Genomic DNA, 108,238 nt, shown 5'->3' on the forward strand with positions numbered 1-108,238 from the left:
TGAGGTGGCTGACATCGAGCGTCCGAGGGTCCACGTCCTCACCCGCCCAGACGATGCGCATGCGCTCGTGAGGGTGGAACCTGGCGCCGGACTTGGGCGCCGCCGTCACGATGATCTTGTCAATGGTGAGGCGGAGGAGCGCCCGTGCCTCCAGCACCGGCGCGGCCATGATGGCGGGTAGCGATATCTCCGGGTCCAGGAGTGCGCCGAGGTTGGCCGTCGTCTCTGGCAGCTTGGCCAGCTCGGCGCGGACGCGGGCGGCCTGGTTGCCCAGCTCGGCGACGATGCGCGCGTGGCGCTCCTCTGTCAGCGTGCCGCGCACGAAGAGGGCATCGTCGGCGGCGGCGACCCTGGCCTCCAGCGTGCTGAGACGGTCGGCCAGCTCGGCGCGCTCGCGCATGGTCCCGGGGTCGTTGCGGGCGAGCCAGCGCTCGGCGACAACCGCGAGCTGCTCGTCATCCGGTTCCAGCCGCGCCAGGTGGAAGGCCCACTCCCGTTTGACGGCGCGCTCCAGCGTCTCGATGCTGACGTTCAGCGGATGCTTGCACTCCTCGCCGACAGAGTCCAGCTTGCGGCAGCGGTAGGCGTTGCCGAAGGAGTTGCAGGTCCGGCGACACTCGGCGCACAGCACGAGGCCGCCGCCGAGGAGCGTCTCGGGCTGCTTCTGGGCGCGCATGCCGCGCCCGTACTGGCGGAGGCGTGAGTCGAGTTCCTGGAGGAGCGCCATCCGCTCGCCCTCGCTGACGATGGGGGCGACGCCCTCGGCCATGAGCGAGACGATATCGCCGGTGTCGGGGTCGCGCCAGGGGTGGATATCGCCGCCCTCGTAGCCTGCCTCGCGCTGCTCGCGGCGGTCCGGCGTCAGACCGGCGAGCGTTGGCGAGCGGAAGGCCACAGACATCGCCGAAGGTCGCCAGTGTGTCCCGCCCCGGCGCGTCGGGATGGCGCGCGCGTTCCAGTCCCGGCAGATGGCGAGCATCGTCTCGCCGCCCATGAGACGTTCGAACGCCTCTCGCACGAGCGGGGCCTCGGTCGGGTGAGGGCGGAGCTTGCGGTCGTCGCCGACGATGTAGCCGAAGGGCCGTTGACCGCCGAGGTAGAGGCCCGCCTTGCGCTGCGCAATCTTCTTGGCGCGGACACGAAGCTTGGTGTTCGCGCTCTCGGCGCGGGCCTGCTCGGAGACCATGACGATGACCATGCGGTGTCCGGGGACTGTCGAGTCCAGGGAGTCGCGGAGGAAGTACAGGCGGCCCCCGACTGCATCCACGTCGTCCAGGAGGGTGCCGACCTGGCCCGCGCCGCGGCGGCTGAGGCGGTCCAGCTTCCAGACGGCGAGGTGTCTCACTTCACCGGACGTGACGGCCTTCACCGCGGCGTCGAAGCTGGGACGCTTGACGTTGCTCTTGTAGCCGGACTTGCCGCGGTCGCGCCAGACCTCGCGAACGGTGCGGCCCTCGCGGGCGGCCCACTCGCGGAGGTCGGCCTCCTGGCGCTCCATGGAGTCCTTGCCCTCGGCATCGACGCTTAGGCGGATGTAGAGGTCAACCAGGTTGGCGGGGTCGAGTGCGACGGCGGTCATGCCGTCGCCTCCTCGGCGAGGAGCGCGCGGGCTGCGGTCAGCTCGGCGAGGGCGGCGTCAATGGCGCGGATGGCCTCGGCGGGGTCGTAGCCGATGCCCTCGGCGACGCCATGGAAGCGGGCGAGGCCCACGGCGTCCTCGGTGTCGGTCAGGTGTCGGGAGGTGGTGCCCGCGTAGGGGTCTGCGGGGGTGGAGGAGATGGCGGACATGGCGGCCCCTTTCGATGTTGTCGGGGAGGAGTGCGCCTGGCGGCGATCCCCTGCCCGGTGCATCGACGGGGTATCCGAGGAGCTGTGGATCAACTCCCCGGACCGGATCTACATCGCCCGCGAGGGCGTCTCCCAGCGTGTGCCGCTGGCCCTCACCGACAGCGCCGTGCGCGACCTCGTCGAGCGCATGCTGCAGGCGACGGGGCGGCGCGTCGACCTGAGCCAGCCGTTCGTCGACGCATCCCTCCCTGACGGATCCCGCCTGCACGTCGTGATCCCCGATATCACCCGCCGGCACTGGTCCGTGAACATCCGCAAGTTCCTGCCGGCGTACCGCGACCTCGACCGGCTCGTCCAGGGCGGATCCCTCGCGCCGGAGGGCGCGCGACTGCTGCGTGAGGCGATGACGCAGGGCCGCAGCATCCTGGTGAGCGGAGCGACGCACGCGGGAAAGACGACGCTGCTCGCGGCCCTCGTGGCGGCCGGCGCCCACGGGAACCGCATCGTCACGGTGGAGGAGACCTTCGAGCTCGCAGTGGACGCGCCCGACATCGTGGCGCTGCAGGGGCGGCAGCCGAGCCTCGAGGGCACCGGGGAGGTCACGCTTCGGCGCCTCGTGAAGGAGGCGCTGCGGATGCGCCCCGACCGCCTCGTGGTGGGGGAGGTGCGCGATGCGGAGGCGCTCGACCTCGTGCTCGCCCTGAACACCGGCGTGCCGGGCGCGGCGACGATCCACGCGAACTCGGCCCGCGAGGCTCTCGTCAAGCTCGCTTCCCTTCCGCTGCTCGCGGGACGGAACATCGACGGCGGGTTCATCCTGCCGGCGATCGCGTCGTCGGTGGACCTCGTCGCGCACTGCGTCCGGGGAGCGGACGGGCGTCGCCGTGTCTCCGAGATCGTCGCACCCACGGGGCGCATCGTCGACGGCGTCATCGAGACCCGCACGGTGTACGAATCGGCAGCCGATGGGCCGCGCCGGAGCCGCGCATGACCATCGTGTGGGGAGCGGTGCTCGCCGCCGGAATCCTGCTGACCCTGTCGCCGTGGCTCTGGCCGAAGGGCGCACCTCGCACCGCCCGGGAGGCGGGTGCACTCGACCGGCTGATGGACGCGGCGGGGTACGCGCACGTTCCGCTCAAGGTGCCCATCGCGATCGCGATGCTCCTGGGGCTCTTCGCCGGCGCCGTCGCATGGCTCGTCATCCCCGTGCCGGTCATCGCCGTCCTCGCCCTCGTGGCGGGTGCGGCCGTGCCCTTCTTCTGGCTGCGCGGACGGCGTCTGCGTCTGCTGCGCCTGCGCCGGGGTCTGTGGCCCGACGTGTGCGATCTGCTCATCGCCTCGGTGCGGGCGGGGATGTCGCTGCCCGACGCGGTGGCGTCGCTGCAGTCCTCCGCGCCCCCGGCGCTGCGGTCCGCCTTCGCGGCCTTCGCGCACGACGTCGCCGCGTCCGGCCATTTCGACTCGAGCGCCGCGCGGCTCAAGGTCGCGCTGTCCGACCCCATCGCCGACCGGATCGTCGAGACACTGCGCATGGCGCGCCAGGTGGGAGGCACCGAGCTCGTTCCGGTGCTGCGCGCGCTTGCCGCCTCGGTGCGGGCCGACGCGGCGCTGCGGGCGGAGGTCGAAGCCCGGCAGTCCTGGATCCGCGGCGCCGCGGTGCTCGGGGTGATCGCGCCGTGGGTGATCCTCGCGCTCCTCGCGATGCGGCCGGAGGGCGCGGCGGCGTACAGCAGCCCGGAGGGCATCGCCCTCATCCTCGTCGGAGCGGCGGTCTCCTTCGTTGCGTACCGCGTCATGATCCGCATCGGCCGGCTGCCGGAGCCGCGGCGGTGGTTCGGATGACCGGCGTCACCGACATCGCCCTCGCGATCGTGCTGGGCGGCGCGTTCGGCGCGGGGATGTGCCTGCTGCTCGTACTGCTGCCGCGCTGGGGAGCACCCAGCCTCGAGCGCCGCATCGCGCCGTACATCAGGGACGTGGCAGATCCGCAGGGACTCACGCCCATCGTCCCGCTGGCCACGCCCGCGGCGCTCTGGGCGGCACTCCAGGAGCGGCTCGGCCGCTTCGTCGGCGGATCGGAGAGCGTGGCGCGACGCCTCCGGCAGGCCGGGCGCCGTTCCGACCGCACGGGCGTCGCCGCGTTCCGCGCACAGCAGCTCGTGGGCGTCCTGGTGGGACTCGCGGCCGGCGGTCTGCTCGTCGTGGCGCTCGTGCTCACAGGACGGTTCACCGCCGTGGCGGCGATCGTGCCGCTCCTCGCCGCAGCGGCGGGTGGGGCGCTGTGCGATCTGCTGCTGAGCCGCGCGGCACGGGCACGAGCGGCGCGGGTGCAGGAGGAGCTGCCGACCGTCCTGGAGTTCCTCGCGCTGTGCCTGTCGGCGGGAGAGGGAATCCTCGACGCCCTGCGCCGCGTCGGGCAGGTGGGTGCGGGCGAGCTCACGGCGGAGTTGCGCGCGCTGGTGCTCGCGGTGGGGACGGGATCGACCCTGGCCGAGTCGCTCACCGCGCTCGGGCGGGGACTGCAGATCCCGGCGCTGACGCGAGCGCTCGACCACATCGTGGCGGCGCTCGATCGAGGGGCCCCGCTCGCGCAGGTGCTGCAGGCGCAGGCAGGCGACGCGCGGGAGGACGCGAAGCGCGCGCTGATCGAGCGGGCGGGACGGAAGGAGATCCTGATGCTCCTGCCGCTCGTGTTCCTGATCCTCCCGCTCTCGGTCCTGTTTGCGGTCTTTCCCGGCGTCTTCATGCTGCGCCTGGGCATCGGATGAGACGGAAGAGAAGTGAAGGAGAACATCATGCATGAACTTGCACACAGGGCAGCGCCGCTGCTGCGCTCGGCGTGGGGACGCCTGCAGCGCGCGTGGTCGCACGAGGTCGCCGACGACCGCGGCGACGTTCCCGGCTGGGTCCTGATCACACTCATGACTGCGGGGCTGGTGGTCATGATCTGGGCGCTCGCCGGGCCTGCGCTCGCCGACCTGTTCCAGCAGGCGATCGCGAAGGTGTCCGGGCTGTAGATGCGTCTGCTGCGGAGGGTGCCGGCGACCGATGATCACGGCTCGAGTCCGGTCGAGTTCGTGCTCGTCGGCGCTCTGCTGACCCTCCTCACTCTCGGAGTGCTGCAGTTCGGCCTCGTCGTGTACGTCCGCAACGTCGTGCACGACGCCGCGGTGGAGGGCGCCTACCGTGCGGCGCTCGCCGACGAGACCCTCGCCGACGGAGCCTCCCGCACCCGCACGATCATCACGCGTGCCGTGGGCGACGCGTACGCCTCGGAGGTGTCGGCGGCCGATGTCACGATCGGCGGCGCGCCCGCCGTGCGCGTCACCGTCCGGGTGCCGCTGCCGTTGGTCGGACTGCTGGGCGCGCCGCGGGGGATGGAGGTGACCGCCGATGCCCCGGCGGAGAGCCTCGAGTGACCGCTCGAGCCGAAGCCCCGATGACGCCGGTTCGGCGGCGCTGGAGTTCATCCTCGTCGGCCTCCTGCTGCTCGTGCCGATCGTGTACCTCATCGTGGCGCTCGGGCTCATCCAGGGGCAGAGCCTCGGCGCCGAGTCGGGAGCACGACACATCGCCCGGGCGGTGGCCACCGCATCCGACGAGGCGACAGCCCGCACCCGCGCCGACGCCGTACTCCGCTCGATCATCGCCGAGTACGGCATGAGCGCCGACCGGGTGCACCTGTCGATCACCTGCCGACCGGCCGACGGCGAGTGCCCGAGAGCGGGGACGACGCTCGTGGTGACGGTGACCACCAGCGTCACGCTGCCTCTCGTCCCGCCGATCCTCGACCTCGACCGGCTCGCGGTGATCCCGCTCGAGGCATCCGCCGCGCAGCGGGTGTCGAAGATGTGGGGGACCCCGTGACGCGCGGGCAGCTCCGCCGGTCGAGCACGGGGGAGAACGACGACGGCAGCATCCTCCTGCTGACGATCGGCTACGCGATGCTGGCACTCGTCGCCGTGCTCATCTGCACCGATGCGACGTCGCTGTATCTCGCGCAGAAGAAGCTCGACGCCCTGGCGGATGCGGCGGCCCTCGCCGGCGCCGACGGCTGGTCGCTCACTGTGGACGGGGACGACGCCACTGCGAGGCTGACCGCCGACGGGGTCCGTGCGCAGGCGGAGTCGTTCGTCGCCGATGTGGGGGCGGGCGCCCGCGTCGTGTCCGCCGACACCCCCGATGGCGCGTCGGCCCGAGTGCGTGTTGCCGCCGAATGGCACCCGCCGGTCGTGACGCTGTTCGTCCCCGACGGCTTCACGCTGGCCTCGACCGCAACGAGCCGCACGGCACTGAACTGACGGGCGTCGTCACGCCGGCGCGGCGAGGAACTCCTCGATCGCCGCGATCGTCACCGCGTTGTCCCGGTGCAGGATGCTGCGGATGCCGAGCGTCCGCGCGCCCTCGAGCGCGACCTCGTGGTCGTCGATGAACAGCACGTCGGACGCACTCGCGGTCATCCGTTCCAGAGCGGCCTCGTAGGCGGCGGGCTCCGGCTTCGCGGCGCCGAGCTCATGGGTGTAGCAGATCGGGTCGAACACCGACGCGAAGCCGTAGCGGCGTTCCTCCTCCTCGCGCGCGCCGTCCACGGAATTCGACAGGATGGCGACGCCGGCCCGGGACGACACGGTGCGCGCAAACTCCATGAGCTCGACGTTGAGCTCTCCGCAGTAGGCGTCCCACATCTCGGCCCTCATCCGGGCGGCGTCGGCGTCGTTCAGGCCGACGGCACGACCGACTCTGCGCCAGTACTCGGTCTCCGTGCCGGCCTCTCGGTCGATGGCCGGGAGCTCGGCGGCGTCGAGCCGTGCGACCCACTCCGCGGGAGTGAGGCCGGCGTGCGCCTGCCAGCGGGCGATGAAGCGGCCCTGCCAGGCGCCGTCGTCGACGATCTCCAGCACTCCGCCGATGTCGAACAGGATCCACTTCTTCGTCGGCATCCGCTCAGCCTATGGGCCTCACCGCCGCGGCACGAACCGCGGGATCCAGCGTAGGAACCCGATGGCGCCGATCAGCCCGATCCCGCCGACCACTCCGGTCGCCAGGCTCAGCGACCAGGCCGCCGTGAGCGCGGAGACGAGGAGCGGCGCCGCCGCACCGCCGGCATCCGTCAGCGTGCGCCAGGAGCCGAGGAACGCCGCCGGGTCGCTCTGCGGCGCGAGATCCGCGCCGAGGGTCATCAGGATCCCGCTCGACATGCCGTTGCCGACGCCCAGCACCGCGGCGAACAGGGCGAACCACATCGCCGCCTGCCGCAGGTCGTGCGTGAAGGCGAGTGCGAGGAACCCCGTGCCCATGAGGATCATCGCCGGCAGGGCGGCCCACAGCCTCCCGAAGCGGTCCATCACCTGCCCGGATGCGTAGAAGAGCGCGAAGTCCAAGGCGCCGGAGATCCCGACGACGATCGCGATCGTCTGCGCGTCGAGCCCGATCGACACGCCCCACAGGGGCAGCACCACCTGCCGGGCCGACCGGATCGACGACAGCAGCGCCGCAGCCACTCCCAGCCGCGCCAGTACCTGCCGGTGTCGCCACATCGTCCGGAAGACCCCGGTCGGCGGGTCGGAGGTGCGCACGGGTCCGGTGATGACCTCTCCGGTGTCCTCGTCCAGGGCCGTGTCCGCACGCGGATGCGTCCGCGCGAGGGCGGCCGCGGCATCCCGCTCGGGATCGGGCCCGAGCAGCACGAGCAGCACCACGCCGACCAGGCACACGAGCGCGAACCAGATCGCCGAGTGCTCATCGCCGAACACGGCGAGCAGCGCCGCCGCGACGAACGGCCCGACGAACACGCCGAGCCGGAAGGAGCCGCCCAGCAGCGACAGCGCCCGTGCACGGAAGGCGATCGGAATGCGGGTCGTCATGAACGAGTGCCGGGCGAGGCCGAACACCGCCGCGCAGAACCCCAGCACGAACACTGCGATCGTGAGCGTCGCGAGGTTCGGCGCGGCGAGCAGGCCGATGCTGGCGGCGACCGCGGCCGTCCCGCCGATGACCATCGTCATCCGCTCGCCGATGCGGGCGACCGCCCACCCGGCCGGCAGATTGCCGCAGAGCTGACCGACCACGAGCGCCGACGAGACGAGCGCCGCCAGAGCGACGCCGGCGCCCAGCTGTGAGGCGATCACGGGGATCAGCGGGATGACGGCACCCTCGCCGAGCGAGAACAGCAGCGTCGGCCCGTAGATCATCGGGCCGAACCGCCACAGCACCGTGCCGACGCGCAGGGGAGGGGAATCGGCGGTCACTGCATCCACGTTAGTCTGGAGTGTCATGCTTGAACTCGATCTGTCCGCCGACATCCAGGCCCTGCGCACCACCTTCGCCGACATCCAGGCGGTGGTCGACGTCCCGAAGCTCAAGGACGACATCGCGCGCCTGAGCGCCGAGGCCGGCGCTCCCGACCTGTGGGACGACGTCGAGAAGGCCCAGAAGGTGACCAGCGCGCTCAGCCATCGCCAGGCCGAGCTGAAGCGCGTCACCGAGATCGAGCAGCGGCTCGACGACCTCGAGGTGCTCGTCGAACTCGCGAACGAGATGGACGACCAGGATTCCGCCGACGAGGCCCGCCGTGAGCTTTCCGACCTCGGCGAAGTGATCAGCCAGCTCGAGGTGCAGACACTCCTCGACGGGGAGTACGACGACCGCTCGGCCGTCGTGACGATCCGCTCCGGCGCGGGCGGCGACGATGCGACCGACTTCGCCGAGATGCTCATGCGCATGTACCTGCGCTGGGCCGAGCGCCACAAGTACCCCGCGAAGGTCATGGACACCTCGTACGCCGAGGGTGCCGGCATCAAGTCGGCGACGTTCGAGATCGACGCGCCGTACGCCTACGGCACCCTGTCGGTCGAGGCGGGGACGCACCGTCTGGCACGCATCAGCCCGTTCGGCGCCGCCGACAAGCGCCAGACGAGCTTCGCGGCCGTCGAGGTCATCCCCGTCATGGAGGAGGCCGTCGAGGTCGACGTGCCCGAAGCCGACATCCGCGTGGACGTCTTCCGGTCCTCAGGCCCAGGTGGGCAGTCCGTCAACACGACCGACTCGGCCGTGCGCATCACGCACATCCCGACCGGCATCGTCGTGTCGATGCAGAACGAGAAATCGCAGATCCAGAACCGCGCCGCTGCCATGCGGGTGCTGCAGACGCGCCTTCTGCTCCTCAAGCGCGAGGAGGAGGCGGCGAAGAAGAAGGAGCTCGCCGGCACGATCACCGCGAGCTGGGGCGACCAGATGCGCTCCTACTTCCTCTACGGCCAGCAGCTCGTGAAGGACCTCCGCACCGGCTACGAGGTGGGAAACCCGGCGCCGGTGTTCGACGGCGACATCGATGGATTCATCGCCGCCGGAATCCGCTGGCGCAAGCGCAAGGACGACGAGGACTGATCCGTCGCGGCGCGGTGTCGCTGCGAGGATCCGAGAACCGCGCGTTTAGGCTCGTTGAGCCATGATCCGGTTCGAGAACGTCACCAAGCGGTATCGCGGCACCTCAAAACCCGCGCTGCTGAACGTGGACTTCGAGGTGCAACGCGGAGACTTCGTCTTCCTCGTCGGCCCCTCGGGGTCCGGCAAATCCACCTGCCTGCGGATGATCCTCCGCGAGGAGAGCCCCAGCGAAGGGCGGGTCGTCGTCCTCGGGCGTGACCTGCGTGCGCTGTCGAGCCGCAAGGTGCCGTACTTCCGCCGGCACATCGGCGCGGTGTTCCAGGACTTCCGCCTGCTCCCCACGAAGACGGTCTCGCAGAACGTCGCCTTCGCACTGCAGGTCATCGGATCGTCGCGTGCGTTCATCCGTCAGGCCGTCCCCGAAGCCCTCGCCCTCGTCGGACTCGACGGCAAGGGAAAGCGCCTGCCGCACGAGCTGTCGGGCGGTGAGCAGCAGCGCGTCGCGATCGCCCGCGCGATCGTCAACCGCCCGCAGGTCCTGCTCGCCGATGAGCCCACGGGAAACCTCGACCCCGCGACATCCGTCGACATCATGCGCCTTCTCGCGCGCATCAACGCGACCGGCACGACCGTCGTCATGGCGACCCACGAGGCCGGCTTCGTCGACGAGATGCAGCGTCGCGTGATCGAGCTGCACGAGGGTGAGATGGTGCGCGACGACCGCCGCGGCGGCTACGGCGACACGTCGGCTCTGCCGAGCCTCGCCCCCGGTCCGGAGCGCGGCGCCGCCTCGGTCGCGGCCCTCACCGCCGTGCTCGAGGTGCACCGCGAGACCGTCGAGTCCGACGCCGCTGCGCCGGCGGAACACGATGCCGCGCCTGCGGCGCCGCAGCGGGATCTCGCGACGGCGACGCCCGGCGCCACACACCCGCCGCGGCCCGCCGCCCGCCCGGCCGCGCCCCCTGCTCGCGAGCCGGAACCCGACACCCCCGCTCGCCAAGCGGAACCCGACGCCGCCGATCGCGAGCCTGCTCCCATACCTCCCGCGCTCGATGTCCCCGAGGCACACCCGGCCGACGACCCCGCCGACGTGCAACTCGACGCACTCGGACTCGCCGACAAGCTCGGACTCGACGAGCGCGACGACGAGGTGGGGCCCACGCGATGAGGGCAGGACTGATCTTCGGCGAGGCGCTCTCCGGCCTTCGCCGCAACGCCTCCATGGTCATCTCGATCGTGCTCGTCACGTTCGTGTCTCTCACATTCGTCGGCTCTGCGATCCTGATGCAGGCGCAGATCGGCAAGATGCGCGACTTCTGGACCGGGCGTGCCCAGGTGCAGGTGTCGATGTGCGTCGACGGCGCCCGTGAAGCCAACTGCGACAAGGGCGCCGCGACCGAGAAGCAGATCGACGCGGTGCGCGACCGTCTCGACGGCGCCGGCCTCAAACCCCTCATCAGCAAGGTGCGCTTCGAGACGCCCGAGCAGGCGTACAAGAACGCCCTCGAACTGCTCGGCGACGACTACAAGGACATCCTCTCGCCCGGCCAGTTCGGCGCGAGCTTCTACGTGAACCTCGTCAATCCGGAGAACTCGGCGGTGATCACCGAGGCGTTCGCCGGCACGAAAGGCGTGCAGACGGTGCAGGACCAGATGGAGCTGCTGCAGCCGCTGTTCTCGGCCCTCACGGTCGCCACGTACATCGCCGTGGGCATCGCCGGCCTCATGCTCGTCGCCGCCGTGCTCCTGATATCAACGACCATCCGATTGTCGGCCTACGCGAGACGCAAGGAGCTGCGCATCATGCGGCTCGTGGGGGCATCGAACAGGTTCATCCAGACGCCGTTCATCCTCGAGGGGGTGTTCGCCGCCCTCATCGGGTCGATCCTCGCCGGTGTCGCCGTCTGGGCGGGCGTGCAGTTCGGGGTGCGCGACTACATCCGCCCGCGCGTGGACTTCATCACGACCTGGGTGGGCGCATCCGATGTCGCCTACGTCATCCCGATCCTCATCGGCATCGGCGTCGTGCTCTCCGCCGTCTCGGCAGGCTTCGCCATCCGCCGCTGGCTGCGGGCGTAGGCGGGACCTCCGGCTGCGCTAGACTGATGGGCTGCCATCCGCCGAGCACCGTGTGCCCACGGCCGGATGCGGCATCCGTCATCGACTTCAGGAGTACGCCATGCCCAGGGAACGCGGGGAGAAGGTCATCGCGACCAATCGTCGCGCGCGCCACGAGTACACGATCGAGAAGACCTATGAGGCCGGGCTCGTCCTGACCGGCACCGAGGTCAAGTCTCTGCGTGAGGGCCGTGCTACCCTGACCGACGGCTACGCCTACATCGACGGGGGAGAGGCCTTCCTCGACGCCGTGAACATCCCGCAGTACCTGCAGGGCAACTGGACGAACCACGCTGCCAAGCGCACCCGCAAGCTGCTGCTGCACAAGGAGGAGATCGTCCGCCTGTCGCACGCTGTGGCCGCCGGCGGATACACCCTCGTGCCGCTCAAGCTGTACTTCTCCGACGGCCGCGCGAAGGTCGAGATCGCGGTCGCGAAGGGCAAGCGCGAGTTCGACAAGCGCCAGACGCTGCGCGAGCGGCAGGACCGGCGGGAGGCCGAGCGCGCGATGCGCACCCGCAACCGCCTCGGCGAGTAGTCAGCCGATCGGCTCCGCGACGGGCGTCTCGACGGAAGCGTCGTCGCTGAACGCCGTCTTCGGCACGACGAGCAGCAGCGCCGCCGCGGCGAAGGCCGTGAGGCCGCACACGATCCACACCGTCAGGTAGCCGCTGAACGAGCCGGCGGTGCCCTCCGGCGTGGCCGCGGTTCCGACCGCGCCGTGCAGCAGCGCGATGCCGAAGACGCAGGAGGCGATGGCCCCGCCGACGGTCTTCACCGAGTTCGTGAGCCCTGTCGCGACCCCGGTCTGGCTGTGCGAGGCAGCGGATGCGGCGGCCGCCGGAAGTGCCGCGACGAGCGCGCCCGACCCGACACCGACGATCACCATGTTGACGATCACCTGACCGTACGTGGCGTGGAGCGGCAGGAACAGCAGGAAGCCGACGCCCACGAGGGACGCGGCCACGATGAGCGCGATCCGCGGGGACGCACGACGGGCGGCGAGCGGGTAGGCGAGCGCTCCGAGGATCATCGCGACGAGGTACACCCCGATGATGAGGGATGTCGCGAACCCGCTGGTGCCCAGGCCATAGCCGTACACCGCGGGGTCGGTGCGCGCGAAAGTCGACAGGGGCGCCTGCGCCCCGAGCACGCTGACGCCGAACAGTCCCGCGGTGAGGAACACCGGGCCGAGCGCGGGGGAGCGGAACATCCGCACATCGATGAGGGGGTCGTCCTGCCGCAGCTCCCACAGCACGAAGGGCACGACCAGCAGCACTCCGAGCGCCGTGACGACCCACGACAGCAGATCGGCGGGCCCGTTGAGACGGAGCAGGCTGAGTCCGCCGGTGAACGCGATCAACGCGATCGAAACGAGCACGACGCCCACCGTGTCGAAGAGGCCACCGGCAGGCTCGGGAGACTCCTGCACGCCGAAGAGCACGACGACGAAGCAGATCACGATCATCGCCGCCGGGACGAGCAGAACGATCCACAGCGGCAGCGCGTCGACGAGCGCGCCGCCGACCAGCGCCCCGATGATCGCGCCCGATTCGAGAGCCGCGACGAGCAGGCCCGCCGCCCGCGCCGTGATGGTGGACCGCCCCGGCATCCGTCGTGCCCGCGACCAGATCAGCGCGATCTCGAGGGGAAGCCACACGACGTAGAACCCCATGAGCGCCCAGGCCGCGAGGAACACGCCGAACGAGTCGGTGAACGGCAGCACGAGCGCCGCCGCTGCCGTGAGAGCGGTCGAGATCAGCAGCATCCGCTTGTGCCCGATCATGTCGCCGAGCTTGGCGAACGCCGGCACGACGAGTGCCGAGAGCATGAGCTGAGTGCCCTCGAGCCAGTTCACATCGGCGTCGTGGATCCCCAGGTGCCGAGCGATGTTCGTCAGCATGGGCGTGTAGTAGCCCTGCAGGACGCCGCTCGTGAACTCGACGAAGGCGAGGAATCCGACGACCCCGGCGAGGGCGCCGAGGGTGACGCGCGTGGGCGCGACGCTGCGCGTCATGCGTGCTCCTTTGCAGGCAGGATCTCGGGTGCGATCACTCTAGCCGCTGGATGAGGGCGCGGTGGAATCGCTCCCCCCGCAGGAGGGAGTCGACCTCGACGCGCTCGTCGACGCCGTGGATGCCCGCGCGCTGCGCCGCCGACATGCGCAGCGGAGCGAAGCGGTACACGGCGGGGGAGAAACGGTGGAAATGGCGCGAGTCGCTCGCCTGCATCATGATGTACGGCACCGCGTCGGCGGTCGGGAACGACTCGCGCAGCGCGGCGGCGACGGCGGCGAACTGCGCGTTGTCGGTCGCCGACTCGGGCGACGGGTCGTCGCCCTCGACGACCTCGACCTGCACCCTGGCGTCGGCGATGCGTCGGCGCACGCGCTGTGCGGTGCCGTCGACGGTCTCGCCGATCGCGATGCGCAGGTTGACCATCGCCGACGCCTGCGACGGGAGCACGTTCGCGGCCGTCCCTCCGCTGGCCATGGTCGCGGCGACGGTCGTCCGCACGAACGCCGCCGTCTCACCGCCGAGGCGCGCGAACACCCGGGCAGCGAGCCACGGCACGGCTGCGAGCAGTCGGTAGAGCAGCTTCGCCGGGCCTGTCGCGCGGGCGGCGAAGGCGGCGAGCATGCGGGCGACGGCTGCCGGCGCATGCGGCCGGAACGTACCGGCGTCGAGGCGGTCGAGCGCCCGTGCGATGCGTCGCACCGCTGTCATCGCCGGGGGAGCGGAGGCATGTCCGCCCTCGCCGCGTGCGGAGAGACGGAGCGTGAGCACGCCCTTCTCGGCCACGCCGATCATCGCGGCGTCGCCGGTGACGAACGGCAGCGGCGCGTCGACCACGGCGCCGCCCTCGTCGAGCACCAGCCAGGGGATCTCGCCGCGGTCGCGGAACGACGCCGCGATCTGACGGGCCGCGTCTCCGAACGTCTCCTCATTGCCTCCGAACGACAGGCAGACATCCCGCGCGGGCTGGAACCCTGAGGCCAGCAAGTTCTCGACCGCTTCGAGGATCACGATGAGCGGTCCCTTGTCGTCGAGGGTGCCACGACCGTAGACCCAGCCGTCCTCGACAATGCCGGCGAAGGGCGGATGCGTCCACGGGTCTGATTCGTCGACCGGCACGACATCGAAGTGCGCCATGAGCACGAGGGGTCCGTCGGGCGCCTGCCGCTTGCCCCTCCAGCGGAAGAGGAGGCCGAGCTCGGTGTGGCGGGTGAGCTCGAGATGCTCGTGCACCAGGGGGTACAGCTCCCGGATGAGGCCGACGAACTCGTCGAACGGCGCCATGCCGCGCTGATCGAGTTCGGCGGAGACGGTCGGGATGCGGATCATCTGCGCGAGGCGCTCGGCGATGCCCTCGCGGACGGGGATCTCGCTCATCGTGCCGTGAACCGTGCCTCGACGGCGGCCGCGACCACGATGTCCTCCGGACGGACGTCGAGCGCCGCGGCGCCGGCGGCATCCATCGACATCTTCGCCATCCGAGCCATCGGCGCGGGGGCGCCCTGGCTGAGGAGCCCGAGATCGGCGATCTCGAGCGGAACGACGTCGGTACGACCAAGCGCCTCGGCGTAGGCGGTGGCGCGCTCGACGGCCGCGCGAACCGCCTCGGCGGCGACCTCGCGTTCGAGTGCCGCACGGCTCTCCCGCGTCAGCCGCCACTCGACGCCGGTGACGGTGACCCCGTCGCGTTCGGCGACCTCGGTGATCCACCACGACAGGGCGGCGAAGTCGGTGAAGGTCGCCGAGAAGTCGACCGCCGCGTGGTGCACCGGCGCGAGCTGCCGCCCGTCGGCGTTCCACGGGCGCTCCGCCCACACCGCGACGCGCTGGCTCGACCACTCGACGAGGCCGCCGGCGTCCCGGCGTGCGGTGAGGTCGTCGCGGATCGGGGCACTGAGCGCGGCGATGCGCTCGACGACGGGACCGCGCTCCGGCCCCTCGGCGCGCACGGCGATGTGCGCGACGCCCTCTTCCGGGGCACGGGACGCCTCATGCTCGCCCCGCACGGTGATCACGATTTCGCTCATGAGCAGAGCCTACGGCGCGGGGTCTCCCGGCAGGAATTCCGGATGGGCGCGATCCGTTGTATCCTGTGATGCTCGGGTGCCCAGGCATCCGGATCTTGGAAACTCCACAGTGTGACAGCGGCCGCTCTCGACAGAGCATGCACGGGGATGATCGGTTTCGACATCGCCTGTCTATTCACGAGAAGCGGGCCGAGGATGCAGGGTTATCTCGTGAACGCTCCCTGCAAAACAATAAGTGCCAATGCAAAGCGCACTGACTTCGCCCTCGCTGCGTAAGCGAGCCCGATAGTCCGTCAGACCGTGTGTGATTCCGGCACGGATCCTGGCGTCATTGAGGGATCTTGCTGTGTGACGGCGTCTGGACGTCACGCGGGACTCTTCCCAGACTGGGCCTGTCGACTTAGGTGTCTGTGACAAAGGTCGGGGCCGAGCAGAGCGTCTGCACAGACTGCGCCCGGAGAAGGCGTGGAGATTCAGCGATGGACGGGGGTTCGATTCCCCCCATCTCCACCAGGCCGCTGTCACAGTGGAAGAGGGCTTCGGCAGCGCGGATCATGGCGCGGCCGGGGCCCTTTCCGCTAGGTTCGCAGAATGGCGGAGGAGCGCGAGCACGCCGATCTCGCCGCAGCGCTTCGGGAGCGGGCCGAGAACGCGGGGGCGGTTGACCCCGGGATGCGCCGGGAGCTGCTCTCCGGGCGCCCCGACGACATCGACCGACTTCCTGAGCCGTACCGCGCCCTCGCCCGGAACGTCGCCGACGCCTCCTATCGCGTGACCGATGAGCAGGTGGCAGCCGTTCGTGCCGCCACGGCGTCGGACAAGGCGGCCTTCGAGGTCGTCATGTCGGCGAGTGTCGGCGCCGGCCTGCGCCGGTGGGATGCCGCGGCCCGCGCGATCGAGGATGCGTCACGGTGAGGCTGCCCGAAATCGAGAGGGGCGACTCGTTGCGCAGCCGCCTCATGATCAGAGTGATCTCGCGCCTGGCCGGATACCGCCTCCCCGACGCCGCGCGTGTGGCGTTCTACGACAAGCGGTTCGTGGGCCCGGCGCTCGGGGAGTGGACGCAGCGCACGATGCGGGGCAGAAGTTCCTGGTCGGTGGCCGAGCGTGAGCTGATGGCTGCCCTCGTCGCCAAGTGGAACTCGTGCCCCTTCTGCGTCGGTGCGCACGGCGCGATCGCCGTGCGAGGAATCAGCCGCGCGACGGTCGACGCCGTGCTCGCCGACTACCGGACCGCACCGGTCTCGGACCGGCTTCGCGCCGCCTTCGCATTCCTCGACCGTGTTACGAACCGACCCGACGAGATCAGCCGGGACGACGTCGAGGCGGCACTCGCTTCCGGACTCACGCCGCGGGACCTGCGCGACGTCGCCGCCGTCGGCGCAGTGTTCGCGATCATCACGCGCAACGCCAACGCGCTCGACTACGAGATTCCGAGCGCCGAGGACTTCGACCGCGCGGCTGGAATGCTGCTGCGCCGCGGCTATTCCTGACTCCGGCCGCTCCTGAGCCGGTCGTTCCGGAGCGCTCGCTGTTCATCACCGGCCTCGTGGATTACGCTGAGCAGGCGCCGCCCGCGAGTGCGGCGCGTCCACGTCGCGCGCAGACCCGATGCGGCGACGAGATCTGGGGAGAACCATCACGAACGGCATGCGAGAACCCGGGCGCCCGAGCCCGCAGCAAGGGCGGCTGATCCGCGTCGCCGCGGCGGTCGTCGCGGTCGCGACAGCGACGGCCGGCTGGTATCACGCGGCGGTGCAGCCGGCGCCTCCGGTGGCGCAGGTCGCCGTCGGCGCGCCGCAGGCGGAAGCAGCCGCGGCCGCTGCCGATGCTGTCACGGAATGGCCGGTCGTCGCCATCCCGACGCCGGAGGCGCCCGACGCACACCTGCTGATCTTCGGCGAGCGCGAGAAGTCGCCCAAGCCGGTCGTGCTGTGGATCCACGGCGGCGGTTACGTCTCCGGGTCGGCGGCGAGACTGGCGCCGTTCACCCGGCGGCTCGCCGGCCAGGGCTTCATCGTCGCGAGCCTCGACTATTCGCTCGCGCCCGAGTCGCGGCATCCAGTTCCCGTCCGGCAGGCGAATGCCGCGCTCGGGTTCATCCGCGACCACATCGCCGACTACGGCGGCGACCCGCAGCGCGTCTTCGTCGGCGGCGACTCCGCCGGTGCACAGATCTCGAGCGAACTCGCCGTCGTCGTGACGAACCCCGCGTTCGCCGACGCCCTCGCTCTTCAGCCGTCGCTCGACAGCAAGAGCCTGCGGGGCGCCATCCTCTACTGCGGTCTCTTCGACATGAGCACCGTCGCGGCCACCCGCTTCCCGCATCTGCAGCGCTACATGTCCTCGTACACGGGGTACGACGACTGGGAGCGCGCGCCGTTCATCGCCCAGTTGTCGACGACGACGCAGGCGAGCGCGGCGTACCCGCCGACCTTCCTGACGGTCGGCGACGCCGACCCGTTCGAGTCCCAGTCGAGGGAACTCGCCCGTGCCCTGCGCTCCCGCGGCGTCGCGACCGACGCGTTGTTCTGGAAAGTCGGCGGGCTCAAGCACGAGTATCAGTTCTCGTCGAGCCTGCCGCAGGCGCGCACCGCCTTCGAGCGCACCGTCGCCTTCATCGAGGCGCACAGCGACTGACGCCGGAGCCTCCTCAGGCCTCGACGTCCGCAGGTCAGCCCATCGTCCCTTCGAACAGGCCGATGACGTTGCCGTCGGGATCCTCGAACACCGCCCACCAGCTCGTGTCGGTGATCGCGCTCTTCGGCGTGTGCACGCGCCCGCCCGATGCCTGCACCTTGGCCAGCACATCGTCGATCGAGTCGACCTCGACCGTGCTGCGAGGCTGCGTGAAGTCGTCGCTGCGCTTGACCAGTGCACCACCGCTTGCGCCGTTCGGTCCCTGCCACATCGGGTAGTCCTCGAAACCCGGAGCGTCGGCGATCTTCCAGCCGAGCACCGTGCCGTAGAAGTCCTTCGCCCGCTCGAAATCGGTGACCGGGATCTCCAGATGAGTCACGTCGCCGTTCGCCATGATTCCGGCTCCTCTGCTCAGATTGCTCAGGTGACGCGCTCAACCTACGCCGCCGCCATCGCGGGGACAAGAGCCGGTAGGTGCGTCCGCGCTCAGACCGGCATGTTCCAGCGGGCGATCACCGGGTCGGCGTGCTCGAAGCCGAGCTCGGAGACACCGCCGGGGCTGAGGGCGAGCCGCCGACCCTCGGCGGGCGGCAGATCGAGCCAGCGGGCAGCGAGGATGCGGAGGAAGTGGCCATGCGAGAAGATGAGGGCATCGGTGTCACCGGCCGTCGCCGCCCGCAGCCGGGCGATGACGGCATCCGCACGGCGACCAACGTCCTCCACCGACTCTGCGGGCACCGGGTCGGGTGCGGCAGCGGTCCAGATGCTCCACGGATGTCCCACCTCGGCCGAGATGTCGGCAGTCGTGCGCCCCTCCACGACGCCGTAGTCCCACTCGACGAGCTCGTCGACGACGGCGGGGCTGGGGAATCCGGCCGCACGGGCGGTCTCACGCGACCGGCGACGAGGGCTGGACAGCACCGTGCCGAATCGAAGCCCCGAGAGCAGCCGCCCCGCGCGCTGCGCCTCGCGCGCTCCCGCATCGGTCAGCCCCACGTCGGTGAACGACGTGTGCTTGCGTGCACGGCTCCACTCCGTCTCGCCGTGGCGGACGAGCACGACCGAGGGACCGTCGGAGGCGAGTTCGAGGGCCATCGGTCGAGCCTATGCCACACGAAACCCCGTGGCGAGGGAACCGCAGCGGTCGGCGCCGAGCCATCATGGAAGCCGGGCCGGAAGTCCGGGCCATGCACGAGGGCGCCGGGGGACCGATGAAGACAGCGATCGTGGGCGCGGTCCTCGCGGCGGCGGGACTGGCGGCGATCGCCACCGGGGTGCTGCCTGAGCGTGACGCGCTGGCCCTGGCGGAGCGTGTCTGGCCTGTGCTGGCGTTCGTCGTCGCCATCACGGTCGTGACCGAGCTCGCTGCCGCCGCGGGACTGTTCACCGCCATCGCGGAGCAGGCGACGCGGTGGGCTCGGGGAAGCGGGTGGCTGCTGTGGCTGATCGTCGTCGGCGGAGCCGCGGTCTGCACGGTGTTCCTGTCGCTCGACACGACCGCGGTGCTGCTGACCCCGATCGTCGTCGGCATGGCTCGGCACGCCCGGCTCGATCCGGCGCCGTTTGCACTCACGACGGTGTGGATGGCGAATGCCGGATCGCTCCTGCTGCCGGTCTCGAACCTCACGAACCTGCTGGCGCAGCGCGCGATGGGCGATCCGTCGCCCATCGCCTTCGCCGCGCTGCTCTGGACGCCGGCGCTCGTGGCGATGGCGGTGCCGATGGTGGTGATCGCGCTCATTATGCGCCGATCGCTCGGCGCGCGGTATGACGTCGAGACGGGGCGGCACCGCGGCGACCCCGTCCTGCTGAGGGCGAGCGCGTGCGTCGTCGTGGTCCTGCTGCCCCTGCTCGTCTCGGGGCTGCCCGTGTGGGTCCCCGCGGCCGGTGCGGCTCTCGTGCTGGGTGGGTTCTTCATCGCGCGGCAGCCCGGTGCCCTCGGGTTCGGGCTCGTCCCGTGGCGGCTCGTGCTGCTCGCATCCGGCCTCTTCCTGGTGGTCGAGGCGCTGCACGCGCTCGGCCTGGGCGTTCTCCTCGCCTCAGCATCCGGCACGGGGGAAGGCCCGCTCGACCTCCTGCGTCTCGCTGCGACCGGAGCTGTCGGCGCGAATGCGATCAACAACCTTCCCGCCTACCTGGCGCTCGAGCCCGTCGCGGGCTCCCCGCTGCGTCTGGCAGCGCTTCTGATCGGCGTGAACGCGGGGCCGCTGATCACGCCGTGGGCGTCGCTCGCGACGCTGCTGTGGCACGACCGGCTCACCGGCGCGGGGGTGCACCTGCCCTGGCGACGCGTGTGCCTGCTCGGCGCGATCGCCGCACCGCTCGCCGTCGTCGCCGCGACGGTGACGCTGGCCTTCGCCGGTTAGCGGCGCGGCCACTCCACGAGCAGCAGTCCCTGCTTCGTGTCGGCGAACGTGATCTGCCCCTTGCCGAAGCGATACGTCATGCCGTAGCCGTCGTCGTCGGGGTTCATGATCATGTCGTCCGTGGCGGTGATGTACTCGACGCCGTCCTCGGTGAACTTCTTCCAGCCGGAGTCGACGAGCTCCTTCTCGACCTCGCCGCGCTGGGCGTCGGTCATCGGCGCCCAGCCGAACACCTGCACCTGATCGCTCGCGACGCTGGCGTTCCCCCACGTGCATTGGATGCCGCCGGCGAGGTTGATGTTGCCGACGTAGAACGGGTCCTCGCGGAACGTCCAGTCCTCTTTGGTGAAGGCCTCGACGGTCGTGGAGGGGATGATGCCGTCACACGTCGGCTCGCCGGAGGGCGCGTCGGGTCCCGTCGGCGCCTCGGAGCCCGAGACGGTCTCGGTGGGTGCCGGCACTGTGACGGTCGCATCTGCGGTGGGTGCCGCCGATGGGGTCGCGCTGCTCGCACAGCCGGCCAGCGCGAGCGTGGCGGACAGCAGCAGAACGACACCGAGAGCCGGCGTGCGAGTGCGGGTCACCGGGGATCCGATCCGTCGAGAAGCGCCAGGAACGCGTCGTGCAGCACGCCGTTGGTTGCGAGCGCAGAACGGGTGTCGATCGCGTCGGCGCCGGCGATGTCGGTGAAGCGGCCGCCGGCCTCGCGGACGATCGGCACGTGCGCCGCAACGTCGTACTCCTTGACGTCGAACTCGGCGACGAGCTCGAGGCGTCCCTCAGCGAGGAGCATGTACGGCCAGGCGTCGCCGTAGCCGCGGTCGCGCCAGACCGCGCGCGAGAGTCGCACGAGGTCGTCGAGTCGGCCGGCGTCGTCCCACTGCCCGATGCTCTGGAAGCTCACGCTCGCGGCGGCGATGTCGTCGACGCCCGAGACGCTGATGCGGCGGGGGGCCCCATCGGTCGTGTTGGTCCACGCACCGAGGCCGGTGGCTCCCCACCAGCGGCGGCCGATCGCGGGCTGGCTGACGACGCCGACCTGCGGCACGCCGTCGACGACGAGGGCGATCAGGGTCGCCCACATCGGGATGCCCTTGAGATAGTTCGCCGTCCCGTCGATCGGGTCGATGATCCATTGCCGCGCCCCGGCGCCGGCCTGGCCGAACTCCTCACCGAACACGCCGTCGCCGGCGCGTTCGCTCGAGAGGACGTCGCGGATGGCGCGTTCGGTCGCGAGATCGGCCTCGGTGACAGGGCTGTGGTCGTCCTTCGTCCGGACGTCGAGGTCGGGCGCGTCGAAGCGCGCGAGGGATGCCTCGTCCGCCGCATCTGCGAGCCGCAGCGCGAGCGCCAGGTCGTCGGCGTAGGAGGGCGATCCGGGGGAGGGGGACGTCACCTGCCAAGGATACCGGGCACGTCTGCCCGATTTCGTTCTGCGCCGATCTGGATGCTAATGTTGTCTCTCGTTCGCCGGTTCGGCGAGCAGCGCGCCTCTAGCTCAACGGCAGAGCAATTGACTCTTAATCAATGGGTTCTGGGTTCGAATCCCAGGGGGCGCACCACCGGCCCTCGGATCGCTCCGAGGGCCTTTCTCATGCGCGGGCGGCGTTGACGGTGCCCGCGATCCCGTCCACCGCGACGAGATCGCCGTCGTGCAGCACGCGCGTCGCGTCGCCGGTGCCCATGACCGCCGCCAGACCGTACTCCCGGGCGACGATCGCGGCGTGCGATGCGGGTCCTCCGGAGTCGACGACCACGGCCGCCGCGCGCTGGAACAGCGGCGTCCACGACGGATTCGTGTAGGGACACACGAGCACATCGCCTGCGCGCAGCAGCCCGAACTCCTCGGCGCCGCGCACGATGCGCACCGGGCCCGTGACGCGCCCGCCGCCGCCCGCGATCCCCCTGACCAGCACGGCGCCGTCGTCCGCGACCTCGTCGCGCTCGATGTTCAGAAGCGGCAGCCCTTCGAGCGCCCGTCGGCGACGCCGGCGATCGATCATCACCCGTCGCAGTGCCTGCGCCTCGCCGCCGGCGCCATCTGGAAGGGCCTCGATCTCGTCGAGCCGCAGGTGGTACACGTCCTCGGGGGCATCGAGGACGCCGGAGGCGTGCAGCCGTCGCCCGATCTCGAGCAGCGCGCGCCGCAGAAGCGGCATCGGGCGCGTGAACAGCGCGTGGCTGTCCTCCCGGAATGCGACGCCGGACGCCGCGGCGCTGATGCGGGCGGCCATGCGCGCGCGGGCTCCCGGCGACCGGATCGACGCGAGCAGCGCCGGTGCCGCGTCGTCACCGTGCCGCTGCGGCGCATCCGCCATCAGCAGGCTCACGAGCGACAGCACGGTGCCGGGAGACTCGCCGACGGTCGGCGCCGTGATGACGATGGGGCTCGCCGTCTCCCGGAACCCATACGTGCGCACCCATTCGTCGAACGCGGCCGCGAACTCCGGATTCCGGCGCGCGCCGGCGAGATCGCCCTTCACCACCGCCCGCCCGGTGGCAGGATGGGCCGCCGCGACTCGGGCGAGCGCTGCCAGTGCGTCGTTTCCCCGAGTGGTCCAGGTCGGTACGCCGCGCAGCAGCTCGCCGGCCTTCACCCGCGCCCGCCGCGCCCGCAGCGACAGCGCGAGCCGCGCGAGGGCGAGTCCGGTCGCGGGCAGGTAGTCCTGGCGCAGTGTCGTGATGGGTTCGACGGCCTGCAGGACGCGGCGGGGGAGAGCGCGCAGCGTCGCCCAGTCGGCGGCGGCGGTGTCGACGGCGTCGAGGCGGGTGAGCGCGTTCTCGAACAGGTCGAGGCGAGCATCGGATCGCCAGGCGGCGAGCGGATGGCGGCGGGCACGGCGGACCAGGCGCCACGGTGCCGTGACGAGCCGCGGCCGCGGGTGCGGCATCGGGATCTGCGCCCCGTCGACGATGCCATCCGTCTCGTGGTACAGGCTGTCGAAGACGCCCCCGATCCCGACGTCGCGCACGATGCGCGCCATCATCCCCACCGGCCCGTACGGCACCCACGACGTCATGTCGATGGGGTACGGTCGCGCCTGCAGGTAGTCGCCGAGCACGGTGGACATCAATCGCTGCACACGGTTCAGGCGCTGCGGCGGCCAGGGGAGCGCCGTCATCGGCCGTGCCTGCACGATCCACGTCGCGCCGCCGGTCAGCGCCCACTCGATATCCATGGGCCGCCGGAAATGGTCGCGGATGCGTCGGCCGAGCCGCGTGAGAGCGGCGACCTCCGCCGTGGTGAGCACGGGCTGTCCCTGCGCCGGCGCGTCGTGCGTGGCGCCGGCCGCGCGGTGCACGACCTCGCGCCCGCTGGCGGTCCACGCGCGAATGTCGTCGTGGGGGCCGACGACGAAGTGGTCGGGGGTCGCCTCTCCCGAGACGACGGCCTCTCCCAGTCCGGGGCTCGCGTCGATCACGATCTCGTCGCGCCGTCCGCTCACCGGATTCGCGGTGAACATGACCCCGGCGACGTCGGAGGGGATGAGCTTCTGCACCACGACGGCGATGCGCACCTCGCCGGGTGCGATGCCCAGGCGCGCGCGGTAGGCGACGGCGCGGTCGGTCCACAGCGACGCCCAGCACCGTCGGACGGCGTCCACCACGTCCGTCGGCCCCTCGACGTCGAGGAACGTGTCCTGCTGCCCCGCGAACGTCGCGCCGGGCAGATCCTCCGCCGTCGCGCTCGAGCGCACCGCCACCGCACCGCCGCCGAGATCCGCGTACGCGTGCTCGATCGCGTGCTGCAGGTCGGCCGGCATCGTGAGGCTTCCGAACCGTCCACGGAGGGCCGACGCATCCGCCGCCCCTCCGGAGAGGCCGACGGTGAGGGATGCGGCGGCCCGGGCATAGGCGGATGTCGAGACGACGAAGCCGTCCGGCACGGGTACGCCCGCGGCGATGAGCTCGCCGAGGTTCGCCGCCTTGCCGCCCGCCGAGGAGACGTCCGCGGCGCGGAGCGCGGCGAGCGGGATGATGTCGGCGGCGGGCGATGTCATGGTGATCGCACGCTACCGCGTACGCGCACGCAGAGACAGACCGTCCCGGTGCGATCCGGTGCAGCGGATCGACCGGGACGGTCGGGGCAGGCGCTCGGGAGCTCGGTCAGGCCGCGTCGCCGAGAAGGACGGCTGCTCCCTCGTCCGCGGCATCGGCCTCCGCCTCGTCGATGCGGGCGAGCACCCGGCGGCCGAGGAAGATCGTGAGGGTGGCCACGAGCACCGACGCGGCGGCGAACCAGTACGGGACGCCGGCGCCGAAGGCGTGCCACAGGGCCGCGGCGATCGGCGGTGCGATCGCGCCGCCGATGAACCGCACGGCGGAGTAGGCGGCCGAGGCGACGGCGCGCGGGTGATCCGTCGCTTCCATGACCGCTTCGGTCAGCACGGTGTTCATCACGCCGAGCAGCAGTCCGCCGATCACGATGCAGACGACGAGCGCGACCGCCGATGCGACGAGGATGCCGCCCACGATGAGGTCGACCGCGAGCAGCGGCAGGATGATGAACATCACCGTCGTGCGGCTCATGTGCCGCAGCATGAGCGGCGCGACCCACACGCTCGTGATGGCGAGCGCGACGCCCCAGCCGAAGAACGTGAAGCCGATGCCCATCGCGCCGAAGCCGAGCGGGAATGGGGAGAACGCCAGCAGCACGAAGAACCCGATGTTGTAGAACAGAGCCGCCACCGCGAGGATTGCGAGAGCGGGGGTGCGCAGGGCGCGGAAGGGCGCCGACAGGGGCATGGGCTGGCGCTTCTCGCCGCGGCCGCTGCGCACGAGCGCCAGCACGCCGATGAATGCGATCGCCATGAGCACGACGACTCCGATGAACGGTCCGCGCCAACTGATCTCACCGAGGAACCCGCCGACGAGCGGGCCGATCGCGATGCCGACGCCGAGCGCTGCTTCGTAGAGCACGATCGCGGCTCCGCTGCCACCGGTGGCGGCGCCGACGATCGTGGCGAGCGCCGTCGAGATGAACAACGCGTTGCCAAGGCCCCAACCCGCCCGGAATCCGATGATCGAGTTCACGTCGCCGCTCAGCGCGCAGAAGAGCGAGAAGAGCACGATGAGTGCGAGACCCGACAGCAGAGTCGCCTTCGCGCCGATGCGGCTGGAGACCCAGCTCGTGATGAGCATTGCGGCGCCGGTCACCAGCAGGTAGCTCGTGAACAGCAGCTCGGTCTGCACGGCGTCGGCCTTCAGCGACTCGGCGATCGCCGGCAGGATCGGGTCGACCAGGCCGATGCCCATGAACGCGATGACACACGCGAAGGCGACGGCCCAGACCTGGGCCGGCTGGCGCCAGACCGATCCGGTTGATGGGGCAGAGGACATGCAGAGACCTTATGCGGTTATGGGGGCGGTGCGGGAAGAGAGGATGCGGGCGACGCGCGAGAGGGCCGCCCAGTCGTCGTCGTCGAGGTCGGCGAACAGCGGCTCGAGCGCATCGCGCAGCTCGATGCGCCAGGCGGCGAGCGCGTCGGCGCCGGCGGCGGTGATGCTGATCACCGTCGCTCGGGAGTCGGACGGATCGTTGTCGCGCGCGACGAGCCCGGTGTCGACGAGCTGGCCGACGAGGCGTGTCATACCGGGCTGGGTCGTGCGGCTCGCGGTGGCGAGCGCCCCGAGTCGCAGGGGCCCTTCGGACTGAAGGATGCTGAGCGCCCGCCACTGGGCGGCCGGAGCGTCGTTCTTCGTCTCGAGTGCGGCGAGTCGCGTCAGCGTGTGCGCGGCGGTCACGATCTCGGCGATGTCCTGGGGGCGCGGCATCCCTCAAGTATATACCAAAGATATATAACCTGTGAATGGACCGCGGCGCGCGGCGTCGATTGACAAGCCCGGCCGGCCTGCCTAGCATCGAACCCAGCACCTGAATCGGCTTTCATAAACCTTCCAACGGCGAAAGGCACTCCCATGCGGGTTTCCAAGAAGACGACGCTGCCCTGGGCGGTGAGCGCGATCGCGGCCGCCGCTGCGCTCGCTCTGACTGCGTGCGCACCCACGGCCTCGACCGGGGGCGACCCCTCGGGCGGCGGCGGCGACGTGAGTGTGGGCGTGATCACGAGCGAGACGGGCCCGCTTGCGGGTTACGGCAAGCAGTACCTCGATGCGTTCAAGGCGGGCCTCGACTACGCCACCGACGGCACCGGAAAGGTGGACGGGAAGACCCTCACGATCGACTACCGCGACGACGCCGGCGACCCCGATACCGCGGTCACCGCGGCGAAGGACCTCATCGGCAAGGGGACCGAGATCCTCCTCGGCAGCGCCTCCTCCGGCGTCGCCCTCGCCGTGGCCGAGCAGGCGGCGCAGAACAAGGTCCTGTTCATCTCCGGGCCCGCCGCCGTCGACGCGCTCACCGGCGTCAACGAGTACACGTTCCGGTCGGGACGCCAGAGCGCGCAGGACGTCGCGACCGCGGGGACGTTCCTCGACGACATCAAGGGGAAGAAGATCACGGTGTTCGCCCAGAACACCGCGTTCGGGCAGGGCAACGACGCGGCGGTGAAGGCGATCCTGGGCGCCAAGGGCGCGACCGTCTCGAGCGTGCTGGTGCCGGAGGACGCCACGGAGTTCACGCCGTTCGCGCAGCAGATCCTGCGGGCGAAGCCCGACCTCGTCTTCGTCGCCTGGGCGGGCGCGACGAGCGGCGCCATGTGGCAGGCGCTCTCGCAGCAGGGCGTGCTCGACGACATCCCGGTCGTGACCGGCCTCGGCGACTCCCCGACGTTCGGCGCATACGGCGAGGCCAGCGAGAAGATCAGCTTCCTGAGCCACTACTTCCCGGGCGCGAACGACGACGCCGTGAACACCAAGATGATCGAGCTCATCACGAAGGCCGGCGGCACTCCCGACCTGTTCAGCCCCGACGGCTTCAACGCGGCGATCATGCTCGTGCACGCGGTGAAGGACGGCAAGGGCGACGTGAACGGGATGGTGAAGGCGCTGGAGGGATTCAGCTTCGACGGCCCGAAGGGCAAGACCACCGTGCGCGCTTCCGACCACGCCCTCATCCAGGAGATGTACCAGGCGAAGCTCATCGCGAAGGACGGGTCGTTCGCACCCGAGCTCGTCGCGGCCGTTCCGGCTGACGAGGTCGCCCCGGCGGAGGCGGGCAAGTAGATGACGGCTCCTGTCCCGCCCGCGCTGCGCATCCGCGGACTCGGTCTGCAGATCGGCGGCGTCGGCATCCTGAAGGACGTCGAACTCGACGTCGAGCCGGGCGCGCTCGTCGGGGTCATCGGGCCCAACGGCGCCGGCAAGACGACGCTGTTCAACACGATCTCGGGTGTCGTGCGACCGACCGAGGGCACGATCGAGATGGACGGCGCAGACATCACGCGCGCGTCGATCGCGCGCCGTGCCCGGGCGGGACTGGGCCGCACCTTCCAGACGTCGAGCCTCTTTCCGGCGCTGTCGGTGCTGGAGAACGTCCGGCTCGCCGCACAGGCCGCCGACGGCGGCAGCTACTCGCTGCTCCGCTTCCCGTCCCGGCGCGATGAGGCGACCCGGACCGCCCGGGACACGCTCGAGGCGGTCGGCCTCGAGCATCACGCCGAGAGCCGCGCCGGCGACATCTCCCATGGCGACAAGCGCAAGCTCGAGATCGCGGTCCTGCTCGTGACCCGCGCCCGCCTCATCCTGCTCGACGAGCCGATGGCCGGAGTCGCCTCCGGGGATGTCGCCGGCCTCGTCGACAGCATCCGGCAACTGCACCGCGCCACCGGCTGCACCGTGCTCATGGTGGAACACCACATCGACGTGCTCATGGGCCTCGTCGAGAAGGTCGCCGTGATGTACTCCGGCTCGATCATCGCCTTCGACTCGCCACAGCGGGTCATGGCCGATCCGCTCGTGCAGAGCGCGTACCTCGGGAGGGCCGCATGAGCGTCGAGCCGGTCCTCAGCGTACGCGGGCTGTCGGCCGCCATCGCGGGGCAGCAGGTGGTGGAGGATGTCACGTTCGACGTCCCGGCGCAGGGCATCACCGCGGTGCTCGGGCGCAACGGCGTCGGCAAGACCTCGACGCTGCGCGCCATCATGGGCCTCATCCCGCGACGTGGCGAGGTGCGCCTGGCCGGCGAGCGGATCGACGGGATGCTCACGCACCGCATCGCACAGCGCGGTGTCGGCTACGTGCCCGAGGACCGCGAGGTGTTCGCGGGTCTCACCGTCGCCGAGAACCTCGCCCTGGCGGAACGCTCGCGCACTCCCCGGCGCGACCTCGTCGCCGCGCTCTTCCCCGACCTGGTCGCGCGCATGCAGCAGCGCGCCGGCACCCTCTCCGGCGGTCAGCAGCAGATGGTCTCGGTGGCCCGTGCGCTGCTCAACGACAACCGCGTGCTCCTCGTCGACGAGCCGACGAAGGGGCTCGCGCCGCGGGTCGTCGACGAGGTGGCCGACGCGCTCGCCGCCGCGGCCCAGACCGTGCCGATCGTGCTCGTCGAGCAGAACCTGCAGGTGGTCCGGCGTCTCGCCTCGACTGCCGTCGTGATCGCCGCGGGCCGGGTCGTCCACACCTCCGCCGCATCCGAGATCCTCGACGACGCCGATCTCACGCGCCGACTGCTCGGTGTGCACGCCGAGGCGCACGGACAGGGGGTGGATGCGTGAGCACGGTGATCCTCGCCCTCCTGACCGGCGTCGGCCTCGGCGCCCTGTACTTCCTCGTCTCGTCGGGCCTGAGCCTCATCTACGGGCTCATGCACGTGCTGAACTTCGCCCACGGCGCGTTCCTGTCGCTCAGCGCGTTCGTCGGGTGGGAGATCGCACGGCGGATGGATGCGTCGAACTGGGGCGGATTCGCCCTGTCGGTCGTGGCCGGCGCCCTCGTGGGCGCGGGGTTCGCGGCGCTCACCGAGTTCGCGCTCATCCGTCCGCTCTACGAGCGGCACATGGAGCAGGTGCTCGTCACCGTCGGGCTCTCGTTCGCCGCGATCGCACTGTTCGACGGGATCTGGGGCACCGACCCGGTGTACATCTCCGGTCCCGCCTGGCTCGGCCAGACCACGACGGTGCTCGGGGCGAAGGTGCCCAATGTGTACTGGCTGCTGATGGTCGTCGCGCTCGTGGTGCTCGCCCTCCTCGTGCTCTTCCTGCGCCGCACGCGCTACGGCGTGATCATCCGCGCCGGCGTGGAGAACCGCGCGATGGTCACGGCGCTCGGCATCGACGTGCGGCGCTCGTTCACGATCGTGTTCGCGATCGGGGGCGCCGCTGCCGGGATCGGGGGAGTGCTGGCCGCGCAGTGGGCCGGATACGTCTCCTCGGGCCTCGGTCAGACGCTGCTCATCTTCGCGTTCATCGTGACCATCATCGGCGGCCTCGGCTCCCTCCCCGGAGCGGCGATCGCCTCGGTGCTCGTGGCGGTGCTCCAGCAGTTCGCGAACTTCTTCCTCGCCGGCACGGGCGACTTCATCGTCGTGGCGCTGCTCGCCGTCGTGCTGCTGGTGCGCCCGTCGGGACTTCTGGGGAGGACGACATGACCGGCTCCGCGATCCGCAGCCCCTGGCAGGCGGCGGCCCCTGCGCTCGTCGGCGTCGTCGTGGTCGTGGTGCTCGCGCTGCTCCCGCTCCTGAACGTCTCGATCCCCGGCGTGCTGCCCGGCCCGACCTACACGCCGGGCACCCTGGCGCTGCTGTCGCTGTGCATGGTCTACGCCGCGCTCGCACTGTCGTACAACATGCTGCTGGGCACAGCGGGGCTGCTGTCCTTCGGCCACGCGCTGTCCTTCGGTGCGGGTGCGTACGGTCTCGGCATCGTGCTGCAGGCGCTGCAGGTGCCGCTGTTCCCCGGCATCCTCATCGCGGTGCTCGGCGGCCTCGTGATCGCGACGCTCACCGGAGCCGTGGCGCTGCGGGTGAACGGCATCCCGTTCGCGATGGTCACGCTCGCGTTCGCGCAGGCGGTCTCGGTCCTCGTGCGCCGCAACGCGCAGGTCACCGGCGGCGAAGAGGGTCTCAGCCTGCCCACCGCGCACGTCCCCGACTGGCTCGTGGGCGTCGTCAACACGCGCAACCTGTACTGGTTCGCCCTCGTCGTGGTCGTCATCGCGTACCTCATCGCGGTGTGGATCGACCGCTCGCGGCTCGGCCATGTCGCGCGGGCGGTCCGCGAGAACGAGCTGCGCGTGCGCGTGCTCGGCCTCAGCCCGTACCGCGCGAAGCTCATCGTGTTCGTCGCGGCGGCGGTCGCCGCATCCCTCGCCGGAATCGCCTACATGCTGCTGCAGAGCGGAACGCAGCCGCACGCGGTGTCGGCGGACCTGACGATCACGATCCTGGTGATGGTGGTCCTCGGCGGCGTCGGGTTCCGCTGGGGCGCGGTCGTCGGCGGTGTCGTCTACACGCTGCTCGATCAGCGGCTGACGGTGCTCGCGCGATCCGACGCGATCGCGGGGCTTCCCGATGTCCTGCGGATTCCGCTGTCGGAGCCGCTGTTCCTCCTGGGCGTACTGTTCATCATCGTGGTGATGTTCCTTCCGGGCGGGATCGCCGGCACCGTCGACGGGCTCGTGCGCCGTAGGCGCGGCCGCTCCGCCGTGCCCGCCGCCTTCGTCGACGCCGACCGGGCCGAGGAGGCGACGGCCGACGCCGGAGCGCCGGATGCTGAGGTGCGCGCATGATCGCCGAGGACGAGCGAGGAGCCCACACGATCGGGCGATGGCTCCGCGACCGGGCCGCGCTCTCACCTGAGAAGATCGCGATCGACGACCGTGGCGTCACGATCTCGTACGCCGATCTCGCCCGCCGGGCGGCCGGCCTCGCCGATCGGCTCCGGGCCGGGGGATACGGCCCCGGCGACCGCGTCGCGACCCTGTCGGGGAACAGCATCGACCACGTCGTCGCCTTCTTCGCGTGCGTGAGCGTCGGCATCGCATTCGTGCCGATGTCGTGGCGGCTGGCCGCGGGCGAGCTCGCGACGGTCGTCGCACGGGCGGATCCGCAGCTCCTCCTGGTGGAGGACGAGTACGCCGGTCTCGCCGCCGACGCCCTGCGCCGGATGCCGCTGCCGGCGCCGACCGCGGTGCTCGGCGTGACCGGCGTCGAAGCGCATGTGCCCGTCCGAGCCGAGCGCTTCGGCGCGCTGACGCCGCGTCCTGTGCGCGACGACGACATCGCGCTCGTGATCTTCACGTCGGGCAGCGAAGGGACGCCGAAGGGCGTGATGCTCACCCACGCCAATTGCTTCTGGAACAACCTCGCCCTGGCGGGTGTGATCCAGCTGACCGCCGACGACGTCGTGCTCTCGGTGCTGCCGCAGTTCCACGTCGCCGCGTGGAACGTCCAGCCGCTCCTGGCGTGGTGGACGGGCGCGACAGTGGTGCTCGAGCGCTCCTTCCAGCCCGACCGGGTGCTGCAGCTGATCGCCGAACGCGGCGTGACCGCCATGATGGGCGTTCCCACGCAGTACCGCCTGCTCGCGGACGACCCGCGATTCGCCGCCGCCGGCCCCGCCCGGCTGCGCATCGCGCAGGTGGGCGGCGCGGCCCTCGACGACGATCTGCGCGCGGTGTGGAGCGCTCACGGCGTCGAGCTGCTCGCCGGCTACGGGCTCACCGAGGCAGGACCCAACGTGCTGTCGGTCACGCCCGGCGACGCCACGGCGGCCGCCGGCACCGTCGGAGTGCCGTATCCGCACGTCGACGTGCGCGTCGTGGAGCCCGAGACGGGCCTTCCGGTCGGCGACGGGGCGACCGGCGAGCTGTGGGTGGGCGGGCCGAGCGTGTTCGCCGGGTATCTGGGCGACCGCGACGCGACGGCGCACGCTCTCGCCGGCGGATGGCTGCGCTCGGGCGACCTCGCGCGTCGCGACGAGACGGGCCGCTACCGCATCGTCGACCGGATCAAGGACATCTACATCTCCGGTGGCGAGAACATCGCGCCCGCCGAGGTCGAGCGCGCGCTGTGTGCGCATCCGCAGGTCGCGGCCGCTGTCGCGGTCGGGGTGCCCGATCGGGTGTGGGGCGAACGGGGCGTGGCGTTCGTCGAGCTGCGCCGTGGCGCCGTGTGCTCGGAGGACGAGCTGATCGCGCACGCCCGCGCGAACCTCGCGGCGTTCAAGGTGCCGGTGCGCATCGGCATCGTGGACGAGCTGCCGCGCTCGTCGATCGACAAGCTCGCGCGGTCGCGGCTGCGTGATCGTGCCCGGGCCATGGTGGGGGAGGGAATCGATGAGCCTGCAGGATGAGCGGACGCTCAACGTGTCGCCGGCGACCGGCCGGCCGCTGACCAAGCGGGGAGAGGCCACGCGCCGCCGGCTGCTGGAGGCGGCAGAGCACGTGTTCGCCGACCAGGGGTACCACGAGGCGTCGATCGTGAAGATCACCGAGCGTGCGGGTGTCGGCCTCGGCACGTTCTACCTGTACTTCGACAGCAAGCAGTCGATCTTCGAGTCGCTCGTCGTCGACCTGAACCAGCGCGTGCGGCACTCGATGGCCGACGCGATGGCCGGCGCCGCGACGCGGCTGGAAGCCGAGCGCGCGGGCTTCGAGGGCTTCTTCCGGTTCACGGCGGAGCACCCGGCGCTGTACCGCGTCGTCCGGGAGGCCGAGTTCGTCTCGCCCGAGATGCTGCGGCTGCACTACACCCGCATCGTCGAGGGGTACGAGGCAGGGCTGCGACGCGCCCAGCAGGACGACGAGATCGACCGTGCGCTGAACCCCGAGATCACGGCATGGGCGCTCATGGGGATCGGCGAGCTCATCGGCATGCGCTTCCTCCTGTGGGAGCGCGCCGCCGACGGCAGCGGCCCCGACCGGATCCCGGCCGGGGTGTTCGACGACATGATGCGATTCATCCACAACGCGCTCGCGCCCCGCACGGGCACCGGCGAGGCGACGACGGAAGGGGACAACCGATGACCGAACAGGACCTCGACGGCAAGCGCGCCGTCGTCACCGGGGGAGCCAGCGGGATCGGGCTCGCGTGCGCCCGCGAGCTCGCCGGGCGCGGCGCCCATGTCGTGCTCGCCGACCTCGACGGCGACGCGGCGAAGGCCGCGGCATCCGACATCGACGGCGAGGCGTGGCAGATCGACCTCGCCGACACGCGCGCTCTCGATGCGCTCAGCCTGCAGGCCGACATCCTCGTCAACAACGCCGGCATCCAGCGGGTCGCGCCGATCGTCGACTTCGACCCCGACGCGTTCCGGCTCATCCAGCGCCTCATGGTCGAGGCGCCGTTCCTCCTCATCCGCGCGGTGCTGCCCGGAATGTACGAACGCGGCTGGGGACGCATCGTCAACATCTCGAGCGTCCACGGGCTGCACGCGAGCCCGTTCAAGGTCGCGTACGTCACGGCGAAGCACGCGCTGGAAGGGCTCTCGAAGACGACCGCCCTCGAAGGAGCCGAGCACGGCGTGACGAGCAACTGCATCAACCCGGGCTACGTGCGCACGCCGCTGGTGGAGAAGCAGATCGCCGATCAGGCCGCGGTGCACGGGATCCCGGAGTCCGAGGTGGTGGAGAAGGTCATGCTCACCGAGATGGCCGTCAAGCGTCTCGTCGAGCCCGAGGAGGTCGCGTCCCTCGCGGGGTGGCTCGTCGGGCCGCGCTCCGGCATGACCACCGGCGCCTCGTACACGATCGACGGCGGATGGACCGCCCGGTGAGCCGTCCGCCGACGGCCGTCGACGTGCCGGTCGACGGCGGGATGCTGCGCGTCGGCGTGTGGGAGGCGGACCGGCCGGACGCGCCCACCGCGCTGCTCGTGCACGGCGTGACGTCGTCGCACCTCGCCTGGGCGCACGTCGCGGAACGGCTGCCGGGCGTGCGGCTCATCGCGCCGGACCTGCGCGGGCGCGGCCGCAGCAACACTGTCGCCGGTCCCGCCGGAATGGCCGCCCACGCCGCCGACCTGGCCGCGGTGCTCGACCACCTCGGCATCGAGCGCACCGCGGTCGTCGGGCACTCGATGGGTGGCTTCGTCTCGGTCGTCCTGGCCGATCTCCACCCCGAGCGCGTCTCGCAGCTCCTTCTCGTCGATGGCGGTCTTCCCCTCGATGTGCCCGACGGAATCGCACCCGACGCCCTCGTCGCGCTCATCCTCGGCCCGACGGCCGACCGGCTGCGGATGCGGTTCGCCTCGGCCGACGAGTATCTCGACTTCTGGCGGGGCCACCCGGCGTTCCGCGGTGCGTGGACGCCCGAGCTCGAGGAGTACCTGCGGTACGACCTCGATGCCGCAGACGACGGTGCCCTGCGACCGGCCACGGCGTACGAGACGGTCGTCGACGATACCGTCGACATGAACACGGGCACCGCGCTGCCCGCGGGGCTCGCGCGGCTCCGGCATCCCGCGCATCTGCTCACCGTGCCCCGGGGGCTGCAGGACGAGACGCCCGGCCTCTACAGCGAGGCCCACCTCGAGCGGCTGCTGCCCGCTCACCCCGCACTGCGCCACACCCGCGTCGAGGGTTTCAACCACTACACCATCGTGATGTCGCCGCAGGGTGCCGACGTGCTCGCGCCCGTGATCGCGGACGCGGTGGGCGTGTCAGCGGCGCGCTGAGGCGATGCGGGAGGTGAGCTGGTGGGCGTGCGCGAGGAGGGTGCGGCCGAGCTCGGGGAGGCGATCCGGTCCGAACCTGAATTCCACGCCGGTGAGGCTCAGCGCCCACTGCGGGTGTCCCTCGCGCGTGAAGACGGCGGCGCCGATGCCGTGGCTGCCCTCGACGATGAGCCCGGGATTCACGGCGTAGCCGCGCTCCTGCGTTTCGCGCAGGCGCCGCCGCAGCCGCTCCTCGCCGTGGGCCGCGCCCCAGCGCTCCTCGAGCTCGGGATGGCGCTCGAAATAGGCGTCCACATCGTGGGGCGGCAGGAACGACAGGATCGCCAGGCCCGCCGAAGCCACCCCGAGCGGGAAGCGCACCCCCTCGCGCAGCACGAAGGAGCGGATCGGGAAACTGCCCTCCTCGTTCACCAGGCACACGGTCTCGTCGCCCCGCCGCACCGACAGGAAGGCGCTCTCCTCCGTGCGCACCGCGAGCGAGCGCACGATGTCGCGGGCGATCTCCGTGATGTCGTAGCGCGCCGCGGCGACGCTGCCCATGAGGAACAGCTCGGGCCCGGGCATCCATGCTCCGGTGTGCTCGTCCTGATCGACCAGGCCCTCGCGGCGCAGCGCAGTGAGCAGGCGGTGCGTCGTGGGCCGGGTGAGATCGGCCCGGCGGGCGAGCTCGCTGACCGAGACACCGTCGGAGCCAGAGGCGGTCACCAGGCGCAGGAGCGACGCTGCGCGGGCGATGGCCTGCGCACCGGGAATCGACGTCCGCGTGTCCACGATGTGAACACTACGCGCCGGTTCATCCACATCGCAAACGTCGGCGTGCGCTCTGGCAGCCATCCGGCGCAGAGTGGAGAGGGCGGGGCGCCGACGACGGCGCCCCGAGGACGAAGGAGGTCCGAGTGATCGACAAACAGGTGGCCGATGCCGCACAGGCGGTGGCCGACATCCCCGACGGGGCGACGATCGCCGTGGGAGGCTTCGGTCTCAGCGGCAACCCGATGGCGCTGATCGAGGCGCTGCTGGCCCAGGGCACGACCGACCTGTCGATCATCTCCAACAACTGCGGCGTCGACGACTGGGGACTCGGACTCCTGCTCGCCGCCCGCCGCATCCGCAAGATGACGTCGTCGTACGTCGGCGAGAACAAGGAGTTCGAGCGCCAGTTCCTCGAGGGCGACCTCGAGCTCGAGCTCACGCCGCAGGGCACTCTCGCCGAGAAGCTGCGGGCCGGCGGCGCCGGCATCGCCGCGTTCTTCACCCCGACGGGCGTCGGCACGCAGGTCGCCGACGGCGGGCTGCCGCGCCGCTACGACGGCAGCGGCGGCGTCGCCGTCGCGTCGCCGGCCAAGGAAGTGCGCACGTTCACCGTCGCGGGCGACGAGCGCGAGTACGTGCTCGAAGAGGGTCTCGTCGCCGACTATGCGCTCGTGCACGCCCTCCGCGGCGACCGGCACGGGAACCTCGTCTTCAACAAGGCCGCCCGCAACTTCAATCCGCTCGCGGCGATGAGCGGTCGCGTGTGCATCGCGCAGGTCGAGGAGCTCGTCGAGCCCGGCGAGATCGACGCCGACGCCGTGCACCTGCCCGGCATCTACGTGCACCGCGTCGTCGAGGTCGGCACGGGCATCGAGAAGCGCATCGAACGCCGCACCGTCTCGGTCGCGCAGGCGCTGAGTCGCGACATCCCGGAAGGAGCCTGACATGGCACTCACCCGCAACGAGATGGCGGCCCGCGCCGCCCGCGAACTTCCCGACGGGGCGTATGTGAATCTCGGGATCGGGCTGCCGACTCTCGTGCCGAACTACGTGCCCGAGGGGGTGACGGTCGTACTGCAGTCGGAGAACGGCATCCTCGGCGTCGGCCCCTATCCGACCGAGGAGAACGTCGACCCCGACCTCATCAACGCGGGCAAGGAGACGGTGACCCTCCTGCCCGGTGCCGCGTTCTTCGACTCGGCGACGAGCTTCGGAATGATCCGGGGCGGAAAGATCGACGCGGCGATCCTCGGCGCCATGCAGGTGTCGCGGGACGGCGACCTGGCGAACTGGATGATCCCCGGCAAGATGGTCAAGGGCCCGGGCGGCGCGATGGACCTCGTGCACGGCGCCGGGAAGCTCATCGTCCTCATGGAGCACGTGGCGAAGGACGGATCGGCGAAGATCGTGAACGAGTGCTCGCTGCCGCTCACCGGCAAGCGGGTCGTCGACCGCATCATCACGGATCTCGCCGTCATCGACGTGACCGACGACGGGCTCGTGCTCGTCGAGACCGCGCCGGGCGTCTCCGTCGAAGACGTCGTTGCGGCGACCGAACCGGAGCTGCGTATCGCAGCGGACCTTAAGGTGGGGGCATGAACACGGACGACGTCGTCATCGTGGCCGCGGCGCGCACGCCGCAGGGAAGGCTCAAGGGGCAGCTCGCCCCGCTGAGCGCCGTGGAACTCGGCAGCGCCGCGATCGCCGGTGCGCTCCAGAAGGGCGGCATCCCCGCCGAGGCGGTGGACGCGGTGCTGGTCGGACAGGTGCTTCCCGCCGGAGCCGGGCAGAACCCCGCGCGTCAGGCGGCGATCGGCGCCGGCATCGGCTGGGACGTGCACGCCGGATCGGTCAACAAGGTCTGCCTGTCGGGGCTCACGGCCGTGATCGACGGGGCACGGATGCTGCGGCTCGGCGACGCGACGGTCGTCGTGGCAGCCGGCATGGAGTCGATGACGCGCTCCCCGCACCTGCTCCTGGGATCGCGCGACGGATGGTCGTACGGCACTGTCGAGGTGCTCGACCACATGGCGTACGACGGACTCACCGACGCGTATGACCGCGAGAGCATGGGCGCGTCGACGGAGCGTCTCAACGAGAAGTACGAGGTGACCCGGGAGCAGCAGGATGCCGTGGCCGCGCGTTCGCACCAGCGTGCGGCGGCAGCGTGGGACGCCGGTGTCTTCGAGGACGAGATCGTGCCCGTGCAGGTTCCGCAGCGGCGCGGTGAGCCGGTGACGGTGAACCGCGACGAGGGAATCCGCCCCGACACGACGACGGAGTCGCTCGCCGGACTCCGGGGAGCCTTCGCCGCCGGTGGGTCGATCACGGCGGGCAACTCCTCACAGATCTCCGACGGCGCCTCGGCCGTCGTCCTCACGACGCGGTCGCACGCCGACGAGAACGGCTGGGACGTGCTGGCCGTCGTCGGCGCGTCGGGTCAGGTGGCCGGGCCGGACAATTCGCTCCACGCCCAGCCCGCCCGGGCGATCGAGAAGGCGCTGGCCAAGCAGGGGATCTCGACCGACGATCTTGATCTCGTCGAGATCAACGAGGCGTTCGGCGCCGTCGTGGCACGCTCGCAGCGCGAGCTCGGGCTGTCGGACGACATCGTGAACATCCACGGCGGCGGCATCGCGATCGGCCACCCGATCGGCGCGAGCGGCAACCGCCTCGTCGTGCATGCGGTGCACGAGCTGGTCCGGCGGGGAAGCGGCACGGCGGCGGTCGCGCTGTGCGGCGGTGGCGGCCAGGGCGACGCGCTCATCCTCACCCGTTGACGAGGGGCGGACGCTGCTGCGTCAGCGCTCGACGCGCTTGCGCAGCAGCTTCTGCTCGCGACCCGAGACGGGGGAGTCGCCGGGGGCGAGGTGGCCGGTGCCGGCACGGCGGGTGTCGACGATGGCGCCGATCGCGAGCGCGAGGGTGATCGCCCAGCTCGCCCAGGCGAGCGCCGTGCGCCACGTGAACCGTTCGCCCTCGCGCATCGCCTTGAGCAACGTCATTCCACTGGTGAAGGCGCTGATGATGCCCGTTCCGAAGAGGTACTTGCGCATTCCTCCACGCTAGCGGTCGCCGCGCTGTGTCGCACTGCTGCGCCCGCGTCGCCGCCCGCCCGCTGTTAGCCTGAAGGGGCATTCGGAACACGGAAGCGGGCTGAATATGACGCAGGCAGAATTGGTCGTCGTCGCCAACCGACTCCCCGTCGATCGCGACGAGGACGGCGGCTGGCGGCCTTCCCCCGGAGGGCTGGTCGCGGCGCTCGAGCCCGTCATGCGGCGGGCGCACGGGGCGTGGGTGGGATGGGCCGGCCAGGCCGATCTGGAGCTCGACGAGTTCGATGCCGACGGCACGCACCTCGTGCCCGTCACCCTGAGCGCCGACGACGTCCAGCTGTACTACGAGGGCTTCTCGAACGACACCATCTGGCCGCTCTACCATGATGTGATCGCCGCGCCGCGCTACCGCCGTGAGTGGTGGAACGCCTACGTCTCGGTCAACGCCCGATTCGCCGACGCCGCAGCGGCGGCCGCTGCGCCCGACGCCACCGTGTGGGTGCAGGACTATCAGCTGCAGCTCGTGCCGAAGATGCTGCGCGAACGCCGCCCCGATCTGACGATCGGCTACTTCCACCACATTCCGTTCCCGGCATACGGACTCTTCTCGCAGCTGCCTTGGCGACGCCAGGTGATCGAGGGGCTGCTCGGCGCCGACGTGATCGGCTTCCAGCGGGTCGCCGACGCGAGCAACTTCGCCCGTGCCGTACGCCGGCAGTTCCGCTACGAGACGCGCGCCAGCGGCATCCGGGTCCCCACCGAAGACGGCTCCACCCGGATCGCCGTCGCCAAGGCGTTCCCCATCTCGATCGACGCGGCCACCTACATCGAGATGGCGCACCGCCCCGACATCCGGGAGCGTGCCCGGCAGATCCGCGAAGAGCTCGGCAACCCCGAGAAGGTGCTCCTCGGCGTCGACCGCCTCGACTACACGAAGGGCATCCGCCACCGGATGAAGGCCTTCGGCGAGCTGCTCGAGGACGACCGCCTCTCGGTCGAGCGCGCGACGCTCGTGCAGGTTGCGAGCCCGAGCCGCGAGCGGGTCGCCGCCTATGTGCAGCTGCGCGACGAGATCGAGCTCATGGTCGGGCGCGTGAACGGCACGTTCGACACGATGGGGCACACCGCGATCCGCTACCTGCACCAGGCGTTCCCGCGCGAGGAGATGGTCGCGCTGTACCTCGCCGCCGACGTGATGCTCGTCACGGCGCTGCGCGACGGCATGAACCTCGTCGCCAAGGAGTACGTCGCGACGCGCACCGACAACCGCGGCGTGCTCGTCCTCAGCGAGTTCACCGGAGCCGCCGATGAGCTCGGCAGCGCGATCCGCATCAACCCGCACGACATCGAGGGGCTGAAGGACGCCATCATGACGGCCGTCGACATGCCGCCCGCCGAACAGGGCCGGCGCATGCGCAAGCTGCGGCGCCGCGTGCAGGAGCACGACGTCGAGGCGTGGTCGCGCGAGTTCCTGGAGGCTCTCGCGCACGCGCGGGAGCAGAACGCGTCGTGATGGGGGAGGCTCAGAAGGATGCGGCGCAGGATGCCCTCGCGATCCTCGCCGACGCCCGGCGGCTGCTGATCGCGCTCGACTTCGACGGCACTCTCTCGCCGCTGGAGGACGAGCCGATGGACGCGCGGATGCTGCCCGCCGCCCGCACCGCCCTCGACGCCCTCACCGCGCTGCCCGACACCTGGGTCGCGCTCGTCTCGGGGCGCAGCCTCCGTGACCTGCGCGTGATCGCGGAGCACCGCGACGACGCGCGCATCCTGCTGGCGGGCTCCCACGGCGCGGAGTACTGGACGCCCGACGGCGGGCTCGCCGAGCCCGAGGAGGAGCCGGCCGACGTCGTGCTGCGCGACCGGCTGCGCGCCGCCGCCGAAGAGGCCACGCGCGGCCTTGCGGGCGTCTGGATCGAGCCGAAGACGTTCGGGTTCGGCGTGCACACGCGGACGGCGAGCGAGCACGATGCGCGGGTCGCGGACGACGCGGCGGACGCGATCGTGGCCGCCGGCGCCCCGCATTGGCGCCGGCGCACCGGCCACAACATCGTCGAGTACGCGTTCCGCGACGAGGGGAAGGACACCGCTGTCGCGCACCTGCGCGAGCTGACCGGGGCCGACGCCGTACTGTTCGCGGGTGACGACGTCACCGACGAGGACGCACTGCGCAGCCTCGGCCGCGGCGACGTCGGAGTCCACGTCGGGCTGGGCGCCGCGACCGCGGCATCCGTCGTGCTGCCCGACATCCCCGCGTTCGCCTCGTTCCTCGCCGAGCTCGCGGCGCTCCGCGGTGTGCGGGTCGCGGAATAGACTGCGGTCATGGCTGAGCCGGAGCGCACCATCGACATCAAGCCGCGCAGCCGCGTCGTCACCGACGGGATCGAGGCGACCACGTCGCGCGGCATGCTGCGCGGCGTCGGCATGGGCGACGACGACTGGGACAAACCGCAGATCGGCATCGCGTCGAGCTGGAACGAGATCACCCCCTGCAACCTGAGCCTCGACCGGCTCGCGCAGGGCGCGAAGGCGGGCGTCCACGCCGGCGGCGGGTATCCGCTGCAGTTCGGCACGATCTCGGTGTCCGACGGCATCTCGATGGGACATGAGGGGATGCACTTCTCGCTCGTCTCGCGCGAGGTCATCGCCGACTCGGTCGAGACCGTCGTGATGGCCGAGCGCCTCGACGGCACGGTGCTCCTGGCCGGCTGCGACAAGTCCATTCCCGGGATGCTGATGGCATCGGCCCGCCTCGACCTGTCGAGCGTCTTCCTGTACGCCGGGTCGATCGCGCCCGGCTGGGTGAAGCTCTCGGACGGGACCGAGAAGGAGATCACGATCATCGACTCCTTCGAGGGCGTCGGCGCGTGCATGGCGGGACGGATGAGCGAGGCCGATCTCAAGCGCATCGAATGCTCGTTCGCGCCGGGCGAAGGGGCCTGCGGAGGGATGTACACCGCGAACACCATGGCGTCGGTGGCCGAGGCGCTCGGCCTGAGCCTCCCCGGCTCGGCTGCCCCGCCGTCGGCCGACCGCCGGCGCGACCACTTCGCGCAGCGGTCAGGGGAGGCGGTGGTGAACCTGCTGCGGCAGGGCATCACGACCCGCGACATCCTCACCATCGAGGCGTTCGAGAACGCGATCGCGCTCGCAATGGCCCTCGGCGGATCGACGAACGTGGTGCTCCACCTGCTCGCGATCGCGCACGAGGCCGGGGTCGAGCTGACGCTCCACGACTTCAACCGCATCGGCGCGAAGGTGCCGCACATCGCCGACATGAAGCCGTACGGCCGCTTCGTGATGAACGACGTCGACAAGCACGGCGGCATCCCGGTCGTGATGAAGGCGATGCTCGATGCCGGACTGCTGCACGGCGACGCGCTGACCGTCACCGGCAAGACGCTCGCCGAGAACATCGCCGAGCTCGACCCCGACCCGGTCGACGGCACCGTCATCCACTCCCTGTCCGACCCGCTGCATGCGACCGGCGGCATCACGATCCTGCACGGGTCGCTCGCGCCGGACGGAGCGGTCGTGAAGACCGCCGGCTTCGACGCCGCGGTGTTCGAAGGTCCGGCTCGGGTGTTCGAGCGCGAGCGCGCCGCGATGGATGCGTTGGAGGCCGGCGAGATCGCGGCGGGAGACGTCGTCGTGATCCGCTACGAGGGGCCGAAGGGCGGCCCCGGGATGCGCGAGATGCTGGCTATCACCGCCGCCATCAAGGGCGCGGGGCTCGGAAAAGATGTATTACTCTTGACGGACGGTCGATTCTCCGGCGGCACAACCGGCCTGTGCATCGGCCACATAGCACCCGAGGCGGTGGACGAAGGTCCGATCGCCCTGGTGCGCGATGGTGATCTGATACGGGTCGATATCGCGGCTCGCACTCTCGACATACTCGTCGACGATGCCGAGCTGAGCTCCCGCAAAGAGGGATGGGAGCCTCTGCAACCGCGCTATACCCGAGGCGTCTTGGCCAAGTACTCCCGGCTCGTGCGCTCTGCCGCGCAGGGCGCCGTCACGGGGTAGGCCCACTCGATTCCCTGTCAGTCCGCTCATACGAGGAAGATCACCATGCCTGCAGACACCACTGCGGCCGTGCCACGGCCGCCCGCCCGCACCGCGCATGCGCCCGTGCTCACGGGCGCTCAGGCGGTCGTCCGCTCCCTTGAACTGCTCGGGATCACCGATGTGTTCGGTCTGCCGGGCGGCGCCATCCTCCCGGTGTACGACCCGCTCATGGACGCATCCGACATCCGCCACATCCTCGTGCGCCACGAGCAGGGCGCCGGTCACGCGGCCGAGGGGTACGCGTCGGCGTCGGGCAAGGTCGGCGTCGCGATCGCGACGTCGGGCCCGGGCGCGACCAACCTCGTGACCGCGATCGCCGACGCGTACATGGACTCGGTGCCGCTGCTGGCGATCACCGGACAGGTCTTCAGCACGCTCATGGGCACCGACGCGTTCCAGGAGGCCGACATCGTCGGCATCACGATGCCGATCACGAAGCACTCGTTCCTCGTGAAGGATGCCGCCGAGATCCCCGCGGCCATCGCCGCGGCGTACGAGATCGCCTCGACCGGCCGGCCCGGGCCGGTCCTCGTCGACATCACGAAGGACGCACAGCAGGCGGAGGTGCCGTTCGTGTGGCCGCCGAAGGTCGACCTGCCCGGCTACCGGCCGGTGACGAAGGCACACGGCAAGCAGATCCAGGCCGCCGCGCGGCTGCTCGCCCACGCCCACAAGCCGGTGCTCTACGTCGGCGGCGGCGTCATCCGCGCCGGTGCGGCCCCGGAGCTGCTGACCCTCGCCGAATCGACCGGGGCGCCGGTCGTGACGACGCTCATGGCGCGCGGTGCGTTCCCCGATTCGCACAAGCAGCACCTCGGCATGCCCGGCATGCACGGCACCGTTCCGGCGGTGCTCGCGCTGCAGGAGGCCGACCTCATCGTCGCCCTCGGCGCCCGGTTCGACGACCGCGTGACCGGCCGGGCCGCGCTGTTCGCGCCGCACGCCAAGGTGGTGCACGTCGACATCGACCCGGCTGAGATCTCCAAGATCCGCACCGCTGACGTGCCGATCGTGGGAGACCTGAAGGACGTGCTCGTCGACCTCGAGGTCGCGTTCCGCGGCGCGGTGGGCTCGGAGCGGCCCGACATCGAGGAGTGGTGGTCGTACCTCGACGGCCTGGTGCAGGAGTTCCCGCTCGGCTATGCGCCGACCAGCGACGGGCTGCTGTCGCCGCAGCACGTCATCCAGCGCGTCGGCGAGCTCACCGGCCCCGAGGCGGTGTACGCCGCCGGCGTCGGCCAGCACCAGATGTGGGCGGCGCAGTTCATCACCTACGAGCGGCCGAACTCCTGGCTGAACTCGGGCGGCGCGGGCACCATGGGGTACTCGGTGCCGGCGGCGATGGGGGCGAAGGTCGCCGAGCCCGACCGCGTCGTGTGGGCGATCGACGGTGACGGCTGCTTCCAGATGACGAACCAGGAGCTCGCGACCTGCGTCATCAACGACATCCCGATCAAGGTCGCGATCATCAACAACTCGTCGCTGGGCATGGTGCGGCAGTGGCAGACGCTGTTCTACGACGGCCGGCACTCCAACACCGACCTGAACACCGGCCACGGCACGATCCACGTGCCCGACTTCGTCAAGCTCGCCGAGGCGTACGGGTGCCTCGCACTGCGCGTGGAGAAGCCCGAGGACGTCGACGCCGCGATCAAGACCGCGCTCGAGACGAACGACCGCCCGGTCGTGATCGACTTCGTCGTGAGCGCCGACGCCATGGTGTGGCCGATGGTCCCGCAGGGCGTCAGCAACAGCTACATCCAGTACGCGCGCGACCACGCGCCGTCATTCGACCAGGAAGACTGAGGAGGGCGACATGACCCATCACGTGCTGAGCCTCCTCGTGGAGGACAAGCCCGGCCTGCTGACGCGCGTCGCGGGGCTGTTCGCGCGACGCGGCTTCAACATCTCGTCACTCGCCGTCGGCGTGACCGAGGTGCCCGGCCTGTCGCGCATCACCGTGGCCGTCGACGTCGAGGAGCAGCCGCTCGAACAGGTGACCAAGCAGCTGAACAAGCTCGTCAACGTCATCAAGATCGTCGAGCTCGAGCCGGCGGCGTCGGTGCAGCGGGAGCACATGCTCGTGAAGGTGCGCGCCGACAACGCGAACCGGTCGAACGTCCTCGAGGTCGTGAGCCTGTTCCGTGCCTCGGTCGTGGATTACGCGCCCGACGCGGTGGTCGTCGAGGTGACCGGCGACCAGGGCAAGGTCGACGCCTTCCTGCGTGCGCTCGAGCCCTTCGGCATCAAGGAGCTCGCGCAATCCGGCCTCGTCGCCATCGGCCGCGGTGGCAAGAGCATCACCGAACGCGTGCTGCGCGGCTGACAACCCATCGAACTGACAACCCAAGGAGAAACACCCATGCCCACTGAGATCTACCACGACGCCGACGCCGACCTCTCGATCATCCAGCGCAAGAAGGTCGCGATCGTCGGCTACGGCTCGCAGGGTCACGCGCACGCACTGAACCTGCGCGACTCGGGCGTCGAGGTCGCCATCGCGCTGAAGGAGGGCTCGCGCTCGATCCAGAAGGCGAGCGAGGCCGGCTTCGACGTGAAGACCGTCGCCGACGCGACCGACTGGGCCGACGTCATCGTCATCCTCGCCCCCGACCAGCACCAGCGCGGCATCTACGCCGACTCCATCAAGGAGCACCTCACCGAGGGCAAGACGCTCCTGTTCGCGCACGGCTTCAACATCCGGTTCGGATACATCCAGGCGCCCGAGGGCGTCGACGTCGTCATGGTCGCGCCGAAGGGGCCGGGCCACACCGTGCGCCGCGAGTACGAAGCCGGTCGCGGCGTTCCCGTGATCGTCGCGGTCGAGAAGGATGCGTCGGGCAGCGCCTGGGACACCGCGTGGTCGTACGCCAAGGCGATCGGGGGCCTCCGCGCCGGCGGCATCAAGACGACCTTCACCGAGGAGACCGAGACCGACCTGTTCGGCGAGCAGGCCGTGCTCTGCGGCGGCGTGTCGCAGCTCATCCAGTACGGATTCGAGACGCTGGTCGAGGCGGGCTATCAGCCCCAGATCGCGTACTTCGAGGTGCTGCACGAGATGAAGCTCATCGTCGACCTCATCTGGGAGGGCGGCATCGCCAAGCAGCGCTGGAGCGTCTCGGACACCGCGGAGTACGGCGACTACGTCTCGGGTCCGCGCGTGATCGACCCGCGCGTCAAGGAGAACATGCAGGCCGTGCTCGCCGACATCCAGTCGGGCGCCTTCGCCGAGCGCTTCATCGCCGACCAGGACGCCGGGGCGCCGGAGTTCCTCGAGCTGCGCAAGAAGGGCGAGTCGCACCCGATCGAGGCCACGGGTCGCGAACTGCGTGCCCTGTTCGCCTGGAAGCAGCAGGACGAGGACTACACCGACGGATCCGTCGCCCGCTGATCGTCACGCACGCGGGGCCGGGGGAGTGATCCTCCGGGCCCGTCGTCGTGTCAGCGCAGCGTCTCGAGGTAGCCGCTGAGCGCGACGCCGGCAGCTCCCTGTGCGATCCCGGATTCCGACCACGTCACGACGTCGATGACGGGCGCAACGCCGAGCGTCGGCGTACTTCGGACGATCGCGTCGGTCATCGACGCACCGAAGGCGTCCCAGTGCTGCGCGGTCCGCCCGCTGACCCGGATGTGATCGATGCCGAGAAGCGTGCTGATCGCCCCGACCCCACGTCCGAGGATCTGCGCACGTTCTTCGACGAGCCGAACCGTAGGCGTGCTCAGATTCAGCTCCGCCCACTCCGAGGAGCTCTGTCCGGACGCGGCTCGGAGCTCGGAGTACCCGAACACCGTCTGCATGCAGCCACGGTTTCCACACCGGCACAGCTCCCCGCCGGGATCGAGACTGATATGGCCGAATTCGATGCTTCCATGTCGAACGCCGCGCACGATACTCCGGCCCGTGACGATGGCCATGCCGACGCCGTCGCTGATGTGGAGCAGGAGGAAGCTGTCTGGTACCGACGGAGCGAACGCGAGTTCGCGCTGTGCCAGGGCGATGACGTCGTTCTCCACGAAGACCGGGAAAGGTAGGAGCTTTCGAAGCTCGCGCCCCAGGGGATATTCGTGCCAGTCGAGCACCGTCGAGATTGCGACCGTGCCATCCGACGTGTCGACGACACCGGAGACCGTGACGCCCACCGCCGCGACCGGTCGGGCGCCGAGCGCCTCCTGCAGTCGTCCGGTCGCCGTGACCGTGGACGCTATCGGATCGTCCATCTCGATCGGCACCGTGCAGGTGTGCAGCACGTCGCCGCTGGCGGACACGGCCGCCCCCACGACGCTGCCGCGCTCGATCGATACGCCGAGGAGAACACCGGCGTCCTGCCGCGCTCTGAGCGGGATGCTGGGCCGTCCGCCCGTCGCTGCGCGCGGCGCGTCCTCGCGGACGAAACCGTGTTTGACGAGTGTGCGCACATGGGTGCCGACGGTCGCCGGCACGAGCCCGAGCTGAGCGGCGACGCGCTGCCTGCTCGCACCGGGCGACCGGACGATCTCGCTGAAGACGAGGGCTCGGTTGGAGGCTACCGCCGCCGCGCCAGGCGAGCCTTCCGTCGTGCCCCTCGTCTCGTGCGGCATCTCAGCGGCCTCGTTTCAATCGTGGACAGACATCGGATGTTCGGCTTGCGCCTCAGTAAGTATGGGGCTAAATTTACGTCACCATCAACCATACCGCCAGGACGCCCCGGGCGTTGCTGAGCATCTGCAATGGAGGAGACTCGCGTGTCGAAGTACAAGAAGGGCGCGGCGGCGATCGTTGCCGTCGCCGGTCTGGTCACGGGCCTGACGGCGTGCTCGGGCGGCTCGAGCGGCGACGCCAGCTCGGGTTCGCTCACCTGGAGCTTCTGGGATCAGGGCTCGTCCAACAGTTCCTGGCAGGGTCTTGCCGCCGACGTCCACAAGCAGGACTCGAAGTTGACCGTGAAACTGACGCAGACCCCGTTCGCGGACTATTTCACGAAGCTGCAGTCGCAGCTTGCCGCCGGGACGACCGCCTGCATCGTCAGCATGCAGAGCCTGCGTCTGCCGGCCTTCAGGGACGCACTCGAACCGCTCGGTCCGCTGATGAAGAAGGTCGGCTTCGACGAGTCGGAGTGGAACCCGGGAGCGCTCAAGGCGCTCCAGGTGGACGGCCAGCAGTACGCGATTCCGTACGGCCTCTCCACAATGGTGCTGTATTACAACAAGGACGCCTTCAAGAAGGCGGGGCTCCCCGAGCCGACGAACACATGGACGACCTCCGACTTCGAGGATGCGGCGAAGAAGGTCACGGAGGCGACCGGGAAGCCGGCCTTCGGCGAGTCGTTCTCGGATCTTCACATGTTCTCCATGCTGTTCGCGGACAACGGCGCGCGGCCCGTCACCGATGACGCGAAGCTCGATCTGACGAACCCGGCGATGAAGCAGGCGTTCACCTGGTACACGGAGCTCGCGACCAAGGACAAGGTGTCCTCGATCCCGGCCAGCGCATCCGACGTACCGTGGGGTGAGCAGCAGTTCGTCGCAGGGAACGTCGCGATGGCCGTCGACGGAGACTGGAACATCTCCTCCAACGCCACGCAGGCGAACTTCCCGGTCGGGGTCGTCGCCCTGCCGCAGGGCCCCAACGGTGGCGGCACGTACTCGGCCAACTCGGGATTCGGCATCTCGAAGAGCTGCTCGAACAAGGAGGCCGCCGCGAAGGCGATCTCGATCATCACGAGCGAGGCGGCCCAGGTTGAGCAGGCGAAGGCCGGCACGCATCCGGCTCGTGTCGCTGCGGACGACGCGTTCTTCACAGCACTGGCGTCCTCGACCGACGCGAAGAGCCCGGGCTACGCCGATCAGGCGAAGGCGGCGATGCAGGCCGCCAGCGCAAAGTCGGTGCCGTTCATCAGCACGCCGTCGTGGGATCAGACGACCAAGCTGATCGCGCGCGAGTTCATCCTCGCGTACTCGGGAAATGACAGCCCCGAGCAGGCTCTGCAGAACGTCCAGCAGTCCGCTCAGTGATCCATTGACGCACGGTGGGGCGGGCCGCATGCCCGCCCCGCCGGCAAGGAGGCATTCCTCATGACCGCAATTGCTCAGCGGGTCGTGGCTCGTGCGGGGAACCCGCGAGGGCGACGAGGCGATTCCGGTGCCGCGCTGGCGTTCCTCACGCCCAGCGCAGCCGGGCTGACGGTGTTCATCCTGTTCCCGTCCATCCTCGCGATCGTCACGAGTCTCTTCCACTGGCCGACATACGGAGAGATCTCGTTTGCCGGCGTGGACAACTATGCCCAGCTGTTCACCCCGCGCAGTGATTTCGGGCCGGCATTGCTGAACACCGTTCTCTTCACCGTGCTGATCGTCCCGATCAATCTCGTTCTCACGATCTCGGTCGCCTTCTGGGTCGCGTCGAGCCGGTTCCGACAGCTGTACCGTGTGCTCTTCTTCATCCCGGTGGTGACGCCGTCGGTCGCGACGGCGATCATCTGGAAGCTCCTCTATCAGCCTGGAGGCGTGCTCAGCTGGGTGGCGGGCCTTTTCGGGATGAGCCCGCCGAATTTCCTCGGATCGACCTCGAGCGCCCTGATATCGGTGGTGGTCGTGATCCTGTGGAACGGCTTCGGCTACAACATGCTCATCTTCTCCGCCGCCATCGACCAGCTTCCGGAAGATGTGCTGGCCGCGGCGGCACTCGACGGCGCCGGTCCGGTGCGCACTCTCTTCCGGATGAAGTTGCCACTGATGACGCCGGCGATCTTCTTCGCAACGACGGTGACACTCATCCAGTCGTTCCAGATCTTCAACGAACCGTACGTCATGACGGCCGGCGGCCCCGGCACCTCGACGATCACCGTTGTCATGAATGTCTATCAGACCGCCTTCCAGTCCGGACAGCTCGGACAGGCGGCAGCGCCGGCGATCGTGCTGTTCGCGCTGATTCTCATCGTCACGCTCGTTCAGTGGGCCGGACAGAAGAAGTGGGTGCACTATGAGTGAGCGATCATCGGTCGGCGCGCGTGCCGCGCGAAGAGCGGGACGTTCCGCGAACGAGATCGTGCTGGCGCTGGTCGCCCTGCTGTTCCTGTTCCCGGTGATCTTCACGATCACGTCCTCGTTCAAACCGAACAACGAGATCTTCCAGTCCCCGCCGACGCTGTGGGGGAGCGAGTTCCGCTGGGAGAACTACGCCGAGGTGTTCCAGAACGCACCGTTCCTGCGCTACATCCTCAACGGCATCATCCAGTCAGCCGGCGGCACGATCATCGTGCTCATCGTGTCGGCCCTTGCTGCCTATGCGTTCGGCATTCTGCGCTGGCGCGGGCGCGACCAGAGCATGCTCGCCTACTTGGCCACGATGATGATCCCGCAAGAGGTCCTTGTCATCCCGATGTTCCTGTTGATGCAGAAGTTCGGGTGGATCGACACTTGGCAGGCACTCATCCTGCCGTGGGCGTTCGGTGCGTTCGGCACGTTCTTGCTGCGCCAGTTCTTCTCCACCCTGCCGTACGAGCTGGTGGAGGCGTCCCGGATGGACGGCTGCAGCAACTGGCGCACGTTCTGGCAGATCATCCTCCCGCTGGCCCGACCGTCTCTGGCAGTCCTCGCGGTCTGGACGTTCATCACATACTGGAACAGCTTCCTGTGGCCGCTTATCGCTGTGAACGACATTCATGCGCTCGGCAATGTGCCGCTGGGTCTGCAGACCTTCTTCGGCGAGCATGGGGCGTCGTGGAACCTGATCATCGCGGCATCAGTGATATCCGTCGCTCCCACGCTGATCCTGCTGCTCGCGCTGCAGAAGCACCTGGTGAAGGGCATCGCCACCGTCGGACTGGCAGGCCGATGAGCGCCGGCGACAACCGTCCGAACGTCGTGGTGTTCCTCGCCGACGACCTCGGGTGGGGCGACCTCGGATGCTATGGCAGCACGGCGATCCCCACGCCGGTGCTCGACCGTCTCGCTTCTGAAGGCGCGCGCTACACCGACTGCCATGCGGCGTCGGCCGTGTGCACTCCGAGTCGATACAGCCTGCTGACCGGCGAGTATCCGTGGCGGTCGCCCTTGCAGGAGGGTGTGCTCGGCGGCACGGATCCGTCGATCCTGCGCGACAAGCAGCCGACACTCGCATCGATCCTCAAGACGGAGGGCTATTGCACCGGCGCCTTCGGAAAGTGGCACCTCGGCCTCGGCTGGACCCGCACCGACGGCACGAGACCTTCTGCCTTCGAAGGGCCGTTCCACTCGGATATGCAGGCGTCCGGACGCGATGTGGACTACACGGTTCCGTTCACCGACGGCCCGACCGCGCACGGATTCGACCGCTTCTTCGGGATCGCCGGCTCGCTCGACATGCCGCCGTACTGCTACCTCGATCAGGACCACACGGTCGGCGTCCCCAATCGCGAGAAGCACCCACTCGTGACGAGCCAGCGCCCGGGGCTGCAGGTGGATGACTGGGACGATCAACGCGTTGATCTGGAGATCACGCGCGTCGCGTGCGACTGGATCCGTGAGCAGGCGACGGCCGACCGTCCGTTCTTCGCCTACATCGCGTCGGCCGCTCCGCACCGCCCCTGCGTGCCGCCGGAGTTCGTGCAAGGCCTGTCGGACGCGGGCGCCCGCGGAGACGCGGTATGCCTGGTCGACTGGATGATCGGCCAGGTCCGCGCGGTGCTTGCTGAGACGGGCACCGCTGAGAACACGCTGGTCGTCTTCACGAGTGACAACGGAGCGCCGATGATGTTCCCCGAGGATGGCGATGTCGAAGTCCATCGTCCGAACGGTCCGTGGCGAGGACAGAAGGCAGACGCGTGGGAAGGCGGTCACCGCGTCCCGCTGATCGTCACCGGACCGGGTGTGAGACCGTGCACCGTGAACGACCCCGTCTCATTGCTTGATGTCCTCCCTACGTTGGCGCAGCTGGTCGGCGCCGGTGGGTCGATGAAGGCTGCGCACGTGCGCGACGGTGTCGTCTTGGCGGGGTTCGCTCCGACGCAGGACCGGGTGATCGGGCAACAGTCGTTCGACGGGGCGCTCGTGCTGCGGGAAGGACAGGACAAGGCCATCCTCTCGAACGGGACGGGAGGCTTCAGCGAACCGGTGGGACGTCCTGTGGCCGTGACCGCCGACGACGCGCAGTTCTATGACCTCGCACAGGACCCGGGGGAACGCGACAACCTCTGGGCAAGTCGGCGATCAGACGCCAGCGCGATGCTGGCCCGGTTCGTCGCAGACACCGGCTACTCTGCGAAGGCGGTCGCGCATGCCTGAGGCGCCGCTGATCGCCGGTATCGACATCGGGGGCACGAAGATCGCGGCCGTGCTGGCCGGCGCCGATGGAGCCGTGCATGCACGGAGAACAGTCGAGGCACCGGCTGCACGAGGCGGTGACGCCATGGCCGACGCCGCGGCATCGCTCGTGGACGACATGGTGCGAGCGACCCGTGCGACGGTCGTCGCCGCAGGCGTCGGTGCCGCCGGCGTCATCGACCACGAAGCCGGGGTCATCCGCACTGCTTCCGACATGTTCCGCGACTGGGCTGGATACCAGCTGGCAGGCGCCCTCACCGACCGGCTGGCACTGCCCGTGCGCGTCGAGAACGACGTGAACGCCTTCCTGCTGGGCGAGACCGTCTGGGGTGCCGCACGCGCGAGCGACGTTCTCGGGGTGATGCTCGGAACGGGCGTCGGCGGTGCGATCGTTCTGGACGGCGTTCTTCGCCATGGACCGCACGGAGCCGCCGGTGAGATCGGTCACACTCCCGGGTACGGCTCTCGCCGGTGCACGTGCGGTCAGAGCGGCCATCTCGAGACGGTCGCGTCGGGCACGTCGCTTGCCCGGCGATACTCCGAGAACACCGGCCGTCGAGTGGCCAGCGCGCGGGAGGTGGCTGACCGTGCTCGCTCCGGGGACGCAGAGGCCGAGGCGGTGTTCACCGCGGCGGGACGCGCGCTCGCGCTCGCCTGCGCCACAGTCGCGGGTATCGTCGAGGTCTCGACCGCCGTGATCGGCGGCGGCGTCACAAGGGCGTGGGACCTGCTCGAGCCGGCGATCGCCGAGACGCTCGTCACGGACGCCCCGATCTCCGGGGTTCCGCTGCGCATCGTGCGCGGCACCCTCGGCGGTGATGCCGTCGCCCTCGGCGCGGCGAGCGCCGCGCGCGCGCATCTTCTCGTCTCGACGCCGTGAGACCCGACCCGTACCCCGCCCCCAGCTCAGAAGGACAGTGACAATGACCGATCGACCGGAAGCATCCGAGATCTGGATGGGGCCGCTGGCCCCGCTCGCGACGGGCGGCCTCGCCCGTCCGCGCATCGGGATCGGCGGCATCTCGATCGAATCCAGCACGTTCTCCCCGCATGTCTCCGGCGACGAGGCGTTCACGATCCGCACCGGCGCCGACCTGCTCGGGTACTACCCGTTCCTCGACGCGGGGAGAGAGCTCCGCGACGCCGCCGAATGGGTGCCGCTCACGCACGGGCGCTCACTGCCGGGCGGCGCGGTCGACCCCGAGACCTACCGTCGGATGAAGGATGCGATCGTCGCCGGCATCCGCGACCAGGGGCCGTTCGACGGCTTCTTCTTCGATATCCACGGGGCGATGAGCGTCGTCGGGATGGAGGACGCCGAGGGCGACCTCGCCACCGTCGTCCGGGGCGCGCTCGGACCCGACACGCTCGTGAGCGCGTCGATGGACCTGCACGGGAACGTCTCGCGCACGCTGCTCGACGCCGTCGACCTCATCACCTGCTACCGGATGGCGCCGCACGAGGATTGGATGAACACCAAGGAGCGGGCGGTGCAGAATCTCCTCGAGCGACTCCGCGGCGAGCACGGAGCGGACCCGCTGCGGCGCCGGCCGTACAAGGCCTGGCTGCCGGTACCCGTGCTGCTCCCGGGGGAGAAGACCAGCACCCGGCTCGAGCCGGCGCGCGGCATCTACGCCCAGGTGCCGGAGGTCGAGGCGCTGCCCGGCGTCGTCGACGCGGCGATCTGGGTCGGCTACGCATGGGCCGACGAGCCGCGATGCCAGGCCGCCGTCGTCGTGACCGGCGACGACCGCGCGGTCATCGCCCGTGAAGCGGAGCGCCTCGGCCGCCTCTACTGGGAGGCGCGCGACGACTTCGCCTTCGTCGGACCGACGGCATCCCTCGGCGAGGCCCTCGACCGCGCTCTCGCGCCGGGAGCGACGCATCCGTACGTCATCTCCGACTCCGGCGACAACCCCACCGCGGGCGGCGCCGGCGACGTGTCGTGGACGCTCGGCGAGCTGCTGGCACGCCCCGACCTGCGCGACGGATCCCGCACCGTCATCCACGCGTCGGTCTTCGACGCCGGCGCTGTCGCGGCCGCCGTGGCGGCGGGCGTCGGCGCCACCGTCTCCCTCGAGGTCGGCGGCCGCGTCGATCCCGGTCCGCGCGGCCCGGTGCACCTGGAGGGCGAGGTGTTCTCGATCACCGACGGCGACCCGGACGCCGGTACGCAGGTCGTGATCCGCGCCGGCTCCGTCTGCGCGATCGTCACCGAGCGCCGGAAGCCCTTCCACCACCTCGACGACTTCCGCATGCTGGGCCTCGATCCCGAGCGCGCCGATGTCGTGATCGTGAAGATCGGCTACCTCGAGCCCGAACTGTACGAGCTCGCCGCCGACTGGACGCTCGCCCTCACGCCGGGAGGAGTGGACCAGGACCTCCTGCGTCTCGGTCATCACCGTCTCGTGCCGGGGGTGGTCCCGTTCGACACGTCGGTTCCCGATCCCGATCTCATCCCCGTGGTGACCCGCCGTGGCGAGGAGGATGCCGCATGATGAACTTCGAGACGCGCACGGGCCCTGATCTCGGCGACGCCGCACCGGTCTACCCCGACGCCGGCGTTCCGGACTGGTATCGCGACGCGAAGCTCGGCTTCTTCATCCACTGGGGCCTGTACTCGGTTCCCGCCTGGGGCACGCCGCCGGGATCGCGCCGCGTGCCGGTGGAAGACGCCTACATGCATCACCAGTACGCCGAGTGGTACGGCAACACCGTGCGCATCCCCGGCAGCCCGACGTGGGAGCGCCACCAGCGCGTCTACGGCACGGGCACGACCTACGAGGACCTCGCCGACCTGTGGCGGGCCGACACGTTCGACGCCGACGATCTCGTCGGTGCGCTCGTCGACGCCGGCGCACAGTACATCGTGCCGACCACGAAGCACCACGAGGGCTTCTGCCTGTGGAACACCGACACCACGGGGTTCAACGCGGTGCAGCGGGGTCCTCGCCGCGATCTGATCGCCGAGCTTCACGACGCCACCCGCCGGCGTGACACGCGCTTCGGGGTGTACTTCTCCGGCGCGCTGGACTGGCACGTCAGCGACTTCCCGCCCATCGAGAGCGACACCGACCTCTTTCGCTATCGCCGCAACGACGAGTTCTACGCGCGGTATGCGGGGGCGCAGCTCGATGAGCTCGTCGAGCGGTTCCGTCCCGACCTGCTGTGGAACGACATCGACTGGCCCGATGGCGGCAAGGGGCGCGAGGACTTCGGGGTCGCGGCGCTGCTCGAGCGATACTTCCGCGCGGTTCCCGACGGCGTCGTGAACGATCGCTGGGGAGTGCCGTACCACGGCTACATCACGCGCGAGTACACCGACATCCCCGACATCCTCGAACCGGTGTGGGAGTCGACGCGGGGCCTCGGGTTCTCGTTCGGCTACAACCAGGACGAGGACGCGAGCCACTCGCTGTCGGGGGCGGCGCTCATCCGCCTGCTGGTGGACGTCGTGGCGAAGAACGGCAACCTCCTGATCAACGTTGGTCCGCGCGCCGACGGGTCGATTCCCGAGCTCCAGCGCGCGGCGATGCGGGAACTCGGCGCCTGGCTGCGCACGAACCGCGCCGCCGTGTACGGCACGCGACCCTGGATCCGCGCCGGCGAGCCGACCGGCGTCCCGCGCGCCTACACCGCGTCCGAGAGCGGGGTGCACGTGCATGTGCTCGACCCGACGTCGGGCGTCGTGGAGCTGCCGGACGAGCTGGGCGACGCGCGTGACGCGCGGTGGGCCGACGGCTCCGCGGGCGCTCCGGAGCGCCTGCCCGACGGCGGCGCGCAGGTGACGATTCCGGATGCGTTGCGCGGCGATGCCGTCGCGGTCCTTACGCTGAAGCCATGACGCGCACGCCCCTCGTCGAAATCGCGGTGCAGGACCCGGCCGGAGCCCGCGCCGCCTTCGCCGCCGGCGCCGACCGCATCGAGCTGTGCCAGGCGCTCGGCGTCGGCGGCCTTACCCCCTCGATCGGAACGGTGGAGCGGGTGATCGGGGCGGCAGGCGACCCGGGCCGCGTCGCGCCGCTCGTGCGGCCCCGCGCGGGCGGCTTCGTGTACGACGCCGACGAGATCGCCGTGGTCGCCGCCGACATCCGCCGGCTCGTCGCCCTCGGCGTCGGCGCCGTGGTGGTGGGATGCCTCACCCCCGCGCGCGCCGTCGACACGGCGGCGCTCGCGCGATGGACGGATGCCGCAGCCGGCGCCGACGTCGTCTTCCACCGGGCGATCGACGCGGCGGGGGAGCCCGCCGCGCTCGTCGACACCCTCGCCGACGCCGGCGTGACGCGTGTGCTGACCTCCGGCGGCGCCGCGCGCAGCATCGACGGCGCCGGCGTGCTGGCAGAGCTCGTCATCCGCGCCGGCGGCCGCCTGCAGGTCATGGCCGGCGGGGGAGTGCGGGTCGAGGACATCCCAGCCCTCGCCGCGACCGGCATCGACGCGGTCCACCTCTCCGCACGGGCGGCGTCGACGGATGCGTCGCCGAGCGGTCCCGGCGGCGGAACGGCAGGGTACGACGTCACTGACCCGGAGCTCGTGCGCGCCGCCGTGGTCGCGGCCCGTGCGGTTGCGGTGTCCTAGACTTGCGCGCATGGCGCCCGAATCCGACTCCTCGCCCGGCGACACCGGCCCGGCGGATCCGGACGACGCGCTCCGCTGGGAGGGCGACGACCAGCCGGTCTCGCTGCCGCCCGGATGGCACGCGAAGGGCAGGGGCGCAGAGCGCGTCGAAACCGCGGACGGGAAGGCCGAGGAGGCGGACGTATCGTCTGCCCAGCCCGGCGAGGACGTCGTCGACGGCGGTCCGGCGCCGCTCGGCAACGCCGCGCTGATCGGCTTCGGCATGCTCGGCGGCGTGTACCTGCTGTACACGATCGGGTGGATCGTCGGAGGGTTCCGCCTCCAGGGCAAGGCGCAGTGGATGGTCGCCGACGCGATGGCACAGGGCAGCTTCTGGCTCGCCGTGCTCGCGCCGCTCCTCTGGTTCGCCGCCGTTCTGCTCCTCACCCGGGGCGCGGCGAACTGGCTGAAGTTCGTGTGGCTGGGAGCCGGCGCGGTGCTCCTCGTGCCCTGGCCGTTCGTGATGGCGGGAGTGATGGGACTGTGACCGAGCAGCGGGCCGCCGCATCCGTGCGTCGCATCCCGGTGTGGCTGCTCGCCACGATCGCCGGCGTTTTCGCCCTGTTCTACGCGTACGCGGTGTGGAACGCGATCTCGAACCTCGTGCAGAGCGTGCAGACATATGCCGCCGTCGGCGTGCCGCTGAACGCGCTCGGCTGGTTCCTGTGGATCTTCGCGGCCGTCTTCCCGCTCGTCGTGTACGCCGCCGCGTTCGCGATCGCGTACCGGCGCCGTGCCGGCGAGGCGGCGCTCGTCATGCTCGCCGGGCTCGCCCTCGTCGCGGTGTTCTGGCTGAACGTGGTGGCGTACTCGGTGCTGAACACGCACGCGCTGATCTCCTGACCGCCCGCGTCACAGGGTCGGGGTGCGGTCCGAGCGCGGGGTAGGCTGTGAGCGTCTCGCCCCGAAGGCGTGCGGCGCGGCATCCCCCTACCCGTCGCCGTCGTGCCGTGCGCGCGAGGCATCCCCGAAGGGTCAGCTTGTGACCAAGCCCGTCGTCCTCATCGCCGAACAGCTCTCTCCCGCGACAGTCGACGCCCTCGGGCCCGACTTCGAGATCCGCACCGTCGACGGCACCGACCGCCCGGCGCTGCTGTCGGCGCTGGCCGATGCGAACGCCGTGCTGATCCGCTCGGCGACGAAGATGGACGCCGAGGCGATCGGGGCGGCCCCGAAGCTCAAGGTGATCGCGCGCGCCGGCGTCGGCCTGGACAACGTCGACACGCCGGCCGCCACGACCGCCGGCGTCATGGTCGTGAACGCGCCGACCTCGAACATCATCTCCGCGGCCGAGCTGACCGTGGGTCACATCCTGAGCCTCGCCCGCCGCATCCCCGCCGCTCACGCCTCGCTGGCCGCCGGGCAGTGGAAGCGCAGCTCCTTCACCGGTGTCGAGCTCTTCGAGAAGACCGTCGGCATCATCGGCCTCGGCCGTATCGGCGCCCTCATCACCGCGCGCCTCCAGGGTTTCGACATGAAGGTCATCGCGTACGACCCCTATGTCACGAGCGCACGCGCCCAGCAGCTCGGGGTGGAGCTGGTGAGCCTCGACGAACTCCTCGAGCGCAGTGACTTCATCACGATCCACATGCCGAAGACCCCCGAGACCACGGGCATGATCGGCACCGAGCAGCTGCGCCGGATGAAGCCCTCGGCGTTCGTCGTCAACGTCGCCCGCGGCGGACTCATCGACGAGGACGCGCTGTTCGACGCGCTCACGGCGGGGGAGATCGCGGGCGCGGGTCTCGATGTGTTCACCTCGGAGCCCCCGACCGACACCCGTCTGCTCGGGCTGCCGAACGTCACGGTGACGCCGCACCTCGGCGCCTCCACCGAAGAGGCGCAGGAGAAGGCCGGCGTATCGGTCGCGAAGTCGGTGCGCCTCGCGCTCGACGGCGAGCTCGTCCCCGACGCGGTCAACGTCGCGGGCGGCATCATCGACCCCTACGTGCGCCCCGGCATCCCGCTCGTCGAGAAGCTCGGCCAGATCTTCTCCGGTCTGGCACGGTCGCCGCTGACGAGCCTCGACGTCGAGGTGCACGGTGAGCTGCAGGAGTACGACGTGAGCGTCCTCAAGCTCGCGGCGCTCAAGGGCGTGTTCGCCCCGATCGTCAGCGAGCAGGTGTCGTACGTCAACGCTCCGCTGCTCGCCGAGCAGCGCGGCGTCGAGGTGCGGCTGCTCGTCGACGGCGACAGCCCCGAGTACCGCAACGTCATCACGCTGCGCGGTGCCCTCTCCGACGGCAGCCAGCTCGCGATCTCGGGCACCCTGACGGGCCCGAAGCAGATCGAGAAGCTCGTCGGCATCAACGACTACGCGGTGGAGCTGCCCATCGAGCAGCACCACATCGTCATGCTCTACACCGACCGCCCGGGCATCGTCGCGGTCTACGGCCAGAAGTTCGGCGACGCGGGGATCAACATCGCGGGCATGCAGATCGCCCGGCAGGCGGCCGGCGGTCAGGCGCTCTCGGTGCTCACCGTCGACTCGCCCGTCGACGACGAGCTGCTCGACGAGGTGCGCACCGCGATCGACGCCGACCTCTTCCGCCAGATCGAGATCGTCGAGGTCTGATTCAGATCGTGTCGTCGGGGGCGGATGTCTCGTCCCGGCGCACGGCGTCCCCGGTGCGGGGGTCGACCGACGTGTGCGAGGTGGCGATCGTGCGGCGGCGCCGCGCGAGGAGCACGATGCCGATGAGGAACACGACGACGCCGGCGCCCATCAAGATGTAGCCGACGAGGTCGAGGTTCACCCAGTCGACCTGGAAGTTCAGCGCGAATGCGAGGATCGCGCCGATGACGAAGAGGACGACTCCGAGTCCGATGCTCATGGGTTCTCCTGTCTGGTGTGCGCGGCGCGGTGCCGCGGCTTCACCAGGATCGCCGGGAACCGCTCTTCGGGGGAGGGGCTTGTCGGCGCCGCGACGGTCGTGTAGGCGTCCGCGGGCCGGGCGTCAGCCGGCGACCTTGGCGACGTACGCGGCGAGTGCGTCGAGTTCTCGCCCGGAGACCACGGGCCGCGCGTCGGCACCGTCGACGAGGTTGTTGAAGTACAGGCCGTCGGAGACCAGGAGCACGAGTCGCAGCGCCGTGTCATCCCGCACGTGCGGTCGCACCGCCGCCGCCCAGCTGTCGCGGGCGTCGCGAAGCGCCGCTCCGGCCGCCGCGCTGCCGCCCTGCGCGAGTCGTGACACCGCGAGCATGACGCGATCGAGTGGCGTGCCCTGCATGATGGAGGAGCGGATGTAATACGCGATCACTCCCTCGGGCGCCGTCGTGATTTCCTGCACGTCGGCTGCCACCAGCATCCGCAGCCGCTCGATGAGCGCCTGCTCGAGAGCATCCTTCGACGCGAAGTGATAGAGCAGGCCGCCCTTCGACACTCCGGCCGCGCGGGCAGTGGCATCCATCGTCGCGGCACGCTCGCCCCCCGCGACGAGCAGCCGTTCGAAGGCGTCCAGCACGCTCTCGCGGGCGTGAGGAGGGCGGCTCATGGCCTCAAGGGTAGTCGTGCCCTGCGCATGATTCTGATACTATACCGGCTGGACGGTACAGTATGCGTCTGCATCGAAGAGAGAACCCCATGACCAGCCAGCTGAGCCCCGTGACCGACCTGCGCGCCCCGCGCGTGGGCTGGCGCGGCTGGGCGGCGCTGGCCGTGCTCATGCTCCCGGTGCTCCTGGTCTCGGTCGACAACACCGTGCTGAGCTTCGCGCTGCCGATGATCGCGCTCGACCTGGAGCCCACGAGCGTCGAGCAGCTGTGGATCATCGACGCGTATCCGCTCGTCCTCGCGGCCCTGCTCGTGACGATGGGCACACTGGGTGACCGCTTCGGCAGGCGACGGATGCTGCTGATCGGCGCCACCGGCTTCGCCGCCGTCTCCGCACTCACGGCGTTCGCGCCCACCGCCGGCTGGCTCATCGCCGGTCGCGCCGCCATGGCGGTGTTCGGCGCGATGCTCATGCCCTCCACGCTGTCTCTCATCCGCAGCATCTTCGCCGACCGGCAGCAGCGCCGCGTGGCCATCGCGATCTGGGCCGCGATGTTCTCGGCCGGCGCCGCGCTCGGTCCCATCGTCGGCGGCTTCCTCCTCGAGCACTTCGCATGGGGAGCGGTATTCCTCCTGGCGGTGCCCGTCCTCTTCCCGCTGCTCGTGGGCGCACCGCTGCTCGTGCCGGAGAGCCGTGACCCCGCTCCCGGGCGCATCGATCCGGTCAGCATCCTGCTGTCGGTGGGAACGTTGGTGCCCATCGTCTACGCGATCAAGGAGATGGCCGTCATCGGCCTGGGCGGGCCGGTGGTGCCGCTCCTTGCGGTCGGGGTGGTCTTCGGCGTCCTGTTCGTGCGTCGCCAGCTGCGGGCGCCCAGCCCGATGCTGGACATGCAGCTGTTCCGCAGCGGCGCGTTCACCGGCGCGCTCCTCGTGAATCTGCTCAGCGTCGTCGCGCTCGTCGGCTTCCTCTTCTTCGTGGCGCAGCACCTGCAGCTGATCATCGGCCTGACGCCGATGGAGGCGGGCCTCGCGCTGCTCCCGTCGCTCGCCGCCATGATCGCCGCAGGCCTCGTGATCGTGCCGATCTCCTCGCGCGTCTCGCCGCGCATCGTCATCCCGGCCGCGCTCGCATTCTCGGCGCTCGGCTACACCGTGATTGCGTTCACGACCGGGCCCGACACCCTGCTGCCCACGATCCTCGCCTCCGTGAGCCTCGGCATCGGCGTGGGCGCGGCGGAGACGGTCTCCAACGAGCTCATCCTGTCGGCCGCACCGCCGGCCAAAGCCGGCGCGGCGAGCGCCGTGTCGGAGACGGCCTACGAGTTCGGCGCGGTGCTCGGCACGTCCGTCATCGGCGGGCTGCTGACCGCGGTGTACCGCGCGAGCATCGAGATCCCGGCGGCCGTGCCCGCGTCGCTCGCCGGGGCCGCGCGTGAGACCCTCGCCGGCGCGATGGCCGTCGCCGACCGCGTCGGCGGGTCCGTCGGCCGTGCGCTGGAGGACGCCGCCGCGGCGGCCTTCGACTCCGGAGTCGCGACCACCGCGCTCATCGGCGCGGCGCTCGTCGTGGTGGCGGCTGTGATCGCGGCGACGATGCTCGAGCGCCGCGCGTCGTCCCGCGACGCACGGCAGACAAGGGAGCGGCGCGCGTCGTCGCGCGACGCACGGTGAGGGGGCGCCGGCTCGCTCGATAGGCTGGAGCGGGCGCGGCCCTCCAGGTGCGGGGTGGCGCCGTCGATTGTGAGGAGTGCAATGTCGCGTGTCGTGAAGCTGGCCGTCATCCCAGGTGACGGCATCGGCCCCGAGGTCATCGCAGAGGCGGAGAAGGTGCTCGACGCCGCCACCGCAGGCGCCGTCATCACGTTCGAGAAGACGCGCTTCTCGCTGGGCGCCGGCCGTTACCTCGAAACCGGCGACACCCTCACCGACGACGATCTCGCGGCGATCAAGGGGAACGACGCGATCCTGCTCGGCGCCGTCGGCGGCACTCCCGGCGACGAGCGGCTGAAGGACGCGAACATCGAGCGGGGTCTGCTCCTGAAGCTCCGGTTCGAACTCGACCACTACGTCAACCTGCGCCCCGCCAAGCTATATGCCGGCGCCCCCGGTCCGCTCGCCGACCCGGGAGACGTCGACTTCGTCGTCGTCCGCGAGGGAACCGAGGGGCCCTACGTCGGCAACGGGGGATCCATCCGCCGGGGGACGCCGCACGAGATCGCGAACGAGACGAGTGTCAACACCGCGTACGGAGTCGAGCGCGTCGTGCGCTACGCGTTCGAGCTGGCCGAGCGTCGACGCCGAAAGCTCACGCTCGTGCACAAGACGAACGTCCTCGTGAACGCCGGGTCGCTCTGGAAGAGGATCGTCGACGAGGTGGCGCGGGAGCATCCCGACGTTGCCGTAGACTACCTGCACGTCGATGCCGCGACCATCTTCCTGGTCACGAACCCGGGTCGCTTCGACGTGATCGTCACCGACAACCTCTTCGGCGACATCCTCACAGATCTGGCCGGCGCCGTCACCGGTGGCATCGGTCTCGCCGCATCGGGGAACATCAATCCCGACGGCGCGTTCCCGTCGATGTTCGAGCCCGTGCACGGTTCGGCTCCCGACATCGCGGGGCAGCAGAAGGCCGACCCCACGGCCGCGATCCTCTCCATCGCCCTCCTGCTCGACCACCTCGGGCTCCACGGCGACGCCGACCGCGTGACGCGCGCGGTCGAGGACGACATCGCGGCGCGGGGCGGCGCATCCCGCACCACCGCGCAGATCGGCGACGCCGTCGCGGCACGCCTGCAGGCGTAATCTGAAGGCGCGTGTGCATCGCCCGCACTCCGAGACTGGACCAGACATGACTCTTCCCGCAGAAACCACCACCGGAACCCTCGAGTTCGGCGTGACCCGCAATCCCTCCGCGCGCAGCGACGCCGAACGCGACGCGCTGCTGGCCGACCCGGTGTTCGGCACCGTCTTCACCGACCACATGGTCGCGATCACGTGGTCGGAAGGCGAAGGATGGCACGACGCGCGCGTCGTCCCCTACGGTCCTCTGGCGCTCGACCCCGCTGCGGCGGTGCTGCATTACGGGCAGGAGATCTTCGAGGGCATCAAGGCGTACCGGCACGCCGACGGTTCGGTCTACACCTTCCGGCCGGAGATGAACGGCGCGCGGCTGCAGCGCAGCGCGCACCGGCTCGCTCTGCCCGAGCTTCCCGTCGACGACTTCGTGCAGTCGCTGCGCGAGCTGATCGCGGTGGACGGCGACTGGGTGCCGGGCGGAGCCGACCAGAGCCTGTACCTGCGCCCGTTCATGTTCGCCTCGGAGGCGTTCCTCGGCGTGCGCCCGGCGCACGAGGTCACCTACCTCGTGATCGCAAGCCCGGTGGGCGCGTACTTCAAGGGCGGGGCGAAGCCGGTGTCGATCTGGCTGAGCGAGGACTACGCCCGTGCGGGCAAGGGCGGAACCGGCGCCGCGAAGACCGGCGGCAACTACGCCGCGAGCCTTCTGCCGCAGGCCGAGGCGAATGAGCACGGCTGCGACCAGGTGGTGTTCCTCGACGCCGATGGCAATGTCGAAGAGCTCGGCGGAATGAACATCGTGTTCGTCCGCAAGGACGGCACGCTCGTCACTCCCGCGTCCGACTCGATCCTCCAGGGCATCACCCGCATGTCCCTGCTGCAGCTCGCGCGCGACCGGGGCCACGCCGTGGAGGAGCGGCCGATCACCCTGCAGGAGTGGCGCGACGGCGTCGCCTCGGGCGACATCGTGGAGGCGTTCGCGTGCGGCACCGCCGCCGTGGTCGCTCCGATCGGGCAGCTCAAGGGACACGACTTCGTCGACGCACAGCCCACCGGCTCGCTCGCCCTGTCGCTGCGCGAAGAGCTCACCGACATCCAGTACGGCCGCCGTGAGGACCGACACGGCTGGCTCGTGCGGCTCGACGCCTGACGTTGCGGTCGTGAGCGGGTGCCGGCGAGTCGAATCGCGCCGGTTCCCGCTCTAGGCTGATCCGGTGAGGATCGCACGCTTCAGCCACAACGAGTCCATCAAATACGGCATCGTCGACGAGTCCGACCTCGTCGTGCTGGCCGGCGACCCGATGTTCGCCGGTTTCGACACGACGGGGGAGCGGGTGCCGCTCGCCGACGTCGCTCTCTTGGCGCCCGTCATCCCGCGCTCGAAAGTCGTCGCGATCGCGCGGAACTACCGCGACCACGCGGCGGAGCTCGGCAACGAGGTGCCGCCGGAGCCGATGCTGTTCCTCAAGCCCAACACGTCGGTGATCGGGCCCGGCGACGCGATCGTGCTGCCTCCGCAGTCGTCGCGGGTCGACTTCGAGGGCGAGCTCGCCGCGGTGATCGGCAAGGTCACGAAGAACGTGCCGGCCGAGCGTGCGCTCGACCACGTGTTCGGCTACACGATCGCCAACGATGTGACGGCTCGCGACCTGCAGCGCAGCGACGGGCAGTGGTCGCGAGCGAAGGGCTTCGACACGTTCTGCCCTCTGGGGCCCGCGATCGAGACGGAGTTCGACCCGGCGGGCGATGCCGTCGTGACGACGCGTGTCGACGGCGAGGTCCGGCAATCGGGACCGATCAGCGACATGATCCACTCGGTGGCCGACATCATCGCCTACGCGTCCGCGGCGTTCACGCTGCTGCCCGGTGACGTCATCCTCACCGGCACTCCCGCCGGGGTGGGTCCGTTCACCGCGGGGCAGACCGTCGAGGTCGAGATCAGCGGTCTCGGTCTCCTGCGAAACCCGGCACGGGCTGCGTGAGAACCGCCGCCGTCGCCCTGCCCGACGCCGCGCAGCTGCCGGCGACCCGGCGGCGCACGATCTGGGTGCTGTCGCTCGGCCAGGTCCTCGGCGGGCTGGCGTTCGGAGCCACGGTGTCGCTCGGCGCCGTGCTCGCCGCGCAGCTGAGCGGCGATGAGGCGCTGAGCGGCTGGGCCGCGGCATCCGTCACCCTCGGCACGGCGCTCACGGCCGTGCCGCTGGCGGCGCTCGCGCGGCGGGGCGGTCGTCGTCCGGCGCTCGCGACCGGGATGCTCGTCGCCCTCGCGGGGGTCGGAGTCGTCGTGGCGGCCGTCGGTCTCGAGGCATTCTGGCCGCTCATCGCCGGGTTCATCCTCATCGGCGCGGGGCAGGCGGCGAACCTGCAGTCGCGCTTCGCGGCGGCCGACCTCGCCACCGACGCATCCCGTGCCCGCGACCTCTCGGTGGTCGTGTGGGCGACGACGATCGGCGCAGTGCTCGGGCCGAACCTCATCGGTCCGGGGGAGGTGCTCGGCGACGCTCTGCACATGCCGAGGCTCACCGGGCCGTACGTGTTCACCGTGGTCGCCCAGGGACTCGGCGTCATCCTGTACCTCGTCGCGCTGCGGCCCGATCCGCTGCTGCTCGCGCAGCGGATGAGCGCGCAGCATGGCGCTGCGGCCCGCGCCGTCGCGCATGCCGACCGGCCCGTGGCCGCGCGATACGCCATGCTCGCGATCGCGGGCGCGCACGGCGTGATGGTGTCGGTCATGGCGATGACGCCGGTGCATCTCGTGCACGCCGGCGCGACGCTCGAGATCATCGGCCTGACGATCAGCCTGCACATCGCCGGGATGTACGCGCTGTCGCCGGTGTTCGGCATCCTCGCCGACCGGCTCGGCCGGGTGCTGCTGATCCTCGTCGGTCAGGCGCTGCTTGTGGCGGCGCTTCTCACCGCCGCGCTCGGACAGCACTCGGCCGGTGCGGTCACCGTCGCGCTCATCCTGCTCGGGCTGGGGTGGAGCGCGACCACCGTGGCGGGAGCCGCGCTGCTCACCGAGGCCTCGGCGGAGGCGGTGCGCACGCGCCGCCAGGGGCGCAACGACCTCGTGATGAGCCTCGTCGGGGCGGTCGGCGCGATCGTCGCGGGAGTGGTGCTGTCGTGGATCGGCTACGGCGGACTCGCGCTGTGCGCGCTTGCGATCGTCGCGGTCGTGGGGGCGCTGTCGCCGCTCGGCCGTGCGCGACGGCCGTCGGCCCGGGAGGGGACGGGATCGGCGCCCGCCTAGAATCGAAGGGCTATGGCTACCGTTCATCCCCAGACCACGACCGCCTCCGGTGCCGACGTCCGCGTCCGCTTCTGCCCCTCGCCGACCGGCCTGCCGCATGTCGGCATGGTGCGTACTGCCCTGTACAACTGGGCGTACGCGCGGCACACCGGCGGCAAGCTCGTGTTCCGGGTGGAGGACACGGATGCGGCGCGTGACAGCGAGGAGAGCTATCGGCAGCTCGTCGAGGCGCTCACCTGGTTGAAGATCGACTGGGACGAAGGCGTCGAGAAGGGCGGGCCGCACGAGCCGTACCGGCAGTCGCAGCGCACGCCCGTCTACGCCGATGTGCTGGCGAAGCTGCAGGCGGCCGGGCTCGTGTACGAGAGCTATTCGACGGCCGAGGAGATCGACGCGCGGAACGAGGCGAACGGGCGGGCGAAGCAGCTCGGCTACGATAACTTCGACCGCGACCTGACCGACGAGCAGAAGGCGGCGTTCCGTGCCGAGGGCCGGGAGCCGGCGTGGCGCCTGCGCGTGCCCGACGAAGATCTGACGTATGTGGACCTCATCCGCGGCGAGGTGACGTTCCCGGCCGGGTCGTTCCCCGACTTCGTGATCGTGCGCGCGGGCGGCAAGGCGCTGTACACGTTCACGAACCCCGTCGACGACGCGCTCATGGGCGTGACGCACGTGATCCGCGGCGAGGACCTCATGCCGTCGACGGCCCGGCAGCTGGCGCTCTACGACGCGCTGATCACCGCTGGCGTGACGACGTTCGTGCCGCGGTTCGGGCACATGCCCCTGGTGCTGGGGGAGACCGGCAACAAGAAGCTGTCGAAGCGCGATCCGAAGGCGGATCTGTTCCTGCAGCGCGAGAAGGGCTTCATCCACGAGGGGCTGCTGAACTACCTCGCGCTGCTCGGCTGGTCGCTGTCGGCCGACCGCGATGTGTTCTCGCTCGAGGAGTTCATCGCGGCGTTCGACATCGCCGACGTCAACCCGAACCCGGCGCGCTTCGACCAGAAGAAGGCCGAGTCGATCAACGGCGACCACATCCGGATGCTGGAGGCCGAGGACTTCGCGGCGCGGCTGGTGCCGTATCTGCAGCACGCCGGCGTCGTGGGACAGGTTCTCACGCCCGACGAGCAGGCGATGATCACCGCTGCGGCGCCGCTCGTGCAGGAGCGGATGCAGCTGCTGGGGGAGGCACCGGGCCTGCTGGGCTTCCTCTTCACCGACACGGTGGAGTACGACGACGACGCGATGAAGGGGCTGCCGCCGAACGCGCCGGAGGTCATCATCGCGTCGGTGAACGCGCTGCAGGATGTGCCGGTGACCGAGTTCACGGCCGCGGCGGTGCAGGAGGGGCTCTCGCGCGCGCTCGTCGACGAGCTCGGGCTGAAGCCGCGCGTCGCCTACGGTCCGCTGCGTGTCGCGGTGAGCGGGCGGCGCGTTTCGCCGCCGCTGTTCGAGTCGATGGAGCTGCTCGGCAAGGAGCGCACGCTGGCCCGTCTCGACGCACTGGCGGCGCGACTCGCCCGGTGAGCCCGTGGTTTGGACCGGGGCCGCGCGTCACGTAGACTAGATGACTGTTGCGGCTCCGGCCGGAACCCCTTGGGGTATGGTGTAATTGGCAACACGGCTGATTCTGGTTCAGTTGTTCTTGGTTCGAGTCCAGGTACCCCAGCAAGACAGACAGCCCCGGAATTCCGCAGCACGACGGGGAACCGGGGCTCTTGCTTTGTTAGCCGCCGGAAGGCCGACCCCCTCCGGATCCCCTCCGTGTCACGCGACGGGTTGTCGGTACGTTCGGCCAGAATAGTGAAATGGCTTGGCATAGGCGTGGGGCTGACCCCGAAGAGTTGGCGGCTTTGCACCCTGGCGTTCCGTCCTGGCTTCGACGTTTCCTGCTCGCGTGGGTCGAGGTCGTGGCGTATGAAGGCTCCGAGTATCCATATGGGGAGGGGCGCAAGCCGAACCTTCTATGGCTCGCCGAGTATGAGACCTCGATCCGACGCCCCGTCTCGCTTGTCAATGAGTTCCGCGCGGGCGGGGCTGACCGGCTGCTAGTTGAGATGGGAGAGGCGGAGTTCCTTGACTTCGTCGACTTCTTGATCTACAAGATCGAAGACCAAGGGTCCGGTGATTGGCGGGGAACCCTCGCCAAGCTCGAAGAGTTTCTCGCGGATGCAGGGTCGGAGTGGAGAGTCGGCAGCCGAGCCGGATTCGCCTCCCTCGAGAAGCGCGTTCCCGAGGGTGTTGTTGAGGCGGCGGAGAGCACCATTACTGGCTCGGGTTCGGCTGGTGTTCTGCTCTCGGAATCGTGGCACGCCGCGTTCGGACGCAGCCCCGATACCGAGGAGGCCTACGAAAAGGCCATCAAGGCGGTCGAGGAAGCCGGCACGCACGTTGTCACGCCGAACAATAAGAAGGCCACCCTCGGCACAATGATTCGCGATATGAAGGCGCAGAAGGACTGGAAGCTCGACCTACCGACACCCGACGCTGACGTACCGTTGAAGATGGCAGAGGCGCTGTGGATTGGTCAGGAAAGCCGCCATGGCGGGAACGGATATCGGAAGCCGACACAGCCCGAAGCCGAAGCCGCGGTGCTGCTCGCCGTGCCGCTCGTGCAGTGGTTTACGTCGGGTGTGCTCCAGCGCCGTCCTTAGATGCCCAGCCGCGCGACCGGCTTGAGCGCGGGGCGGCTTGCGACAGCCGCAAGGCGGTCCATGTCGTCAGTGTGGCTGTCGTCAAACAGGTGCAGATAGTGCTTGTACATGGTCGAGATGTCCTCGTGGCCCATGTACTTCGCGGCGCGCTCGATGGGCACGCCTGCGGCGGCGAGAGCGCTGGCGTAGAAGTGGCGGAGGTCGTGCCAGCGCACAGCCGGGATGCCGAGCTCGGCCAGCGCCGGTAGGAAGTGCTTGCGGTACAGGTTGTCGTGGTTGAACTGGATCGTGTAATCCAGCGCGCCACGCGACTTGCCGTGACCGCCTCGGCGCCGTCCCGGCCACAGCGGCGCATCCGGGTCGTTGGCGAGCGGGTGCCGCTCCAAGTGCTCGCGCAGGCGGTTCACCAGCACGCGGTTCAGTGGCACGTTGCGGATGGACTTCCGCGACTTCGGGGTGATGAACTCCCAGCCGTTCTCCTTGGAGTACTGCGCCTGCCGCTCCACCCGTACGAACGGCGTCCGAGCGAACAGGTTGACGTCGCGGATGCGCAGCGCTTCGAGCTCGCCAGCGCGCAGTCCCGTGTAGGCGGCGAACTGCACGATCAGCCCGTCCGGGTGCGTCACGTCCAGATTGTCCGCGATCGCCGCCACCTGCTCGGGCGTCAGGAATGTCAGTTCGTGGTGTTCCACCTTCGGGATGCGCACCGGCGAGCACGGGTCCGCCGCGATCAGCCGCAGGCTCAGCGCGTACTTGAACACGGACGACAGCGCGACGTACCGCGTCCGGATGCTCGACTGCGAATAGAGCTTGCCGGTCTTGCCGCTCACTGCCGCGCGCTGGTCGGCCAGCCACTGCTCGATGTGCATCGTCGTGATGGCGTTGACTCGGCGGTTCCCGAACTCGGGGTAGATGTGCAGCCGGTACGTCGCCGCGTTGTCGCGTCGGGTCTTCGGCTTCAGTGTGTGGGCGTGCGCCGCCTGCATGACTTCAGCAACCTCGCGGAACGTCTTCGCGTTCTTGACGAGCGCGGTCGTGCTCAGACCTTCTGTAAGGTCGTTCTCCACCTTCAGCGCGAACCGCTCGGCGGCGCGCTTGACGGTGAACGTGCGTTGCTTGAACTTGTCGGCGTCCTTCCACCGAACCTCGTATGCGATGCCGTCCTTACGGGCGACCTCTCTTACATGTGCCATGTCCTTCTCCTTGGTGTGGGTGGTGTGCAGTCGGATATTCGAATTAGTCGTGGCGGGGCGTGCGGTACTCGCCGGGCAAGGCGACCTGCAGCCGCGCTGCAGCGAGGTAGTGGCCGACGGACCAGGCCGTCTCTTCCGGCGCCTGCCAGATGTACCGCCCGCGCACGCGGAGCTCGCCGCTCACCCAGCGCAGGGCTGTGACGACCACCGGGTACCCCGGCTCGGGCACCATCACGTCGCCAATGCGCAGGCGGCGCGCTTCGGTAGCCCGAGTCGCGGGGTTCAGGTTGTACTCCGTGCCCTCGGTCTTACGCCGTGGCATCGGCCGGTGCAGCGGCATCATCGTCACGCGGCGGGGACGGCCCGGCGGAACTCGCGGGTGGGGTTCATCCAGCCCATCGGCCACGGTGACTGCACCTGATACGGCGACTGCACGATGAGTTGCAGCCGGTTCGAGTTGGGCGACGTCCGGATGCGCTGCACGGTAACCGGCGCCAGCGGCTCCTTGGTGCGCCGGTCGTGCCGTGCATAGACGGTGTCGCCGGGCTGCACATCTCCGACGGTGACGGTTGCGCCAGGGGTGTACTGAGTGGACATGGTGTTCTCCTTGTGTTGTTATGCAGCGCGGGTGCGCTCGCTGCTCTTGTTGAGTCCCTTGGTGTGGTCGGTGGCAGTGTCCGCGATCTGCACCACGGGCACAGGCGGGCGGGCGAGGATGCGGCTGACGACCGGGCTTGTCCAACGTCCTCCGCGCTTGGTCGGGTGACCCTCGTTGGCCAGCGTCGCGGCGATGTCCTTGCAGGTGCGCCCCTGAGCGCGGAGCTCGTTCATCCGCGCCAGCGCGTCCTGCTCTTCGTCGATGGGGTAGAGCATCCCGTCCTTGGCGAAGTAGCCGTACGGCGCCGGGCCGACAGCGCGACCGCCCCGAGCAGCCTTCGCCTTGCGCCCGTCGCGCATGCGCTTGACTGACATGCCCTTGTCCAACTGGGCGAACACACCCACCATCTGCCGCATGGCCGTGCGCATCGGGTCGTCCGGGTCGTCACGGGCGACCTCGCCCATGTCAGCGGCGTGCAGCGTGCGGTTTGCTTTCCACACCTGGGCGAGCACAGCTTCCTGCACCGTTAGGGAGCGGGCAAGGCGATCAAGCCGCGCAACGAGCAGTACTTCCACGTCGGGTTCCTGCAAGCCGGTCAGGGCATCCATCAGCCCTTCGCGCTGTCCGGCGTCCAAGGTGCCGGACACGCCTTCGTCGCGATAGGTCTGCACGATCCGGATGCAGTGCACCTTCGCGTAGGCGCGGCAGGCCTTCTCCTGTACGTCCAGCCCGAAGCCGTCAAGCTGGCTCGCGGAGGACACGCGCAGATACATGATCGCGTTCATCGCTTGTCCTCCTTCGGCGTGGTGTCGAGGTCGATGTCGGGCACCGGGTAGGTCTGCACCATCGGCGCGTCGGTCCAGCGGTTCGGCATGTTGTAGATGTCGCCTTCGACGTGCTGAATGGTGGCGCCGGTCGCGGGGTGCCGCGCGGTGTAGACGTAGCTGCCCTCGGTGAAGCGCAGCTCCCAGCCCGCGTCGTGCAGTGCGTCAGCGAGGTCATCGTCCGCCCCGCCTGGAAAGAACGCGTCGCCTGCGGACGGTTCATGGAAGGCGTCGAGGATCGCCTTGAGCGCCGCGAAGGTGTCGGGTCGCTCGGTGCGCACCCTCTGGAGTGTGTGGTCGTATGCCGCCCAGTAGCTGTCCAGATTCATCACTGAGCCGCCTTCGTCGCGTCGATGTGGCGCTGCTCGGCGATCACCACACCCTCCTTCGTTGCCATCGTTGAGCCCTTCTTCGTGGGCTTCGGCGTCGCCTTCGAGGCAGGCTTCGCCTTGGGTGCAGGCTTCGGTGAGGCGTTCTTCGCGTCGCGCGCAGCACGAGCCTTGGCCTCGGCCGCGAGCCGCTTCTGGTTGCCGTCGCTCTTCTGGAACCGCCCGCGCAACTGCGATCCGACGTAAACACTCCAGGGGTCCGGACGCTTGCCGGTCTGCTCGGCGATCCAGTCGCAGTAGCTCTCGATGAGCGCGCTGGCCTCCTTGGTCGCATACTGAGCCAGAGGTGCGGGGTTCGAGGTGGTTGCCTTCTTGGTGGTCATGTCCGGTCCTTCGGCCGTTGGTTTTTCGGGGTTGCCGCCATTTCGGGCGAACTGGCGGCGAGGAAAGTCTCCTCGAACGTATGTACGAAAGCAAACAATTGCTACGTGGGCGTAGGGCTCATCGGACTGGCCGTACCCTCGCCGGGGTAGTCCGGCGGGCGTTCTCGTGTGGCTACGACCAGCCCTGTGAGCCTCCCGGACACCTACGAGCCGAAGTCGGCGTCCGAGATGCGAGCACCGCGACGTTCGCGGCGAGCCTGGTCGGCGGCGGCGAGTCGTGCCTCGGTCTGAGCCCGCTCGGCGGCGCGCACGGATGAGAGCACTTCGTCTTCGCGGTCTTGCTGCTCGGCCATGACCCGCTCCTGCTCGGCTACCTCGGCGGCGCGGGTAGCGCGCAGGGCGTCCAGATCGGTGCTCATCGCCTCCGCCCCTTGCCTCGGCTGGACATGTTGTCACCGCGCTCGCGGGACAGCATGAGCTGTTCGCGCGTCATCCGAGATTCAGGACCGCCGTCGTCCAGGTCGCGGGCGGTCTGCCGAAGGGCGCGCTGTTCCTGTGCGAGCAGGTCAGCACGCCGGGCGGTGTCGCGGGCGGTCATACCGCGATGCTCGGACGACCGTGCACGCGCGGACTGCTCCGCTTCATGGAAGGCACCCTTGTCGAATCGCGTGCGCGGCGCGGGCTCGTCTTCGATCACTTCGGCATCCACAACGTTGGACTCTTGTGGTTCGTCCTCATCGTCGACGTCCAGGTCCATCACCATGTCTGCGGCGTGTTCCTCGAACGTCTTCTTGGTGATGCCGACCTCGACCTGTTGCGTACCTGCCAGGTTCGCCCGGTCCAGCAGATCCCTCGCAGCGGCCAACTTGACGCGGTCGTCCACCTTGGGCGAAGACAGCATCTCGACAAGCTTCTTCGCGGCCAGATCACTGGCCATCAGAATGCGCACCTGCGCCGCTGCACGTACCTGGGGTGCGGCACCACCGTGGAGTCGACACACCGTACTGCCCTTGATCGCGTAGTTCAAACAGGGAGTTCCATTCCTCCGACGTGCAGTGCATACGGTCCCGGAGTTCATCCGGTCCAGACCCTTTCTCGTCATGACTTTGCAACCTTTCGTTGTTGTGTTGATCGTTGAGTACTGATCGCCCGAACCGGTCGAACCGAGTGATATCTAAGTCGTTCGCGAGGAAGTATTAGGGGGAGTTTAGGTATCACTCGGTTCGGTCGGTTCTACTGCGTATTTCCGGGGATCTTGTCTTTCCAGACGAGACCCAGAAACAGTCTCGGATTGTCAGAAATGACTTCTTCTGCACCGATGACTCGAACCTTCGGTCCGACCGTGGTCGGCCTTCGGGACACACGTCGCTCGGCTTCGGCCGATAGACGCTTGCGAACCTTGCGTACACGGTGACGAGCCAGCTCCTCGTGCTCCACGAACTTCTTCGCGTAGTCGCGGCGTCCCCATCGGGCATTGCCATGTGCCTCGGACCAGGCGCTCGCCGCTTCCCACACTTCGGATTCGAGCACCATGCCCTTGGGGGCATAGTCGAAGTGTTCATTGACGAAGCGCAGCACGTCGTCGGATTCGAGTTGCCATGATCGAAGGTCGTTGATCAGGCGTTGTGGCTCGGCAGGCAGACGACGACCGTTCTTGTACCACTGATAGGCACCCTCGACTAGCCAGCCGAGTACTACCGCCTCCGGGGTGTGCCGGAAGCGCTCGCGCAATGCGGGGTCACCTTGCTTCTCGTCCGTTCCTCGACGCGGCTTGTCCACGAATGTGTAGGGGAATCGCCACAAGCGGAACCGACGCCATGTTGCGAAGGTGTTCTCGGGGATCACTGGGCGATGGTTGGTGGTGAAGACCACATTGAATGTGACTGGAAACGACTCGCCCTGTTTGTAGTGAGCACGACCGTCCATGCTCTTGGTGCCCAGGAGCTCCTTCAGACGCTTGACGACTAGCTCGCCCTTGGGCAGCTCCTCGTGCACCACGATCCGACGACCGCGCAGGCGCAGTACCTCGACAGGCGTGTTCCCAGGCTGAGCGAACAGCACCTTCTCGGGCAGCGGTCCGGCGAACGCTGGCGCAGTGTCCCCCTCGCTATATCCGACGGTCGTGGTGATTGCGTCGATCAGTGTGCCCTTGCCGTTGCCACCACCACCTTCGAGGAAGTTGCCACGGTCGTCCTCGGGCGGGTAACCGGTGATCGCCTGTCCGAAAACACACTGGGCGTGCCCCTGCACATCCTTGGGCAGGGCGTCGAGCACGGCATCCCACTCGTCGTCGTTGAGCTGTCCCTCGTACTCGACCGGTGCCATCATCGTCCAGCGGAACCCGGCATGCGGCAACAGATCCTTGGTGCGCAAGTCGATGACACCGTTGAGACAGTTGAGGTGGTCGGGATGGTTGTCCCACGACAGAATGGACTCTTCCAACAGACCCGCGAGAAGGTCACGAACGTTTCCGATCTTCGCTTTGGACAGCAACGCCTTGATGTCCTGAAGGCGCGCACCACCACTGCGCTCCACATCGAACAGCCGGTCGAGCTCGTCCTGCACGATGCGGGTCAGATGTACCTGCGTGCACGGCGACCACACCTTGCCGGTGTTGCGCAGCCACCCGGTCTCGGTGAAGGCGTACTCGCCGCGCAGACGTTCGGCCACGTAACGCGACAGCGGACTATCGGCAAAGCGAGTCTCGTCGTTGGCGTCGTTGGGCAGCCCCTTGCCCGATGGCTTCCGCGCTTCGCCGTTGTACGCCGATCGCAGCGACTCCAGCGCCTCTCGCTCCTCATACGCGGGGTCCTTGAGATCTTCGACAGTGCTCTGATACTCCTGCACGACCGGCCACGCCTCCTCAGACGTGTAGCGTTCGTCGCGTAGCTGGCACGCCAGCCAGAACCCGGTCTCGTTGCGACCTTCCTCGTCTTCGGTCACCTTGCGCAATGCGATGCGCAGCAACTCGGCGGTGGGACGGCCATGCCCGAACGACGATCCTCCAACCTCGGGCGTCGCGGCGACCATCTCGCGTAACCGATCTGCGCCGTTCTTGGTCCGCATGAGGTCGTTCAGGTCTGTGCCCTTGTCGAGCACGACGACTCGGATGCGCTGGGCGATGCCCTCCAGCGAGCGTGCCCACTTCTGCGAGGCCTTTCGCCCCGCGCCATCACCGTCGAAGACGAGCACCACGTCACGATTGCGGAGAGGTTCGAGTTGAGCCCCGCGCGGCACTGATCCTGCACCGTTGGTGCCGATGACGGCGACGAACCCTCTGGAGATCGCCGACAGCACGTCGTGTTCACCTTCGGTGACGATCACGTACTCATCGCTGCGATTCAGAATGGACAGCGGGTACAGCCGCGTAGGCGATCCCATGCCGGCCACGCTGATGCACTTGTCCACACCCTCAGGGGCATTCGGCAGATACCGGCGCACGTTCACGAGCTCGTCATTGGAGTCGCGAACTGGGAATGTTATGCGTCGTCCGTCGTAACCGATCGCCATGTCGCGAATGGTCGTCCGGCTGACACCGCGACTTGCAATGTAGTCGCGAATCTTGTTGCTCTGCGATAGCTGGAGCTGCCAGACCTGCACATCCTCGTCGGTCGCGCGCCTCGGCTTGTCGTTCTTCATGTTCTTTCCTTCTTCATTGGATGAGAGCAGAGCCTTGGTGTGCCCCTCTGGTGGATGGCGGTCAGTCTTCGGTTGCGGCGTCGATGAAGGCGCGAATCTGGGAACCCTTGTGCCGGACTGCTGCACCGCTGATGCGGACACAGCCGAGCCGCTTGGACTGGCGTAGGCGGATGACCTGTCGAGGGCTGATGCCCAACAGTTCGGCGGTCTGCTCGTTGGTGTAGAGCCTGTCGTCTTCAAGGACGAGATGTTCGGTGGCCACGATGGACCCTCCTTCGGTGGAGAGTCGAGAGGTCCAGAAACGACAAAAGCCGAGCTGGACCCCTCGACAGAAATGTCGAAATGGGATCCACTGCTCGGCTGAACGGTTCGGAGCGTCCGTCTGATCTTCGAGAGACCGGCGCGTTCTCGCTGAGCCCTGTCGCCAGGGGCAGCAACTTTCCACTCGGAACTTCGCTTGCCGCGAGCCTCCGGTCATCCCCCAGGGAGCCATCGGACAGCGGTACTGCTGGTACTACATGTTTCGATCCGGCGAACCGGGTTGATTCAGTGACCCTACTCTACCCTGCGGTGGCACCGGGGTGCTGGTTCTGCTGGTTCGCGTGTTGGGGAGAAGGTGAAAACCTCTCGATGGCGTACTTCAGGCGGATGGTCTCGAAGGCGTACGGGTCGAATTTGCGCGGCACATCGCAGTACCACTCCACCGCGCCGATCGACCGTTCGTCCGTGAGGCGGATCAGTTCGAGCCCGCGCCAGGGGTCAGCCTGCAACGTGCGGTAGCGTCCGAACACCGGCTTGCTGAGCGGCCAGTAGACGGACTGAAGCTGCTCGGCGATGAACCAGGCTGAGCGCTTGTGCCCCTGCCAGCGCCAGAACGCCAGGCGGCACGTTGCCTCGGTGACGATGCCCCAGGACTCCGGCACGATGCCGTCGAGCGGCGGCGCCAGGTAGCGGAGCGTGGCCAGGGCGATGGCCGGCAGATGCTGCATCGGAGTGCGCTTGCTGATGACAGCGCGGGGCTCCGGTGGCAGGTTCCAGGATTCGACTGTCGCGGGCTCCCAAGGGAACCGCAACGCGGGGATTCCCCGGTCAGCGTAGACTTCTTGTGTCGGGTGAGTGATGGTCATCGCGATTCTTTCAGGGTCGAGGTCCCGGCGCAGCCTTGGATACACTGCGCCGGGGCCGATCTGTTTTCAGATGTACGGCGTCGGGTCGAGCTGGAACCCCGACGACATCGGCAGGTTGCTGATGGTGTGCTGCGCGGCGGCATACGGGTCCTGGACCTTCTCTCCGTAGAAGTCGGCCGACCGCACCGCTGACGCGAGACGCGACTGTACGACCTTCGCGCGACCGACGAGCTTGCGGTACTCGGTCGCCAGCGCGTCCGGGTCTTCGCCACGTTCCAGCCGCACGACGAGCGCGTGAACCTCGTTGAAGAGGTCGTCCGCCGCCTCCAGGTGCCGCGCGTTGCTCTGCAGGTCGCGCTCGGCGTTGTCGATCAGACTGCGCTCCACGATCTGCACCTTGTCGAATGCCGCGCGGTCGATCGCCGCGATGTAGCGCCGCTCAGTCTCCGAGTTCGGGTACGCCTGCTCTCGCGCCGCCCGCCGCGCGCGGTCCAGCACGCCGGGTCCGAGGGTGTTGGCGAGCGTGCCGCCGTAGTCACGAGCGCGGCTGGTGGTGACGGGGATGTCCTGAGCGGACATGTCTGGCGGCGTCGTGCTGGCTCGCTGTGTGTTCGTCATGGTGGTGCTCCTGTTCAGCGCTGGTTGAGGCGAGCGGACTCGCGGTTCTTCTTGTCGGCGGCGCGGATGCGGTCTCGCGTGGCGGCGCGGCGGTCCGAGTCGGCGAAGGCTTCCTCGAACTTGCGCTCGGCCAGTGCGAGCGATTCGTCGATCATGTCGGCCGAGTCGGTGTACTTCTTCCGTGCGTTCTTCAGCCGTGTGACGGTGGCGCCTCCGACCTTCGGGTAGGCGGGCAGCTCAGTGCCGGGCAGTGTCATTGGTTCTTCTCCTTCGTGTTGTAGGTAGTGCTGGGTAGTGCGGCGGCGATCTCGGGGTTGATGAGCGCGTACGGCTCCAGCCCTGCGACGATCACCTGTCGGAGCACGGTGGCTCGGGTCGCGCCGGTCATCTTCACGACCGCGTCGAGCGCCTTGCCGACGCCAGCGGGCACGTCCGCCTTGACGACGACGCTGCCCTCGCCAAGGGTGTTCGGTCGAGCCATTTCGTCCTCCTGTTCGTTTTCGTTCGCTTAACCGGAACTCTCCTCCAGCGGGAGTCACACATGTTGCCGAAGAGCAGTCTTGAAGGCATCGACCGAAGGGAATCGACAATGTCTGCACAGCGTTACGACCAGCCCAGCGAGTACGGCGGCGGTGACGGCGGCAATTACCGCACGCCAGCCGGTACGCCTCGCCAGCTCAGCCCCGGCGAGCGCGCCCGTTTGTTGCGCTCCGAAGGCCTCCGACCCGGTCGCCCCGGCGAGAACGTGGTCGCCGAGTACGACCCGTTCACCAACCCCGACCCGGAGTCGGTTCAGCTGGCGCCTGGCTTCCGTCCGTAACTGCCCACCGCGCCCACGAGAATGGCCAGGGTGTGAAGAACGGCCCGACTCCGGTACATCCGGACAGTCGGGCCGTTCTCGTGTGGCAGGCGTGGCGCCTGTCGCTTAGATGGTCGACAACAGAGTCTTAAGCCGCTCGTACAGGTTGTCGAGGTCGTCCTGGAACCGTTCGGTTAGCTTCCACGAGTCGCCAATGTCAACGTTGTCGGCGGCGAGCATGGCCACCGCGTGACGGGCGTCGTGCAGCGCCGTGTAGTAGCGCTCCAGATTGCCGATGAAGAGCCGAACCTCTAGGTCGCTGAGGTCGGAGCCGTTGACAGCCTCGGGAGGATTGGTGGCTGCAACGCGGGTGGCGAACGTTCCAGCGGCAATCGCGGCGCTCACGCGACGTAATGCTTCTTCGATCCGCGTTCGCTTTGAGTCGCGACGCTTGGTGGCCCGCGTCAGATAGGTCGTCAAGAGGACGCCAGCGATCGCGCCGACCAATGCGAGCCCACCCGAGATCCAGACATCCATCGAGGCCGAGCCTACTGGTCGGCCACTCGGGACAGAACCCCTCCGGAACCCCTCCGACCTCGCCTGCCCAGCGCTGACCACCGATGACCAGGGGTCGCCGGACTTCCGCATGATCTCGGGCGAGAACGGGTATCATCGGTCAACGCTGGTCAGCCCTGGTTCTCGCGGAAGGCCCATGCCTGACCCCTTCTGGTTCAGTTGTTCTTGGTTCGAGTCCAGGTACCCCAGCAAGACAGAAAGCCCCGGAATTCCGCATCACGACGGAGAACCGGGGTTCTTGCTTTCCCCCGCGTCCGTGGGAGCCGGTACGCTCACGAGGGTGCAGACGCTGACGGATGTCATCCTGATTCTCGCGGCCATCACCACGGCGGCGGCAGGTGGGGTCTATCTCGGATTCTCGGCGATGGTCATGCCGGCGCTGCATGGCGATCCGCGCGCCACCGGAGTGATGAACCGCATCAACGTGCGCGCGACCCGCTCCCTGTTCATGGTGGTCTTTGTCGGCTCCGCGCTCACCTGCCTCGCGGCAGGCCTCCTCGTTCTCGGTTCGCTTCCCGGCGTCGACGCGCTGCTCGCGATCGCGGGCGCGGCGGCGGGTCTTGTCGGCTTCGTGATCACGGCGGCGGTCAACGTGCCGCTGAACAACCGGCTCGCCCCCGCGTCGGCGACGGATGCGTCGGCCTTCGCATCATTCGAGGGCGGCTGGCGGCGCGCCAACGCCGCACGCGGCTGGACCTCGATCGCCGGTGCTGCGGCTCTCGCCGCCGCGCTCGTCATCTGACGGTCGGCGCCGCTCGCGCACGGTCGATGAGGCGCCTTTGCGTCTGCTCCTGTAGGCTCGATGGTGTTAGGCAGTTGAAGTCTCGTTTCTGTCGGAGGATCTCCTCCGAACCGGCTTCTGGGCCCGGACATGTCCGGGCAGGTATTCGACTCGGCGGCTTTCTCGGGTGCGTGGAATCGCGCACCTCCGCCACTCACAAGCTCCGCGGCGAGACCGTCGCGGCTTCACGGATCACTTCCATGGTCCAGACAACAAAGGAATGACGTCATGGCCACTGGCACCGTCAAATGGTTCAACTCCGAAAAGGGCTTCGGCTTCATCGCTCCCGACGACGGCTCGGCCGATGTGTTCGCGCACTTCAGTGCGATCACCGGCAACGGCTACCGCAACCTCGAAGAGAACCAGAAGGTCTCGTACGACGCCGAGCGCGGGCAGAAGGGCATGCAGGCCGCCAACATCACGGTGATCTGACCCCGACGCGGGACGGGTGGCAGCGCGAGGGTATCGTCCCTCCGCTGCCACCCGTCTGTGCTTCCCGGCCCGCGCTGCCGGCTCGGACGCGGCGCGCGGCTTAGGCTGGGGTCATGCTGAGTGGCCGTATCCGTCCCGTCGAGGTCCGCGAACTCACGGTGGAGGCCGACAGCATCGACGAGGCACGCGCCGCAGTGATGGCACAGGTCCCCGACGGCTGGGTGCTGACGGATGCCGCGGCCACCATGGCGAAGGCATCCACCAGGATCATCCTCAACGCGAAGATCGCCCGCCGTGACGGCACACGCGACATCGAAGCATCCGACCTCGACGGACTGCACGCTCTCGTTCCGGACGGCTGGCAACTCCTCAGCGTGCGGGCATCCTGACTCACTGCGCGCCGCTGCAGTCGTAGAGCCCGGTCACATCGGCGTCGGCCACGGCGGTGCACGAGCTCTCCACCCATGCCTTGATCTGGCTCGACGTCGTGGTGCCCTGCCCGCCGAACCCGCCGCCGCGACCCGACGTCACGACGTACTTCACGTCTCCGGCCGCGACCATGGCGGTGAACGCATCGAGCGACGGCACGGGATCATTCCCGCTGAACCCGCCGATCGGCAGCACCGAGGCGCCGTTCGACCCGATGATCAGAGGCGCCGCGGCCTGCGCGCCGAACACCGCCACCGCGTACTTCGCCGTACCGGCGTGCGCTTCGACGTAGGAGAGCAGCGCACTGTCATCGGCGCTGCCGGTGAGACCGCCGCCGAACCGCCCGCCGTTCGGTGTTCCCGCCGGTGCTCCGCCACCGCTGAGCGTGGGCGGCATCCCGCCATTGCCGGCGCCTGGCCCCTGCCCAGCGGGCGCCTGTCCGCCGGGGCCCTGCGCACCGAACCCCGGCTGATTCTGGCCGCCGAAGGCGAACGAACGCCCTCCGCCGCCGAGCCCCGACATATCGCTCACACCGCCCGCGACGGGATTCGTCGCGCTCGGGTGCCACAGCGTCACGATCGACCACGCGGTCGGCGTCAGGAGCATGGCGGCGACGGTGAGCGCAGCGGTGGTGCGACGCATCCATCGCTCGGGACGGCCGACGACGATCAACGCGATCGCACCGGCGGCGAGCACCGCCTGCACCACCGCGACGGTGACGGAATAGCCGCCGTACACCAGGGCGATCGGAACCGCCGTCGCGGCGCTCACCGCCACCAGCGCGATCTGCGGCCAGCGCACGTCGCGCTGCCGGGAGAGCCCGACGGCGGCGCCGATCGCAAGGGCCATGGGAACCGCGAGCGCCGCCGTGTAGAACTGGTGCATCCCGGCGACGGCCGAGAACATGACGAGGAACGTCGCGAGCCACCCGCCGATCAGCACCCAGACCCGCGCGGGCACCCGCAGCGCGATCAGCACGGCGACCGCGAGCAGGGCGGCCGGAACCAGCCACCCGATCTGACCGGCGAGCTGTGTGTTGAACAGCCGGAGCACTCCGGCATCGCCGGAGAAGCCCGGCGTGAACGAGTTGTAGGCCGACGCATCCGCCGTTGCCTGCCCGAAGCGCCCGAGCCCGTTGTACCCGAACACCATCTCCCACGGGTCGTCGTGCAGGGTGCTGCCGATGTACGGGCGAGCGGATGCCGGGATCAGCGCCACGGTCGCGATCCAGGCGACCGAGAGCCCGGCGCTCGTGAAGCCGGCCACGAGAAGGTGCCAGATGCGGCGGGTGAGGGGCTGGCGCGTGCAGAGGTATGCAGCCGCGAGCGCCGGCCACACCGCCCACGCCTCGAGCATGTAGCACTGGAACGCGGCCGCGACGAAGACGCCCGCGAGCATCAGCCAGCGCAGCTGCGCGCGTTGGATCGCGTGCACGGCCGCCCAGGCGGTGAGCGCGAGGCCGAGGACGAAGAACGACTCCGGCTGATTCGAGCGTGACACCGCGACGAGGATCGGCGTCGACGCCACGACAGCGCCGGCGATGAGACCCGCCGCCGTGCCGGCGAGGCGGCGGGCGGTGATCGCGACCACCAGCACGGTGGCGACGGCGGCCAGGGCGTTCGGCAGCACCACGGTGAACGTCGAGAAGCCGAACAGCTTCACGAACAGGGTGGGGATCCAGAACGAGCCCGGGATCTTGTCGAGCGTGACGGTCCCCGCGGGGTCGAACGCGCCGAAGAAGAAGTTCGGCCAGCTCTTGCTCATCGAGACCGCGATCGCCGCGTAATAGTCGGAGCGCGACCCCTCCCACGATCCCCAGATCGTCAGGAGGGCGGACGCCACGGCAAGCGTCACGAGACCGCCGGCCCAGAGGCGCGGCGGCCGCGCGGCGCGGGAGGTCGATGTCGTCGGCAGCCCGGGAGCGTCAGAGAGGGCGAGAGTCGTCATGCAGGCGAAGCTAGCGACGCCGCAAAAGCAGGCCCCCTGCGGCGGTTATGAATGGCCTGTGGCGGATGCCGGGCAGCCGTCGGGTGTCAGATGTCGGCGGCGTCACCCGGGTCGAGCTCGAGGAACTCTCCGTCGTGCTGTTCCACCGCCCACTTGAGACGCTCGCGTCCCATGTTGCGCCCGATCGTCGACAGCGTCATGTCGTGGGTGCCGAACGCGCGGCGCGGCGCGACGGCGAGCACGAAGTCCATCGCATCCCCGATCTTGAGCCACGGCGCCCCCACGGGAGCGGCGAGGAGCGCGACGTCGCGCCCCTTCGGCACCGCATACGAGTCACCGGGATAGTAGAACTGCTCGTTGATGAGCACGCCGACGTTGTCGATCGTGGGGATCGATTCGTGGATCACCGCGTGGGTGCCGCCGAAGAACTCGAGCTGGAACGGGCCGACGGTGACGGTGTCGCCCGGGGCGACCACGGTGATCTCATGATCGGGCGCAGACGCGGCGAGTCCCGCGGGACCGTAGATCGGCACTCCGCCGGTCGCCTTCAGGATGCGGTCCAGGTGCTCCGGCGTCCAGTGGTCGGGATGCTGATGAGTGACCACCACCGCGATGACGTTCTGGGTCTCGGGGAGCGGATTCGTGAAGACGCCCGGGTCGATGACAAGGCCTTTGCCCTCGGCCTCGACCAGCAGGGCGGCGTGTTCGTACTTGGTCACTCGCATGCCAGCAGTCAACTCCGCCGGGCGGCCTCCGGCAAGTGCGCGGGCGACGCGCCCGGGTCGCCTGCGTGGATTTTGTCGGCGGGTTGGCCCATGGCATACTTGAACAGTTGCCTCCGCAGCGTCGGAGGAGACGGCCCCATCGTATAGCGGCCTAGTACGCCGCCCTCTCACGGCGGTAACGCGGGTTCGAATCCCGCTGGGGTCACCAACGAACAAGAGCCGGTCCTATCGGACCGGCTCTTGTTCGTTTGCGGCGTCGGCAGGGTGAGAGCCGCTCCAGCGCGGGGGGTCCCGCTCCGCCGGAGGCTCCGCACGTCGCGCAGCGGCGCGTGGAGTGGCGGAGTGGCCGAATCCCGCTGGGGTCACCAACGAACAAGAGCCGGTCCTATCGGACCGGCTCTTGTTCGTTTGCGGCGTCGGCAGGGTGAGTGCCGCTCCAGCACGGGTCCATGACAGACTCCCGGCCGCCTCACGGCGCGATCACAAGGTCGGTGGGCGATGCTCCTGTCGTGACCACCGCAGTGCGCACGACGCGCCCGACCGTCCTGACCTCCAGCTTCATCGGCCTGGCCACCGTGATCGCGGTGCTCGTCGGAGGGCTCGTCATCGCCGCGACGCCCTCCTGGTCGGTCGCCGAGGCCAAGGTCGTCTCGGCCGTCGGCGCGGCCCACCTCCCGCTGCTCGATGCGCTCGCGCAGCTCATGGACACCGCGATGGGGCCCATCGGCGCGCCGTTCGTCGGCGTGGCGCTCCTCGCCTGGGCGCTCCTGGTGACCGACACCTGGCGTGGCGCGGCCCGCGCCGGCCTTCTGCTCTCGGTGCCGTGGGCGGTGGCCGAGACGATGAAGCTCGTGGTGCGCAGGCCACGGCCGGAGCCGAGTGCCCTGACGCGGCTCATCGTGCCCGACCCGTTCGCCTTCAGCTTTCCGAGCGGGCACACCGCCTTCGCCGCCGGCCTGGTCTGCGCGGTGATCCTCATCGTCGCCACGGCACGCGCCCGTACCGTGGCGATCATCGTCGGCGGGGCGGCGGTGCTCGCCGTCGCATGGTCGCGGGTGTACCTCGGGGTGCACTACCCGACCGATGTCGTCGCCGCGATCGTGGTGGGGGTCGCCGTCGCCGTGCCGCTGAACGCGATCCTCGTCCGGTTCGGTCCGCTGCGTCCGCTGCCGCTCACCCGGTAGACTGGCCGGGCGAGAGGGAGTATCCCGAAAACTGCGCGTTCGTCATCACGGAATCCGTCGGAGGATGCCCGGGCGCGCTCCGTTTCAGGCGGGGGAGAGACTTTCGACGAACAGTCGACCCTCGAAAGGCCCTCATGGACTTCGTGATCCCTGCCTGGTTTGAGATCACCGCCATGGTCGTGCTGGTGCTCATCCTCGCCGCCGACCTGCTCCTCATCATCAAGCGTCCGCACATTCCGTCGATGAAGGAAGCCACCCTCTGGGTGGTCTTCTACGTCACGCTCGCGCTGATCTTCGCGGTGCTGCTGCTGTGGGCGACCGGCAGCGGTGATGCCGCGGGGCAGTTCGTGGCCGGATGGCTCACCGAATACAGCCTCTCGATCGACAACCTCTTCGTGTTCGTGCTCCTGATGAGCCAGTTCTCGGTGCCGCGCAAGTACCAGCAAGAGGTGCTGATGGTCGGCATCATCATCGCCCTCGTCCTGCGCGGCATCTTCATCCTGCTGGGCGCCGCGCTCATCGAGAACTTCAGCTGGATCTTCTACATCTTCGGCCTGTTCCTCGTCTACACCGCCTGGCGACAGGCGTTCCCCGGCAAGGAGGAGGACGACGCGGAGACCGAGACCGGCATCGTCCGGTTCCTGCGCCGGTTCATCAACATCAGCGACGCCTACGACGGATCGAAGCTGCGCACCACCGTCGACGGCGTGAAGGTGTGGACGCCGATGATCCTCGTGTTCCTCGCGATCGGCGTGACCGACCTGATCTTCGCGATCGACTCCATCCCCGCGATCTTCGGCATCACGCACCACGCCTTCATCGTCTTCGCGGCGAACATCTTCGCGCTCATGGGTCTGCGGCAGCTCTACTTCCTGCTGGGCGGACTGCTCGACCGCCTGCGCTATCTGCACTACGGGATCGCGTTCATCCTCGCGTTCATCGGGCTGAAGCTCTTCGCCCACGCGCTGCACGTCAACGAGCTGCCGTTCATCAACGGCGGGAAGTCCGTCGACTGGGCTCCGGAGATCTCGACGGTGACCTCCCTCGCCGTCATCGTCGTCGCGATGGCGGTGGCGACCGGTGCCAGCGTGATCGCGTCGCGCCGCGAGAAGAAGAAGGACCTCGCCGGCTGAGCGCATCCGGCGTCATACAGGCGATCCTGGCGTGACGCGATGGTAATCTGGGCGGGTGCGGAACGCTCGGCTTCTCCTTATCGGCCGCGGCGGGCTCTGAATCTCAGCCCAGGCTCGTCGCGGAGTTCGTCGTGGGCTTTCCCGCATCCCGAGGAGAACGAACACCAATGAGCACCCCCGCACCGGTGATCCCTGATCACCCCCGCACCCTGGCCGAGAAGGTCTGGGACGACCACGTCGTCGTGAAGGGCCAGGACGGCCAGCCCGACCTGATCTACATCGATCTGCACCTCGTGCACGAGGTGACCAGCCCGCAGGCGTTCGACGGCCTGCGCGCCGAGGACCGCGGCGTCCGCCGCCTCGACCTGACGATCGCCACCGAGGACCACAACACCCCGACGCTGCAGATCGACAAGCCCATCGCCGACCCGACGAGCCGCGTGCAGATCGAGACGCTCCGTCGCAATGCCGCCGAGTTCGGCGTGCGCCTGCACTCGCTGGGCGACGCCGAGCAGGGCATCGTGCACGTCGTCGGCCCGCAGCTCGGCCTCACCATGCCCGGCGTCACCGTGGTCTGCGGCGACAGCCACACGTCCACGCACGGCGCCTTCGGCGCGATGGCGTTCGGGATCGGCACGAGCGAGGTCGAGCATGTCCTCGCGACGCAGACCCTGCCGCTGAAGCCGTTCAAGACGATGGCGATCACGGTGGAGGGCGAGCTCCGTCCTGGCGTCACCGCCAAGGACATCATCCTCGCCGTCATCGCGAAGATCGGCACGAACGGCGGGCAGGGCTACGTGCTGGAGTACCGCGGCAGCGCCATCCGGGCGTTGTCGATGGAAGGCCGCATGACGATGTGCAACATGTCCATCGAAGCGGGCGCGCGCGCGGGGATGGTCGCCCCCGACGAGACGACGTTCGCGTATCTGCAGGGCCGCCCGCACGCGCCGAAGGGGCAGGACTGGGAGGATGCCGTGGCCTACTGGCGCACGCTCCCGTCGGACGACGGCGCCGTCTACGACGCCGAGGTCTTCATCGACGCATCCGAGCTCGAGCCCTTCGTCACCTGGGGGACCAACCCCGGTCAGGGCGTGTCGCTCTCGGGCACCGTGCCCGCGCCGACCGACTTCGACGACCCCAACGAGCGGGCCGCCGCCGAACGGGCTCTGGAGTACATGGATCTCGCCCCCGGCACGCCGCTCAAGGAGGTCCCGGTCGACGCCGTGTTCATGGGGTCGTGCACGAACAGTCGCATCGAGGACCTGCGCGCGTTCGCCTCCATCGTCCAGGGCCGCACCAAGGCGCCGGGAGTGCGCGTCATGGTCGTGCCGGGCTCGGCGCGGGTGCGCCTGGAGGCCGAAGCGGAAGGGCTCGACAAGGTGTTCGAGGCGTTCGGCGCCGAATGGCGGTTCGCCGGCTGCTCGATGTGCCTGGGCATGAACCCCGACCAGCTCGCGCCGGGGGAGCGCTGCGCCTCGACCAGCAACCGCAACTTCGAGGGCCGGCAGGGCAAGGGCGGACGCACGCATCTGGTGTCGCCGCTCGTCGCGGCGGCCACGGCGGTCCGCGGCACGCTCTCCAGCCCAGGCGATCTCGAGGCTGCCGAACCGGCGCCCGCCGTGAGCGGAGCGGAGGCCTGACATGGAGAAGTTCACGAGTCACACCGGCATCGCGGCACCGCTGCGACGCTCCGCCGTCGACACGGACCAGATCATCCCGGCGGTCTACCTGAAGCGCGTCACGAAGACGGGCTTCGAGGACGCCCTGTTCGCCAGCTGGCGGCAGGATCCCGACTTCGTGCTGAACCAGGAGCCGTACCGGCACGCATCCGTTCTCGTGGCGGGGCCCGACTTCGGGACCGGTTCGAGCCGCGAGCATGCGGTGTGGGCGCTGCGCGACTACGGCTTCAAGGCGGTGCTGAGCCCGAAGTTCGCCGACATCTTCCGGGGCAACGCGGGCAAGCAGGGCCTCGTCACCGGTGTCGTCTCCGAGGACGACGTCGAGCGGCTGTGGGCGGCGATCGCCGCGGCGCCGGGCGCCGAGATCACCGTCGACCTGCAGACGCGCACCGCGACTCTCGGTGAACTCCAGGTCCCGTTCGAGATCGACGATTACACTAGGTGGCGGCTTCTGGAGGGTCTCGACGACATCGGGCTCACTCTCCGCAACGAAGAGCGAATCGCCGCCTACGAGGCGCGTCGCGCGAGCTGGAGGCCTCGCACCCTGCCGGTGCAACCGCAGCCCGCTGATTGATTCCGACCCATTGTGAGGCACATCGCATGACACTCCTGAACGGCCTGACGGCAACCAGCGGTCGCACGGGAGGGTCAGGTGAGACGCTCGCGATCCGCGGCGGCCAGCCGCTCCGGGGTCGGATCGACGTGAAGGGCGCCAAGAACCTCGTCACGAAGGCGATGGTGGCGGCGCTGCTCGGCGAGACCCCGAGCACCCTGCGCGATGTGCCCGACATCAGCGATGTCGCGGTGGTCAGGTCGCTGCTCGAGGTGCACGGCGTGCGCGTGTCGGACGAGGACGGCGGAAGCACGTTCCACCTCGACCCGTCCGACGTGGCGACGGCGCACATGGAGGAGATCGACGCGCATGCCGGAGCGTCGCGCATCCCGATCCTGTTCTGCGGCCCGCTTCTGCACCAGCTCGGGCAGGCGTTCATCCCCGACCTCGGCGGATGCCGCATCGGAGACCGGCCGATCGACTTCCACCTCGACGCCCTGCGCAAGTTCGGCGCCGTGGTCGAGAAGCTGCCCGCCGGCATCCGGCTGTCGGCGCCCCACGGTCTGCGCGGGGCGAACATCCACCTCCCGTACCCGAGTGTCGGGGCCACCGAGCAGGTGCTGCTGACGGCGGTGCGTGCGCGCGGCGTGACCGAGCTGCGCAACGCGGCGATCGAGCCCGAGATCATGGACCTCATCGCCGTGCTGCAGAAGATGGGCGCGATCATCTCCTACGAGCCGAACCGCGTCATCCTCATCGAAGGCGTCGACCGGCTGCGCGGCTACGACCACCGGGCGATCTTCGACCGCAACGAGGCCGCGAGCTGGGCGAGCGCGGCGCTCGCGACCAACGGCGAGATCTTCGTCGGCGGTGCCCGGCAGCCCGAGATGCTGACGTTCCTGAACGTGCTGCGCAAGGTCGGCGCCGACTTCGACATCCGCGAGGACGGCATCCTGTTCCGTCGCGGCGACAGCGACCTGCGTCCGGTCACCGTCGAGACCGACGTGCATCCCGGCTTCATGACCGACTGGCAGCAGCCGCTCATCGTCGCGCTCACGCAGGCGCACGGGAAGTCGATCGTGCACGAGACCGTGTACGAGAACCGGTTCGGCTTCACCGACGCCCTCGTGAAGATGGGCGCCAAGATCACGGTGCATCCCCACGGCCTGCAGGACGGCCCGCGCCGCGTCCCCCGCCGCAACCTGGAGCAGGCCGCCGTCATCACCGGCCCGACCCCGCTGACCGCCGCCGACATCACGGTGCCCGACCTGCGCGGCGGCTACAGCCACGTCATCGCCGCGCTCACCGCCACCGGCCAGTCGACGGTGCGCAACGTCGGGATCATCAGCCGCGGATACGAGAAGTTCTTCGACAAGCTCACCGCCGTCGGCGCAGACTTCGACGTCCTGAGCTGACCGTGGCCGCGCCGAAATCGCGGCGGCACGCGTCGCCCGAGAAGACCCGCCCGAGCGTCTTCTGGCTGCTCGCGGCCGTCGTCCTGCCGTGCCTCGGCGTGGTGGCGAAGATCGAGGTCCGCGGTGCCGAGAACCTCCCCGAGGAGGGGCCGTTCGTGCTCGCCGCGAACCACCACAGCGAGATCGATCCGCTGATCGTCGCCGCCTCCGTGTGGCGCCTCGGCCGCGCTCCGCGGTTCATGGCCAAGGAGAGCCTGTTCCGCGTGCCGGTGCTCGGATGGGCCCTCCGCAGCACGGGAATGGTGCCTGTCGCCCGGACCTCTTCGTCATCCGCCGCCCGCGAGACGCTGAAGACGTCGCGGGAGCTCGTCGAACACGGCCGCGGAGTGATCGTGTACCCCGAGGGCACCCTCACCCGCGACCCCGACCTGTGGCCGATGCGCGGCAAGTCGGGAGCGGTCAGGCTCGCCCTCGCCGGTGACATCCCGGTGATCCCGATGGCGCAGTGGGGGGCGCAGCAGATCCTCCCACGTTACGGCCGCATGCGGCTCTGGCCGTTGCGCCGGCGCATGACCGTCGTGATCGGCGAGCCGGTCGATCTGACGGCGTTCCGCGGGACGGAGGCAGCCCCGGCAGGTTTCACCCGCGCCACGACGCTCGTCATGGACCGCATCGCCGAGCTGCTCGCCGGGATCCGGGGCATTCCGGCACCCGCCGAGCGCTGGAACCCGGCCGCGCACGGCCAGAAGGAGACGGGTCGCCTTGAGCCCTAGGCACGACCGCGGCACGGCCGCGTCCCGCGTCACGGTGCTCGGCGCGGGAAACTGGGGAACGACGTTCGGCAAGATCCTCGCCGACGGCGGCGCGCACGTCACGATGTGGGCGCGCCGGCCGGAACTCGTCCACGAGATCAACGAGGCCAAGCGCAACAGCCACTACCTGCCGGGCATCAACCTCCCGCGCACCATGTCGGCGACCACCGATCTCGCCGCGGCGCTCGACGGCGCCGCGCAGGTCTATGTGTGCGTGCCGAGCCAGACGGCGCGCGACAATCTCAAGCCCGTGCGGCCGCTCGTGAAGGACACGGATGCGCCGATCGTGTCGCTCATGAAGGGCATCGAGCGTCGTTCGGGGCTGCGGATGAGCCAGGTGCTCGAGCAGGTACTCGAGTGCGACCCCGACCGCATCGCGGTCGCCTCGGGCCCGAACCTCGCGCTCGAGATCGCCCGCGAGCAGCCGACGGCCGCCGTCGTCGCGTCCACGAGCGCCGAGACCGCCGCCGCGGTCGCGATGCGCGCTCGCAACTCCTACTTCCGCACGTTCGTGAACACCGACGTGATCGGCACCGAGTTCGGCGGAGTGCTGAAGAACCTCATCGCCGTCGCGATCGGCATCGTCGACGGCGTCGGCTACGGCGAGAACACGAAGGCCTCGATCATCACCCGGGGGCTCGTCGAGATGACGGACTTCGCCGTTGCCCAGGGTGCGCAGCCCGAGACGCTGCAGGGTCTCGCGGGCCTCGGCGACCTCATCGCCACCTGCCAGTCCCCGCTGAGCCGGAACAACACGGCGGGCCGGCTTCTCGGCCAGGGCTACAGCCTGCAGGATGTCGTGAAGCAGATGGAGCAGACCGCGGAGGGTCTCGCGTCGGTCGCCCCGGTGCTGCAGCTGGCTCGTGCGTCGCACGTCGACATGCCGATCGTCGAACAGGTCAAGCGCGTGCTCGACGGCGCGATGGACCCGCGCGACATCGCCCCGCACCTCACCACGGACGACGACACGCCCACGGGCGAAAGGACGCAGAATGGACAAGCTCGCGGTGGCGGTGCTCTTTGGCGGACGATCCAGCGAGCATTCGATCAGCTCCGCGACGGCGGGGGGAGTGCTCCGCGCCATTGACCGCGAGCGGTTCCGGGTGATCCCGATCGGCATCACCCGCGACGGCGCGTTCGTGCTCGAGGACGACGACCCCGACAAATTCGGTCTCGATCCCGCGCACCTGCCCGAGGTCGTCGACAACGGCACACGCATCCTCTGGCCCGACTCCGCCCGCAGCCGTGAGCTGCGGGTGACGGATGCCGAGGGCACGCGCTCGCTCGGAGATGTCGATGTCGTGCTGCCGATCCTGCACGGACGGTGGGGCGAGGACGGCACGGTGCAGGGCTTCCTCGAGCTCCTCGACATCCCGTACGCCGGCGCCGGATTGCTGATGTCGGCGATCGGGATGGACAAGAACACGACGAAGAACGTGCTGCGCGCGGCCGGCGTGCCCGTCGTGCCGTGGGTGAGCGTGACACGTGCCGACCTCGCCCGGGCACGGCGCATGTGGGAGCAGCGGATCCGCGCACTCGGCTTGCCCGTCTTCGTGAAGCCCGCGCGCGCCGGCTCCAGCGTCGGCGTGTCGAAGGTCGACGACTGGGACGAACTCGATGCGGCGCTCGACACCGCGTTCGCCGAAGACGGCACGGTGCTCGTCGAGCAGGCTGTGGTCGGCCGTGAGCTCGAGTGCGGCGTGCTCGCCGGGCGCGACGGGGAACCGCCGCGGGTGAGCGTCGCCGGCGAGGTCGTGATCCGCGACCGCGAGTTCTACGACTTCGAAGCCAAGTACCTCGGCGCCGCGGGCATCGAGCTCGTCTGCCCGGCTCCGCTCGCGGACGGCGAGCTGCGGGAGATGCAGCGCATCGCCGCCCGCGCGTTCGAGGCGATCGGCGGTCAGGGCCTGTCGCGCGTCGACTTCTTCTTCACGGGCACCGAGTTCTTCGTCAACGAGGTCAACACGATGCCGGGGTTCACGCCCATCTCGATGTTCCCGACGTGCTGGATCGCGAGCGGGATGACGTATCCCGAGCTCATCTCCGACCTCATCGACACGGCGCTGGCTCGGGGTTGACGACGCTCACTCGATCGTGTCGGGGTTCGTGCACTGCGCGGTCTGCGTGGTGTGGCCCGCGACCAGCCGGCCGAGCTGAGTCAGCACGGCGTTCGGATCCACCTCCTTGTCGCTGCTCTGCAGGTACGCCTGCACGGCCGGCGTGCGCCCGAACGTCGTGATCCGGAAGTTGGGCTCATCCGACTCGTCGACGAGCCAGTCCACCCCGCCGAGCGAGACGCACTTGAGCGTGCTCGGTCCCGGGGGCGTGACACCGCACGCCATGATGATGCGGGTCGGCGTTCCCCACGCCGCGGTCGACTGCGCGTCCGTCCAGACCCGCGACTGTCCGGCGAGAGTCCCCGGCAGCCGCACCATGATCTGGGCGCACGCGGGATCGTTCGCGTCGGGAGCCGGCTGCAGGCTGACGGTCGTCGAGCACCCGGCGAGCGCGAGTCCCACGGCGAGCACGGCGACGGCGAGGGCACGGCGGGGACGGATCACCCCTCCAGGCTAACCCGGCCCACGGGCCGGGTTAGCCGGGCGCATCGGCGAGAATGGGACGGTGTGCCGCGGGCGCGGCGGGGGACGGAGGCGGCGTGGACGGTGCGGATCCGACGGTGGGTGAGCTCAGCGAGGGCGAGATCCTGCGTGCGGTGCTCGCACGCACCGGACCCTCGGCGGCCGATGTCGGACCGGGAGACGATGCGGCGGTGCTCGACCCGGCAGGCGGGCGCATCGTCGCCACCGTCGACACGCTCGTGCACGGCCCCGACTTCCGGCTCGCGTGGACCGGCGGCCGCGATCTCGGGTGGAAGGCCGCCGCGGTGAACCTCGCCGACGTAGCCGCGATGGGCGCGCGGCCCACGGCGCTCCTCGTCGCCCTCGCGATGCCCGACGATACCCGCCTCTCCTTCGTCACCGCCATCGCCGACGGGCTGCGGGCGGCGTGCGAGGCGCTGGCGCCCGGATGCGTCGTGGAGGGCGGGGACCTCACCGTCTCCGACACGCTCACCGTCGCCGTCACCGCGCTCGGCGTGATCGAGCAGGGGGAGCGTCCGGTCCTGCGCAGCGGCGCACGCCCCGGGGACGTGCTCGCCCTCGGCGGCGAGGTCGGACATGCCGAGGAAGGCCTGCGTCTCCTGTTCACGCGATTCCGGGATACCGAGGGGAGCCCGGTCCCGATCAACCGTGCGCTGCTGACCGCGGCGGAGTCGTCCGCGCTCGACGCGCAGCTGCGGCCCGCGCCGCCGGTGGCCCTGGGCGCCGCGGCGCGCCGCGCGGGAGCGACGGCGATGATGGACGTCTCCGACGGCCTCGCGATGGACGCCGGCCGCCTGGCCGACGCATCCGGCGTCACTGTCGACATCGATCCCGGTGCGCTCGGCGACGATCCCGATCGGGCGATGACCGGCGGCGAAGACCATGCGCTCCTCGCGGCATTCGTGCCCGGCACGACGCCGCCCGACGGCTTCCGCCCGATCGGTCGGGTGGTGACCCGCGGCGAGCACGCGGTTCTCCTCGAGGGTGCGCCGTACGCCGGACGCACCGGGTGGGACCCCTACCGCGACTGGGACAGCGGTCGCGGCTGAGGGCCCCTCGGCGTCAGCGGGCGACGGGGACGAGCCACCACAGGGCGGTGTCGCCGTAGCGCTTCGTGCGGTCCAGGGCGAGGCCGTCGGGAGGCTCGGGCAGCTCCGACCGTGCCGCGCGCTCGACGACGACGGTGGCGTCCTCGGTCAGCAGCGGCACGAGAGCGCGCAGCATGGCGGCGATCTCGTCGTCGCCGACACCATACGGCGGATCGGCGAACACGAGATCGTACGGGCCGTGCCGCGCCGCGAGGAAGGATGCGACCGCCGCCCGGTGCACGCTCGCCGCGGCCGCACCGGCCTTTGCAACGCGGGCGGCGTTGGCGCGCGCGATCTGCGCGGCGGCGGGCGCCTTCTCGACCAGGTCGGCTGCGAGCGCTCCACGGCTCAGCGCCTCGAGCCCCAGGGCGCCCGACCCGGCGAACAGATCGAGCACGCGTGCGCCCGCGATCGCGCCGGCGGCCTCGAGCGCCCCGAACAGCGACTCCCGCACGCGGTCGCTCGTCGGACGCGTCCCGGAGGCAGGCACGTCGAGCCTCAGGCCCCGGGCGGAGCCGGCGATGATGCGCGTCACCCCTCCACCCTACAAACCGGTCGCGCCGACGCTGTCCGCGCCGATGCCTAGACTCGACTCCATGTCGGTCTACACGCTCGCCACCCGCCTCGACGGCGCGCTGGGCGGCAAGACGGCCGGAGCGTTGAACCGCGCGTTCGGGATGCGGACGGTCGCCGATCTGCTCGCCCACTATCCCCGGCGGTACGCCAAGCGCGGGGAACTCACCCCGATCGACTCGCTCGAGGTCGGGGAGCAGGTCACGATCGTCGCGCAGGTCAAGAGCGCGAACGAGCGGCGGATGCGTCAGCGGCGCGGCAGCATCCTCGAGGTCGTCATCACCGACGGACGCGGTGACCTGAAGCTCACGTTCTTCAACCAGACTTGGCGGCTGAAGGAGCTGACGGTCGGCCGGCAGGGCATCTTCTCCGGAAAAGTGGGGGAGTATCAGCACGGCAAGCAGTTCGCGCATCCCGCGTACGAGCTGTTCGACGACGTCGACATCGCCCGCATGCACGCCGAGGCACAGGCGAACCAGCCCATCCCGATCTACCCCGCCACCTCGACGGTGGCGAGCTGGCAGATCGCCAAGATGATCGACATGATCCTCGACGGGCTCGGCGACGTCGACGATCCGCTCCCCGCGCCGCTGCGCGCCCGGCACGCCCTGCTCGGCGCCCGGGAGGCGCTCGAGCGCATCCACCGGCCGGACTTCGAGGACAACGTCCCCGACGCCGTCCGCACCCTCCGCATGCACGAAGCGCTCGTGCTGCAGACGGCGCTCCTGCAGCAGCGCCAGTTCGTCCGTGCGATGTCGGCCACGCCGCGTCCGGCTGGGGCTCTGCTCGCCGAGTTCGACGCCGCACTGCCGTTCGCACGCACGCCGGATCAGGTCGCCGTCGGCGACCGCATCGCCGCGGATCTCGTGGGCGGCTGGCCGATGAACCGGCTCGTGCAGGGCGAGGTCGGGTCGGGCAAGACGCTCGTGGCGCTGCGGGCGATGCTGCAGGTCGCCGAATCCGGCGGCCAGTCGGCCCTCATCGCCCCGACCGAGGTGCTCGCCGGGCAGCATCTGCGCTCGATCGCCCGCATGCTCGGTCCACAGCTCGCACCGCGCATCATGCCGACGCTGCTGACCGGGCAGATGCCGGCGGCGGAGCGCCGGCGCGCGGCGCTGCGGGTGGCGTCGGGGCAGGCGCTGATCGTCGTGGGCACCCATGCGCTGCTCAGCGAGAGCACGACGTTCGCCGACCTCGGTCTCGTGGTCGTCGACGAGCAGCACCGCTTCGGCGTCGAGCAGCGCGAGACGCTGCGGGCGAAGGGCAGCAGCCCCCACGCGCTCGTGCTCACGGCGACGCCGATCCCGCGGACCGTGGCGATGACCGTGTTCGGCGACCTCGACGTGTCGACGATCCGGACCATGCCCGAAGGGCGGGCGGGCATCCAGACGTTCGTCGCCCCGGTCGCCGAGAGGCCCGGCTGGTTCGGTCGCGTGTGGGAGCGGGTCGCCGAGGAGGTCGGAAAGGGGCACCAGGCGTTCGTCGTGTGCCCGGCGATCGACGTCGAGGCCACGGCATCCGGCCGCACCGACGACCCCGACGCGCTCGAGGAGGAGGACGAGGGAGCGGCACGCCCCATGCGCTGGGGAGTCGCGCAGGCGGCGAAGCTGCTGGCCGGGCATCCGTCGTTCACCGGCATCCGCGTGGCCACGCTGCACGGCAAGATGCCCGGCGAGCAGAAGGATCAGCTGATGCGGTCGTTCGCCGACGGCGAGATCGACGTGCTGGTCGCCACGACCGTGATCGAGGTCGGCGTCGACGTGCCGAACGCGTCGACGATGGTGATCATGGAGGCCGACCGCTTCGGCGTATCCCAGCTGCACCAGCTGCGCGGCCGCGTGGGCCGAGGCGGCGTTCCCGGCCTCTGCCTGCTCGTGACGGAGGCGCCCGACGGCACTCCGGCCCGTGCGCGCGTCGAAGCCGTGGCCGGCACGACCGACGGATTCGACCTCGCCGAGGTCGACCTCGAACTGCGCGGCGAGGGCGACGTGCTCGGCGATGCGCAGTCGGGGGCGCGCTCGTCGCTGCGCATGCTGCGGGTGGTGAAGGATGCCGACCTCATCGCGCTCGCGCGACAGGAGGCCGAGCAGATCCTCGACGACGATCCGGCGCTGCGGCGGCACACGGGGCTGGCGCAGGCGATCGAACGGCGCCTCGACACCGCCGAACGCGCCGCGCTCGCGAAGAACTGACCCACCCCCAGGATTCGCAAAGGAACCCCGATAGGCTGGTGGCGTGAGCAACCGGATCGCCGTCGTCCCGGGGTCGTTCGACCCGCCCACCCTCGGTCACCTCGATGTGATCCGTCGCGCCGCGGGGCTGTACGACACCGTGCATGTGCTCGTGGTGCACAATCCCGACAAGCAGGCGATGCTCCCGATCGCGCAGCGGCTGTCGCTGCTCGAGCAGTCGATCGCCGAGCAGGGGATCGACGGCGACATCGTCGTCGCCTCGTGGAGCATGGGTCTGCTGGTGGACTATGCGACGGATGTGAACGCCGGCGTGCTCGTGAAGGGCATCCGCTCGCAGGTCGACGTCACCTACGAGACGCCGATGGCCATCGTGAACCGCAATCTGGCGGGCATCGAGACCGTCTTCCTCCTCCCGGATCCGGCCCACGCCCTCGTTTCCAGCTCGCTCGTCCGCCAGGTCGCGAGCCTGGGCGGGGACGTCGCGCCGTACGTCCCGGGGCCCGTGGCACGCTTCCTCGACACGGGTGCGCGCGGCATCTGAGCCGCCGCTCAGCGAGCGCGTCGGCGGTCCTGGGAGGTGTGCCGCCGCGGCCCGGTGCGCCGGCGCGGCCGGTAGACTCGCGGCGTGCGGAATCCTCGACCCGGTGCCTTCAGCCTGCTCGTGCGCGACATCGTGCGCCATCCCGGCGAGATGCGCGAGACCTCCTTCGATGCGCCCGCCGACGCGCGCTGGGGAGAAGGTCTCGTCGCCGTGCCGAAGGGGGAGAACGTGCACGTCGACGCGCGTCTCGAGTCCGTGCACGAGGGGATTCTGGTCTCCGCGAGCGCGCAGACGCGGTACGAGGGCGAGTGCGGGCGCTGCCTGACGGCGATCGCTGCGCCTGTCGAAGTCGAGTTCCAGGAGCTTTTCGCGTATCCTGGTGAGGAAGCGAACGACTTCGAGGTTCAAGACGACCACGTGGATCTTGAAACTCCGGTCAGGGACGCGATCGTCCTCTCGCTTCCGTTTCAGCCGGTGTGCCGGCCTGACTGCCCGGGATTGGACCCGATCACGGGCGAGCGTCTGGCCGACCTGCCGGACGCACAACCCCACCAGAGCATCGACCCGCGTTGGGCCGCGCTTGCGGAGTTCGCGTCGGAACCGGCAGAGGGCGCGGATGACTCCGAGCCCGGATCCCAGACCTAGCAAACGAAGGAAGAACAGCCATGGCAGGTAACCCCCCGAAGCGGAAGGTCTCCCGCTCCAACACCCGTTCGCGTCGCGCGCAGTGGAAGGCGGAGGCGCCCGCCCTCGTCAAGACCGTCGAGAACGGCAAGGTCGTCTACAGCCGTCCGCACCAGGCCAAGGTCGTGACCGACTCGCAGGGCACCGAGCTGTTCCTCGAGTACAAGGGCCGCAAGGTCGCGGACATCTGATCCGCGTCCCATGACGCAACCGGCGGGAGTCTCCTCCCAGCTGATCGAGGAGCTCGGGGTCGACATCGACCCCGAGCTTCTGTCGCTGGCGCTCACGCACCGGTCGTACGCGTACGAGCATGGGCATCTGCCCCACAACGAGCGCCTCGAGTTCCTCGGCGACTCGGTGCTGGGGCAGGCGGTGACGGTGCTGCTGTACACGCGGCACCCCGACCTCGACGAGGGTTCGCTCGCGAAGCGCCGCGCCAGCGTCGTCTCCACCGTCGCACTGGCGGAGGTCGCCCGCGGCATCGGCCTCGGCGCTCACCTCCACCTGGGGCGTGGCGAGGACCAGACCGGTGGCCGGGACAAGGATTCGATCCTCGCCGACACCATGGAGGCCGTGATCGGCGCGACATACCTGTCGGCGGGTCAGGATGCCGCGACGGCGCTCGTGCACCGTCTGGTGACGCCGCTGCTGGCCGATCCCGACCGCTACGGCGCGGCCGTCGACCCGAAGACGAGCCTGCAGGAGCTCGCCGCACGGCTGGGCTTTCCGCCACCGGTGTACACGGTCGACGCAGAGGGTCCCGACCACGACCGCGTCTTCACCGCGACGGTGCGAGTGGGCGAGACGGTCAGCACCGGCATCGGCACGAGCAAGAAGCATTCCGAGATGGCGGCGGCGCTGCGGCTGTGGCGCGAGCTGTCGGCTCAGGCGTAGCACGTGCCCGAACTCCCTGAGGTCGAGGTCGTCCGCCACGGTCTCGCTCCCGCCGTCACCGGCGCGAGGATCGCGGCGGTCACCGTCCACGACGAGCGCGTATTGACCCGCCACACGGGCGGTGCGGCCCACTTCGAGTCCGCGCTGATCGGCGCGACGCTGCGCACCGCCGTGCGACGGGGGAAGTTCCTGTGGCTGCCGCTGCAGGATCGTCCGGTCGCCGTGCTCGGCCACCTCGGGATGAGCGGGCAGCTGCTGCTGCGGGAGGCGGGCTCCCCTCCGGAGCGGTTCGAACGGATCCGCCTCGACATCGAGCATCCGGTCCACGGAGAGCTGGCGGTGGCGTTCGCTGACCAGCGCACGTTCGGCTCGCTCGCGATCGATGAGCTGCAGCCGACGCCCGACGCCGCGCCCGGGGGCTACGGCGATGACGCGCCGCTCGTGCCGTCGCAGGTGTCGCACATCGCCCGCGATCCGCTGGACCCCGCCTTCGATGATGCGGTCTTCCGCGCCGTGCTGGCCCGGAAGAACTCCGCGGTCAAGCGTGTGCTGCTGGACCAGACGGTCGTCAGCGGCATCGGCAACATCTACGCCGACGAGGCGCTGTGGGCATCCCGCATCCACCCCGAGACGCCGGCGAGCGCGCTGTCCACCAGGGCTGTGCACCGGTTGATCGCGGAGGTGCGCGCGGTGCTGCAGAAGGCGCTGGCCGAGGGTGGCACGAGCTTCGATGCGCAGTATGTGAACGTGAACGGCCAGGCCGGTTACTTCGCGCACTCACTGAACGCATACGGCCGCACCGGGCAGCCGTGTGCCCGATGCGGCCGGGGCATCGTCCGCGTCTCGTTCATGAACCGGTCGAGCCACTACTGCCCGCGCTGTCAGCGCCTCCCGCGCTGAGCGTCAGGCGGTGACGGTCTTCTTCCAGGCGCCGTTGTAGGTGACGGGCACGAATCCGATCCGCTCGTTGATGTCGAGCATCGGGCGGTTCTCCTCGGCGTTGTACGTGACCACGCGCGGGGACTGCGGGGCGATCTCCCGCCACGCGAGCAGTCCGGCGCACTTCACGAGCATGCCGAGGCGATGCCCGCGGTGGTCGGCGAGCACGAGCGTGTCCTCCTGCTGCGTCGCCGACGTGCGGTCGGGGCCGATCGCCAGCTCGTTGAACGCCGCGAGCTCGCCGCTGGCGATGTGCTCGGCGGCCGTCACGAGAAGGCGCCGGCCCGACTCGAGGTACGGGCGCTCGTGGTCTGCCACCCGCGCGGCGTCCCACACCTCCTCGTCGAACTCGATCGCGGCGGACGGCGCATCCGTCACCATGCGCGACTTCAGCCAGGCGTAACCGTCGATGTGCTCGGGCGGCGTCGGCGTGCTCCACTGCAGGATGCGGTAGCCCGCCGCGGCGTCCTTCGCGTCGGCGAGCAGCGCCTCGACGTGCGCGTACGTTTCGTCTGTCAGCGGCAGCGCGCTCTTGCGCTCGATCTGTTCGAGGCGGTAGCCGCGCCGCTGCAGGAACCGCGCCGCGTGGTCGAGGGGGACGACTCCGAACCCTGTCGGTGCCTCGAGCGACGCCGCGCCCGGCTCGTCGATGTGGTTCGCCCATGACTGCAGCACGGTGCGCCCGTGCTCGAGCGCGGTGCGCTCGAGCATGTCGGCCGCCGCCGTGCCGATGCCGCTGCCCCAGGCGCGGCGCAGCAGCTCGACGGTCACGAAGGCGACCCGCGAACCTTCCTCGCGGGGCATGTCGACGATCGCACGACCGACGACGTCGCCATCGAGGACGGCCAGCCACCGCAGGCTGTGCTGGTACTCGGTCGACTGGAAGCGCGGCAGGAGCTCGGCCGCGGTGAGGGCGTCGTCATCGTCGCCGTCGAGTTCCCGATAGACGGCGTTGCGTACGCGGACCATCTCGAGGAAGTCGGCGGCGTCGTCGTCTTCGAGGGTGACCGGAACGGTGAGGGGACGCAGTTCGAGGCCTGCGGGCAGCCGCTCGTCGGTGAGGGGAGAGGTGTCGGTCATGGGGAAGTCCTTTCGATGAGGTCCAGGGGGCGTGGCGCCCCCTGGACCCGTGGTGATCATCGGTACTGCAGCGTGACGGCGGCGCGGGTCAGCGCAGCGTCCCGTGCGGCGCGCACGTACTCGTCTCGGGCGAGTGCCCGCTGATCGCGTGCGTCGCGGTCGGCCCGGTCCCGGGCGTTCCGTTCTCCGCGCAGCAGCAGCCAGAGCCCGATCCGCAGTGCGACGCGGTCGGTGAAGGCGACCCGGATGTCGCGGGTCAGCTCGTCGAGTTCGTTCAGACGGTCCTGCTCATCGGGACGCGTCGTGGACAGCAGAGTGTTCATGATGGTCTTTCGAGGTCGAAGAGATGCGATGTCGATGTCGGACATCGGGGGAGCCGCCGAGGCGGCAGAAGGCGCGAAGAAGGCGCGGGAGCGTGCGGCGACGGACGGTCGCAGCGGCGCTCGGCGAAGGCGGGGCGGAGTGGCCCCTGACTTCGCTAGCCGGCTGCGGGCAGGAACGTGGCGGAAAGTCCGGCCACCGGAAGCGCGGCAGCGTGTGCGGCGGTCGGGAACGCGGTTGGTTCGTTGATCATCATCGGTGGCCTCCTTTCGGCTCAGACGTGCTCAGCGACACTAGCGCGACTCCACAGCGTGCGTCAAGCGTATTTTCAGAATCGGCGGGAGTCCGGGCGTGTCGAGCGCCTTCGGGGGTGGGCAGGCGGGCATCGCATCCGCTACTCGCGCGCCGCCGCATCCGTCACGCACCGGCCCGTCGCACGCCGTCGTGACGGGCCATCGGGTAGCGTGTTCCGGTGATCGATCGGGGCGAAAGGGCGCGGCCATGCACCTGAAGAGCGTGACGCTCAAGGGGTTCAAGTCGTTCGCTCAGCCCACCACGTTCGTCCTGGAACCCGGCGTCACCGCCATCGTCGGCCCGAACGGCTCCGGAAAGTCGAACGTCGTCGACGCGCTCGCCTGGGTCATGGGCGAGCAGGGCGCAAAGACGCTGCGCGGCGGCAAGATGGAGGACGTCATCTTCGCCGGCACCTCCACCCGCGGCCCCCTGGGGCGCGCCGAGGTGCAGCTCACGATCGACAACAGCGACGGCGCGCTGCCGATCGAGTACGCCGAGGTGACGATCAGTCGCACCCTGTTCCGCAACGGCGCGAGCGAGTATGCGATCAACGGTCAGACATGCCGTCTGCTGGACGTGCAGGAGCTGCTGAGCGACTCCGGCCTGGGGCGCGAGATGCACGTCATCGTCGGCCAGGGGCGGCTCGACACCGTGCTGCAGGCGACGCCCGAAGAACGGCGCGGGTTCATCGAGGAGGCGGCCGGCATCCTCAAGCACCGCCGCCGCAAGGAGAAGACCGTCCGCAAGCTGCAGGCGATGGAGGCGAACCTCACCCGCCTGAGCGATCTCGCGGGGGAGCTGCGGCGCCAGTTGAAGCCGCTGGGCCGCCAGGCCGAGATCGCGCGCGAGGCGGCGACGATCGCCGCCGTGGTGCGCGATGCGAAGGCGCGGCTGTTCGCCGACGAGATCGTGCGATTGCGGACGGAGCTGGCAGCGGCGGCGGCCACGGAGCAGGAACGGCACGCCGAGCGTCTCGTCCTGCAGGACCGTGCGGAGACGCTGCGCGCGCGCATCGACGAGCTCGAGGCCGACCAGCGCTCGGAAGCCGTCGATCGCGCCCGCGGCGTGGTCTTCGCGCTCGAGCAGGTTCAGGAGCGGGTGCGCGGCCTCTACTCGCTGGCCGGGCAGCGGCTCGCGCTTCTCGCGGCCGACGACGACGCGCTCCTCCCACAGCAGACCGTCACGCAGGCGTCGATCGACGAGGTGCGGGACGGGATCGAAGAGTTCTCCTCGGGGCTGAGAGCAGCACAGGATACCGCGGCTGCGGCAGCACGCGACGTGGTGCGCGCGCGGGGTGAACTCGACGCGCTCGACGCCGACATCGCCGCCCAGAGCGCCCTCGTGTCGGAGCACGACATGCGCCTCACCTCGCTGCGCGGGACCGCAGAAGCCGCCGCGTCCGCGCTCGCGGCGGTGCAGGCAGGCGTCGGCCGGCAGCAGTCGGCGCTCGACGCGGCGCTCGCACGACGCGCCGAGGCCGAGGCGGCGCTCGACGAGCTCGACCCGCAGTCCGTGACGGATGCCGCTTCGGCCGAGCACGCTGCGGCGTACGAGCGCGCACAGCGCACGTCCACTGAGGCGGAATCGTCCGTCGCGGAGCTGCGCGAGAAGCTGCACGCGGCGGAGCGGGAGAAGGACGCGCTGGGAGCGCAGACGGCCGCCCTCGCGCGCGCCCTCGACGTGCGCAACGGCGCCTCGGAGCTCATCGCGTCGGGCGGAGCGGGCGTGCGCGGGCTCGTCTCCGACGCCGTGCAGGTCGAGGCGGGATACGAGGCGGCGATCGCCGCGGCGCTCGGCCCGCTCGCGGAGGGGGTTCTCGTCGACGCAGCGTCCGACGCGCTCGAGATCGCCCGCGCCGTGCACGACGGCGACTCCGGCGTGGTCGATATCGCGATCGCCGATGCGGCCGCAGGGGCCGCAGATTCCGCCGGTCCGGAGGGGCTGCGCGCGGCCCGGGATGTCGTGACCGCACCCGACGGGGTGCGCGGGCTGCTCGCATCCGTCTACCTCGCCGACGATCTCGAGCAGGCGCTCGACGCGGTCGGCGCGCACTCGCGCACGATCACCGTCGTCACGCGGGCGGGCGAGGTCGTCACGCCGTTCACCATCCGCGCGGGGTCCGGGCAGGGGCGCTCACGACTGGAGCTGTCGGCCGAGCGTGATGCCGCAGCCGAGCGGCTGGCAGAGGTCGCCGTCGTCGCCGATTCGCTCCGCGAAGCGCTGTCGGAACGGGTCGCGGCGCTCGACGAGGCGCGACGCCGGGCGAAAGCGGCGCTGCAGGAGCTTCGCGCACACGACGCCGCGCTCGCGGCGCAGGCGGAGAAGGTGAATCGTGCGACGGTGCGCCACGAGGCGGCGGTCGCCGAGTGCGAGCGGCTGCAGGCGTCCCTGCTCCAGGTGGAGGCCGCCGTCGACGACGCCGAGGCGTCTGCCCGCGTCGCACAGGAGCGGCTGGAGACGGCGCTCGAGGCCCCGCGCCCGATCCTCGACGCATCCGCCCGCGACGGCCTGCTCGAAGAGCTCGAGATCGCGCGCGACGCGGAGATGCGTGCGCGGCTCGAGGTCGAGACGCTCAAGGAGCGCGTGCGAGCCGAGGAAGCGCGGGCCGTCGCTCTCGAGCGTCAGCGCGAGCGTGAGAAGGCGGCGGCCGCCGAGGCGGCACGGCGCGCCGTGATCCGCCGCGCACAGCGCGAGGTCGCGGCGGGTGTGGCCGATCGGCTGCCCCCCCTGCTCGACTCGATCGACCGGTCGGTGAGCCAGGCCCGCGTCGAGCTGGCGGCCGCCGAGTCCGCGAGGACAGCCCTCACGGCGGAGCTGACGGAGCTGCGGACGGAGGAGACGTCCGTACGGTCGCGACTCGCCGGGCTCACTGAGAGCGTGCACGGCCTGGAGCTGCAGATCCACGAGAAGCGGCTCCATGTCACGGGGGTGCTCGAGCGGGTGCTGTCGGAACTCGGCCTCGAAGAAGACATTCTCATTTCGGAATATGGGCCGGATCAGCCTGTTCCAGCTGCCTCCGACGATGAGGAGGCCGCCGGCTTCGACCGGCCGACCCAGGTGCGCCGGCTGCAGGACGCCGAGCGCAAGCTCGCGCAGCTCGGCCGGGTGAACCCGCTGGCGCTCGAGGAGTTCGAGGCGCTGGAGCAGCGGCACAAGTTCCTGACCGAGCAGCTGGCCGATCTGACGCAGACGCGCAAGGATCTGCTGACGATCATCGAGGAGCTCGACGAGCGGATGCAGTCGATCTTCCTGGCCGCGTTCGAAGACACCAAGGTCGCGTTCGGCGAGGTCTTCCCGATCCTCTTCCCCGGCGGGACGGGGAGCATCTCGCTCACGGCACCCGACGATCCGCTGACGACGGGCATCGAGGTCGCGGTGCGCCCGGTCGGAAAGAAGATCGAGCGGTTGTCGCTGCTGTCCGGCGGGGAGCGGTCGCTGGCCGCCGTGGCACTGCTCACGGCGATCTTCAAGGCGCGACCGAGCCCGTTCTACATCCTCGACGAGGTGGAGGCGGCGCTCGACGACGCGAACCTCGGCCGCCTCCTCGGCGTGTTCGAGCAGCTGCGGGAGTCGAGCCAGCTCATCGTCATCACGCACCAGAAGCGGACGATGGAGATCGCCGACGCCCTGTACGGCGTTTCTATGCGACAGGACGGGGTGTCGGCCGTCGTGGGGCAGCGCGTCGGCGACCGGAAGGCCCGCGAGAAGGAGCCCGCCGCCGTCTGAGACGACCGCGACCGCGAGCCCGGGGCCGTCACCGCCTGAGCGCGGCCTCCGCCGCCTCTGCGGCGTCTACCGGCGACCGGCCGTCAGCGGACACCGCTCTCGAGCGCGCGTCTGCCGTCCCGTTTGGTCGCCCGGCGCCATCAACCGGCTCACGGATCCGCGCGTGAGAGGCGGAGATGTCGCGGGAGGCGGAGTGGAACGGCGGGAAACGTCCGTCTCTCACGCGGTCTCCGCCGTTCGTGCTGCGTCGACCGCACGGGGCCGCCCGCCGCGGCACGGCGAGCGAGGCGGCGCACCGTAGGCTGGGGGCATGGCGGAGAAGTGGTCACTGGGTCGCGCGCTGCGCGGAATGTTCGTCAAGCCGACGATCGACGAGACCACGTGGGACGATCTCGAGACGGCCCTCATCACGGCGGACTTCGGCCCCGACATCACCGAGCGCATCGTCGACGAGCTGCGGGACAAGGTCGACAAGTACCACACGACCGACCCGCGCGATCTGCAGCGGATGCTGAAGGAGACGCTCGAGGAGCACTTCGCGAAGTTCGACACGACGCTGAAGCTCACCGAGCGCCCCGCCGTCGTGCTGGTCGTCGGCGTCAACGGGGTCGGCAAGACCACCACGATCGGTAAGTTCGCGAAGTTCCTGCAGCGGTACGAGCGCTCGGTCGTGGTCGGTGCCGCCGACACCTTCCGCGCTGCTGCCGTCGACCAGCTCGCGACCTGGGCCGACCGCGCCGGCGCGGCGATCGTCCGTCCCCAGCAGGAGGGCCAGGACCCGGCATCCGTCGCCTTCCAGACGATCGACTACGCCAAGCAGCACGGAACCGAGATCGTCATCGTCGACACCGCCGGCCGCCTCCACACGAAGGGCGGTCTGATGGACGAGCTCACCAAGATCCGCCGTGTCATCGAGAAGCAGGCGCCGATCAGCGAGGTGCTGCTCGTGCTCGACGCCACGACCGGGCAGAACGGCGTGATGCAGGCCGAGGCGTTCCTCCAGCACGCCGGCGTCACCGGCCTCGTGCTCACGAAGCTCGACGGATCCGCCAAGGGCGGCTTCGTGCTCGCGGTGCAGGAGCGCACGGGAATCCCCGTCAAGCTCCTCGGCCAGGGCGAGGGGATCGGAGACCTCACGGGCTTCACTCCGCACGTGTTCGCCGCATCGCTCGTCGAGTGACACGCCCCACGGCGGCGTGGGCTACCGCATCCGGCCCGCGTTTGGTTTCATAAGGGCATGGCGATCGAACACGACTACTTCGGACTGCTCGAATCCGGCCCGGACGGTTCGATCTTCTGGTCCGAGACGGTCGAACTGGGCGATCAGCCCGTCGCCGTCGACCTCACGGCGCCGGACGAAGAGGATGTCTCGCGTGCCGCGCTCGACGTCGCCGCAGCCATGATCACGGCACTCGAATCGGTCGACCGCGCCGCGCGCAACGCGATGGTCTCCGAGCTCGACGACCGTACCAGCGAAGTCATCGAGTTCATCCTGCAGCAGCAGGAGAGCCTCGGCGATGACCTCGACGATCTCCTCGTCGACATCTCGGGCGACACGCACGTCGACATCATCCGCTCCCTGCGGCTGGTGAGTCTCACGATCCTCGCCGACGAGCACGGCGGTACCGAGCCGTTCGCGGTGCTCGAGTACGCGCTCGACCCCGACAGCACCGACGAAGTGCTCCTCGTGAACCTCGACACGAACGGCGACGTGCAGTCGGTCACGAGCGCCGACTGAGTCTCACACCGCCTGGGCGAAGCCCCGCTCCGCATGGACGTCAGCGGCGATGTGCGCGAGGTGTTCCGGGATGCCGCGGCCCTTCGAGATCATCGACTGCGCCCACAGCCGCCCGGCGCGGTACGACGAGCGCACGAGCGGGCCCGCGAGCACCCCGAGGAATCCGATGCGCTCCGCCTCTCCCTTGAACTGCACGAACTCGTCGGGCTTCACCCAGCGCGCGACGGGCATGTGGCGCGGTGACGGTCGGAGGTACTGCGTGATCGTGATGATGTCGCATCCCGCCTCGTGCAGGTCCTGCAGCGCCTGGACGACTTCATCCGTGCTCTCGCCCATGCCGAGGATGAGGTTCGACTTCGTGATGAGCCCGGCGGACCGCGCCTGGGTGAGGACATCGAGCGAGCGCTCGTAGGAGAACGCCGGCCGCACCCGCTTGAACAGCCGGGGCACCGTCTCGACGTTGTGCGCGAAGACCTCCGGCCGCGACGAGAACACCTCGTCCAGGAGGTCCGGGCGTCCGTTGAAGTCCGTCGCCAGCAGCTCGACACCCGTCCCCGGGTTCACGGCGTGGATGCGCCGCACCGTCTCGGCGTTCAGCCAGGCGCCTCCGTCGGGAAGATCGTCCCGGGCGACGCATGTCACCGTCGCGTAGCGCAGCCCCATCCGCAGCACGCTCTCGGCGACCCGCCGCGGCTCGTCGGTGTCGTAGTCGGCCGGCTTGCCGGTGTCGATCTGGCAGAAGTCGCATCGCCGCGTGCACTGCGAGCCCCCGATGAGGAACGTCGCCTCGCGATCCTCCCAGCACTCGTAGATATTGGGGCAGCCGGCCTCCTGACACACCGTGTGGAGACCCTCGTCCTTCACGAGGTGCTGCAGCTGCGTGTACTGAGGCCCCATCTTCGCCTTCGTGCGGATCCACTCCGGCTTTCGCTCGATCGGGGTCTGCGCGTTTCGCACTTCGAGGCGCAGCAGCTTTCGCCCGTCGGGACCGGCGCTCACGCGAAGGCTCCCGCGTACTCGGCCGCGAAGGCTTCGGCCACGCGCTCGACGATGTCGGCCGGGGAGACGTCGCGACCCGCCACTTCGCTCACGGTCGTGACGCCGGCGTCGGCGATCCCGCAGGGGATGATGCCCCGGAATCCGGCGAGCGTGTTGTCGCAGTTGATCGCGAAGCCGTGCATCGTGACGCCTTTCTCGACGCGCACGCCGATCGCGGCCACCTTGTCCTCCGACAGCGGTCGGCGCACCCACACGCCGCTACGGCCGTCGACCTGGTGGCCGTCGACGCCGAGCGGGCGCAGGATGTCGATCAGCACGCGCTCGAGCCGACGGACGTGGGCGACGACATCCATCGGCTCGGGGAGCCGCACGATGGGATAGCCGACGAGCTGACCCGGCCCGTGCCACGTGATCTTGCCGCCGCGATCGACGTCGATCACCGGCGTGCCGTCGGTCGGGCGCTCATGCGGCTCGGTGCGCTTGCCGGCTGTGTACACCGCCTCGTGTTCGAGCAGCAGCAGGCTGTCGGGCCGAGCGCCCGCGACGACCTCCGCATGGAT

115 protein-coding genes, 3 tRNA genes, 1 other RNA gene and 1 pseudogene (2 of these 120 running past the window's edge) are annotated in these 108,238 nt (G+C 69.8%); 77 read left to right on the forward strand and 43 right to left on the reverse strand.

The window, feature by feature from the left end; translation table 11 throughout:
* Positions 1–1,579 carry the 5' portion of a recombinase family protein gene (locus tag AC3RX1_RS05515; RefSeq protein WP_491500240.1) on the reverse strand. 38 nt of this gene lie to the left of the window's left edge, so the window shows 1,579 of its 1,617 coding nt (coding positions 1–1,579); its start codon is at positions 1,577–1,579; its stop codon lies off the left edge, out of view.
* Positions 1,576–1,788 carry a hypothetical protein gene (locus AC3RX1_RS05520; RefSeq protein ID WP_491500241.1) on the reverse strand — a complete coding sequence of 71 codons (213 nt, stop codon included), beginning with the start codon at positions 1,786–1,788 and terminating at the stop codon, positions 1,576–1,578. The genes AC3RX1_RS05515 and AC3RX1_RS05520 overlap by 4 nt, the downstream gene beginning before the upstream one ends.
* Here AC3RX1_RS05520 and AC3RX1_RS05525 point away from each other — a divergent pair.
* The 7 genes from AC3RX1_RS05525 to AC3RX1_RS05555 all read left to right on the forward strand — a co-directional run bounded on the left by AC3RX1_RS05525 (position 1,787) and on the right by AC3RX1_RS05555 (position 6,089).
* Positions 1,787–2,779, forward strand: coding sequence for a TadA family conjugal transfer-associated ATPase (locus AC3RX1_RS05525; RefSeq protein ID WP_491500242.1), 993 nt, complete (start codon positions 1,787–1,789; stop codon positions 2,777–2,779). The two genes, AC3RX1_RS05520 and AC3RX1_RS05525, sit on opposite strands and share 2 nt — an antisense overlap.
* A complete protein-coding gene (locus AC3RX1_RS05530) occupies positions 2,776–3,630 on the forward strand; it encodes a type II secretion system F family protein (protein WP_491500243.1) in 855 nt (284 codons plus the stop codon). Before AC3RX1_RS05525 ends, AC3RX1_RS05530 begins: the two co-directional genes overlap by 4 nt.
* Complete coding sequence (locus tag AC3RX1_RS05535; RefSeq protein WP_491500244.1) at positions 3,627–4,556, forward strand: type II secretion system F family protein; 930 nt, start codon at positions 3,627–3,629, stop codon at positions 4,554–4,556. The genes AC3RX1_RS05530 and AC3RX1_RS05535 overlap by 4 nt, the downstream gene beginning before the upstream one ends.
* Positions 4,557–4,583: 27 nt before the next feature.
* Positions 4,584–4,805 carry a hypothetical protein gene (locus AC3RX1_RS05540; RefSeq protein ID WP_491500245.1) on the forward strand — a complete coding sequence of 74 codons (222 nt, stop codon included), beginning with the start codon at positions 4,584–4,586 and terminating at the stop codon, positions 4,803–4,805.
* Positions 4,806–4,823: 18 nt separating this feature from the next.
* Entirely contained in the window at positions 4,824–5,207 is a 384-nt protein-coding gene (locus tag AC3RX1_RS05545) for a TadE/TadG family type IV pilus assembly protein (protein WP_491500246.1), read from the forward strand.
* Positions 5,182–5,655: a TadE family protein gene (locus AC3RX1_RS05550; RefSeq protein WP_491500247.1), complete on the forward strand. Its 474-nt coding sequence runs from the start codon at positions 5,182–5,184 to the stop codon at positions 5,653–5,655. The genes AC3RX1_RS05545 and AC3RX1_RS05550 overlap by 26 nt, the downstream gene beginning before the upstream one ends.
* Before the next feature lie 77 nt (positions 5,656–5,732).
* A complete protein-coding gene (locus tag AC3RX1_RS05555) occupies positions 5,733–6,089 on the forward strand; it encodes a pilus assembly protein TadG-related protein (RefSeq protein WP_491500554.1) in 357 nt (118 codons plus the stop codon).
* 9 nt (positions 6,090–6,098) lie between these two features.
* On the opposite strand, the gene AC3RX1_RS05560 is transcribed toward AC3RX1_RS05555, so the two are convergent.
* Positions 6,099–6,728: an HAD family hydrolase gene (locus AC3RX1_RS05560; RefSeq protein ID WP_491500248.1), complete on the reverse strand. Its 630-nt coding sequence runs from the start codon at positions 6,726–6,728 to the stop codon at positions 6,099–6,101.
* An 18-nt stretch (positions 6,729–6,746) separates the two neighbouring features.
* Positions 6,747–8,063, reverse strand: coding sequence for an MFS transporter (locus AC3RX1_RS05565; RefSeq protein WP_491500249.1), 1,317 nt, complete (start codon positions 8,061–8,063; stop codon positions 6,747–6,749).
* Here AC3RX1_RS05565 and prfB point away from each other — a divergent pair.
* The 4 genes from prfB (at position 8,062) to smpB (ending at position 11,830) form a co-directional block, all read left to right on the forward strand.
* The gene (gene prfB / locus AC3RX1_RS05570) at positions 8,062–9,174 is read left to right on the forward strand and encodes a peptide chain release factor 2 (protein WP_491500250.1); all 1,113 of its coding nucleotides are present in this window, start codon (positions 8,062–8,064) and stop codon (positions 9,172–9,174) included. The two genes, AC3RX1_RS05565 and prfB, sit on opposite strands and share 2 nt — an antisense overlap.
* A 61-nt stretch (positions 9,175–9,235) precedes the next feature.
* Positions 9,236–10,342 carry a cell division ATP-binding protein FtsE gene (gene ftsE / locus AC3RX1_RS05575; protein WP_491500251.1) on the forward strand — a complete coding sequence of 369 codons (1,107 nt, stop codon included), beginning with the start codon at positions 9,236–9,238 and terminating at the stop codon, positions 10,340–10,342.
* A complete protein-coding gene (ftsX, locus tag AC3RX1_RS05580; protein ID WP_491500252.1) occupies positions 10,339–11,253 on the forward strand; it encodes a permease-like cell division protein FtsX in 915 nt (304 codons plus the stop codon). The genes ftsE and ftsX overlap by 4 nt, the downstream gene beginning before the upstream one ends.
* A 100-nt stretch (positions 11,254–11,353) precedes the next feature.
* A complete protein-coding gene (gene smpB / locus AC3RX1_RS05585) occupies positions 11,354–11,830 on the forward strand; it encodes an SsrA-binding protein SmpB (RefSeq protein WP_491500253.1) in 477 nt (158 codons plus the stop codon).
* Here the strand turns inward: smpB and AC3RX1_RS05590 are convergent, their stop codons facing one another.
* The 3 genes from AC3RX1_RS05590 to AC3RX1_RS05600 are packed head-to-tail and all read right to left on the reverse strand — an operon-like array spanning position 11,831 to position 15,334.
* The gene (locus AC3RX1_RS05590; RefSeq protein WP_491500254.1) at positions 11,831–13,309 is read right to left on the reverse strand and encodes an MFS transporter; all 1,479 of its coding nucleotides are present in this window, start codon (positions 13,307–13,309) and stop codon (positions 11,831–11,833) included.
* Positions 13,310–13,343: 34 nt separating this feature from the next.
* Entirely contained in the window at positions 13,344–14,684 is a 1,341-nt protein-coding gene (locus AC3RX1_RS05595) for a M20/M25/M40 family metallo-hydrolase (protein WP_491500255.1), read from the reverse strand.
* On the reverse strand, positions 14,681–15,334 hold the full coding sequence (locus tag AC3RX1_RS05600; RefSeq protein WP_491500256.1) for an SIMPL domain-containing protein: 654 nt from the start codon (positions 15,332–15,334) through the stop codon (positions 14,681–14,683). Before AC3RX1_RS05600 ends, AC3RX1_RS05595 begins: the two co-directional genes overlap by 4 nt.
* A 143-nt stretch (positions 15,335–15,477) precedes the next feature.
* On the opposite strand from AC3RX1_RS05600, the gene ssrA reads away from it, so the two are divergent.
* From ssrA to AC3RX1_RS05620, 4 genes are all read left to right on the forward strand, one after another.
* Positions 15,478–15,847, forward strand: a transfer-messenger RNA (tmRNA) gene (gene ssrA / locus AC3RX1_RS05605).
* Between the two features lie 78 nt (positions 15,848–15,925).
* On the forward strand, positions 15,926–16,249 hold the full coding sequence (locus tag AC3RX1_RS05610) for a hypothetical protein (protein WP_491500257.1): 324 nt from the start codon (positions 15,926–15,928) through the stop codon (positions 16,247–16,249).
* The gene (locus AC3RX1_RS05615; RefSeq protein ID WP_491500258.1) at positions 16,246–16,827 is read left to right on the forward strand and encodes a carboxymuconolactone decarboxylase family protein; all 582 of its coding nucleotides are present in this window, start codon (positions 16,246–16,248) and stop codon (positions 16,825–16,827) included. Before AC3RX1_RS05610 ends, AC3RX1_RS05615 begins: the two co-directional genes overlap by 4 nt.
* Positions 16,828–16,984: 157 nt before the next feature.
* The gene (locus AC3RX1_RS05620) at positions 16,985–17,974 is read left to right on the forward strand and encodes an alpha/beta hydrolase (RefSeq protein ID WP_491500259.1); all 990 of its coding nucleotides are present in this window, start codon (positions 16,985–16,987) and stop codon (positions 17,972–17,974) included.
* Between the two features lie 34 nt (positions 17,975–18,008).
* Here the strand turns inward: AC3RX1_RS05620 and AC3RX1_RS05625 are convergent, their stop codons facing one another.
* Together AC3RX1_RS05625 and AC3RX1_RS05630 are read right to left on the reverse strand one after the other, a co-directional pair.
* Positions 18,009–18,368, reverse strand: coding sequence for a VOC family protein (locus AC3RX1_RS05625; protein ID WP_491500260.1), 360 nt, complete (start codon positions 18,366–18,368; stop codon positions 18,009–18,011).
* A gap of 92 nt (positions 18,369–18,460) precedes the next feature.
* Complete coding sequence (locus AC3RX1_RS05630) at positions 18,461–19,069, reverse strand: histidine phosphatase family protein (RefSeq protein WP_491500261.1); 609 nt, start codon at positions 19,067–19,069, stop codon at positions 18,461–18,463.
* Between the two features lie 116 nt (positions 19,070–19,185).
* On the opposite strand from AC3RX1_RS05630, the gene AC3RX1_RS05635 reads away from it, so the two are divergent.
* On the forward strand, positions 19,186–20,340 hold the full coding sequence (locus AC3RX1_RS05635) for an SLC13 family permease (RefSeq protein ID WP_491500262.1): 1,155 nt from the start codon (positions 19,186–19,188) through the stop codon (positions 20,338–20,340).
* Here the strand turns inward: AC3RX1_RS05635 and AC3RX1_RS05640 are convergent.
* Together AC3RX1_RS05640 and AC3RX1_RS05645 are read right to left on the reverse strand one after the other, a co-directional pair.
* Entirely contained in the window at positions 20,337–20,924 is a 588-nt protein-coding gene (locus AC3RX1_RS05640) for a hypothetical protein (RefSeq protein WP_491500263.1), read from the reverse strand. The two genes, AC3RX1_RS05635 and AC3RX1_RS05640, sit on opposite strands and share 4 nt — an antisense overlap.
* Positions 20,921–21,736 carry an inositol monophosphatase family protein gene (locus AC3RX1_RS05645; RefSeq protein ID WP_491500264.1) on the reverse strand — a complete coding sequence of 272 codons (816 nt, stop codon included), beginning with the start codon at positions 21,734–21,736 and terminating at the stop codon, positions 20,921–20,923. Before AC3RX1_RS05645 ends, AC3RX1_RS05640 begins: the two co-directional genes overlap by 4 nt.
* A 91-nt stretch (positions 21,737–21,827) precedes the next feature.
* Here AC3RX1_RS05645 and AC3RX1_RS05650 point away from each other — a divergent pair.
* A tRNA-Lys gene (locus tag AC3RX1_RS05650) sits at positions 21,828–21,902 on the forward strand.
* Between the two features lie 30 nt (positions 21,903–21,932).
* Here the strand turns inward: AC3RX1_RS05650 and AC3RX1_RS05655 are convergent.
* The 3 genes from AC3RX1_RS05655 to AC3RX1_RS05665 all read right to left on the reverse strand — a co-directional run bounded on the left by AC3RX1_RS05655 (position 21,933) and on the right by AC3RX1_RS05665 (position 26,115).
* On the reverse strand, positions 21,933–24,341 hold the full coding sequence (locus AC3RX1_RS05655) for a PEP/pyruvate-binding domain-containing protein (protein WP_491500265.1): 2,409 nt from the start codon (positions 24,339–24,341) through the stop codon (positions 21,933–21,935).
* Between the two features lie 106 nt (positions 24,342–24,447).
* Positions 24,448–25,680 (reverse strand): MFS transporter, encoded by a 1,233-nt coding sequence (locus AC3RX1_RS05660; protein WP_491500266.1) that lies wholly within the window; start codon positions 25,678–25,680, stop codon positions 24,448–24,450.
* Positions 25,681–25,689: 9 nt separating this feature from the next.
* The gene (locus AC3RX1_RS05665) at positions 25,690–26,115 is read right to left on the reverse strand and encodes a MarR family winged helix-turn-helix transcriptional regulator (RefSeq protein WP_491500267.1); all 426 of its coding nucleotides are present in this window, start codon (positions 26,113–26,115) and stop codon (positions 25,690–25,692) included.
* Between the two features lie 144 nt (positions 26,116–26,259).
* On the opposite strand from AC3RX1_RS05665, the gene AC3RX1_RS05670 reads away from it, so the two are divergent.
* From AC3RX1_RS05670 to AC3RX1_RS05710, 9 genes are read left to right on the forward strand one after another with little or no spacing between them, the layout of a single operon-like run.
* The gene (locus AC3RX1_RS05670; RefSeq protein WP_491500268.1) at positions 26,260–27,468 is read left to right on the forward strand and encodes a substrate-binding domain-containing protein; all 1,209 of its coding nucleotides are present in this window, start codon (positions 26,260–26,262) and stop codon (positions 27,466–27,468) included.
* A complete protein-coding gene (locus AC3RX1_RS05675; protein WP_491500269.1) occupies positions 27,469–28,233 on the forward strand; it encodes an ABC transporter ATP-binding protein in 765 nt (254 codons plus the stop codon).
* Positions 28,230–28,958 carry an ABC transporter ATP-binding protein gene (locus AC3RX1_RS05680; RefSeq protein WP_491500270.1) on the forward strand — a complete coding sequence of 243 codons (729 nt, stop codon included), beginning with the start codon at positions 28,230–28,232 and terminating at the stop codon, positions 28,956–28,958. The genes AC3RX1_RS05675 and AC3RX1_RS05680 overlap by 4 nt, the downstream gene beginning before the upstream one ends.
* Positions 28,955–29,830 carry a branched-chain amino acid ABC transporter permease gene (locus AC3RX1_RS05685; protein WP_491500271.1) on the forward strand — a complete coding sequence of 292 codons (876 nt, stop codon included), beginning with the start codon at positions 28,955–28,957 and terminating at the stop codon, positions 29,828–29,830. The genes AC3RX1_RS05680 and AC3RX1_RS05685 overlap by 4 nt, the downstream gene beginning before the upstream one ends.
* Entirely contained in the window at positions 29,827–30,969 is a 1,143-nt protein-coding gene (locus tag AC3RX1_RS05690) for a branched-chain amino acid ABC transporter permease (protein WP_491500272.1), read from the forward strand. Before AC3RX1_RS05685 ends, AC3RX1_RS05690 begins: the two co-directional genes overlap by 4 nt.
* Positions 30,966–32,534 (forward strand): class I adenylate-forming enzyme family protein, encoded by a 1,569-nt coding sequence (locus tag AC3RX1_RS05695; protein ID WP_491500273.1) that lies wholly within the window; start codon positions 30,966–30,968, stop codon positions 32,532–32,534. The genes AC3RX1_RS05690 and AC3RX1_RS05695 overlap by 4 nt, the downstream gene beginning before the upstream one ends.
* A complete protein-coding gene (locus tag AC3RX1_RS05700; RefSeq protein ID WP_491500274.1) occupies positions 32,518–33,207 on the forward strand; it encodes a TetR/AcrR family transcriptional regulator in 690 nt (229 codons plus the stop codon). The genes AC3RX1_RS05695 and AC3RX1_RS05700 overlap by 17 nt, the downstream gene beginning before the upstream one ends.
* The gene (locus AC3RX1_RS05705; RefSeq protein ID WP_491500275.1) at positions 33,204–33,956 is read left to right on the forward strand and encodes a 3-hydroxybutyrate dehydrogenase; all 753 of its coding nucleotides are present in this window, start codon (positions 33,204–33,206) and stop codon (positions 33,954–33,956) included. The genes AC3RX1_RS05700 and AC3RX1_RS05705 overlap by 4 nt, the downstream gene beginning before the upstream one ends.
* Positions 33,941–34,855 (forward strand): alpha/beta fold hydrolase, encoded by a 915-nt coding sequence (locus tag AC3RX1_RS05710; protein ID WP_491500276.1) that lies wholly within the window; start codon positions 33,941–33,943, stop codon positions 34,853–34,855. Before AC3RX1_RS05705 ends, AC3RX1_RS05710 begins: the two co-directional genes overlap by 16 nt.
* Here AC3RX1_RS05710 and AC3RX1_RS05715 read toward each other — a convergent pair.
* Positions 34,841–35,626, reverse strand: a complete 786-nt coding sequence (locus AC3RX1_RS05715) for an IclR family transcriptional regulator (protein WP_491500277.1) — start codon at positions 35,624–35,626, stop codon at positions 34,841–34,843. The genes AC3RX1_RS05710 and AC3RX1_RS05715 overlap by 15 nt on opposite strands.
* A gap of 125 nt (positions 35,627–35,751) precedes the next feature.
* Here AC3RX1_RS05715 and AC3RX1_RS05720 point away from each other — a divergent pair, with 125 nt between their 5' ends.
* The 3 genes from AC3RX1_RS05720 to AC3RX1_RS05730 are packed head-to-tail and all read left to right on the forward strand — an operon-like array spanning position 35,752 to position 38,388.
* Positions 35,752–36,552 carry a CoA transferase subunit A gene (locus tag AC3RX1_RS05720; RefSeq protein ID WP_491500278.1) on the forward strand — a complete coding sequence of 267 codons (801 nt, stop codon included), beginning with the start codon at positions 35,752–35,754 and terminating at the stop codon, positions 36,550–36,552.
* Between the two features lies 1 nt (position 36,553).
* Positions 36,554–37,207, forward strand: coding sequence for a CoA transferase subunit B (locus AC3RX1_RS05725; protein WP_491500279.1), 654 nt, complete (start codon positions 36,554–36,556; stop codon positions 37,205–37,207).
* Complete coding sequence (locus AC3RX1_RS05730; RefSeq protein ID WP_491500280.1) at positions 37,204–38,388, forward strand: acetyl-CoA C-acetyltransferase; 1,185 nt, start codon at positions 37,204–37,206, stop codon at positions 38,386–38,388. Before AC3RX1_RS05725 ends, AC3RX1_RS05730 begins: the two co-directional genes overlap by 4 nt.
* A gap of 21 nt (positions 38,389–38,409) precedes the next feature.
* Here the strand turns inward: AC3RX1_RS05730 and AC3RX1_RS05735 are convergent, their stop codons facing one another.
* Positions 38,410–38,664 carry a hypothetical protein gene (locus AC3RX1_RS05735; protein WP_491500281.1) on the reverse strand — a complete coding sequence of 85 codons (255 nt, stop codon included), beginning with the start codon at positions 38,662–38,664 and terminating at the stop codon, positions 38,410–38,412.
* A gap of 106 nt (positions 38,665–38,770) precedes the next feature.
* Here AC3RX1_RS05735 and AC3RX1_RS05740 point away from each other — a divergent pair, with 106 nt between their 5' ends.
* From AC3RX1_RS05740 to ilvC, 6 genes are read left to right on the forward strand one after another with little or no spacing between them, the layout of a single operon-like run.
* Complete coding sequence (locus AC3RX1_RS05740) at positions 38,771–40,177, forward strand: alpha,alpha-trehalose-phosphate synthase (UDP-forming) (RefSeq protein WP_491500282.1); 1,407 nt, start codon at positions 38,771–38,773, stop codon at positions 40,175–40,177.
* Positions 40,177–40,977, forward strand: coding sequence for a trehalose-phosphatase (gene otsB / locus AC3RX1_RS05745; RefSeq protein WP_491500283.1), 801 nt, complete (start codon positions 40,177–40,179; stop codon positions 40,975–40,977). Before AC3RX1_RS05740 ends, otsB begins: the two co-directional genes overlap by 1 nt.
* Positions 40,978–40,986: 9 nt before the next feature.
* Positions 40,987–42,693: a dihydroxy-acid dehydratase gene (gene ilvD, locus AC3RX1_RS05750; RefSeq protein WP_491500284.1), complete on the forward strand. Its 1,707-nt coding sequence runs from the start codon at positions 40,987–40,989 to the stop codon at positions 42,691–42,693.
* A gap of 45 nt (positions 42,694–42,738) precedes the next feature.
* Positions 42,739–44,541 carry an acetolactate synthase large subunit gene (locus AC3RX1_RS05755; protein ID WP_491500285.1) on the forward strand — a complete coding sequence of 601 codons (1,803 nt, stop codon included), beginning with the start codon at positions 42,739–42,741 and terminating at the stop codon, positions 44,539–44,541.
* A 10-nt stretch (positions 44,542–44,551) separates the two neighbouring features.
* Positions 44,552–45,061, forward strand: a complete 510-nt coding sequence (gene ilvN, locus AC3RX1_RS05760; protein ID WP_491500286.1) for an acetolactate synthase small subunit — start codon at positions 44,552–44,554, stop codon at positions 45,059–45,061.
* Between the two features lie 36 nt (positions 45,062–45,097).
* Positions 45,098–46,126 carry a ketol-acid reductoisomerase gene (gene ilvC / locus AC3RX1_RS05765; protein WP_491500287.1) on the forward strand — a complete coding sequence of 343 codons (1,029 nt, stop codon included), beginning with the start codon at positions 45,098–45,100 and terminating at the stop codon, positions 46,124–46,126.
* Positions 46,127–46,176: 50 nt separating this feature from the next.
* Here the strand turns inward: ilvC and AC3RX1_RS05770 are convergent, their stop codons facing one another.
* Positions 46,177–47,313: an ROK family protein gene (locus AC3RX1_RS05770; RefSeq protein WP_491500288.1), complete on the reverse strand. Its 1,137-nt coding sequence runs from the start codon at positions 47,311–47,313 to the stop codon at positions 46,177–46,179.
* A gap of 144 nt (positions 47,314–47,457) precedes the next feature.
* Between AC3RX1_RS05770 and AC3RX1_RS05775 the strand changes: the two genes are divergently transcribed.
* The 11 genes from AC3RX1_RS05775 (at position 47,458) to serA (ending at position 59,206) form a co-directional block, all read left to right on the forward strand.
* A complete protein-coding gene (locus tag AC3RX1_RS05775; protein ID WP_491500289.1) occupies positions 47,458–48,726 on the forward strand; it encodes an ABC transporter substrate-binding protein in 1,269 nt (422 codons plus the stop codon).
* A 60-nt stretch (positions 48,727–48,786) separates the two neighbouring features.
* Positions 48,787–49,701: a carbohydrate ABC transporter permease gene (locus AC3RX1_RS05780; protein ID WP_491500290.1), complete on the forward strand. Its 915-nt coding sequence runs from the start codon at positions 48,787–48,789 to the stop codon at positions 49,699–49,701.
* On the forward strand, positions 49,694–50,551 hold the full coding sequence (locus AC3RX1_RS05785; RefSeq protein WP_491500291.1) for a carbohydrate ABC transporter permease: 858 nt from the start codon (positions 49,694–49,696) through the stop codon (positions 50,549–50,551). The genes AC3RX1_RS05780 and AC3RX1_RS05785 overlap by 8 nt, the downstream gene beginning before the upstream one ends.
* Positions 50,548–51,975 (forward strand): sulfatase family protein, encoded by a 1,428-nt coding sequence (locus AC3RX1_RS05790; protein ID WP_491500292.1) that lies wholly within the window; start codon positions 50,548–50,550, stop codon positions 51,973–51,975. The genes AC3RX1_RS05785 and AC3RX1_RS05790 overlap by 4 nt, the downstream gene beginning before the upstream one ends.
* Entirely contained in the window at positions 51,968–52,894 is a 927-nt protein-coding gene (locus tag AC3RX1_RS05795) for an ROK family protein (RefSeq protein ID WP_491500293.1), read from the forward strand. The genes AC3RX1_RS05790 and AC3RX1_RS05795 overlap by 8 nt, the downstream gene beginning before the upstream one ends.
* Positions 52,895–52,937: 43 nt before the next feature.
* Positions 52,938–54,512, forward strand: a complete 1,575-nt coding sequence (locus AC3RX1_RS05800) for a M81 family metallopeptidase (protein WP_491500294.1) — start codon at positions 52,938–52,940, stop codon at positions 54,510–54,512.
* A complete protein-coding gene (locus AC3RX1_RS05805; protein ID WP_491500295.1) occupies positions 54,509–55,858 on the forward strand; it encodes an alpha-L-fucosidase in 1,350 nt (449 codons plus the stop codon). The genes AC3RX1_RS05800 and AC3RX1_RS05805 overlap by 4 nt, the downstream gene beginning before the upstream one ends.
* Positions 55,855–56,592 carry a copper homeostasis protein CutC gene (locus tag AC3RX1_RS05810; protein WP_491500296.1) on the forward strand — a complete coding sequence of 246 codons (738 nt, stop codon included), beginning with the start codon at positions 55,855–55,857 and terminating at the stop codon, positions 56,590–56,592. The genes AC3RX1_RS05805 and AC3RX1_RS05810 overlap by 4 nt, the downstream gene beginning before the upstream one ends.
* 10 nt (positions 56,593–56,602) lie before the next feature.
* Positions 56,603–57,118 carry a DNA polymerase III subunit gamma/tau gene (locus AC3RX1_RS05815; protein ID WP_491500297.1) on the forward strand — a complete coding sequence of 172 codons (516 nt, stop codon included), beginning with the start codon at positions 56,603–56,605 and terminating at the stop codon, positions 57,116–57,118.
* Positions 57,115–57,474 carry a bacitracin resistance protein gene (locus AC3RX1_RS05820; protein ID WP_491500298.1) on the forward strand — a complete coding sequence of 120 codons (360 nt, stop codon included), beginning with the start codon at positions 57,115–57,117 and terminating at the stop codon, positions 57,472–57,474. Before AC3RX1_RS05815 ends, AC3RX1_RS05820 begins: the two co-directional genes overlap by 4 nt.
* 139 nt (positions 57,475–57,613) lie before the next feature.
* On the forward strand, positions 57,614–59,206 hold the full coding sequence (gene serA / locus AC3RX1_RS05825; protein ID WP_491500299.1) for a phosphoglycerate dehydrogenase: 1,593 nt from the start codon (positions 57,614–57,616) through the stop codon (positions 59,204–59,206).
* A 1-nt stretch (position 59,207) separates the two neighbouring features.
* Here serA and AC3RX1_RS05830 read toward each other — a convergent pair whose 3' ends face one another.
* Positions 59,208–59,465 (reverse strand): DUF6458 family protein, encoded by a 258-nt coding sequence (locus tag AC3RX1_RS05830; RefSeq protein ID WP_491500300.1) that lies wholly within the window; start codon positions 59,463–59,465, stop codon positions 59,208–59,210.
* 123 nt (positions 59,466–59,588) lie between these two features.
* Positions 59,589–60,128: a TetR/AcrR family transcriptional regulator gene (locus AC3RX1_RS05835; RefSeq protein WP_491500301.1), complete on the reverse strand. Its 540-nt coding sequence runs from the start codon at positions 60,126–60,128 to the stop codon at positions 59,589–59,591.
* An 89-nt stretch (positions 60,129–60,217) separates the two neighbouring features.
* Here AC3RX1_RS05835 and AC3RX1_RS05840 point away from each other — a divergent pair, with 89 nt between their 5' ends.
* The 8 genes from AC3RX1_RS05840 to AC3RX1_RS05875 all read left to right on the forward strand — a co-directional run bounded on the left by AC3RX1_RS05840 (position 60,218) and on the right by AC3RX1_RS05875 (position 68,833).
* Positions 60,218–61,801, forward strand: a complete 1,584-nt coding sequence (locus tag AC3RX1_RS05840) for an MFS transporter (protein WP_491500302.1) — start codon at positions 60,218–60,220, stop codon at positions 61,799–61,801.
* Positions 61,802–61,882: 81 nt separating this feature from the next.
* The gene (locus tag AC3RX1_RS05845; RefSeq protein WP_491500303.1) at positions 61,883–62,935 is read left to right on the forward strand and encodes a 3-isopropylmalate dehydrogenase; all 1,053 of its coding nucleotides are present in this window, start codon (positions 61,883–61,885) and stop codon (positions 62,933–62,935) included.
* 46 nt (positions 62,936–62,981) lie between these two features.
* Positions 62,982–64,079, forward strand: a complete 1,098-nt coding sequence (locus AC3RX1_RS05850; protein WP_491500304.1) for a branched-chain amino acid aminotransferase — start codon at positions 62,982–62,984, stop codon at positions 64,077–64,079.
* A gap of 64 nt (positions 64,080–64,143) precedes the next feature.
* On the forward strand, positions 64,144–64,911 hold the full coding sequence (locus AC3RX1_RS05855; protein ID WP_491500305.1) for a fumarylacetoacetate hydrolase family protein: 768 nt from the start codon (positions 64,144–64,146) through the stop codon (positions 64,909–64,911).
* Positions 64,908–66,179 carry an MFS transporter gene (locus tag AC3RX1_RS05860; protein ID WP_491500306.1) on the forward strand — a complete coding sequence of 424 codons (1,272 nt, stop codon included), beginning with the start codon at positions 64,908–64,910 and terminating at the stop codon, positions 66,177–66,179. The genes AC3RX1_RS05855 and AC3RX1_RS05860 overlap by 4 nt, the downstream gene beginning before the upstream one ends.
* Before the next feature lie 12 nt (positions 66,180–66,191).
* Positions 66,192–67,706, forward strand: a complete 1,515-nt coding sequence (gene gltX / locus AC3RX1_RS05865; RefSeq protein ID WP_491500307.1) for a glutamate--tRNA ligase — start codon at positions 66,192–66,194, stop codon at positions 67,704–67,706.
* A 70-nt stretch (positions 67,707–67,776) separates the two neighbouring features.
* Positions 67,777–67,848: transfer RNA gene (locus AC3RX1_RS05870), tRNA-Gln, on the forward strand.
* A gap of 139 nt (positions 67,849–67,987) precedes the next feature.
* On the forward strand, positions 67,988–68,833 hold the full coding sequence (locus AC3RX1_RS05875; RefSeq protein ID WP_491500308.1) for a hypothetical protein: 846 nt from the start codon (positions 67,988–67,990) through the stop codon (positions 68,831–68,833).
* On the opposite strand, the gene AC3RX1_RS05880 is transcribed toward AC3RX1_RS05875, so the two are convergent.
* The 15 genes and pseudogenes from AC3RX1_RS05880 to AC3RX1_RS05950 all read right to left on the reverse strand — a co-directional run bounded on the left by AC3RX1_RS05880 (position 68,830) and on the right by AC3RX1_RS05950 (position 78,025).
* The gene (locus tag AC3RX1_RS05880) at positions 68,830–70,026 is read right to left on the reverse strand and encodes a tyrosine-type recombinase/integrase (protein ID WP_491500309.1); all 1,197 of its coding nucleotides are present in this window, start codon (positions 70,024–70,026) and stop codon (positions 68,830–68,832) included. The genes AC3RX1_RS05875 and AC3RX1_RS05880 overlap by 4 nt on opposite strands.
* 43 nt (positions 70,027–70,069) lie before the next feature.
* Entirely contained in the window at positions 70,070–70,348 is a 279-nt protein-coding gene (locus AC3RX1_RS05885) for a hypothetical protein (RefSeq protein WP_491500310.1), read from the reverse strand.
* A 23-nt stretch (positions 70,349–70,371) separates the two neighbouring features.
* On the reverse strand, positions 70,372–70,623 hold the full coding sequence (locus tag AC3RX1_RS05890) for a hypothetical protein (RefSeq protein WP_491500311.1): 252 nt from the start codon (positions 70,621–70,623) through the stop codon (positions 70,372–70,374).
* 18 nt (positions 70,624–70,641) lie between these two features.
* Positions 70,642–71,409, reverse strand: a complete 768-nt coding sequence (locus AC3RX1_RS05895; RefSeq protein WP_491500312.1) for a recombinase family protein — start codon at positions 71,407–71,409, stop codon at positions 70,642–70,644.
* Positions 71,406–71,777 (reverse strand): hypothetical protein, encoded by a 372-nt coding sequence (locus AC3RX1_RS05900; RefSeq protein WP_491500313.1) that lies wholly within the window; start codon positions 71,775–71,777, stop codon positions 71,406–71,408. The genes AC3RX1_RS05895 and AC3RX1_RS05900 overlap by 4 nt, the downstream gene beginning before the upstream one ends.
* On the reverse strand, positions 71,777–72,160 hold the full coding sequence (locus tag AC3RX1_RS05905) for a hypothetical protein (RefSeq protein WP_491500314.1): 384 nt from the start codon (positions 72,158–72,160) through the stop codon (positions 71,777–71,779). The genes AC3RX1_RS05900 and AC3RX1_RS05905 overlap by 1 nt, the downstream gene beginning before the upstream one ends.
* Before the next feature lie 203 nt (positions 72,161–72,363).
* Complete coding sequence (locus tag AC3RX1_RS05910; RefSeq protein ID WP_491500315.1) at positions 72,364–72,579, reverse strand: hypothetical protein; 216 nt, start codon at positions 72,577–72,579, stop codon at positions 72,364–72,366.
* Positions 72,576–73,097 carry a hypothetical protein gene (locus tag AC3RX1_RS05915; protein ID WP_491500560.1) on the reverse strand — a complete coding sequence of 174 codons (522 nt, stop codon included), beginning with the start codon at positions 73,095–73,097 and terminating at the stop codon, positions 72,576–72,578. Before AC3RX1_RS05915 ends, AC3RX1_RS05910 begins: the two co-directional genes overlap by 4 nt.
* Positions 73,098–73,145: 48 nt before the next feature.
* A pseudogene (locus AC3RX1_RS05920) lies at positions 73,146–73,262 on the reverse strand (HGGxSTG domain-containing protein); the annotation flags it as partial.
* Positions 73,263–73,393: 131 nt separating this feature from the next.
* Positions 73,394–75,799 carry a phage/plasmid primase, P4 family gene (locus AC3RX1_RS05925; RefSeq protein ID WP_491500316.1) on the reverse strand — a complete coding sequence of 802 codons (2,406 nt, stop codon included), beginning with the start codon at positions 75,797–75,799 and terminating at the stop codon, positions 73,394–73,396.
* Between the two features lie 61 nt (positions 75,800–75,860).
* A complete protein-coding gene (locus AC3RX1_RS05930; RefSeq protein ID WP_491500317.1) occupies positions 75,861–76,061 on the reverse strand; it encodes a helix-turn-helix domain-containing protein in 201 nt (66 codons plus the stop codon).
* Between the two features lie 298 nt (positions 76,062–76,359).
* A complete protein-coding gene (locus AC3RX1_RS05935; protein WP_491500318.1) occupies positions 76,360–76,926 on the reverse strand; it encodes a hypothetical protein in 567 nt (188 codons plus the stop codon).
* 66 nt (positions 76,927–76,992) lie between these two features.
* Positions 76,993–77,544 (reverse strand): hypothetical protein, encoded by a 552-nt coding sequence (locus tag AC3RX1_RS05940; protein WP_491500319.1) that lies wholly within the window; start codon positions 77,542–77,544, stop codon positions 76,993–76,995.
* A 14-nt stretch (positions 77,545–77,558) separates the two neighbouring features.
* The gene (locus tag AC3RX1_RS05945) at positions 77,559–77,801 is read right to left on the reverse strand and encodes a hypothetical protein (protein WP_491500320.1); all 243 of its coding nucleotides are present in this window, start codon (positions 77,799–77,801) and stop codon (positions 77,559–77,561) included.
* Positions 77,798–78,025, reverse strand: a complete 228-nt coding sequence (locus AC3RX1_RS05950) for a hypothetical protein (protein WP_491500321.1) — start codon at positions 78,023–78,025, stop codon at positions 77,798–77,800. The genes AC3RX1_RS05945 and AC3RX1_RS05950 overlap by 4 nt, the downstream gene beginning before the upstream one ends.
* Before the next feature lie 108 nt (positions 78,026–78,133).
* On the opposite strand from AC3RX1_RS05950, the gene AC3RX1_RS05955 reads away from it, so the two are divergent.
* Positions 78,134–78,364 (forward strand): hypothetical protein, encoded by a 231-nt coding sequence (locus tag AC3RX1_RS05955; protein ID WP_491500322.1) that lies wholly within the window; start codon positions 78,134–78,136, stop codon positions 78,362–78,364.
* Between the two features lie 105 nt (positions 78,365–78,469).
* On the opposite strand, the gene AC3RX1_RS05960 is transcribed toward AC3RX1_RS05955, so the two are convergent.
* Positions 78,470–78,880, reverse strand: coding sequence for a hypothetical protein (locus AC3RX1_RS05960; RefSeq protein WP_491500323.1), 411 nt, complete (start codon positions 78,878–78,880; stop codon positions 78,470–78,472).
* 319 nt (positions 78,881–79,199) lie between these two features.
* On the opposite strand from AC3RX1_RS05960, the gene AC3RX1_RS05965 reads away from it, so the two are divergent.
* From AC3RX1_RS05965 to AC3RX1_RS05975, 3 genes are all read left to right on the forward strand, one after another.
* Positions 79,200–79,661 carry an anthrone oxygenase family protein gene (locus AC3RX1_RS05965; RefSeq protein ID WP_491500324.1) on the forward strand — a complete coding sequence of 154 codons (462 nt, stop codon included), beginning with the start codon at positions 79,200–79,202 and terminating at the stop codon, positions 79,659–79,661.
* A gap of 267 nt (positions 79,662–79,928) precedes the next feature.
* Entirely contained in the window at positions 79,929–80,132 is a 204-nt protein-coding gene (locus tag AC3RX1_RS05970) for a cold-shock protein (RefSeq protein ID WP_491500325.1), read from the forward strand.
* 113 nt (positions 80,133–80,245) lie between these two features.
* Positions 80,246–80,521, forward strand: a complete 276-nt coding sequence (locus AC3RX1_RS05975) for a hypothetical protein (RefSeq protein WP_491500326.1) — start codon at positions 80,246–80,248, stop codon at positions 80,519–80,521.
* Between the two features lies 1 nt (position 80,522).
* On the opposite strand, the gene AC3RX1_RS05980 is transcribed toward AC3RX1_RS05975, so the two are convergent.
* The gene (locus AC3RX1_RS05980; RefSeq protein ID WP_491500327.1) at positions 80,523–82,508 is read right to left on the reverse strand and encodes an ArnT family glycosyltransferase; all 1,986 of its coding nucleotides are present in this window, start codon (positions 82,506–82,508) and stop codon (positions 80,523–80,525) included.
* Between the two features lie 86 nt (positions 82,509–82,594).
* Positions 82,595–83,233: an MBL fold metallo-hydrolase gene (locus AC3RX1_RS05985; RefSeq protein WP_491500328.1), complete on the reverse strand. Its 639-nt coding sequence runs from the start codon at positions 83,231–83,233 to the stop codon at positions 82,595–82,597.
* A gap of 132 nt (positions 83,234–83,365) precedes the next feature.
* On the opposite strand from AC3RX1_RS05985, the gene AC3RX1_RS05990 reads away from it, so the two are divergent.
* The 9 genes from AC3RX1_RS05990 to AC3RX1_RS06030 all read left to right on the forward strand — a co-directional run bounded on the left by AC3RX1_RS05990 (position 83,366) and on the right by AC3RX1_RS06030 (position 92,087).
* Positions 83,366–83,441: transfer RNA gene (locus AC3RX1_RS05990), tRNA-Glu, on the forward strand.
* Between the two features lie 301 nt (positions 83,442–83,742).
* Positions 83,743–84,417, forward strand: a complete 675-nt coding sequence (locus AC3RX1_RS05995; RefSeq protein WP_491500329.1) for a phosphatase PAP2 family protein — start codon at positions 83,743–83,745, stop codon at positions 84,415–84,417.
* Between the two features lie 134 nt (positions 84,418–84,551).
* Positions 84,552–85,550: a TerC/Alx family metal homeostasis membrane protein gene (locus tag AC3RX1_RS06000; RefSeq protein ID WP_491500330.1), complete on the forward strand. Its 999-nt coding sequence runs from the start codon at positions 84,552–84,554 to the stop codon at positions 85,548–85,550.
* A gap of 167 nt (positions 85,551–85,717) precedes the next feature.
* Positions 85,718–87,190, forward strand: a complete 1,473-nt coding sequence (leuC, locus tag AC3RX1_RS06005; RefSeq protein ID WP_491500331.1) for a 3-isopropylmalate dehydratase large subunit — start codon at positions 85,718–85,720, stop codon at positions 87,188–87,190.
* Position 87,191: 1 nt separating this feature from the next.
* The gene (leuD, locus tag AC3RX1_RS06010) at positions 87,192–87,803 is read left to right on the forward strand and encodes a 3-isopropylmalate dehydratase small subunit (protein ID WP_491500332.1); all 612 of its coding nucleotides are present in this window, start codon (positions 87,192–87,194) and stop codon (positions 87,801–87,803) included.
* A gap of 26 nt (positions 87,804–87,829) precedes the next feature.
* Positions 87,830–89,197 (forward strand): UDP-N-acetylglucosamine 1-carboxyvinyltransferase, encoded by a 1,368-nt coding sequence (gene murA / locus AC3RX1_RS06015; RefSeq protein WP_491500333.1) that lies wholly within the window; start codon positions 87,830–87,832, stop codon positions 89,195–89,197.
* Positions 89,194–89,970 carry a lysophospholipid acyltransferase family protein gene (locus AC3RX1_RS06020; protein ID WP_491500555.1) on the forward strand — a complete coding sequence of 259 codons (777 nt, stop codon included), beginning with the start codon at positions 89,194–89,196 and terminating at the stop codon, positions 89,968–89,970. Before murA ends, AC3RX1_RS06020 begins: the two co-directional genes overlap by 4 nt.
* Complete coding sequence (locus tag AC3RX1_RS06025) at positions 89,960–91,096, forward strand: NAD(P)H-dependent glycerol-3-phosphate dehydrogenase (RefSeq protein ID WP_491500334.1); 1,137 nt, start codon at positions 89,960–89,962, stop codon at positions 91,094–91,096. Before AC3RX1_RS06020 ends, AC3RX1_RS06025 begins: the two co-directional genes overlap by 11 nt.
* The gene (locus AC3RX1_RS06030; protein ID WP_491500335.1) at positions 91,002–92,087 is read left to right on the forward strand and encodes a D-alanine--D-alanine ligase family protein; all 1,086 of its coding nucleotides are present in this window, start codon (positions 91,002–91,004) and stop codon (positions 92,085–92,087) included. Before AC3RX1_RS06025 ends, AC3RX1_RS06030 begins: the two co-directional genes overlap by 95 nt.
* A 6-nt stretch (positions 92,088–92,093) precedes the next feature.
* Here AC3RX1_RS06030 and AC3RX1_RS06035 read toward each other — a convergent pair whose 3' ends face one another.
* Entirely contained in the window at positions 92,094–92,570 is a 477-nt protein-coding gene (locus AC3RX1_RS06035) for a DUF3515 family protein (protein WP_491500336.1), read from the reverse strand.
* Between the two features lie 53 nt (positions 92,571–92,623).
* Between AC3RX1_RS06035 and thiL the strand changes: the two genes are divergently transcribed.
* Positions 92,624–93,658 (forward strand): thiamine-phosphate kinase, encoded by a 1,035-nt coding sequence (gene thiL, locus AC3RX1_RS06040; RefSeq protein WP_491500337.1) that lies wholly within the window; start codon positions 92,624–92,626, stop codon positions 93,656–93,658.
* Between the two features lie 13 nt (positions 93,659–93,671).
* Here the strand turns inward: thiL and rsmD are convergent, their stop codons facing one another.
* Entirely contained in the window at positions 93,672–94,232 is a 561-nt protein-coding gene (rsmD, locus tag AC3RX1_RS06045) for a 16S rRNA (guanine(966)-N(2))-methyltransferase RsmD (protein ID WP_491500338.1), read from the reverse strand.
* Positions 94,233–94,293: 61 nt separating this feature from the next.
* Between rsmD and AC3RX1_RS06050 the strand changes: the two genes are divergently transcribed.
* From AC3RX1_RS06050 to mutM, 6 genes are all read left to right on the forward strand, one after another.
* Positions 94,294–96,462: an ATP-dependent DNA helicase RecG gene (locus AC3RX1_RS06050; RefSeq protein ID WP_491500339.1), complete on the forward strand. Its 2,169-nt coding sequence runs from the start codon at positions 94,294–94,296 to the stop codon at positions 96,460–96,462.
* A 43-nt stretch (positions 96,463–96,505) separates the two neighbouring features.
* Positions 96,506–97,003, forward strand: coding sequence for a pantetheine-phosphate adenylyltransferase (gene coaD / locus AC3RX1_RS06055; RefSeq protein ID WP_491500340.1), 498 nt, complete (start codon positions 96,506–96,508; stop codon positions 97,001–97,003).
* 150 nt (positions 97,004–97,153) lie between these two features.
* Positions 97,154–97,648, forward strand: a complete 495-nt coding sequence (locus AC3RX1_RS06060; protein WP_491500556.1) for a YceD family protein — start codon at positions 97,154–97,156, stop codon at positions 97,646–97,648.
* A 20-nt stretch (positions 97,649–97,668) separates the two neighbouring features.
* Complete coding sequence (gene rpmF / locus AC3RX1_RS06065; RefSeq protein WP_040165203.1) at positions 97,669–97,878, forward strand: 50S ribosomal protein L32; 210 nt, start codon at positions 97,669–97,671, stop codon at positions 97,876–97,878.
* Between the two features lie 10 nt (positions 97,879–97,888).
* Complete coding sequence (gene rnc / locus AC3RX1_RS06070; protein WP_491500341.1) at positions 97,889–98,581, forward strand: ribonuclease III; 693 nt, start codon at positions 97,889–97,891, stop codon at positions 98,579–98,581.
* Positions 98,582–98,584: 3 nt separating this feature from the next.
* Entirely contained in the window at positions 98,585–99,481 is an 897-nt protein-coding gene (gene mutM / locus AC3RX1_RS06075; RefSeq protein WP_491500342.1) for a bifunctional DNA-formamidopyrimidine glycosylase/DNA-(apurinic or apyrimidinic site) lyase, read from the forward strand.
* Between the two features lie 3 nt (positions 99,482–99,484).
* Here mutM and AC3RX1_RS06080 read toward each other — a convergent pair whose 3' ends face one another.
* Together AC3RX1_RS06080 and AC3RX1_RS06085 are read right to left on the reverse strand one after the other, a co-directional pair.
* Entirely contained in the window at positions 99,485–100,600 is a 1,116-nt protein-coding gene (locus AC3RX1_RS06080) for a GNAT family N-acetyltransferase (RefSeq protein ID WP_491500343.1), read from the reverse strand.
* A 56-nt stretch (positions 100,601–100,656) separates the two neighbouring features.
* Complete coding sequence (locus AC3RX1_RS06085; RefSeq protein WP_491500344.1) at positions 100,657–100,923, reverse strand: hypothetical protein; 267 nt, start codon at positions 100,921–100,923, stop codon at positions 100,657–100,659.
* Between the two features lie 499 nt (positions 100,924–101,422).
* Between AC3RX1_RS06085 and smc the strand changes: the two genes are divergently transcribed.
* The 3 genes from smc (at position 101,423) to AC3RX1_RS06100 (ending at position 106,679) form a co-directional block, all read left to right on the forward strand.
* On the forward strand, positions 101,423–104,941 hold the full coding sequence (gene smc / locus AC3RX1_RS06090) for a chromosome segregation protein SMC (RefSeq protein WP_491500345.1): 3,519 nt from the start codon (positions 101,423–101,425) through the stop codon (positions 104,939–104,941).
* Positions 104,942–105,251: 310 nt separating this feature from the next.
* Positions 105,252–106,121, forward strand: a complete 870-nt coding sequence (gene ftsY, locus AC3RX1_RS06095; RefSeq protein WP_491500346.1) for a signal recognition particle-docking protein FtsY — start codon at positions 105,252–105,254, stop codon at positions 106,119–106,121.
* Positions 106,122–106,178: 57 nt separating this feature from the next.
* A complete protein-coding gene (locus AC3RX1_RS06100) occupies positions 106,179–106,679 on the forward strand; it encodes a DUF2004 domain-containing protein (protein ID WP_491500347.1) in 501 nt (166 codons plus the stop codon).
* 3 nt (positions 106,680–106,682) lie between these two features.
* On the opposite strand, the gene lipA is transcribed toward AC3RX1_RS06100, so the two are convergent.
* Entirely contained in the window at positions 106,683–107,678 is a 996-nt protein-coding gene (gene lipA, locus AC3RX1_RS06105; protein ID WP_491500348.1) for a lipoyl synthase, read from the reverse strand.
* Positions 107,675–108,238, reverse strand: the 3' portion of a protein-coding gene (gene lipB, locus AC3RX1_RS06110) for a lipoyl(octanoyl) transferase LipB (RefSeq protein WP_491500349.1). Its footprint extends 75 nt past the window's final position; only the last 564 of its 639 coding nucleotides appear in the window; its start codon lies off the right edge, out of view; the stop codon is at positions 107,675–107,677. Before lipB ends, lipA begins: the two co-directional genes overlap by 4 nt.

It is taken from the genome of Microbacterium altimontanum (assembly GCF_058349865.2).

Coding starts and splice junctions, on each gene's coding strand:
- AC3RX1_RS05525 (WP_491500242.1), top strand. CDS start 1,787: ATGGCGGCCCCTTTCGATGTTGTCGGGGAGGAGTGCGCCTGGCGGCGA.
- AC3RX1_RS05520 (WP_491500241.1), bottom strand. CDS start 1,788: ATGTCCGCCATCTCCTCCACCCCCGCAGACCCCTACGCGGGCACCACC.
- AC3RX1_RS05530 (WP_491500243.1), top strand. CDS start 2,776: ATGACCATCGTGTGGGGAGCGGTGCTCGCCGCCGGAATCCTGCTGACC.
- AC3RX1_RS05535 (WP_491500244.1), top strand. CDS start 3,627: ATGACCGGCGTCACCGACATCGCCCTCGCGATCGTGCTGGGCGGCGCG.
- AC3RX1_RS05540 (WP_491500245.1), top strand. CDS start 4,584: ATGCATGAACTTGCACACAGGGCAGCGCCGCTGCTGCGCTCGGCGTGG.
- AC3RX1_RS05550 (WP_491500247.1), top strand. CDS start 5,182: ATGCCCCGGCGGAGAGCCTCGAGTGACCGCTCGAGCCGAAGCCCCGAT.
- AC3RX1_RS05555 (WP_491500554.1), top strand. CDS start 5,733: ATGCTGGCACTCGTCGCCGTGCTCATCTGCACCGATGCGACGTCGCTG.
- AC3RX1_RS05560 (WP_491500248.1), bottom strand. CDS start 6,728: ATGCCGACGAAGAAGTGGATCCTGTTCGACATCGGCGGAGTGCTGGAG.
- prfB (WP_491500250.1), top strand. CDS start 8,062: ATGCTTGAACTCGATCTGTCCGCCGACATCCAGGCCCTGCGCACCACC.
- AC3RX1_RS05565 (WP_491500249.1), bottom strand. CDS start 8,063: ATGACACTCCAGACTAACGTGGATGCAGTGACCGCCGATTCCCCTCCC.
- ftsE (WP_491500251.1), top strand. CDS start 9,236: ATGATCCGGTTCGAGAACGTCACCAAGCGGTATCGCGGCACCTCAAAA.
- ftsX (WP_491500252.1), top strand. CDS start 10,339: ATGAGGGCAGGACTGATCTTCGGCGAGGCGCTCTCCGGCCTTCGCCGC.
- smpB (WP_491500253.1), top strand. CDS start 11,354: ATGCCCAGGGAACGCGGGGAGAAGGTCATCGCGACCAATCGTCGCGCG.
- AC3RX1_RS05590 (WP_491500254.1), bottom strand. CDS start 13,309: ATGACGCGCAGCGTCGCGCCCACGCGCGTCACCCTCGGCGCCCTCGCC.
- AC3RX1_RS05595 (WP_491500255.1), bottom strand. CDS start 14,684: ATGAGCGAGATCCCCGTCCGCGAGGGCATCGCCGAGCGCCTCGCGCAG.
- AC3RX1_RS05600 (WP_491500256.1), bottom strand. CDS start 15,334: ATGAGCGAAATCGTGATCACCGTGCGGGGCGAGCATGAGGCGTCCCGT.
- AC3RX1_RS05610 (WP_491500257.1), top strand. CDS start 15,926: ATGGCGGAGGAGCGCGAGCACGCCGATCTCGCCGCAGCGCTTCGGGAG.
- AC3RX1_RS05620 (WP_491500259.1), top strand. CDS start 16,985: ATGCGAGAACCCGGGCGCCCGAGCCCGCAGCAAGGGCGGCTGATCCGC.
- AC3RX1_RS05625 (WP_491500260.1), bottom strand. CDS start 18,368: ATGGCGAACGGCGACGTGACTCATCTGGAGATCCCGGTCACCGATTTC.
- AC3RX1_RS05630 (WP_491500261.1), bottom strand. CDS start 19,069: ATGGCCCTCGAACTCGCCTCCGACGGTCCCTCGGTCGTGCTCGTCCGC.
- AC3RX1_RS05635 (WP_491500262.1), top strand. CDS start 19,186: ATGAAGACAGCGATCGTGGGCGCGGTCCTCGCGGCGGCGGGACTGGCG.
- AC3RX1_RS05655 (WP_491500265.1), bottom strand. CDS start 24,341: ATGACATCGCCCGCCGCCGACATCATCCCGCTCGCCGCGCTCCGCGCC.
- AC3RX1_RS05660 (WP_491500266.1), bottom strand. CDS start 25,680: ATGTCCTCTGCCCCATCAACCGGATCGGTCTGGCGCCAGCCGGCCCAG.
- AC3RX1_RS05665 (WP_491500267.1), bottom strand. CDS start 26,115: ATGCCGCGCCCCCAGGACATCGCCGAGATCGTGACCGCCGCGCACACG.
- AC3RX1_RS05670 (WP_491500268.1), top strand. CDS start 26,260: ATGCGGGTTTCCAAGAAGACGACGCTGCCCTGGGCGGTGAGCGCGATC.
- AC3RX1_RS05675 (WP_491500269.1), top strand. CDS start 27,469: ATGACGGCTCCTGTCCCGCCCGCGCTGCGCATCCGCGGACTCGGTCTG.
- AC3RX1_RS05680 (WP_491500270.1), top strand. CDS start 28,230: ATGAGCGTCGAGCCGGTCCTCAGCGTACGCGGGCTGTCGGCCGCCATC.
- AC3RX1_RS05690 (WP_491500272.1), top strand. CDS start 29,827: ATGACCGGCTCCGCGATCCGCAGCCCCTGGCAGGCGGCGGCCCCTGCG.
- AC3RX1_RS05695 (WP_491500273.1), top strand. CDS start 30,966: ATGATCGCCGAGGACGAGCGAGGAGCCCACACGATCGGGCGATGGCTC.
- AC3RX1_RS05700 (WP_491500274.1), top strand. CDS start 32,518: ATGAGCCTGCAGGATGAGCGGACGCTCAACGTGTCGCCGGCGACCGGC.
- AC3RX1_RS05705 (WP_491500275.1), top strand. CDS start 33,204: ATGACCGAACAGGACCTCGACGGCAAGCGCGCCGTCGTCACCGGGGGA.
- AC3RX1_RS05710 (WP_491500276.1), top strand. CDS start 33,941: ATGGACCGCCCGGTGAGCCGTCCGCCGACGGCCGTCGACGTGCCGGTC.
- AC3RX1_RS05725 (WP_491500279.1), top strand. CDS start 36,554: ATGGCACTCACCCGCAACGAGATGGCGGCCCGCGCCGCCCGCGAACTT.
- AC3RX1_RS05730 (WP_491500280.1), top strand. CDS start 37,204: ATGAACACGGACGACGTCGTCATCGTGGCCGCGGCGCGCACGCCGCAG.
- AC3RX1_RS05735 (WP_491500281.1), bottom strand. CDS start 38,664: ATGCGCAAGTACCTCTTCGGAACGGGCATCATCAGCGCCTTCACCAGT.
- AC3RX1_RS05740 (WP_491500282.1), top strand. CDS start 38,771: ATGACGCAGGCAGAATTGGTCGTCGTCGCCAACCGACTCCCCGTCGAT.
- otsB (WP_491500283.1), top strand. CDS start 40,177: ATGGGGGAGGCTCAGAAGGATGCGGCGCAGGATGCCCTCGCGATCCTC.
- ilvD (WP_491500284.1), top strand. CDS start 40,987: ATGGCTGAGCCGGAGCGCACCATCGACATCAAGCCGCGCAGCCGCGTC.
- AC3RX1_RS05755 (WP_491500285.1), top strand. CDS start 42,739: ATGCCTGCAGACACCACTGCGGCCGTGCCACGGCCGCCCGCCCGCACC.
- ilvN (WP_491500286.1), top strand. CDS start 44,552: ATGACCCATCACGTGCTGAGCCTCCTCGTGGAGGACAAGCCCGGCCTG.
- ilvC (WP_491500287.1), top strand. CDS start 45,098: ATGCCCACTGAGATCTACCACGACGCCGACGCCGACCTCTCGATCATC.
- AC3RX1_RS05770 (WP_491500288.1), bottom strand. CDS start 47,313: ATGCCGCACGAGACGAGGGGCACGACGGAAGGCTCGCCTGGCGCGGCG.
- AC3RX1_RS05780 (WP_491500290.1), top strand. CDS start 48,787: ATGACCGCAATTGCTCAGCGGGTCGTGGCTCGTGCGGGGAACCCGCGA.
- AC3RX1_RS05785 (WP_491500291.1), top strand. CDS start 49,694: ATGAGTGAGCGATCATCGGTCGGCGCGCGTGCCGCGCGAAGAGCGGGA.
- AC3RX1_RS05790 (WP_491500292.1), top strand. CDS start 50,548: ATGAGCGCCGGCGACAACCGTCCGAACGTCGTGGTGTTCCTCGCCGAC.
- AC3RX1_RS05795 (WP_491500293.1), top strand. CDS start 51,968: ATGCCTGAGGCGCCGCTGATCGCCGGTATCGACATCGGGGGCACGAAG.
- AC3RX1_RS05800 (WP_491500294.1), top strand. CDS start 52,938: ATGACCGATCGACCGGAAGCATCCGAGATCTGGATGGGGCCGCTGGCC.
- AC3RX1_RS05805 (WP_491500295.1), top strand. CDS start 54,509: ATGATGAACTTCGAGACGCGCACGGGCCCTGATCTCGGCGACGCCGCA.
- AC3RX1_RS05810 (WP_491500296.1), top strand. CDS start 55,855: ATGACGCGCACGCCCCTCGTCGAAATCGCGGTGCAGGACCCGGCCGGA.
- AC3RX1_RS05815 (WP_491500297.1), top strand. CDS start 56,603: ATGGCGCCCGAATCCGACTCCTCGCCCGGCGACACCGGCCCGGCGGAT.
- AC3RX1_RS05830 (WP_491500300.1), bottom strand. CDS start 59,465: ATGAGCATCGGACTCGGAGTCGTCCTCTTCGTCATCGGCGCGATCCTC.
- AC3RX1_RS05835 (WP_491500301.1), bottom strand. CDS start 60,128: ATGAGCCGCCCTCCTCACGCCCGCGAGAGCGTGCTGGACGCCTTCGAA.
- AC3RX1_RS05840 (WP_491500302.1), top strand. CDS start 60,218: ATGACCAGCCAGCTGAGCCCCGTGACCGACCTGCGCGCCCCGCGCGTG.
- AC3RX1_RS05845 (WP_491500303.1), top strand. CDS start 61,883: ATGTCGCGTGTCGTGAAGCTGGCCGTCATCCCAGGTGACGGCATCGGC.
- AC3RX1_RS05850 (WP_491500304.1), top strand. CDS start 62,982: ATGACTCTTCCCGCAGAAACCACCACCGGAACCCTCGAGTTCGGCGTG.
- gltX (WP_491500307.1), top strand. CDS start 66,192: ATGGCTACCGTTCATCCCCAGACCACGACCGCCTCCGGTGCCGACGTC.
- AC3RX1_RS05875 (WP_491500308.1), top strand. CDS start 67,988: ATGGCTTGGCATAGGCGTGGGGCTGACCCCGAAGAGTTGGCGGCTTTG.
- AC3RX1_RS05880 (WP_491500309.1), bottom strand. CDS start 70,026: ATGGCACATGTAAGAGAGGTCGCCCGTAAGGACGGCATCGCATACGAG.
- AC3RX1_RS05885 (WP_491500310.1), bottom strand. CDS start 70,348: ATGCCACGGCGTAAGACCGAGGGCACGGAGTACAACCTGAACCCCGCG.
- AC3RX1_RS05890 (WP_491500311.1), bottom strand. CDS start 70,623: ATGTCCACTCAGTACACCCCTGGCGCAACCGTCACCGTCGGAGATGTG.
- AC3RX1_RS05895 (WP_491500312.1), bottom strand. CDS start 71,409: ATGAACGCGATCATGTATCTGCGCGTGTCCTCCGCGAGCCAGCTTGAC.
- AC3RX1_RS05900 (WP_491500313.1), bottom strand. CDS start 71,777: ATGAATCTGGACAGCTACTGGGCGGCATACGACCACACACTCCAGAGG.
- AC3RX1_RS05905 (WP_491500314.1), bottom strand. CDS start 72,160: ATGACCACCAAGAAGGCAACCACCTCGAACCCCGCACCTCTGGCTCAG.
- AC3RX1_RS05910 (WP_491500315.1), bottom strand. CDS start 72,579: ATGAGCACCGATCTGGACGCCCTGCGCGCTACCCGCGCCGCCGAGGTA.
- AC3RX1_RS05915 (WP_491500560.1), bottom strand. CDS start 73,097: ATGGCCAGTGATCTGGCCGCGAAGAAGCTTGTCGAGATGCTGTCTTCG.
- AC3RX1_RS05925 (WP_491500316.1), bottom strand. CDS start 75,799: ATGAAGAACGACAAGCCGAGGCGCGCGACCGACGAGGATGTGCAGGTC.
- AC3RX1_RS05935 (WP_491500318.1), bottom strand. CDS start 76,926: ATGACCATCACTCACCCGACACAAGAAGTCTACGCTGACCGGGGAATC.
- AC3RX1_RS05940 (WP_491500319.1), bottom strand. CDS start 77,544: ATGACGAACACACAGCGAGCCAGCACGACGCCGCCAGACATGTCCGCT.
- AC3RX1_RS05945 (WP_491500320.1), bottom strand. CDS start 77,801: ATGACACTGCCCGGCACTGAGCTGCCCGCCTACCCGAAGGTCGGAGGC.
- AC3RX1_RS05950 (WP_491500321.1), bottom strand. CDS start 78,025: ATGGCTCGACCGAACACCCTTGGCGAGGGCAGCGTCGTCGTCAAGGCG.
- AC3RX1_RS05955 (WP_491500322.1), top strand. CDS start 78,134: ATGTCTGCACAGCGTTACGACCAGCCCAGCGAGTACGGCGGCGGTGAC.
- AC3RX1_RS05960 (WP_491500323.1), bottom strand. CDS start 78,880: ATGGATGTCTGGATCTCGGGTGGGCTCGCATTGGTCGGCGCGATCGCT.
- AC3RX1_RS05970 (WP_491500325.1), top strand. CDS start 79,929: ATGGCCACTGGCACCGTCAAATGGTTCAACTCCGAAAAGGGCTTCGGC.
- AC3RX1_RS05975 (WP_491500326.1), top strand. CDS start 80,246: ATGCTGAGTGGCCGTATCCGTCCCGTCGAGGTCCGCGAACTCACGGTG.
- AC3RX1_RS05980 (WP_491500327.1), bottom strand. CDS start 82,508: ATGACGACTCTCGCCCTCTCTGACGCTCCCGGGCTGCCGACGACATCG.
- AC3RX1_RS05985 (WP_491500328.1), bottom strand. CDS start 83,233: ATGCGAGTGACCAAGTACGAACACGCCGCCCTGCTGGTCGAGGCCGAG.
- AC3RX1_RS06000 (WP_491500330.1), top strand. CDS start 84,552: ATGGACTTCGTGATCCCTGCCTGGTTTGAGATCACCGCCATGGTCGTG.
- leuC (WP_491500331.1), top strand. CDS start 85,718: ATGAGCACCCCCGCACCGGTGATCCCTGATCACCCCCGCACCCTGGCC.
- leuD (WP_491500332.1), top strand. CDS start 87,192: ATGGAGAAGTTCACGAGTCACACCGGCATCGCGGCACCGCTGCGACGC.
- murA (WP_491500333.1), top strand. CDS start 87,830: ATGACACTCCTGAACGGCCTGACGGCAACCAGCGGTCGCACGGGAGGG.
- AC3RX1_RS06030 (WP_491500335.1), top strand. CDS start 91,002: ATGGACAAGCTCGCGGTGGCGGTGCTCTTTGGCGGACGATCCAGCGAG.
- thiL (WP_491500337.1), top strand. CDS start 92,624: ATGGGACGGTGTGCCGCGGGCGCGGCGGGGGACGGAGGCGGCGTGGAC.
- AC3RX1_RS06050 (WP_491500339.1), top strand. CDS start 94,294: ATGTCGGTCTACACGCTCGCCACCCGCCTCGACGGCGCGCTGGGCGGC.
- AC3RX1_RS06060 (WP_491500556.1), top strand. CDS start 97,154: ATGCGCGAGACCTCCTTCGATGCGCCCGCCGACGCGCGCTGGGGAGAA.
- rpmF (WP_040165203.1), top strand. CDS start 97,669: ATGGCAGGTAACCCCCCGAAGCGGAAGGTCTCCCGCTCCAACACCCGT.
- rnc (WP_491500341.1), top strand. CDS start 97,889: ATGACGCAACCGGCGGGAGTCTCCTCCCAGCTGATCGAGGAGCTCGGG.
- AC3RX1_RS06080 (WP_491500343.1), bottom strand. CDS start 100,600: ATGACCGACACCTCTCCCCTCACCGACGAGCGGCTGCCCGCAGGCCTC.
- AC3RX1_RS06085 (WP_491500344.1), bottom strand. CDS start 100,923: ATGAACACTCTGCTGTCCACGACGCGTCCCGATGAGCAGGACCGTCTG.
- smc (WP_491500345.1), top strand. CDS start 101,423: ATGCACCTGAAGAGCGTGACGCTCAAGGGGTTCAAGTCGTTCGCTCAG.
- ftsY (WP_491500346.1), top strand. CDS start 105,252: ATGGCGGAGAAGTGGTCACTGGGTCGCGCGCTGCGCGGAATGTTCGTC.
- AC3RX1_RS06100 (WP_491500347.1), top strand. CDS start 106,179: ATGGCGATCGAACACGACTACTTCGGACTGCTCGAATCCGGCCCGGAC.